The sequence below is a fragment of the Bacillus sp. ILBB4 genome, assembly GCF_035064545.1.
GTDB lineage: Bacteria > Bacillota > Bacilli > Bacillales > Bacillaceae_H > Priestia.
In genome coordinates this window covers 563,995-679,337 of sequence record NZ_JAIQVD010000003.1, presented here as the reverse complement: position 1 = coordinate 679,337, position 115,343 = coordinate 563,995, and the positions used below count along the sequence as shown (strand labels likewise).

General features: G+C 37.8%; 114 protein-coding genes, 1 pseudogene and 1 riboswitch (1 of these 116 running past the window's edge). Of the genes and pseudogenes, 28 read left to right on the top strand and 87 right to left on the bottom strand.

All coding sequences use genetic code 11. The annotated features are described in order from the left end of the window. A protein-coding gene (locus LAV82_RS15675; protein ID WP_013083643.1) for a hypothetical protein crosses the window boundary here: on the top strand, positions 1-338 show its 3' portion. It extends 121 nt beyond the left edge of the window; the window shows 338 of its 459 coding nt (coding positions 122-459); its start codon lies beyond the left edge, outside the window; it ends in the stop codon at positions 336-338. A 30-nt stretch (positions 339-368) separates the two neighbouring features. On the opposite strand, the gene LAV82_RS15670 is transcribed toward LAV82_RS15675, so the two are convergent. Next, positions 369-1,250 (bottom strand): M23 family metallopeptidase, encoded by an 882-nt coding sequence (locus LAV82_RS15670; RefSeq protein WP_098322366.1) that lies wholly within the window; start codon positions 1,248-1,250, stop codon positions 369-371. Between the two features lie 259 nt (positions 1,251-1,509). On the opposite strand from LAV82_RS15670, the gene LAV82_RS15665 reads away from it, so the two are divergent. Continuing rightward, a complete protein-coding gene (locus LAV82_RS15665) occupies positions 1,510-2,046 on the top strand; it encodes a histidine phosphatase family protein (protein ID WP_013057520.1) in 537 nt (178 codons plus the stop codon). 61 nt (positions 2,047-2,107) lie between these two features. Here LAV82_RS15665 and LAV82_RS15660 read toward each other — a convergent pair whose 3' ends face one another. Beyond that, a complete protein-coding gene (locus LAV82_RS15660; RefSeq protein ID WP_211079069.1) occupies positions 2,108-4,141 on the bottom strand; it encodes a Na+/H+ antiporter in 2,034 nt (677 codons plus the stop codon). A gap of 269 nt (positions 4,142-4,410) precedes the next feature. Here LAV82_RS15660 and LAV82_RS15655 point away from each other — a divergent pair, with 269 nt between their 5' ends. After that, complete coding sequence (locus LAV82_RS15655) at positions 4,411-5,724, top strand: hemolysin family protein (RefSeq protein ID WP_116071564.1); 1,314 nt, start codon at positions 4,411-4,413, stop codon at positions 5,722-5,724. Here LAV82_RS15655 and LAV82_RS15650 read toward each other — a convergent pair whose 3' ends face one another. Continuing rightward, positions 5,725-6,171 carry a DUF4385 domain-containing protein gene (locus LAV82_RS15650; RefSeq protein ID WP_013057523.1) on the bottom strand — a complete coding sequence of 149 codons (447 nt, stop codon included), beginning with the start codon at positions 6,169-6,171 and terminating at the stop codon, positions 5,725-5,727. Positions 6,172-6,275: 104 nt separating this feature from the next. On the opposite strand from LAV82_RS15650, the gene LAV82_RS15645 reads away from it, so the two are divergent. Beyond that, positions 6,276-7,664 (top strand): DUF2254 domain-containing protein, encoded by a 1,389-nt coding sequence (locus tag LAV82_RS15645; RefSeq protein ID WP_499716417.1) that lies wholly within the window; start codon positions 6,276-6,278, stop codon positions 7,662-7,664. Between the two features lie 39 nt (positions 7,665-7,703). Here the strand turns inward: LAV82_RS15645 and LAV82_RS15640 are convergent, their stop codons facing one another. Next, on the bottom strand, positions 7,704-8,099 hold the full coding sequence (locus LAV82_RS15640; RefSeq protein WP_013057525.1) for a P-loop NTPase family protein: 396 nt from the start codon (positions 8,097-8,099) through the stop codon (positions 7,704-7,706). A gap of 254 nt (positions 8,100-8,353) precedes the next feature. On the opposite strand from LAV82_RS15640, the gene LAV82_RS15635 reads away from it, so the two are divergent. Beyond that, positions 8,354-8,650, top strand: coding sequence for a hypothetical protein (locus tag LAV82_RS15635; RefSeq protein WP_013057526.1), 297 nt, complete (start codon positions 8,354-8,356; stop codon positions 8,648-8,650). Positions 8,651-8,715: 65 nt separating this feature from the next. Here LAV82_RS15635 and LAV82_RS15630 read toward each other — a convergent pair whose 3' ends face one another. From LAV82_RS15630 to LAV82_RS15565, 14 genes are all read right to left on the bottom strand, one after another. Beyond that, complete coding sequence (locus tag LAV82_RS15630; protein WP_098278029.1) at positions 8,716-9,486, bottom strand: ABC transporter ATP-binding protein; 771 nt, start codon at positions 9,484-9,486, stop codon at positions 8,716-8,718. Positions 9,487-9,495: 9 nt separating this feature from the next. Then, a complete protein-coding gene (locus tag LAV82_RS15625; RefSeq protein ID WP_274155675.1) occupies positions 9,496-10,293 on the bottom strand; it encodes an ABC transporter ATP-binding protein in 798 nt (265 codons plus the stop codon). 5 nt (positions 10,294-10,298) lie between these two features. Continuing rightward, positions 10,299-11,105: a nickel transporter permease gene (nikC, locus tag LAV82_RS15620; RefSeq protein ID WP_211079074.1), complete on the bottom strand. Its 807-nt coding sequence runs from the start codon at positions 11,103-11,105 to the stop codon at positions 10,299-10,301. Next, positions 11,102-12,043 (bottom strand): nickel ABC transporter permease, encoded by a 942-nt coding sequence (gene nikB, locus LAV82_RS15615; RefSeq protein WP_274155674.1) that lies wholly within the window; start codon positions 12,041-12,043, stop codon positions 11,102-11,104. Before nikB ends, nikC begins: the two co-directional genes overlap by 4 nt. Positions 12,044-12,045: 2 nt before the next feature. Next, complete coding sequence (nikA, locus tag LAV82_RS15610; protein ID WP_499716416.1) at positions 12,046-13,569, bottom strand: nickel ABC transporter substrate-binding protein; 1,524 nt, start codon at positions 13,567-13,569, stop codon at positions 12,046-12,048. A gap of 248 nt (positions 13,570-13,817) precedes the next feature. Further along, positions 13,818-14,231 carry a DUF4395 domain-containing protein gene (locus LAV82_RS15605; RefSeq protein WP_499716415.1) on the bottom strand — a complete coding sequence of 138 codons (414 nt, stop codon included), beginning with the start codon at positions 14,229-14,231 and terminating at the stop codon, positions 13,818-13,820. 312 nt (positions 14,232-14,543) lie between these two features. Continuing rightward, a complete protein-coding gene (locus LAV82_RS15600; protein ID WP_499716413.1) occupies positions 14,544-15,374 on the bottom strand; it encodes a YitT family protein in 831 nt (276 codons plus the stop codon). 199 nt (positions 15,375-15,573) lie between these two features. After that, entirely contained in the window at positions 15,574-16,134 is a 561-nt protein-coding gene (locus LAV82_RS15595) for a hypothetical protein (RefSeq protein ID WP_013057534.1), read from the bottom strand. Positions 16,135-16,331: 197 nt separating this feature from the next. Then, a complete protein-coding gene (locus LAV82_RS15590; protein WP_013057535.1) occupies positions 16,332-16,886 on the bottom strand; it encodes a GNAT family N-acetyltransferase in 555 nt (184 codons plus the stop codon). A 372-nt stretch (positions 16,887-17,258) separates the two neighbouring features. Then, positions 17,259-18,083: a thermonuclease family protein gene (locus tag LAV82_RS15585; protein ID WP_013057537.1), complete on the bottom strand. Its 825-nt coding sequence runs from the start codon at positions 18,081-18,083 to the stop codon at positions 17,259-17,261. Between the two features lie 416 nt (positions 18,084-18,499). Further along, complete coding sequence (locus LAV82_RS15580; protein ID WP_013057538.1) at positions 18,500-19,159, bottom strand: 2OG-Fe(II) oxygenase; 660 nt, start codon at positions 19,157-19,159, stop codon at positions 18,500-18,502. A gap of 250 nt (positions 19,160-19,409) precedes the next feature. Then, positions 19,410-20,912: a malate:quinone oxidoreductase gene (locus LAV82_RS15575; protein ID WP_013057539.1), complete on the bottom strand. Its 1,503-nt coding sequence runs from the start codon at positions 20,910-20,912 to the stop codon at positions 19,410-19,412. A 120-nt stretch (positions 20,913-21,032) separates the two neighbouring features. Further along, positions 21,033-21,857 (bottom strand): pyruvate, water dikinase regulatory protein, encoded by an 825-nt coding sequence (locus LAV82_RS15570; RefSeq protein ID WP_211079078.1) that lies wholly within the window; start codon positions 21,855-21,857, stop codon positions 21,033-21,035. A 567-nt stretch (positions 21,858-22,424) separates the two neighbouring features. Continuing rightward, positions 22,425-23,306, bottom strand: coding sequence for an HAD family hydrolase (locus tag LAV82_RS15565; protein WP_328127249.1), 882 nt, complete (start codon positions 23,304-23,306; stop codon positions 22,425-22,427). A 329-nt stretch (positions 23,307-23,635) separates the two neighbouring features. On the opposite strand from LAV82_RS15565, the gene LAV82_RS15560 reads away from it, so the two are divergent. The 3 genes from LAV82_RS15560 (at position 23,636) to LAV82_RS15550 (ending at position 28,563) form a co-directional block, all read left to right on the top strand. Next, positions 23,636-25,099: a hypothetical protein gene (locus LAV82_RS15560; protein ID WP_013057542.1), complete on the top strand. Its 1,464-nt coding sequence runs from the start codon at positions 23,636-23,638 to the stop codon at positions 25,097-25,099. A 1,000-nt stretch (positions 25,100-26,099) separates the two neighbouring features. Next, a complete protein-coding gene (locus LAV82_RS15555) occupies positions 26,100-27,122 on the top strand; it encodes a hypothetical protein (RefSeq protein ID WP_499716409.1) in 1,023 nt (340 codons plus the stop codon). A gap of 844 nt (positions 27,123-27,966) precedes the next feature. Further along, the gene (locus LAV82_RS15550) at positions 27,967-28,563 is read left to right on the top strand and encodes a mechanosensitive ion channel family protein (protein ID WP_029322439.1); all 597 of its coding nucleotides are present in this window, start codon (positions 27,967-27,969) and stop codon (positions 28,561-28,563) included. A 2-nt stretch (positions 28,564-28,565) separates the two neighbouring features. Here the strand turns inward: LAV82_RS15550 and LAV82_RS15545 are convergent, their stop codons facing one another. From LAV82_RS15545 to LAV82_RS15535, 3 genes are all read right to left on the bottom strand, one after another. Then, positions 28,566-29,144, bottom strand: a complete 579-nt coding sequence (locus LAV82_RS15545; protein WP_013057546.1) for an HAD-IA family hydrolase — start codon at positions 29,142-29,144, stop codon at positions 28,566-28,568. Between the two features lie 128 nt (positions 29,145-29,272). Next, entirely contained in the window at positions 29,273-30,274 is a 1,002-nt protein-coding gene (locus LAV82_RS15540) for a UCP032817 domain-containing protein (RefSeq protein ID WP_211078000.1), read from the bottom strand. A gap of 72 nt (positions 30,275-30,346) precedes the next feature. Continuing rightward, positions 30,347-30,766 (bottom strand): hypothetical protein, encoded by a 420-nt coding sequence (locus tag LAV82_RS15535; RefSeq protein WP_013057548.1) that lies wholly within the window; start codon positions 30,764-30,766, stop codon positions 30,347-30,349. 405 nt (positions 30,767-31,171) lie between these two features. Here LAV82_RS15535 and LAV82_RS15530 point away from each other — a divergent pair, with 405 nt between their 5' ends. Beyond that, on the top strand, positions 31,172-31,663 hold the full coding sequence (locus LAV82_RS15530) for a hypothetical protein (protein WP_013057549.1): 492 nt from the start codon (positions 31,172-31,174) through the stop codon (positions 31,661-31,663). 80 nt (positions 31,664-31,743) lie between these two features. Beyond that, positions 31,744-31,878, top strand: coding sequence for a hypothetical protein (locus LAV82_RS15525; RefSeq protein WP_013057550.1), 135 nt, complete (start codon positions 31,744-31,746; stop codon positions 31,876-31,878). A 57-nt stretch (positions 31,879-31,935) separates the two neighbouring features. On the opposite strand, the gene LAV82_RS15520 is transcribed toward LAV82_RS15525, so the two are convergent. The 8 genes from LAV82_RS15520 to LAV82_RS15485 all read right to left on the bottom strand — a co-directional run bounded on the left by LAV82_RS15520 (position 31,936) and on the right by LAV82_RS15485 (position 42,031). Next, complete coding sequence (locus LAV82_RS15520) at positions 31,936-32,202, bottom strand: DUF4183 domain-containing protein (RefSeq protein WP_499716537.1); 267 nt, start codon at positions 32,200-32,202, stop codon at positions 31,936-31,938. A gap of 252 nt (positions 32,203-32,454) precedes the next feature. Continuing rightward, entirely contained in the window at positions 32,455-33,687 is a 1,233-nt protein-coding gene (locus tag LAV82_RS15515; protein WP_053487397.1) for an aminopeptidase, read from the bottom strand. Between the two features lie 143 nt (positions 33,688-33,830). Further along, the gene (locus LAV82_RS15510) at positions 33,831-34,625 is read right to left on the bottom strand and encodes an IclR family transcriptional regulator (protein ID WP_013057552.1); all 795 of its coding nucleotides are present in this window, start codon (positions 34,623-34,625) and stop codon (positions 33,831-33,833) included. A gap of 51 nt (positions 34,626-34,676) precedes the next feature. After that, the gene (locus LAV82_RS15505; protein ID WP_272812316.1) at positions 34,677-35,453 is read right to left on the bottom strand and encodes a fumarylacetoacetate hydrolase family protein; all 777 of its coding nucleotides are present in this window, start codon (positions 35,451-35,453) and stop codon (positions 34,677-34,679) included. A 106-nt stretch (positions 35,454-35,559) separates the two neighbouring features. Next, positions 35,560-37,737, bottom strand: coding sequence for a malate synthase G (locus LAV82_RS15500; RefSeq protein ID WP_499716405.1), 2,178 nt, complete (start codon positions 37,735-37,737; stop codon positions 35,560-35,562). 171 nt (positions 37,738-37,908) lie between these two features. After that, positions 37,909-39,360 (bottom strand): FAD-linked oxidase C-terminal domain-containing protein, encoded by a 1,452-nt coding sequence (locus LAV82_RS15495; protein WP_499716403.1) that lies wholly within the window; start codon positions 39,358-39,360, stop codon positions 37,909-37,911. After that, the gene (locus LAV82_RS15490; protein WP_499716401.1) at positions 39,344-40,705 is read right to left on the bottom strand and encodes a (Fe-S)-binding protein; all 1,362 of its coding nucleotides are present in this window, start codon (positions 40,703-40,705) and stop codon (positions 39,344-39,346) included. Before LAV82_RS15490 ends, LAV82_RS15495 begins: the two co-directional genes overlap by 17 nt. Next, a complete protein-coding gene (locus LAV82_RS15485) occupies positions 40,706-42,031 on the bottom strand; it encodes an FAD-binding oxidoreductase (protein WP_499716399.1) in 1,326 nt (441 codons plus the stop codon). A 382-nt stretch (positions 42,032-42,413) separates the two neighbouring features. Between LAV82_RS15485 and LAV82_RS15480 the strand changes: the two genes are divergently transcribed. Beyond that, positions 42,414-44,114: an L-lactate permease gene (locus LAV82_RS15480; protein ID WP_499716397.1), complete on the top strand. Its 1,701-nt coding sequence runs from the start codon at positions 42,414-42,416 to the stop codon at positions 44,112-44,114. 59 nt (positions 44,115-44,173) lie between these two features. Here LAV82_RS15480 and LAV82_RS15475 read toward each other — a convergent pair whose 3' ends face one another. The 6 genes from LAV82_RS15475 to LAV82_RS15450 form a co-directional block, all read right to left on the bottom strand. Then, on the bottom strand, positions 44,174-44,446 hold the full coding sequence (locus LAV82_RS15475; protein ID WP_499716395.1) for a hypothetical protein: 273 nt from the start codon (positions 44,444-44,446) through the stop codon (positions 44,174-44,176). A gap of 190 nt (positions 44,447-44,636) precedes the next feature. Beyond that, positions 44,637-45,932, bottom strand: a complete 1,296-nt coding sequence (locus LAV82_RS15470) for an MFS transporter (protein ID WP_057235599.1) — start codon at positions 45,930-45,932, stop codon at positions 44,637-44,639. Positions 45,933-45,971: 39 nt separating this feature from the next. After that, positions 45,972-46,754: a carbon-nitrogen family hydrolase gene (locus LAV82_RS15465; RefSeq protein WP_057235596.1), complete on the bottom strand. Its 783-nt coding sequence runs from the start codon at positions 46,752-46,754 to the stop codon at positions 45,972-45,974. Beyond that, positions 46,751-47,443, bottom strand: coding sequence for a DUF2848 family protein (locus tag LAV82_RS15460; protein WP_499716393.1), 693 nt, complete (start codon positions 47,441-47,443; stop codon positions 46,751-46,753). Before LAV82_RS15460 ends, LAV82_RS15465 begins: the two co-directional genes overlap by 4 nt. Beyond that, positions 47,440-48,114: a GntR family transcriptional regulator gene (locus LAV82_RS15455; protein ID WP_057235589.1), complete on the bottom strand. Its 675-nt coding sequence runs from the start codon at positions 48,112-48,114 to the stop codon at positions 47,440-47,442. Before LAV82_RS15455 ends, LAV82_RS15460 begins: the two co-directional genes overlap by 4 nt. Positions 48,115-48,275: 161 nt before the next feature. Beyond that, entirely contained in the window at positions 48,276-48,923 is a 648-nt protein-coding gene (locus LAV82_RS15450; protein ID WP_499716391.1) for a VC0807 family protein, read from the bottom strand. 252 nt (positions 48,924-49,175) lie between these two features. Between LAV82_RS15450 and LAV82_RS15445 the strand changes: the two genes are divergently transcribed. Then, positions 49,176-49,322 (top strand): YuzK family famiily protein, encoded by a 147-nt coding sequence (locus tag LAV82_RS15445; RefSeq protein ID WP_014459567.1) that lies wholly within the window; start codon positions 49,176-49,178, stop codon positions 49,320-49,322. Between the two features lie 108 nt (positions 49,323-49,430). Further along, complete coding sequence (locus LAV82_RS15440; protein WP_211077993.1) at positions 49,431-50,234, top strand: lipid II flippase Amj family protein; 804 nt, start codon at positions 49,431-49,433, stop codon at positions 50,232-50,234. A gap of 27 nt (positions 50,235-50,261) precedes the next feature. On the opposite strand, the gene LAV82_RS15435 is transcribed toward LAV82_RS15440, so the two are convergent. The 14 genes from LAV82_RS15435 to LAV82_RS15370 form a co-directional block, all read right to left on the bottom strand. Then, positions 50,262-51,038: an ABC transporter permease gene (locus tag LAV82_RS15435; protein WP_211077992.1), complete on the bottom strand. Its 777-nt coding sequence runs from the start codon at positions 51,036-51,038 to the stop codon at positions 50,262-50,264. Further along, entirely contained in the window at positions 51,035-51,925 is an 891-nt protein-coding gene (locus LAV82_RS15430; RefSeq protein WP_211077991.1) for an ABC transporter ATP-binding protein, read from the bottom strand. Before LAV82_RS15430 ends, LAV82_RS15435 begins: the two co-directional genes overlap by 4 nt. 12 nt (positions 51,926-51,937) lie before the next feature. Continuing rightward, positions 51,938-52,129 (bottom strand): PLD nuclease N-terminal domain-containing protein, encoded by a 192-nt coding sequence (locus LAV82_RS15425; protein ID WP_013057569.1) that lies wholly within the window; start codon positions 52,127-52,129, stop codon positions 51,938-51,940. After that, the gene (locus LAV82_RS15420) at positions 52,130-52,330 is read right to left on the bottom strand and encodes a hypothetical protein (protein ID WP_013057570.1); all 201 of its coding nucleotides are present in this window, start codon (positions 52,328-52,330) and stop codon (positions 52,130-52,132) included. It lies immediately after the preceding gene. Continuing rightward, on the bottom strand, positions 52,330-52,650 hold the full coding sequence (locus tag LAV82_RS15415; RefSeq protein WP_013057571.1) for a YxlC family protein: 321 nt from the start codon (positions 52,648-52,650) through the stop codon (positions 52,330-52,332). The genes LAV82_RS15420 and LAV82_RS15415 overlap by 1 nt, the downstream gene beginning before the upstream one ends. Next, entirely contained in the window at positions 52,647-53,204 is a 558-nt protein-coding gene (sigY, locus tag LAV82_RS15410) for an RNA polymerase sigma factor SigY (protein WP_223260193.1), read from the bottom strand. Before sigY ends, LAV82_RS15415 begins: the two co-directional genes overlap by 4 nt. A 70-nt stretch (positions 53,205-53,274) precedes the next feature. Then, positions 53,275-53,616, bottom strand: a complete 342-nt coding sequence (locus tag LAV82_RS15405) for a DUF1033 family protein (protein ID WP_211077989.1) — start codon at positions 53,614-53,616, stop codon at positions 53,275-53,277. Between the two features lie 397 nt (positions 53,617-54,013). Continuing rightward, positions 54,014-54,232, bottom strand: a complete 219-nt coding sequence (locus LAV82_RS15400) for a spore germination protein (protein WP_013057575.1) — start codon at positions 54,230-54,232, stop codon at positions 54,014-54,016. Positions 54,233-54,341: 109 nt separating this feature from the next. After that, positions 54,342-54,863: a hypothetical protein gene (locus LAV82_RS15395; RefSeq protein WP_499716389.1), complete on the bottom strand. Its 522-nt coding sequence runs from the start codon at positions 54,861-54,863 to the stop codon at positions 54,342-54,344. A 124-nt stretch (positions 54,864-54,987) separates the two neighbouring features. After that, positions 54,988-55,227, bottom strand: a complete 240-nt coding sequence (locus tag LAV82_RS15390) for a YiaA/YiaB family inner membrane protein (RefSeq protein WP_499716388.1) — start codon at positions 55,225-55,227, stop codon at positions 54,988-54,990. 278 nt (positions 55,228-55,505) lie between these two features. Further along, positions 55,506-55,706 carry a DUF6501 family protein gene (locus LAV82_RS15385; RefSeq protein WP_013057578.1) on the bottom strand — a complete coding sequence of 67 codons (201 nt, stop codon included), beginning with the start codon at positions 55,704-55,706 and terminating at the stop codon, positions 55,506-55,508. 79 nt (positions 55,707-55,785) lie between these two features. Then, entirely contained in the window at positions 55,786-56,559 is a 774-nt protein-coding gene (locus LAV82_RS15380) for an alpha/beta hydrolase (RefSeq protein ID WP_499716386.1), read from the bottom strand. 121 nt (positions 56,560-56,680) lie between these two features. After that, positions 56,681-57,751, bottom strand: coding sequence for an FMNH2-dependent alkanesulfonate monooxygenase (gene ssuD / locus LAV82_RS15375; protein WP_211077985.1), 1,071 nt, complete (start codon positions 57,749-57,751; stop codon positions 56,681-56,683). Positions 57,752-57,970: 219 nt separating this feature from the next. Beyond that, positions 57,971-58,846, bottom strand: coding sequence for an STAS domain-containing protein (locus LAV82_RS15370; RefSeq protein WP_372585233.1), 876 nt, complete (start codon positions 58,844-58,846; stop codon positions 57,971-57,973). A gap of 130 nt (positions 58,847-58,976) precedes the next feature. On the opposite strand from LAV82_RS15370, the gene corA reads away from it, so the two are divergent. The 3 genes from corA to LAV82_RS15355 all read left to right on the top strand — a co-directional run bounded on the left by corA (position 58,977) and on the right by LAV82_RS15355 (position 62,480). Then, positions 58,977-59,939 carry a magnesium/cobalt transporter CorA gene (gene corA / locus LAV82_RS15365; protein ID WP_013057582.1) on the top strand — a complete coding sequence of 321 codons (963 nt, stop codon included), beginning with the start codon at positions 58,977-58,979 and terminating at the stop codon, positions 59,937-59,939. A 445-nt stretch (positions 59,940-60,384) separates the two neighbouring features. Then, positions 60,385-61,662 (top strand): polyamine aminopropyltransferase, encoded by a 1,278-nt coding sequence (locus tag LAV82_RS15360; RefSeq protein ID WP_211077982.1) that lies wholly within the window; start codon positions 60,385-60,387, stop codon positions 61,660-61,662. An 83-nt stretch (positions 61,663-61,745) separates the two neighbouring features. Then, positions 61,746-62,480: a polysaccharide deacetylase family protein gene (locus LAV82_RS15355; protein ID WP_499716383.1), complete on the top strand. Its 735-nt coding sequence runs from the start codon at positions 61,746-61,748 to the stop codon at positions 62,478-62,480. Positions 62,481-62,508: 28 nt separating this feature from the next. Here the strand turns inward: LAV82_RS15355 and LAV82_RS15350 are convergent, their stop codons facing one another. From LAV82_RS15350 to LAV82_RS15315, 8 genes are all read right to left on the bottom strand, one after another. After that, complete coding sequence (locus tag LAV82_RS15350; protein WP_013057585.1) at positions 62,509-63,180, bottom strand: DUF421 domain-containing protein; 672 nt, start codon at positions 63,178-63,180, stop codon at positions 62,509-62,511. Positions 63,181-63,295: 115 nt separating this feature from the next. Next, the gene (locus LAV82_RS15345; protein ID WP_499716382.1) at positions 63,296-64,057 is read right to left on the bottom strand and encodes a M15 family metallopeptidase; all 762 of its coding nucleotides are present in this window, start codon (positions 64,055-64,057) and stop codon (positions 63,296-63,298) included. Between the two features lie 112 nt (positions 64,058-64,169). Beyond that, on the bottom strand, positions 64,170-64,406 hold the full coding sequence (locus LAV82_RS15340; protein WP_499716380.1) for a hypothetical protein: 237 nt from the start codon (positions 64,404-64,406) through the stop codon (positions 64,170-64,172). Between the two features lie 110 nt (positions 64,407-64,516). Next, the gene (locus LAV82_RS15335; RefSeq protein WP_499716378.1) at positions 64,517-65,584 is read right to left on the bottom strand and encodes a TolB family protein; all 1,068 of its coding nucleotides are present in this window, start codon (positions 65,582-65,584) and stop codon (positions 64,517-64,519) included. Positions 65,585-65,609: 25 nt separating this feature from the next. After that, on the bottom strand, positions 65,610-67,079 hold the full coding sequence (locus LAV82_RS15330; RefSeq protein WP_013057588.1) for a sensor histidine kinase: 1,470 nt from the start codon (positions 67,077-67,079) through the stop codon (positions 65,610-65,612). Continuing rightward, entirely contained in the window at positions 67,076-67,768 is a 693-nt protein-coding gene (locus tag LAV82_RS15325) for a response regulator transcription factor (protein WP_211078011.1), read from the bottom strand. The genes LAV82_RS15330 and LAV82_RS15325 overlap by 4 nt, the downstream gene beginning before the upstream one ends. A gap of 131 nt (positions 67,769-67,899) precedes the next feature. After that, on the bottom strand, positions 67,900-69,414 hold the full coding sequence (locus LAV82_RS15320) for an FAD-dependent monooxygenase (RefSeq protein ID WP_499716376.1): 1,515 nt from the start codon (positions 69,412-69,414) through the stop codon (positions 67,900-67,902). A gap of 35 nt (positions 69,415-69,449) precedes the next feature. Next, on the bottom strand, positions 69,450-70,625 hold the full coding sequence (locus LAV82_RS15315; RefSeq protein ID WP_499716375.1) for a YhgE/Pip domain-containing protein: 1,176 nt from the start codon (positions 70,623-70,625) through the stop codon (positions 69,450-69,452). Between the two features lie 202 nt (positions 70,626-70,827). On the opposite strand from LAV82_RS15315, the gene LAV82_RS15310 reads away from it, so the two are divergent. Continuing rightward, positions 70,828-71,436, top strand: a complete 609-nt coding sequence (locus LAV82_RS15310; protein WP_013057592.1) for a TetR/AcrR family transcriptional regulator — start codon at positions 70,828-70,830, stop codon at positions 71,434-71,436. A 42-nt stretch (positions 71,437-71,478) separates the two neighbouring features. Here LAV82_RS15310 and odhB read toward each other — a convergent pair whose 3' ends face one another. The 6 genes from odhB to LAV82_RS15280 all read right to left on the bottom strand — a co-directional run bounded on the left by odhB (position 71,479) and on the right by LAV82_RS15280 (position 79,819). Then, positions 71,479-72,774 carry a 2-oxoglutarate dehydrogenase complex dihydrolipoyllysine-residue succinyltransferase gene (gene odhB / locus LAV82_RS15305; RefSeq protein ID WP_014459542.1) on the bottom strand — a complete coding sequence of 432 codons (1,296 nt, stop codon included), beginning with the start codon at positions 72,772-72,774 and terminating at the stop codon, positions 71,479-71,481. A 16-nt stretch (positions 72,775-72,790) separates the two neighbouring features. Next, on the bottom strand, positions 72,791-75,652 hold the full coding sequence (gene sucA, locus LAV82_RS15300; RefSeq protein WP_029322500.1) for a 2-oxoglutarate dehydrogenase E1 component: 2,862 nt from the start codon (positions 75,650-75,652) through the stop codon (positions 72,791-72,793). Positions 75,653-76,016: 364 nt separating this feature from the next. Then, complete coding sequence (locus LAV82_RS15295; RefSeq protein ID WP_499716373.1) at positions 76,017-76,604, bottom strand: PadR family transcriptional regulator; 588 nt, start codon at positions 76,602-76,604, stop codon at positions 76,017-76,019. A 66-nt stretch (positions 76,605-76,670) separates the two neighbouring features. Continuing rightward, the gene (locus LAV82_RS15290; RefSeq protein WP_499716371.1) at positions 76,671-78,215 is read right to left on the bottom strand and encodes an MDR family MFS transporter; all 1,545 of its coding nucleotides are present in this window, start codon (positions 78,213-78,215) and stop codon (positions 76,671-76,673) included. 138 nt (positions 78,216-78,353) lie between these two features. Next, positions 78,354-78,800, bottom strand: a complete 447-nt coding sequence (locus tag LAV82_RS15285; protein WP_499716369.1) for an OsmC family protein — start codon at positions 78,798-78,800, stop codon at positions 78,354-78,356. A gap of 122 nt (positions 78,801-78,922) precedes the next feature. Beyond that, on the bottom strand, positions 78,923-79,819 hold the full coding sequence (locus LAV82_RS15280; protein WP_013057598.1) for an NAD-dependent epimerase/dehydratase family protein: 897 nt from the start codon (positions 79,817-79,819) through the stop codon (positions 78,923-78,925). Between the two features lie 165 nt (positions 79,820-79,984). Between LAV82_RS15280 and LAV82_RS15275 the strand changes: the two genes are divergently transcribed. Next, positions 79,985-81,205 (top strand): DUF418 domain-containing protein, encoded by a 1,221-nt coding sequence (locus LAV82_RS15275; protein ID WP_499716368.1) that lies wholly within the window; start codon positions 79,985-79,987, stop codon positions 81,203-81,205. Positions 81,206-81,246: 41 nt separating this feature from the next. Here LAV82_RS15275 and LAV82_RS15270 read toward each other — a convergent pair whose 3' ends face one another. The 3 genes from LAV82_RS15270 to LAV82_RS15260 form a co-directional block, all read right to left on the bottom strand. Further along, positions 81,247-81,705 (bottom strand): hypothetical protein, encoded by a 459-nt coding sequence (locus tag LAV82_RS15270; RefSeq protein WP_098278760.1) that lies wholly within the window; start codon positions 81,703-81,705, stop codon positions 81,247-81,249. Between the two features lie 324 nt (positions 81,706-82,029). After that, complete coding sequence (locus LAV82_RS15265; protein ID WP_013057601.1) at positions 82,030-82,320, bottom strand: hypothetical protein; 291 nt, start codon at positions 82,318-82,320, stop codon at positions 82,030-82,032. Between the two features lie 92 nt (positions 82,321-82,412). After that, on the bottom strand, positions 82,413-82,901 hold the full coding sequence (locus LAV82_RS15260) for a GyrI-like domain-containing protein (RefSeq protein ID WP_013057602.1): 489 nt from the start codon (positions 82,899-82,901) through the stop codon (positions 82,413-82,415). 221 nt (positions 82,902-83,122) lie between these two features. Here LAV82_RS15260 and LAV82_RS15255 point away from each other — a divergent pair, with 221 nt between their 5' ends. After that, on the top strand, positions 83,123-83,410 hold the full coding sequence (locus tag LAV82_RS15255; protein ID WP_328231118.1) for a hypothetical protein: 288 nt from the start codon (positions 83,123-83,125) through the stop codon (positions 83,408-83,410). A gap of 29 nt (positions 83,411-83,439) precedes the next feature. On the opposite strand, the gene LAV82_RS15250 is transcribed toward LAV82_RS15255, so the two are convergent. From LAV82_RS15250 to LAV82_RS15190, 13 genes are all read right to left on the bottom strand, one after another. Next, positions 83,440-84,537: an acyltransferase gene (locus tag LAV82_RS15250; protein ID WP_029322512.1), complete on the bottom strand. Its 1,098-nt coding sequence runs from the start codon at positions 84,535-84,537 to the stop codon at positions 83,440-83,442. 216 nt (positions 84,538-84,753) lie between these two features. Next, entirely contained in the window at positions 84,754-85,662 is a 909-nt protein-coding gene (locus LAV82_RS15245; RefSeq protein ID WP_499716366.1) for a hypothetical protein, read from the bottom strand. A gap of 298 nt (positions 85,663-85,960) precedes the next feature. After that, positions 85,961-86,668, bottom strand: a complete 708-nt coding sequence (locus tag LAV82_RS15240; protein ID WP_098288052.1) for an ABC transporter ATP-binding protein — start codon at positions 86,666-86,668, stop codon at positions 85,961-85,963. Next, complete coding sequence (locus tag LAV82_RS15235; protein WP_499716364.1) at positions 86,665-87,462, bottom strand: ABC transporter ATP-binding protein; 798 nt, start codon at positions 87,460-87,462, stop codon at positions 86,665-86,667. Before LAV82_RS15235 ends, LAV82_RS15240 begins: the two co-directional genes overlap by 4 nt. A 12-nt stretch (positions 87,463-87,474) precedes the next feature. Continuing rightward, positions 87,475-88,764, bottom strand: coding sequence for a branched-chain amino acid ABC transporter permease (locus LAV82_RS15230; protein WP_499716362.1), 1,290 nt, complete (start codon positions 88,762-88,764; stop codon positions 87,475-87,477). Between the two features lie 9 nt (positions 88,765-88,773). Further along, the gene (locus LAV82_RS15225) at positions 88,774-89,760 is read right to left on the bottom strand and encodes a branched-chain amino acid ABC transporter permease (RefSeq protein ID WP_499716361.1); all 987 of its coding nucleotides are present in this window, start codon (positions 89,758-89,760) and stop codon (positions 88,774-88,776) included. An 81-nt stretch (positions 89,761-89,841) separates the two neighbouring features. Further along, entirely contained in the window at positions 89,842-91,017 is a 1,176-nt protein-coding gene (locus LAV82_RS15220) for a branched-chain amino acid ABC transporter substrate-binding protein (protein ID WP_013057610.1), read from the bottom strand. A gap of 477 nt (positions 91,018-91,494) precedes the next feature. Continuing rightward, positions 91,495-91,857, bottom strand: coding sequence for a P-II family nitrogen regulator (locus tag LAV82_RS15215; protein WP_013057611.1), 363 nt, complete (start codon positions 91,855-91,857; stop codon positions 91,495-91,497). A gap of 14 nt (positions 91,858-91,871) precedes the next feature. Beyond that, a complete protein-coding gene (locus LAV82_RS15210; protein WP_013057612.1) occupies positions 91,872-93,098 on the bottom strand; it encodes an ammonium transporter in 1,227 nt (408 codons plus the stop codon). Between the two features lie 266 nt (positions 93,099-93,364). Continuing rightward, on the bottom strand, positions 93,365-94,903 hold the full coding sequence (locus tag LAV82_RS15205; RefSeq protein ID WP_499716360.1) for an AbgT family transporter: 1,539 nt from the start codon (positions 94,901-94,903) through the stop codon (positions 93,365-93,367). Positions 94,904-95,133: 230 nt separating this feature from the next. Further along, positions 95,134-96,096, bottom strand: a complete 963-nt coding sequence (locus tag LAV82_RS15200) for a class F sortase (protein ID WP_499716359.1) — start codon at positions 96,094-96,096, stop codon at positions 95,134-95,136. Between the two features lie 107 nt (positions 96,097-96,203). Beyond that, positions 96,204-97,547 carry a copper amine oxidase gene (locus LAV82_RS15195; RefSeq protein ID WP_499716358.1) on the bottom strand — a complete coding sequence of 448 codons (1,344 nt, stop codon included), beginning with the start codon at positions 97,545-97,547 and terminating at the stop codon, positions 96,204-96,206. A gap of 642 nt (positions 97,548-98,189) precedes the next feature. Continuing rightward, positions 98,190-99,053, bottom strand: coding sequence for an alpha/beta fold hydrolase (locus tag LAV82_RS15190; protein ID WP_499716357.1), 864 nt, complete (start codon positions 99,051-99,053; stop codon positions 98,190-98,192). A 150-nt stretch (positions 99,054-99,203) separates the two neighbouring features. On the opposite strand from LAV82_RS15190, the gene LAV82_RS15185 reads away from it, so the two are divergent. After that, positions 99,204-99,356, top strand: coding sequence for a YflJ family protein (locus LAV82_RS15185; RefSeq protein WP_013057618.1), 153 nt, complete (start codon positions 99,204-99,206; stop codon positions 99,354-99,356). 320 nt (positions 99,357-99,676) lie between these two features. Here the strand turns inward: LAV82_RS15185 and LAV82_RS15180 are convergent, their stop codons facing one another. From LAV82_RS15180 to LAV82_RS15170, 3 genes and pseudogenes are all read right to left on the bottom strand, one after another. Continuing rightward, positions 99,677-100,609 carry an alpha/beta hydrolase gene (locus LAV82_RS15180; RefSeq protein ID WP_211077958.1) on the bottom strand — a complete coding sequence of 311 codons (933 nt, stop codon included), beginning with the start codon at positions 100,607-100,609 and terminating at the stop codon, positions 99,677-99,679. A gap of 15 nt (positions 100,610-100,624) precedes the next feature. Beyond that, a pseudogene (locus LAV82_RS15175) lies at positions 100,625-101,179 on the bottom strand (GrpB family protein). 90 nt (positions 101,180-101,269) lie between these two features. Next, complete coding sequence (locus LAV82_RS15170; RefSeq protein WP_499716356.1) at positions 101,270-102,415, bottom strand: acyl-CoA dehydrogenase family protein; 1,146 nt, start codon at positions 102,413-102,415, stop codon at positions 101,270-101,272. A gap of 198 nt (positions 102,416-102,613) precedes the next feature. On the opposite strand from LAV82_RS15170, the gene LAV82_RS15165 reads away from it, so the two are divergent. The 7 genes from LAV82_RS15165 to LAV82_RS15135 all read left to right on the top strand — a co-directional run bounded on the left by LAV82_RS15165 (position 102,614) and on the right by LAV82_RS15135 (position 107,454). After that, a complete protein-coding gene (locus LAV82_RS15165; protein WP_499716355.1) occupies positions 102,614-103,819 on the top strand; it encodes a TcaA 3rd/4th domain-containing protein in 1,206 nt (401 codons plus the stop codon). A gap of 183 nt (positions 103,820-104,002) precedes the next feature. Then, on the top strand, positions 104,003-104,782 hold the full coding sequence (locus tag LAV82_RS15160; protein ID WP_013057624.1) for an STAS domain-containing protein: 780 nt from the start codon (positions 104,003-104,005) through the stop codon (positions 104,780-104,782). A 143-nt stretch (positions 104,783-104,925) separates the two neighbouring features. Beyond that, a complete protein-coding gene (locus LAV82_RS15155) occupies positions 104,926-105,168 on the top strand; it encodes a spore germination protein (RefSeq protein ID WP_013057625.1) in 243 nt (80 codons plus the stop codon). A gap of 107 nt (positions 105,169-105,275) precedes the next feature. Continuing rightward, positions 105,276-105,518 (top strand): spore germination protein, encoded by a 243-nt coding sequence (locus LAV82_RS15150; protein WP_013083728.1) that lies wholly within the window; start codon positions 105,276-105,278, stop codon positions 105,516-105,518. A gap of 51 nt (positions 105,519-105,569) precedes the next feature. Continuing rightward, complete coding sequence (locus tag LAV82_RS15145) at positions 105,570-106,073, top strand: Hsp20/alpha crystallin family protein (protein WP_013083729.1); 504 nt, start codon at positions 105,570-105,572, stop codon at positions 106,071-106,073. Between the two features lie 89 nt (positions 106,074-106,162). Then, on the top strand, positions 106,163-106,588 hold the full coding sequence (locus LAV82_RS15140) for an Hsp20/alpha crystallin family protein (protein ID WP_025751247.1): 426 nt from the start codon (positions 106,163-106,165) through the stop codon (positions 106,586-106,588). A 44-nt stretch (positions 106,589-106,632) separates the two neighbouring features. Beyond that, entirely contained in the window at positions 106,633-107,454 is an 822-nt protein-coding gene (locus tag LAV82_RS15135; protein ID WP_499716354.1) for a hypothetical protein, read from the top strand. A gap of 17 nt (positions 107,455-107,471) precedes the next feature. On the opposite strand, the gene LAV82_RS15130 is transcribed toward LAV82_RS15135, so the two are convergent. The 3 genes from LAV82_RS15130 to LAV82_RS15120 all read right to left on the bottom strand — a co-directional run bounded on the left by LAV82_RS15130 (position 107,472) and on the right by LAV82_RS15120 (position 111,542). Next, positions 107,472-108,755 carry an ABC transporter ATP-binding protein gene (locus tag LAV82_RS15130; protein ID WP_499716353.1) on the bottom strand — a complete coding sequence of 428 codons (1,284 nt, stop codon included), beginning with the start codon at positions 108,753-108,755 and terminating at the stop codon, positions 107,472-107,474. Beyond that, positions 108,752-109,810 (bottom strand): FecCD family ABC transporter permease, encoded by a 1,059-nt coding sequence (locus LAV82_RS15125; protein WP_013057631.1) that lies wholly within the window; start codon positions 109,808-109,810, stop codon positions 108,752-108,754. Before LAV82_RS15125 ends, LAV82_RS15130 begins: the two co-directional genes overlap by 4 nt. A 205-nt stretch (positions 109,811-110,015) precedes the next feature. Continuing rightward, entirely contained in the window at positions 110,016-111,542 is a 1,527-nt protein-coding gene (locus tag LAV82_RS15120) for a cobyric acid synthase (RefSeq protein WP_013057632.1), read from the bottom strand. Positions 111,543-111,634: 92 nt separating this feature from the next. Further along, positions 111,635-111,814, bottom strand: a riboswitch (cobalamin riboswitch). Positions 111,815-111,961: 147 nt separating this feature from the next. On the opposite strand from LAV82_RS15120, the gene LAV82_RS15115 reads away from it, so the two are divergent. After that, positions 111,962-112,525 carry a YdcF family protein gene (locus LAV82_RS15115; protein WP_078081942.1) on the top strand — a complete coding sequence of 188 codons (564 nt, stop codon included), beginning with the start codon at positions 111,962-111,964 and terminating at the stop codon, positions 112,523-112,525. Between the two features lie 58 nt (positions 112,526-112,583). Here LAV82_RS15115 and LAV82_RS15110 read toward each other — a convergent pair whose 3' ends face one another. Together LAV82_RS15110 and LAV82_RS15105 are read right to left on the bottom strand one after the other, a co-directional pair. After that, entirely contained in the window at positions 112,584-114,155 is a 1,572-nt protein-coding gene (locus tag LAV82_RS15110; RefSeq protein WP_013057634.1) for an APC family permease, read from the bottom strand. A gap of 422 nt (positions 114,156-114,577) precedes the next feature. After that, positions 114,578-115,225 carry a nitroreductase family protein gene (locus LAV82_RS15105; RefSeq protein ID WP_499716352.1) on the bottom strand — a complete coding sequence of 216 codons (648 nt, stop codon included), beginning with the start codon at positions 115,223-115,225 and terminating at the stop codon, positions 114,578-114,580. Between the last annotated feature and the right edge of the window lie 118 nt (positions 115,226-115,343).

Below are 115,343 nucleotides of genomic sequence, written 5' to 3'. Positions count from 1 at the left end.
TCGCCTATCAAGTAGCGGAAAAAATGCACTGGTGGACGGTTCAAGAAAACGTATTTTTTCTTACTAGCATGGGAGCAACGATTTATTGCCTTCATATTGTGATTACTATCTTTGTCTTTTACCTTACATATCCCGGGTTTATCTTGTACATAATTGTTAACATTATTTTGGATTTGATTCATGGTTATGTTATTGTTCCTTTTCTCGCTAAAATTGGGCTTTATAATCTGTATGATATCAGTCATTTTGGGCTTTTCCTTGTCATGACTACCGTAGCCATTATCCTTTACTTGTTTCAACGGCTGCTTGACTTTATATTTGAGGAAAGCCTTGCATAAAAAGCCACAGCAAACGCTATGGCTTTTTAATCAATAGAAAAATGGAATAACCGTATCTCCGCGAATCGGTTCAACAGCCGTATGAAACTGAATTCGCAAACTTTTTGAAGTTTCGATATCAGAAGCATCCATGACGTGAAAATGAATGTGTGGCTCTGACGAATTCCCGGAATTTCCACACCTTCCGAGCAGCGTTCCTTTACGAACCACGTCTCCATTTTTCACAGAAACCGACCCTTTTTTCAAATGTGCAATCACACTGTATTCTTTTCCTTCATGCTCAATGATAACGTGATTTCCAAAAGGACTTTTTTTATTCGTGTGCCCAATTTCATTATCTTCTTGTCCATCAACTGCTGAAACGACGACTCCTTTTAGCGGAGCTACAACTTTTTTTCCATAGGCATAGTAATCTTCGTTTTTCATTCCATCATTTTTATAGCTTTGCTTTCCTTTTCGCACGACTAAATCATACGCATACCTTTCGTTTTCGACTGGATGGTGATAGTTCAACACCTCATGCTTTCCTCCCCAATAGACAAACCATTCACTTTGAATCGGCATCGTATATTTGTTTGTACTCCATCGATCTCTCTCTGAAAATGATTCTATAGGAGCAATCACAAGTGCTTGTATAATGTTATGTTCATCAAACATAACGCTGATGGCTTTTGTCTGCGTGGAATTTAACCAAATAAACTGCTCAATGTGAGGAGTTAAATAGAGATTTGTTTCTAGTCTGTAGAACTGTTCTCCTTGATTAAACAATTTGCTCTGCTCCAAAAATTGCTGAAGCGAAACTTGACGTTTAAATTCTTCGCTTACACAATCATAAAGCTCCTTAAAATCCCCTTGTGCAAATAAAGTTCCAAACTCTTCTCTGATGTTCACTTTTCTCTCTGTATCCATCATTGTAATCCACCCTTTTATATGTATTTCAATTTGTTTGAATTATCTATAAGTAATACGTTTTAAGTTGTAAAAAGGTTTCATTTTCCAATTATTTTATGTAAACTCTTTTTTACTATATTTACAATTTTCTCAATCCATTTTATACTGTTTTTACAAATATTTGAAAGGAGGTGCAGCATGATGAAAATAACGTTCAGTAAGAAAATCAAGCTGCGCCGAGTATATGTTTTTGGCGCTTAGCTTTTAAGGAGATCATACAATGAAAGTAGCATTAGTACGTCATTACAAAGTAAACAAAGGGCTTCCAGAAAACCACCGCTTATCCACCAATGAACTAGTGGCTTGGTTTCAGGAATATGATGAATCAGATATTACGTATGGAGAGACTGATTTGAATAATATCGAATGGAAACGCTGTTTTTCAAGCGATATGCCGCGAGCACACAAAACGGCAAAGCATATTTATAAACAAGAGATCACTCTTCTTCCGGAACTTAGAGAAATACCTATGCCTATTATTCCATTAAAATTTAAACTTCCTTTTATCCTCTGGGCCTTACTGTTTCGCATATCCGGACTTATCAACAAACAAGCTCGTAAAGATATGGCCGAGACTAAGAGAAAAGTAGCAGCAGTGCTAGATCGCGCTATTTCCGAGTCAGAAGACGATTTGCTGATTGTCAGCCACGGAGGCATTATGAAGTTTATGCGTAAAGAACTTATAAAACGCGGCTTTAAAGGACCTCGGTTTGATATTGCTGTTAATGGAAAGCTTTATCTTTTTGAAAAGCAATAGAATGAAGCTTACTAGAAAAACATTCCTAAAAAAAGTCGCAGAGATCAGTCCCTGCGACTTTTTAATAACCATTTTCTTCAATTGTTAATGCTTCACGCAAAGCGATATCTTTTCGGATATTATGAGCGATTTCACGCGTAATTTCTCCTTTTTCATAAAGCTCTTGCACCGTTTCCCGCTCAGTATGAAACGCTTTATAACATAAATCTCTCGTTGCTTTTTTACGTTTGCGTGAATTGTACTCCGTACTCTCTTTTCTAAGTCTTGCCATGGATCTATGGTATTCACTAATAATAGCAAGTGAAATCATTCGATTTTCTTCGTTCATATTTTCTTTAATGACCTTTATCGCTTCTTCAATCATTTGAATACGTACTTTGTTTACTTTGCTTCTTCTTCGCAAGCTTTGTTTTCTTAACGCCTGCTTATTCGGTGAAAAAATTCGGACTAGTAATAATAAAACTTTTTTAAACCTCATCCAGCTCACCAATAATTTGTACCTTACACGATTGGTTACAGCCATTTCAAGCTTGTGTGTATGTTCCAAACAAATATACGCTGTCTCACGGTCTATTTTTTCCTCTTTTAATAGCTTTTCCACCAATTTCCCCTTGGCCTGAAGAGCCAGCAATCGAATTTCTTCTTCATACTGTTTGTTTTCAGAGGCTTCTAAAGGATGAGTTTTAACGATGATGTTATTAATCGTTGTATTATACGTTGAAATTAACGAAAGGGCTGCTCCACGATTTTCCTCGTTCATTTCTCTTTTTAACCGTTGAATAGCAGCTTTGTGCACTTTAATGCGTGCTTTAACCTCTTTTGTATTGCGCTCAGGCTTCTTCGGCGCCTTTTCTGTTTTCGCAATAACAGGTAAAAGAATACTTGCCGCAACTAAGGTTAACAATATAACACCTGCTGCTAGAAAAATAATCAGAGAGCGTTCCGGAAAATCACTGCCGTTATCAAGCGTATATGGAATCGAAAACGCTCCGGCTAACGTAACAGCTCCTCGTACACCTGAAACCGTAATAATGCCAATAGACCGAGGCTCAGGTTTTAGATGCTTGTTATTTTTGTAATACCAGCCTACTGACCATGACACCATCACCCAAATAAATCGTAGTACAAGCAAAAAGACAGTAATAATCAAAATATAAAAAAGCACTTGTCCATTATTAAAGTTTGGATCTTGAATAATTGCTTTCGCCACTTTAGGTATTTGCAGACCAAGCAGTACAAACACCAAGCCATTTAACAAATATAAAATAACCGTCCAAGTACTTTTTGATACTACTTTAAGCTGCTGGTTAGGTGATTCCTCTCGGTCGCGCTCAATCGCATGCACAATGCCGCCTGCTACAACTGCCAAGATTCCTGATAAATGAAAATGTTCAGCAATGTAGAAGATAACAAATGGAGTTAGAATTTGTATTAACATATGAATCGTAATATCTTCCATTCCTAAACGTCGAACAAGTACACGCAGTCTGATAATCAAAAAAGCGATAAATGTTCCTACAAACAAACCGCCCAGCGCTACCCAAAGGAACTGAAATGTAGCATCTACTATCGAAAAGACGCCCGTTACGGTAGCAGCTACTGCTACTTGAAACGCTACAAGACCAGAGGCATCATTCATCAGCCCTTCGCCTTCAAGCAAATGCATAATTCGCTTAGGCAGCTTCACTCGGCTCGCCATAGCTCCAACAGCCACTACATCTGTTGGGGACAAAATAGCGGCTAGTGCAAATGCCGCCGGTAACGGAATGGAAGGGATGAGCCAATTGATTAGATATCCCCCTACTGCCACGGTTACAAAAACCAGTCCCAGCGCTAGTAATAAAATAGGTGTACGAAGCTTCCAAAGAGCAGCTCTTGACACGTTTTTCCCATCATTAAATAATAGCGGGGCAATAAATAAAATAAAAAATAACTCAGGCTCTAAATGTACATCTCCGCCAAATGGCAAGATAGCAAGCCCTGCTCCCAAAGCTATTTGAACTAATGGAACAGGAATAAATGGTACAAAATGATTAATGATATTAGATAGACCAATCAAAGCCAATAAGACTAATATCGTCAGAAAAAATTCCATAAAAACAATCGACTCCTACTTCTATTTACATCCTTTTAAAGGTATCACGTTATCTCTTTTCATTCATTTTACAGTGTTTAGTTTACGCTTTTTCTGCCAAAAAATGTTGCGGGTTATTAAAAAGTGCTCTTTCTTTTCGGTAAGTTTATTTCTACGGACATTAAGGGAACAGTATACATGATATTCTTTATTTACCATATAAATCAGCTCAGCAAACTTTTATAAGGGAGGTGTTCCCTTATCCGTTTCAACGGGGTAAGGAGATAAATTTGGAAACAGTAAATGTCATTTTATTCATCGTATTAATCATATTAACAGCCTTTTTTGTTGCAACGGAATTTGCCGTCATTAGGGTACGGTCGACTAGAATCGACCAGTTAATTGAAGAAGGAAACCGGAACGCTTTAGCAGCAAAAAAAGTAGTATCAAATTTGGATGGTTATCTTTCAGCAACGCAGCTGGGCATTACGGTTACCGCACTGGGTCTAGGCTGGATAGGTGAACCTACGGTAGGTCATTTATTAGAGCCGCTTATTGACATGCTTCCTTTTGCTACATCACTTTCGCATGTCATATCTTTTGTTCTTGCTTTTTCGATTGTCACATTTTTAAATGTGGTAGCTGGGGAACTTGCGCCCAAAACAGTGGCGATTCAAAAAGCCGAACAAGTGACGCTGTTATTTTCCCGTCCTCTTATTCTTTTTTCTAAGTTACTTTATCCGTTTATTTGGCTTTTAAACCACTCAGCAAGAGGCGTTGTCGGATTATTCGGCCTGAAGCCAGCTTCTGAAAATGAAGTAGCTCATAGTGAAGAAGAGCTTAGAATTATTTTATCTGAAAGCTATGAGAGCGGTGAAATTAATCAATCGGAATTTAAGTTCATGAATAATATTTTTGAATTTGATAATCGTACGGCTAAAGAAATCATGGTGCCTCGTACGGAAATTGTTAGCGTATCAGCAGATGAAACGATAGAAGAATTCTTAAAAATGGCTAGAGTAGAGCAATATACTCGCTATCCAGTAGTTGTAGATGGAAACAAAGATCAAGTGGTGGGATTAGTTAATATTAAAGAAATATTAGCGGATTACATAAAAGAAGATGATATTAAACCACGTACCGTGCAAACGTATATGAAACCCATCATTCAAGTCATTGATTCCATCGCCATTTACGACTTATTGCTTAAAATTCAAAAAGACAGAATTCACATGGCCATCTTAATAGACGAGTACGGAGGAACAACAGGGCTTGTAACGGTAGAAGACATTTTAGAAGAAATTGTTGGTGAAATTCGTGATGAATTTGATGATGATGAAATACCGGACGTACACAAAATTAATGAAAATCACTACGTACTTGATGCGAAGGTGTTGATTGAAGAAGTAAATGACTTACTCGGAACAAATATTGAACAAGAAGACGTTGATACCATTGGCGGCTGGATGCTGACCGAAAAGTTTGATCTTGCTAAAGGTGACAGCATCACAAACGAAAGTTTTTCATTTAAAGTCATTGATATTGAACATCACCATATTAAACGAATCGAAATAACAAAGGAAAAAAGTACGGATAACAGCTGATTATCCGTACTTTTTTTGATGCTCTTTTTTAAATGTCAAGTACTCTTTATTCTCTCGTACCTCCTTCCATTTTTTCATAAAAATAGCCGCCGATTCTGCTTTTTGTTCATCAATTTGCCGTTCATTACGCTCTCCGTCTTTGCTGTATTTCTTTCCGCCTTTGTAGTTCGCGTAGCGCCTAGATCGCGTGTATCCCATTTGGAGAAATTTCCGGGCCATGTCCATTCCAACAAAATCGCTTTTTTCTTTGTAGGTTAAAAAAAGCTGATAAATGGCGTCCGCGGATTCCTCAGCAATTTCAGGTGTTCGAAAACGCCAATGAGGAAGAATTTCACTTTTGTATGGCTCAACAAGGAGAACTCCTTGTTCTCCTTTTCCTACTCTATACTTTTCAGGATGTTTTCTAAAATCGATATGCTCAAAGTCAAGTGAATAATCAAATGCCACGGCTCTCCCCTCCTTTTTGCTCTCTACCCCTTACAAATGAATGATAAAACTTTTCTTAAAAAAGTTTTTCACATGCAGATGCGGGTAATAATAGGTGGATAAGTATGACTAACTTTTTTCTCCATGCTAAAAGAAGACCGAACTTATTAAATCATGATACGGGAGATTTCGTTATGTCAATAAAGCTACAGCAAAACCGAATAAAAGCTAATTTTTGGATCACTCCTTCTTTATATGGAATTGTTGCTTTTGTTTTAGCCACTATTAGTACATTTTTAGATCGATATTTAACAGCTCATAAACAATGGTTAAAATTAGTTCCTTCCGTGTTTCTAACGGATAAAGAGCTTGCTCATACTATTTTGAGTTCAGTATCAAATTCCTTATTAACGATGACGACGATTACCTTTTCTTCTGTTTTAGTGGTACTGACTACGTTTGTAGGTCAGTTTTCTCCTAGAACGATTCAAAATTTTAATACAGATGCCAAAACTCAGCGCGTGCTTGGCACTTTTATCGGTGGATACGTATACGTGCTTGTAATGCTCATTCAAGTTCGCAGCAACCAAGTCCGTAATACCTTTATTGTTCCTTCATTAGCCATCGTGGTAGCATTCATTTGCTTAGGGATGTTTGTGTTTTTGATTCACCACGTCATCAACTGGATTAAAGTCGGAAATTTAATTTCAAACATTGCAAAAAAAACGATGATCACTATTGAAGAGAGACGGCTAGAACAACAAAAGACCCCTGAATCAAAGAATGAAATACATCTTGATTTTGGGAGTAAAAAAACGATTCAAATTAAAAGTATCAAACAAGGATATATTCAATATATCGAACTAAAGCATTTAACAACACTAGCATCCAAACTAAATGTCATTGTTAAACTCGAAAAAGCACCCGGTGAGTATGTAGAAGCAGACATGCCGCTGTTAACTGTGATCAATCATAACCAAACGTTAGAACATGAAAAATTTCTTCATTGCTTGTTTATTACAAATGATCAAGAATCGATTCAAGAAGTAAAATTAGGTATTCAAAAGCTAAGTGAAATTGCATTAAGAGCTATTTCACCAGCTATTAATGATCCTGAAACAGCTATTAACTGCATTGAACAGCTCACGCAAGTGTTTATCAAACTCGGAAAAAGCTATTCTTCTTCTCCTTATTATTGCGATGAAGCAGGACGCATTCGAGTGATGCTAGAAAAACCTTCTTTTATGGATTATTTGTACAAAGCGTTCTATCAAATTCGCCATTATGGAAAAGAAGATGTTTCCGTGATGTCTGCTGTCATTAAGGCATTAACCGTAATCGCTGAAACAAATCGCTCTGCCAGCAAAAACGACGTCTGGGTTTTTTCTTCCTATATCGTAGAAGGGCTGCAAAAAGAAGAATGGCTTAAAATGGACAAAGAGTTTCTTAATCAGCTGCTCAAAAACCTTGCAAAAGCTTGTGAAAAAAAAGGCGCTTCTATGTTGATAGAATAAAAACCAAAAAACGCCCCTCATCAACTGAGCGGCGTTTTCTTACGATATAAAGTGCTCTATCTCTTCTCTCTTTTTCACTATTATAAGTTTATCGTTATATGACGTACGAAGGGTATGCAAAATTTCAGGTTTACTTTGCTTTTCGAAATCCGCATTCCACTGAAACATTTTAATGAAAATAGAAAACGTCGGTGCATAATTTGCTTTTTCTATTTTAGCTTTTTGCAGAACATACCTTTTTATAATAAACCCTATTCTTTTTAGATAATGGATGTCGAGAAAAATAATAAGGTCAGCTTCATTAAAACTTTCATTCACCCACGTATAGTGTACGCCTTCTATAATCCATTCTTTTGAAGCTGCAATATGATGTAAACACTTTTTTCTATCCGCTTCACTTCTTCTTTTATCTCCTTCATATGTTCGTTCCCACATAATATTATCAAGTTCGTAGTGAGGAACTTTTAATTCATGGGATAATAAACGGGCAAGAGTTGCTTTTCCACTTCCAACAGACCCAACGATATGTATTTTTTTACATGAAGCGCTTTGAATACTTCATCTCCTCCTACTTCAAACCTGTTTTTTTACACATATTGTATAATTCACGTTCTTTTTCTCTAATGCAAACTAGAGCGTTTTATGCTAGTATTTTATGGTACTTGACTGACAAAAGGAGTGAAATCGCAGTGCCTAAAACCCTTTTTGGAAAACTTACGCTGTTTTGGATTGGACTATTTTTATTGATTACAGGTCTATTTTTTTATTATAAATATACAAACCAAGCGTTTACCGCTGCAGATTTATTCTTTCGCGTCTCTCCTCCTTTAGCTGCTATTGGCTTCCTTTTAAGCGCAGCCGGACTATATGAAGAACGAGGAAAAAACAAGCTAATTCCTCTCGTTGTACTCAGCATTAGTTTTGTCATGCTTTGCCAAGCAGGCTATCATTTTATACATATGCATACTCCACCGCCGCGTCCCTGATTTTGTCTCATTCTCATTTATAAAAAAGCTCTTCGTTTAGTATATTAAACGAAAAGCTTTACTCTCTATTCAAATAAACGCACAAGCTTTTTTGTGTAGGGATGCCTGTTTTTATCAAATAGCTTTGCACGGTCAAATTGATCGATAACCTCGCCTTGCTGCATAACCATCATGCGACTGCTCATAAATTTTACTGCCGCTAAATCATGCGAAATAAACAAATAAGATAGCTGAAACGTCTCCTGCAAATCTTTTAATAAATTTAAAATTTTTGCCTGTACCGTAACATCGAGACTCGCTGTTGGTTCGTCTAATAGCACCAGAGACGGACCTACGCTAATGGCACGCGCAATCGCTACACGCTGAAGCTGTCCGCCGCTGAGTTCATGAGGATAATTCAACGCATATTCTGCGCTAATCCCGACTGTTTCTAACAAATAAAAAGCGATTTCTTTTTCGTTTCTGCTCACATGAGATAAAAATGAAGGAACGGTTCGCTGCTGCCGCAAAGGCTCGAGCAAAGAATCGATGATTTTTACTTTTGGATTAAAAGAAGCCGCAGGGTTTTGAAATACAACTTGCATGCCTAGACGAGCTTGCTGAAGTTTTTTTCCTTTTAACCTATGAAGAGGCTGCTCGGCAAACCATACTTCTCCCTGCTGAATTTCTGTTAACCTTAGTACACTTTTTACAAGCGTACTTTTGCCGCTTCCACTTTCTCCGACAATTCCTACACATTCTCCTTTATCGATATGCAGGGAAACATTATTTAGCGCTTTAATGTCTTTATACTGTTTCACCAGCTGCGTGACGCGTAATATACTTTTTTCTTTCATATCTCACTCCTATATCAACACTTTTTTCTGCGTATCTAACAATCGATCAGGCGTTTTCTGTAAAGAAGGAATGGCGTTAAACAGTTTTGTTGTATAAAAGTGATGCGGAGCGTGAAACAGAGATTCGATACTGTTTTCTTCCACGATCTCTCCTGCTAACATAATGGCTGCCCGGTCTGCATATTTCCGCACATGACGCAAATCATGGGTAATAAACAAAATGGCACAGCCTGTTGCTTCTTTCAGCTTATGCAGCAGCTGAAGAACTTCAGCTGCTGACACGCTATCTAAAGCCGTGGTTGGTTCATCTGCAATAATCAAGGCAGGCTTCATCACCAGTGCTAAAGCAATCGCTGCTCGCTGAAGCTGTCCTCCGCTCAGCTGAGAAGCATAGCTTTTATACACGCGTTCATTAGGTAAATTCACAGCTTTTAGAGCCTGAAAAATGGCAGCAGTCCTGTCTTTTTTAGCAAGCTTACTATGTGTACGAATCGTTTCATCAAACTGCTTTCCAATTGTTAAAAAAGGAGTAAAGGCGCTTCGATAATCTTGAAAGATATACGAAATATCTTTTCCAAGGATAGGCGCCTCTCCTTTCTGCTTAAAGATAATAGATCCTTCTTTAAGCGTTACACCTGAAGGCAGCAGTCCTCCTATCGAAGCAGCAGTGATACTTTTACCGCTTCCGCTTTCTCCAACGAGCGCCATCCACTGTCCTTGCTCGATTGTAAAAGAAACGTCTTTTACGATTTGTTTTGTTTTATTATGAATGGCTAGATGCTTTACTTCTAAAACGATGACGATCACCTCTTTTATCGATTTACTTGATATTTCCCTCGAATATATTCACCTAAAGCTGTAAACGCCAGCACAAATAAAATAATGGCCACGCCTGGTATCAACATTAACTGCGGAGCATTGTAAAAGTAGGCCCTGCCTTCATTTAGCATCGTTCCCCATTCCGGAGTAGGCGGCTGAGTCCCTAGTCCAATATAGGATAATGAAGCCATCATTAAAATAATTTTCCCTATATCCAGCGTAGCAAGAACAAGAATATGTCCTCCAACATGAGGAAGAAAGTGGCGCAGGATTAAAGGTAGTGTTCCCACTCCGTTTAATTTAGCGACCAGCACATATTCTTTTGACTTTTCTTGAAGCACAATACTGCGCACTACCCTTGCATAACCAACCCACTTTACAATAACCATCGCAGCAATTAAGTTAAATAATCCAGGCCCTAACAGTCCGCTTAAGACGATGGCTGCAATATAGTCAGGAAAAGCTAAAAAAGCGTCTACAATTCTCATGAAAAAGCGGTCTATTTTCCCTCCAATATACGCTGAAACTAAGCCAACAGGTACTCCAATCAAAAGAGAAAGAGCTAAGACAAGAAAACTAGTCCCAATTGTGGTCTGAGCTCCAGCTACGATTCGTGAAAAGAGATCTCTGCCTAAGTGATCAGTTCCTAACCAGTGATCACCGGTGGATTTTTGAAGCCGATCTTGCATATTGACTTGTGTGGGATCCATTGGTGTTAGCTGACTTCCAAACAGACAAAATAAAATAAGCGCAATACCACACACGCTTATCACTACAAAAGGAAGGTGAGTTTTTTTCACCTTTTATCCCCTCCCTTTACATAGAGCTGGGGATTTACATATTTGTAGCTCAAATCCACAAGTGAATTAATTAAAACAACAAACAGGCCCATCCACAAAATATACCCTTGAATGACAGGATAATCACGATTCATAATCGCATCAATAACTAATTTTCCAATTCCAGGATAAGCAAAAAGCACTTCAATGATGACCGTTCCTCCAAGCAAACTGCCTAAGCTCGTCCCTAAAATGGTAAGGATGGGCGTTAAGCTATACCGGAACGCGTGAAAAATAAAAATTCGACTTTCACTTATTCCTCTTGCTCGAGCGGATCGTACAAAATCTTGTTTCAATCCTTCTAGCAGACTAGCTCTAACCATTCGCATGTACACAGCGGACATGGCAAAACCAAGTGTTAAAGAAGGCAGCACAAGATGGGCTGCTGTGCCTGTACCCATTGAAGGAAGCCATTGAAGACGTACAGAGAACAGCTGTATAAACAAAAGGCCGAGCCAAAAGCTTGGAATAGACGCTCCAATTAAGGAAATACTTCTGCTGAGATAATCAATCCACTTGTTCGGATACAGTGCTGACAGCGTGCCGAGTGGCACAGCTATTAACAGCATCACAACCAAAGATGCAGCCGTCAAGCGCAGCGTAGCCGGAAACTTCTCGGCTAATTCATCGATGACAGGCTCTTTTGTCATATACGAAGACCCTAAATCAAACTGAAAAAAGCGCTTCAGCCACTTTACATATTGAATATATACGGGTTCATCAAATCCTAGCTCTGTTCTCAAATTATTCATTTGTTCCTCAGAAACTGCCACGTCATCTACGCGAAGCATTTGCTTAACTGGATCTCCTGGAGCCAGCTTCATTAAAACAAAGCTGAGAAACGATAGTATAACTAAAAAAATGAGTAATTCTATTATTCTTTTACTAATTAATTTCATACCTACTTCACATCTAAATCCTTTGTTATCACATAGTATTCACTTTTGGTTGTGACCCAATTTTTCACATTGTCTCTATAGGCCACAAAATTATTCGGATGAACAATCGAAGAGTGGAGCGTTTCTTTTTCTACTATTTCTCCGGCTTGTCTTGCTAACTTATTGCGCTGTTGTTGATCAACTGTTTTATTGAGTTTATTAATAATGGAAGTTAATGCTGGTTCATGAAAATGACCTACATTAAATCCTCCTCCCTCCATGTAAAGAGCATTAAAGAAATATCCTGCATCTCCTCGCGGCGCGGTTACTAGACTATATGTAACGATTCCCCAATCATTTTTTGTTGTCATATACTCGTCCATATTTTCCACTTGTTGAATGTCTATTTTCACACCAATCTTTTTTGCTTCTGACTGAAGCATTTGTGACATTAAAGGCAGTTCTGGACGATAAGGATATGTAACAAGCTTAAAGGAAAGCTGTTTTCCATTTTTTATTGCTTTTCCATCCTTGAGTATATAACCGGCTTTTTCCAAATATTTTTGAGCCTCACTTGGTCCATAGGTTTTCGTTTTTTGATCGTTCGAAAAATCTAAACTCTTTAAAAATGGACCATTTGCCGGGGATCCTTGACCTGCAAGCGCTGTATCGACAACATCTTTTGGATTTAATAATACATCAAACGCTTTTCTCACATTTTTATCTTTAAACGCTTCTTGCCTTGAATTATAGAAAAGCATTTGATTTCTCAGGCTCGGCTGTATATCTACTACAATAGAAGAATCTTTTTTTAATGTGTTTAAGCTTTCAATAGCCGGACGGTACACAATATCGGCTTCACCTGATTGCAAAGCGGACGTTCGTGCATTTTCATCATCATTAAATGTTAACACAACTTCATCCAATTTTGGTTCCCCGCCCCAGTATTCTTTATATTTTTTTACTTTCATTTCATTATCCGGTTTAAACGAAGCTACTTTAAATGGCCCTGTTCCCACGGGTTTACTTTTTGTATCTGGAGCATCTACATCAATAATTGCCGTGTTTGGATGAACAAGTTCAGAAGGCAGCGTGGCAAGCGGCTCTGTTGTTGTAATGGTTAAGATTTGGCCACTGGCTTTCATTTTTTTAATTTTAAGTGCACTTTTCATTGCTTCGCTTTCTTTTATCGTTCTTTCTAACGAATGTTTCACGGCTTCAGCATTCAGATCCTTGCCATTTTGAAACGTAATCCCGTCTCTAATCTCAAATACCCAGGTCGTTCCATCATCTTCTGTTTTCCACTTTTTTGAAAGCCATGGTTCAATCTGTAATTGCTCATCAACTTTTACTAACGTTTCGGCAATACCGGCTCGTACAGTTGTATAATTCAACTGTGGATCGAGCGTGTCACTTGGAAAATTCGATACAAAAGTAAGTGATTTTTTTTCACTCTTTTCTTCGGTACTCGCAGAGTTAGCCGAACATGCCGCTAGCATACCTATCGCAGCAAGCGTTAAGCATAGCAGACTTATCCTTTTTCTCATATAAACCCCTCCTTTATTCAAAACTATCTTTCTTTTATGTACTGTCTCTAACTATAACTTACCCCTCCTTTTAAATCGTAACGATTATTATTATCATAAAAAGTTTAATTTGTTTACCTTACTTTGTCAACAAAGGTTTTTAAAGGATATTAGCGCTCTAACACTTGTTTTCACCCGTTATGATGATTGAATTTAATGATAACGCATACAAATGAACATAAAAAAACAAAGCCTTCTCGAGGCTTTGTTTATGCAGCGTGTTTTTTTCTTTTATATTTCCACATCATATATCGATAACGAATCGTGCAGCCTATACAATATCCCATCAGCGCTACACCAGCAGCAAGAATCACCATTATACTAAATACATAGCTGACAAGCGTATAACCCATTAAAAATGAAATGAAAGCAACCCCCATACATATCGTTGCAATCCATTGGTTAAAAAGCTGCTGATCCCGGTCTTCCATTTGATAAGAAGAAGCAGGCTTTTTGAGAAGCTTTTTCCCTGCCATAATTACGGGATTACGCTTTGTTGCAAGTGTGACTACTCCAACGAGAAAAGGCAAAAGTAAAAGCCACTTTGCCGCAAGTAAAGCGATCAAAACCGTTATAACGATAAAGAGTTGATTAAGCTGAACTAATGGTTTGGGAATGCTCATGGAACGCCTCCTTCTTAAAACCTATTATACAAATAGGTTTACTAATTTAAAAGAAAAAGCACTCCAAATGAGCGATAAGACTCATACAAAAAAGTTACATAATTTCACTAACGTACTTTAAGATCAGTATCGTAAATAAAATCAAGACAACGTATCGTAAAGAACGAATTCGACGTTGAAGAAGACGTTTTACATGCCTTTTATTACGCATATGGGTTCTTCCTTTCGTATATTGAATTGTCTTTAGACACACTTATATCATACTTTTTCGGAAAACACCAACGTCAGAAAAAATTGCCAGGAACCACAGCTCTATGCGCTTAGAAAGCCTTTTCCAATTACATCTCGTACATCGTGTACAATCACAAATGCTTCATCATCAATTTTTTTAATCAGCTTTTTAAGCTTAATGAGCTCTTGTTTGTTAATGACCACATACAAGATTTCTTTTGATTCTTTCGTATAGTTCCCTCGGCCGTTTAAAATCGTTACTCCGCGATCAAGCTGTTCATTGATTTGATCCGCTACTTCATTTTTGTTGCTTGAAATAACGGTAACGGCCTTTTTAGCATCAAACCCTTCAATAACGAAGTCAATTACTTTTGTTGTAATGTACAGCATGACGATCGTAAATAGTAGCTTTTCGATTCCAATAATAAAATAAGAAGCTAATACAACTAGTAAATCAACAATTAAAAGTGCATGACTGACTTTCCAGTTTAAAAACTTATTTAGAATTCGAGCAATAATGGCTGAACCTGCTGTTGTTCCACCAACTCGCAAAATCATCCCAATTCCAACGCCTAGCAGTACACCGGCAAAAACCATGCCAATGAGCTCTTCATGAAGATGAAGACCCCAGCCTTCAGTTACGTGAAGAAAAATAGATGTAGCGATAATCGTAATCATCGTATAGACGATGGTTTTTTTCTCTAAAAATTTATACCCTACGATAAGCAAGATACCGTTTAAAATAAAGTTAGTGATGCCCGTTGAAAGATGCGCTGTATAATATAAAATAATTGATATACCCGTAACTCCACCTTCACCTAGTCCTATTGAAATGACAAACATGTTAACTGCAAGTGAAAATACAAACGAACCTATTAATAAAAAGATGACATTTTTTACTGTTTTACTCATCGATTAAACCCTCCTCGGCATAAAAATTCACATAAAAAAGCCCCTTCTCCAAAAGAGAAGAGACGCTTATGTTTAATTTTTATATTACGTATTCTTAAATTGCCATGTATGACTATAATATGTTCACATACGTTTGTCAAACGGAAAGTTTATGCATTATGTGTAACCAAGGCTATGAGTCATTTATCTTTTATGTATACTAAGAATGTTTTAATTTATTTAAACAAAGACGGATGCAGGAATTAGTTGACTCAATTAATTCTTTATCGCCTTTTTTCAATCGAATTTCTAACGCGCGTTGAAAATAGTGATGTGCTCTGGAAACAACCCGCTGATCAAGTAAACATTTTCCATAATACTGATAGACAAAGTCTTCATATATGTGAAGGTCTTCATCTGCTTTTAATTGTTCAATGAGTAACTGAAACGTTTCATTCGCTTTATCCCACTGTTCTTGCCAGTGATATGTATGTCCAAGTCGGATCGTATTCAAAAATTCACCTATTGTATCAGCATGTCGGTCATATAGATAAATGGCCAGTAGCAGATGTCTTTCACTGCTCGTTAATTCTCCAAGTATGCGCTCATATACGCCAATATGTCCATATGTTTTAGCAGCGGCACACTCATCCTCTTCTTCAAGAGCTCGTTTCTTTAAATAGATAATTCCCTGCTTCATTTGGTGTGGGTTAATCGGAACTTCTCGAAGCTGTTCATTAAATCGATAACTCATATTAAACGGAAGATCTCTGATGTTCATGCACGCTCCTTTCATGTGGCACATCAGCAAACATACTTTCATGACCGCTTGCTTATGGTCCATTGGATGTAGGATTCTTTCCATTTTGATACGTTTACGCGATTTACAGGAAAGCTCAGCAAAAGTGCTGAGCTGTTGGTTCTTATTATTTTACTTATATATCCATTTTATCACAAAAAATACTACCGTAAAGATGCTCAGGCAGTCTTCATATAAAAAAATGGTTTTTTATCAATAAAAATGGTTTTATGCTCTTGAAAGCCTATACGCTGATACAATTTTTTGGCTTCTACGTTATTATATTCAACGTTTAACGATAAAAACATCTTACGCTTTTTGGCTTCTTGCTTGGCTACATTTAAAAGAGCCGTTCCTATCCCTTTTCCACGGTAAGCTTCATCTACACATAGAGAGTCAATATAATAATCTCCATGTTCAGTTTCTATATCAATTTCCCACGCTGGATTATTAAGTTTAGCACGTACAAAACGCTTAACTGGTTCATAAAGCGTTTGTAACATACTTCCTTCGTAGCAAAGCATAAGTCCAACTACCTTCTCGTCGACTTCTGCGACTGTAATATGATGATAGCTATAGCGATTCTTCTCAGACAGAATAAACGCTTTAAGTCTTAAAAGCGCTTCTTCATTCGTTGTAGCCGCCGTGTGAGAGCGTGCAATACTGCCAAGCATGTCATAAAGTAATTCCGTTACAGCAGAAGCATCTTCTTTTCTTGCTTTCCTTATTTTCACGATTTTCAAACTCCCTTTATTCTCTTCGCTTGCGTTATTTGTAGCAAACCTTCTTACCTATCTACTTTAACACGAAAAAGAAAAGAAAGAAAAAATTAACTCCTAATCTTCCTTTCATTGTATAATTAATGTATATTTTCAAATGAATGGATGATGACTATGAAAAAACGCCGTCAGCAGAAAGATACTACGGTAAGTGGATGGGAAGTTTTAGCAGAAATTCTTTTACAAGTGCCTCAGCTGCTCATATGGCCACTCCGTCTTCTTATACGGATTGGTCGCTCTTTGTTGGATGGTGGTATTTAGCCACTCCTATACAAATACTTACTGAACTCAAAAAAAAAGAAACTCAGCAGTTACTGAATTTCTTTGTTAGTTTTTTGCTTTTTTGTATCCTGCTTCTTGCGCATCTTTTTCGGTACAAAACCAAATGACGTTGTTCATGGTTTGGTTGTAGTGTGCCCCTGTTGGCACGTGATAAATTTTAGAGTTTTGATTTCCTTTTATTTTACCTTCACAGCTTTTGGCAGACTGAATATCTTTTTGATTAGAAGAGGACTGATTTTTTACAGCATCCGTGTTATACCCTTTTTCTTGTGCATAGTTTTCAATACTCCAGATGCCTTTTTCGCTTTTTCGAGCCTGCTCCTGTATTTTCTTAAATTCATCTACGTACTTTGTATTAGGAGGAAATACTGCTACGCGGGCTAGCCCTTTTGCTAGCAGCTCTTCATTATACAGCTCATTGTCTATCCATACATAAGCAAGCAAGCGTCCATATTGATCACGCTCTTGCACATCAAATTCAAGGGTAATTTCCTGTCCTTCTAGTCTTTTTTTTGTGTAAGCAGATGCTTCAGGACCAAAGGGCTGTACGCCTAGTTTGGGATGCTTTGTTTCTGGGGTATCAACAAGAAGTAATCGCACGCGATCTCTCTTTCCGTTCAGCATTTTCACTTTAAGCGTATCGCCGTCCACTACTCTTTCTACCGTAGCCGCCTCACCTACTACATCTTCACGATTTGCTTTAGAAGGACTATGATCGTTTTCTTGATCTGATGAACCTTCTACTTGAACTGCTTGTTTTGTATCGGTAGAAGATGTGGTTGAATGACTTGCCTGCTCATCGCTGCATCCAGTAAGAAGCAGCATAAACATCGCAAGCATCGTGCAAATAATTGCTTTTATTTCTTTCAAAACCCGGGTCCTCCTTTAACACGTTCCCTATCTACTATATAAAAGTAAAATGATTTTATAAATAGTGTAAATCACCTAAAAACAAAAACTCGTGAAAATACCTTTCACGAGTTTTTTCGTGCAACTGTTATAAAAATTGCTTACCTGTTTTAAAGTCATTCTTTTAAATAGCATCTATTTTATTTTTATCTCACGAACACATTTTTCGTTTTAGTGTATCCAAATTTTTAATCATGAGGATATTTTACACTACAAATACATTTATCGTCTACCGGCTTATAAGAATAGGGAATAGCCGCACAAATAGAACAAGTATGAATATTTCAATATAATAACTGGCTAACATGATTGCTATTTTTTTGTAACATAAATAAGAGCCCTCACTAACAATAATAGGGCTCTTCAAACCTTTGTTTTTACGATCGAATTTTTTGTTTGCGCATCCACTGGGTAGCGACCCACTTTTCTCCTTTTATAACAGGAGCTCCCCCGTGGAGAGTACGGTCATTAAGTTCAGCATCACTATAAAAATATTCAAAGTACACGGCCATTCCTTTTGTCGGAGATACGGAAAGACCCAGCTTAGGAAAATAAGTTTCTCCTCCTTCTTCGACATCGTTTAAGTACATAACCAATGTACTTATACGGTTGTTTTTAGATGCTTTACTTGCAGAAGTGAAATAATCGTGATGTGCTTTGTATTCTTGATCAGGCAAGTATTTTAAAACTTGAAGACCTTCAGCATATTCAATAGATGGTCCCATTATTTTAGAAAGTCTTCTTTCGATTTGATGTACAAGCTCGTTTTCGCTTTCTTCAAAAAACATGCCGCTGCTCGTTCGAATACTGTTTACTTCACGTGCAGCACCAATTTTTGATCGCTGCATTTTATCTTTGGATAGCTGTATAAGTTCGTCACATTCTTCGTTACTTAGTACATTTCCTAAAACTAGAACAAGAGGCTCTTCAAATCGAGCAACAATATCAATCTCTCTGTCTTCTAATTTAATTTTATTCCCTGTATGATTAAAAATCGTTTGTTCTTTCGTCAGTAAAGATGTATTAGTTAGAATCATCTTTTATCGGCTCCTCGAAATAGCTATTTTCCAATTCTTCACTCCATTATATGTAAACGCTTACTAATAAGAATTATATCATGAATACGAAGTAAATTCTGCTAGCAAAGGAAATAAATAAAAAGAAGCCCGTTATATAACGAAGCTCCCTCATTTTTTCTTATATGTTTCACCTATATTTTGAATACTTTACAACAGCTTCTAAAAAAATCTTTTAATTTAAAGCATACGTGTCAAAGGCTGCCTAAAATCATCGGTACACAAGTTCTTTTTTACTTAAATCAAGCATTTGTGCTGTAGAAGCATGAATTTCGTTAAAAAGCGCTGGGTTTTCTACCAAAGATAAGCCGTAAGAAGGAATCATTTCTTTTATTTTTGATTCCCATTCTTCTATATGCTGCGGGAAACACTTTTCCAGCACTTCAAGCATGACATGAACGGCAGTCGAAGCACCTGGCGAAGCCCCGAGCAATGCAGCAACGGAACCATCAGCTGAACTCACAACTTCTGTACCAAATTGAAGAGTTCCTTTACCTCCGGCTTCCGTATCTTTGATTACTTGTACACGCTGACCCGCTACGACGATATCCCAGTCTTCGCTTTTTGCGTTTGGAATAAACTCGCGAAGTTCTTCCATACGCTTTTCATTGGACAACAGCACCTGCTGAATCAAGTATTTCGTTAAGCCCATCTCTTTGACGCCTGCTGCTAACATCGTTAAGATATTATTCGGTTTTACAGAATTGATTAAATCCAAATTTGAACCCGTTTTTAAGAACTTAGGTGAAAATCCGGCAAAAGGTCCAAACAGCAGTGTTTTTTTGCGGTCGATATAGCGTGTATCAAGGTGCGGAACCGACATCGGCGGAGCGCCAACCTTTGCTTTTCCGTACACTTTCCCGTGATGCTGCGCTACAACTTCGGGGTTATTGCATACCATAAATAATCCGCTTACTGGGAACCCTCCAATATGTTTGGACTCAGGAATACCCGTTTTTTGGAGTAAAGACAGACTTCCGCCTCCTCCTCCGATAAAAACAAAGTTCGCCGTGTGATATTCCTGTTTGCCGCTATGAATATCATGTACTTTTACTTCCCACGAGCCGTCTGCGGTACGTGTCAGATTTTCAACGCTGTGGTTATAGTTTATTTCTACGCTTTTACTTTTTAAATGTGTAAACAACATACGAGTTAAAGCTCCAAAGTTCACGTCCGTCCCTGAGTCAATTTTGGTTGCCGCAATTGCTTCAGTCGATGTACGGCCTTTCATAACAAGCGGCATCCATTCTTTTAACTTTTCAGGACGATCCGAATACTCCATCCCTTGAAACAACGGATTATTGGATAGCGCTTCAAAACGTTTTTTCAGAAAGGATACGTTCTTTTCTCCTTGTACGAAACTTATATGAGGGATTGGCATAATAAACTCTTGCGGATGATGAATTAAATTACTGCTTACAAGATACGACCAAAACTGTCTTGAAAGCTGAAACTGTTCATTAATTCGCACTGCTTTCGTAATATCTATAGATCCGTCAGCTTGTTCAGATGTATAGTTCAACTCGCACAGTGCAGCATGGCCCGTCCCTGCATTATTCCATTCATTCGAGCTTTCTTCTCCTGCATCTGCGAGTTTCTCAAATACTTTGATTTCCCATTCCGGCGCTAACTCTTTTAGTAAAGATCCCAACGTTGCGCTCATAACTCCGGCCCCAATTAAGATAACGTCTGTTTTTTTATATACATTGCTCATCACAATCTTCCTTATCTTTTATATTTTAAAAAAGCACCTTTTAGCAACACGCCTGTTCTACCTGACTCTCTATAGATTAAGTATGTCTGACAAGTTATCTGTCTTACATAATGGGAGTTTTTATACATACCCTTTCATCTTGTCCTTTTTTAACATGCTCAATATCACTTCAGCGGTTTCTTCAACTGCTTTACCTGAGACATTAACAATAGGACAGCCAATGCGCTTCATAATTTTCTCAGCATAGTCCAGCTCTTCAAGGATTCGATCTACATTGGCATACTTGGCTTGAGACGCTAAACCTAAATTTTTTAATCGTTCTTTTCGGATTTCATTGAGCTTATCCGGTGTAATAACTAAACCAATACATTTATTTTTCGGAATAGTAAAAAGTTCATCAGGAGGCGTCACTTCTGGAACTAACGGTATATTCGCTACTTTAAGACTTTTATGAGCTAAATACATAGAAAGTGGCGTCTTAGATGTTCTCGAAACACCAATCAACACTAGATCAGCTCGCTTGATACCTCTGAAGTCTTGTCCATCATCATATTTAACAGCGAATTCAACTGCTTCTACTCTTCGAAAATAGTTATCGTCTAACTTTCTCGTTAATCTCGGTTGAAGATTAGGTTCCTTATTAAAGGTTTGGCTAAAGGCACTCATAAGAGGGGTCATTAAATCAATAGCTACAATTCCTTCTTCTTGTGCCTTTTGGTCAAGATACTGTTTTAAAGGTGGGATGACGATAGTATACGCAATGATGGCCTGGTTACACCTTGCTTCAGCAATGATATTATCAATATTTCCCTCATCTTCTACGTAAGAAGTATTTTGAATTTCAATATCTTCTCCACTAAATTGAGTTAAAACTGCTTTTACCATCAGCTCAGCCGTTTCACCTACTGAGTCGGAAACTATATAGACAATTTTTCTTTTATTCACATTAAATCTTCCTATTCTTTGATTTTAATAGTTTAATAACGCTAGTATTTTTTATTTAGCAGCTTACAAGATACACAATTTAATAGTAATGAATAGACAAATATGCTGGTCACTGTGATTATAAACACTTTAACAAAACGATTAAATTCAGAATTTGTGTCATACTAATTATGAAATAAAATTAAATATGTTATACTATTTTCATTAAATGTTATATTAGCATTAAATATACGGAGATACAATCCCTTTTCTCCGCATTTTATAAAAAGTTTGAAGAAAGAAAAAGTTTAGATTTTAAAATGTTTTATGCTTTGGCATGGTGGCACTCATCAGGGCTGAGAGGCGTTTTGCAGGGATAGGTACGAGGATAGTTGTATAATTATGTTGTTTATAACATGATTTTTAAATTATAGAAGATTTATTCTTATCTATTCTTTTTAGCTAAGAGTGCTATAACTAAAAATAATGAATGGTTTACTTTTCACTTTCTGTATACTAAAAACACCGCCTAAAAGACGATGTTTTGAATAGTTGGTTATAATGCATTGTCGTGAAATCGATTAATTTTTATAAAACGGGATTACTTCTAGCAGATTTTTGCAATAAAAATTTAGAAAGATAATGAGATACGCCGTTTTCGTCACAGTTAAATTCCGTTACGTCATCGACAATTTCTTTAATATGATCCGGCGCATTTTTCATCGCTACGGCATAGCTGGCAAACTGAAACATTGGTAAATCATTGTTACTGTCGCCAATCGCTAGAATGTCTTGCTCGGGCAAATTAAAATGTTTTAGCATTTGCTGAATTCCCGTTGCTTTATTTACGTTTGCCACCATCACTTCAACATTGTGTTTAGATGAAGTAGAAGTTGTAAAGTCGATTTCTTTTTTAAGTTCTTCAAGCTCCTCTTTCCATTTATCGATATGCTCGTGCGTTCTTGCAAAGAAATAGAACTTTGAAAATTCGCTTCCTTCTACGGAATCTTTCCAGTCAATTTCTTCTTTAATCGCTTGTTTACGGGAAAGCCATTCGTTAATTTCCACACTGTCTGGCTTTGGCTCTCTAATTTCATTTTCCACATAGGACTGATCTTGTTTTAACGTCACGCGAGGTGTGCCATACGGGAAAAGCTCGTAGTATACCTTGTTCGCTCTTGCTTTTTCAATAATAGTTTCCACCAACTGGAGCGAAAGCGAGTGCTGAAAGACTGATTCTTTTCCTACGTATCCTGCCATGCCATTTGACGTGATAAATCCATCCACTTGAAAGCCTTCAGGAACTAACTCTTCTATTTCATCAAACGCTCTTCCCGTAGCAATAAAAACAAAAATTCCCTGTTTTCGTAATTCGTCAATGATTTCTTTTGTTTGAATACTTACTTTGTTGGAGCGATTTAATATCGTACCGTCCATATCTAAAAAAATTGCTTTAGGTTTTAACAACATATTTATTCCCCCTATTTGTAAAAAGAGTGTACTTGGCAAGTATAAACTTTTCCATTTTCAAACTCAATGAATGAATGTACTTTGCTTTTCTCTTTTATAAAACTACTATAATACTCTCCTTACATCTAAAGTACGTACTTATATTGTACAAGCGCTATAAAGAAAGAATTTTATATTTGCAATAAGCCTTTATATACTAATAGCCAGCTAGGCTAATTTGATATAAAACAGCATTCATAAAAACGAATTTTCCTTTTAGCCTTTAGAGTATCGTTCAAAAAAGATATAATAAGACTGTTACAGATTAAATACATACAGAGGAGGTCAACATGAACGAACCATCCAATTTTTCTCCTTACCTTATTAAACAAATCAGCGATGCGATCGATGACAATATCAAATCAAAGTGCATAGACTTTTTATATGATTCTCATTCGTTTTTTTCGAATGAAAAAGATTTTATAGAAGACTACATTTTAAATATATTGCAAGATACGTTTGTTTTAGAGAATAAATTAATAAATCCTAAGGAAATAAGAAACCCAGCCTACAAAAGAAGACAATCGAATAAGAAAAACTGGCTCCAAACGTTAAAAAAAGATATTAAAGCCCAAAAGCCTAATCCTATTTTTGAAGACATTGAATTGGCCAAAAAAGTGATGGATAAAAAAGTGGATACCGAACACTTAAAAAAGCTGTTTGGCGTGGAAAAACCTGAAGATATTTTAAAGATAAAGTTAAAAGAAGTAGAGGCATGGGCTAAAAGTAAAAAAACAAACATTACCGATTTTCCTTATTTAGATTCAAAGATGAATTATCAAATAGAGAAAGCATTTCACACAGACTTTACTTTTTTAATTGCTGAAATCATATTAGAAAAATACAATGGAAATTTGAGTAACTGGATTGATAAACGATTGAATTCGTGGGTAGAGGCCCCTATCTTCTCAAATGAAAGTCACTCTCTTAAAACCAATATGGAAGTTAAAACAAACTCCCAAGAAGTCGTTTTATATAATGACTATAAAGTTGATGAAGAATATTTCATTCGCACCATTATCCCTGTCAATGATAATCAAACGGTTCTTTCCAAACGAAATATGGTTTTAGATCCAAAAGATTCTCAAATTATCCAGTTTGCTCTTTCACAGCGCGACGAGATGTTTTATAAAGAAAAGACGGTGACTCTTGATTTAGCGGATATCGTTAAAGAAATTTATAATTCAAAAGGTGTAAAAAACTATGAAGCGGTTGAAGCCCGCATTATGAAAATTGCCAGATACCACGTAGAAGGTGTAGCGAAGAAGAAAAATTCCAGGGATACAAAATTTGCGATAAACTTCTTCCAAAAAGCTGTTATTGAAACCGATGAAGTAACTGGCAGACGATATGCAACCATCGTATTTAGCGACGATACGCATCAAGGCTTTTTAAATCAGCAGTTTGTACAAATTTACAGTGACGTTATTAAAAAGTTTAAAGATAATTCGCTGTCTTCTTTGCTGCTGTATGCATTTCAAAAAGAGCGATTAGATTGTTATTTACAAGAGAAGTCTTACACCCATTTTTACCCGTATCAATATTTTGCTTCAAAAGTTCGTTTTCGTTCAAAGAAAATTGATGTCAATCTAAAATTAATTAATGAATCTCTAGCAGAGTTTGTCAGCAATCAAGTGCTGATTCAAAGTTATCAGCAAAAACTTCAAGGATTTGAAATCTCTTTTATTCCTCTTCAAAATTATGAAATTCAAGACTATTTTGGAGGAGAACATAGAGAAACATTGGAAGGGTAAATTGTTCCCTTCCTTTTTTTATTTGATATTTTGCCACTTTCAGCTTATAGATACAAAATATCCCACTATTTTTATTTCATAGTTTGGAAGTTTTGTCATTTTTAACGTACTAACCAGAAGCTTTTGCCGTTTTTTACGTACCTTTTCGCTTCTTTTGCCGTTTTTAGCGTACTAATTACTACCTTTTGCTGTTTTTGACGTACCACTCTGATTCTTTTGCCATTTTTGACGTATTAAATTCATTTTATTTACTAGTAATCACTTATTAATTGTTAATTATTCTCTTTTTCCGTAAAACAATCCTACCTTTTGCCGTTTTTGTCGTACTCTTTCATTACTTTTGCCGTTTTTGACGTACTCCTTCATTACTTTTGCCGTTTTCTGCGTACTAAACATTGCTTTTCCCTTTGTTATTGCCTTTTCAAACCCCATTTTTTATTTTTTTCGCAGCATATATAAAGCTTTTGCCATTTTTGACGTACCAAACGAAAACTTTTGCTATTTTTGTCGTACTACTACGTCGTTTTTGACGTTTTTCACGTACTAAAAATAGCTTTTGCCATTTTTGACGTACTAATAAAATTCATTGTGTTATTTACAACGATCAGAGAAGTGATTTTTTTACCTTTTTTTAGGTGAATCAAGATGACTTTTGCTGTTTTTAGCGTACCACTTTTCACTTTTGCTATTTCTGGCGTACTATACTAAGCCTTTTGCCGTTTTTGTCGTACTAAAACGCATAAAGTTTTTTTTGATTTTTACTGATCGTAACAAACACTGTTCTACCGGCGCTTGCTTGCTTTTGCCGTTTTTGTCGTACTAAAAAACCTATACGCTGAACCCCTTGATATGACAGCATTCTTTGAACCTTTTGCCGTTTTTAGCGTACTACTCGTTCGTTTGCGATTCTATTTCTTATTGATATAATTTTCACAAGGTATTCTTTGTTATTTTACCCTAATAAATTATTGTTGATGTGAAATAGATTGGAGGGATTCTCATGATAAAAAAAGAATTTGCGAAAATTGGAAAACAAATTATTCGCCAATTGTCTAGCACCGTAGAAAAATATAAAGATATTGAAGATCACATGGACCTAGACGCTCATGGGAACCCTACAATCAAAACAGTGGCAGAACATCACCGTTTATCTAAATCTCAAATTGCACAATTAATTTTTTATCACTTCCTTCACGTTGATGAAAGAGGTATTATTTGTGATGTTTCTGAAAAAGACATTGCAGCCGCGTTGAATTGTACAGTTCGAACAGTTCGCAACAACAATGTAGTATTAGCAGAAACAGAATTAATTTCCTATTCTCGCAGCGGCAAAGGAATCAATATTTGTATTGTTCCCTATCCTCAATATTTTGAAGAACACGGCTTTGGGTTTATGGAATTAGAATATACTCGCTTTGAAGAACTTATTCTAATTGAAAATGTAAATGCCCTTCGCTTAGAGCTTCGCAAAGAATTGGTTTATGACAACGATACGATTAAGCGTCAGTTTAATCCTGGAGAAAACACTTCAAAAATTAGCTTTAATGACTATAAAATTTTTACACCGAAATATACTCACTACAAAGGTATGATGCAAAAAATAGCTGAAACGCAGACGAGCGCATTTAAAACCGTTGTCCAAGGATCTACTATTTTCTTTGTTTTAAAAGACGGAGCTAAAAATGGCAAGATGTCAAAACAAGAAAAGAAAGATCAATACGATGCGGCGATTCGACGTACTATTGAAGAGACTTTTGTAAAATTATCTGGACACAGCACAGATTCTACAGGAATTGTTATGTCTTCATTCCAAAACGAAGACATCGCTGATTTGGTTCAGCTTTCTTTTGAATATGGTATTGAACGAGTGAAGTCTGCCCTTTATTCTCTGATTGAACAGGCCTTCTTCAGCCATGATGCTCAAGTCGTTGAAAATTACGGTGGGAAAATCCGTACGCTCATTCGAAAAGAGCTTTCAAAAAATCTTCAAGATCAAGTCCCTGCTGAACTTACAGCTTCATAAGGGGCTTATTTGGCATGCCTTTTTTTTGTTTTATCTCCCTTCTCTTCTCTTTTTGATACAAATAGCGCAAACAAGCACCCATTTTTGCAGCTATCCAATTCCATTATCCTATCTATATAAACGTAATGAGTTAAAATAAATGATATTTCTTGTGTACAACTACGGAATATTACTAAAAAAACACCTTGATACTTATCCACAAAAGAAAGAAAACATATTCAATGACTGTTATATCATCCTCCTTGTTAATAAAAACATCCCTTTTACTTTTTTATTAACGATGATTTCCAGGTTATTTACTCTTTAACACGACTACTTTTATCCACAGTGGAAATAATTCATACTTTTAACAGCAATCTTCATACCATTGGTTTTAAAATCCATCTATTGCAGAAGAAAAAACATAGTAAATAAAATGGTTTCCATATCTGTTGTTATAAAAAAACATCCTTTAGCTAAAGGATGCTGTTCACAAAAAAGGTCTATTTTCCACACAGTTATTTATTGAAAAGCTATTTCCTCTCTAACCCTTGATACCATTGGGTTTTTAGAGGTTTTTCCTCTCTTTAATATCTGTATATAATGTTTGTTAATAATATCTATACTAATCTCTGCTATAAGGTTTTATTTAATATTTGTATAAAGAAATGTTTTAAAAATATCTATACCTGAGGATTTTCACTTTTTCTAAAATAAGGAGTTTTCATTACGTATACCAAATACAAATAAATTAAAATAAAACAATAGTTCAAACACTTCTTAATAAATTCTAGTAGTATATTTTCCAAAATAAATTATACTATTCAGTAGAGAAAATTTTATAAAGCAAGAAAGGGACTTATTCATGAAAGACATACATTGGGTGCAGCAAACTTTATTTAATACCGGTAAGTGGATTGACATTAGTGAAGTAATCATAAAGATTATCTTGATTTTTATTATTGCTCAAATTGTCATCCGGTTTGCTCGTAGTGTAATTAATAAAATCTTTGATTTCAGATTTAAAACTAAGCTGCTGAGGTACAACGAACGTAAAGAAATAACGCTGAAAAAGCTTTGTCTGAGCATTGTCATGTACGTCGTGTATTTTATTGTACTTATTACGTCTTTAGAAGCAATCGGAATTAATATGAAAGCACTTTTAGCTGGTATTAGCGTAGCAGGATTTATTACAGGCTTAGGTGCACAGAATTTGATTAAAGATATTTTAAACGGCTTTTTTATTCTGTTTGAAGATCAATTCTCAGTAGGAGATCACGTATCCATAAATGATACGAAAGGAACTGTTGAAGAAATTGGATTGCGCACGACAAAAATTCGCGGAGTTGACGGAGAGTTTTACTTTTTTGCTAATAGTAACATTACAAAAGTAGCGAACTATACGCTCGGTGAAATTCCCGAAGTACATAAGCCTGAACAAATAAAAACTCGTGAAGAATAGCTTCACGAGTTTTTATTTACGACAGTTGTAAAAAATTGATCGTATGATGTAAGGTGATAATCTGCTTCAATGTCGTCATTTTGAAATGCACATGTTTTGATTCCCAGTTCACGGGCAGGTTTTAGATCAAGCTCGCGATCTCCAATCACTAAATCGAGCTGATACTTATCGTGAAGATATGCATAAGCGCCGCTATCAGGCTTTCGTTTGTAGCCATCATCTTTTGTAATGATCTCCGTAAAATAGTGCTCCATATTAAAAAATGCAAGAATATCAAGAGTAGACTGTCTAGATTTATGCGTAACAATTACATTTGTATCCGCAAAGCTCAGTACGTCTTCTACGTGAGGAAAAGCAGGCTTATCTTTAGGATTGATTTTCTGTTCGAGCACATGGAAGTGTTTATCAAACAAAGACTTTTCAATATCGAAGTGCTTAATTGCTACGTCAGAAGATATCTTCATTTGTTTTAAAATATCGCCTTCTGAAATCGTTTGATCTGTTAGTAATTCTTTGAATGCTTTTACAATCGTTGGATAGGTATCAAAGATGGTTCCATCAAAGTCCCATAAAATATTCATTTTCGCTGTCTCTCCTTTTTTAAAAACGTAACGATTATACCAAATTTTTCATTGCTTGTCAGTGAACCATTTTGCCGTCGTTGCATTTAAAGTAAAAAAACTCGTTTTATACGAGTTTTTTTACTTTATTAACTGCTGCTGCATCCACTCCCACAGCTTGAGCTGCTGCAGTTTGAACTCGAACAGCTGCTGCCGCTGTCATGATGGTGATGCCCTCCATCGTGGTGATGATGGTGGCGATTGTCTTCCCATGGGCTTGAACAGCTATAGCCGCTGTACGAGGCTGTATCTCCCGCATAGATTGTCTTTTTGTATAGCAGCAGTTCATTCATATGTCTTGAAAAGTCGGTAGCTTCGTAAAGTGAATAAAAAACAAAGCCTTGAAAAAGAAGTTCGTTTGATACATTCCCTTTTTTTAATGCTTTTTTAAAGTACGACGATCCTCCCGATTTCATTCGTTTTTTTGCATCCTTAATTTCTTCTTTTAACGCTTGAATCAAATGTCTCTGCTGTTCTTCCCATTTGCCGTTTCTTAAAAAATAGCGATCTAGCAATTCATCTTCTGACAATCTTTGAAAATCTTGAAGCGTACTTTTATCAAGCGGATGCTGAAAAAAATTCCCCCAAAGCAGTCGGCTGTTGCCCGTTATGTCAAACAAATGAGCATACATCCAATCAAAGAAGGCACGCTTATCCGGCTGTGGTGATGGCGTAGTGTCTACATTTGGCTGGTGATGCAAAAAACGGTCAAAAAAACGGTCTGTAAAACGTTCATAATCCACTGTAAACATGATCATTTCGTGCCACACTTCATCTACTTTTGCACTAAACATAGGTACGTCTTTGATGACTGCATTTAATAAAAAGTAGCGCTTCATCTCAAAAAACGTCCATTCTACTTCATCGGCTTTTGTATTTCGCCCTTTCATACGCTGTTTCACCTGTTGAACATAGGCTTTCGGTAACGAATCTTCTAGTGAATGAACAATATCTTCAAAACCATTACCTTTATGTATTCCGAGCTCATCTGGAAGCTCCTCTTTATACAAGCGAAATCCCCTTGGCTTTCCAATCCCTTTAATAATCAAAGCTAAAAGAATTACCACTCCTACTATAATTGCTGCTATCATCTTCTTCCCCCTATACCGCGTCTATATATTCAATATTTTACCACATTCATAAAATACAAAAAAAGAGCTCAATTAACTTGAGCTCTCGTCATCATCGGGCATCTCGTCTACCTTTTCTACTTTGACTAGACCTTTTGTGCTATATTCAAGATCAAAGTATGCTTTAACGATATCCCCTTTTTTCAAATTGCTTGGAATCGGTTCATTTAAATTTTTATCGGAAAATTTAATGCCCGTTCCTTCTTTTGTTGTTCCGCTGTATGTACCATTTTCGATTTTTTCAATAGTAATATAATACACTCGATATTTGTGCGCTTCCTCGTCGCCCTTTGCTTTTTCTTTAACGGTTTCTTGTTCAGGAAGCTTACTCAGTGTTTCTTGGGCCTGTTCGGAAGTCGGCTCTGCTGATCGATTTATGAATTGCATCACAACTAACACTAAACATATAACTACTAAAACTAATAATAATATCTTTTTTGCTGATAAAGACAATGAACTGTGCCTCCTTACACCTTTATGTATATCATGCTGCACACAAGAGATTATACACGATAAAGGATTAGAAATTGGGATAAATTCTATAAAAATAGTAAAAATATGAGAAAGTACCTAGAATTTTTTACGCTTTTCTGCACTTTTTTGAGATAGAAAAGAAATTTGGTACCTTATCCTTAAATTGTAACTGATTCGCTTCATTTTCGAAAAGAGTTTTGCCCATTTTGTCGTAAAAAAGTCATAATAAGAAGGAATATCACACCATATTGTCGAACGTATGTATATACTTGTAATGAACTGCCGAACTGCTTTTCTCTACCCTCATTGTTGAGGCAATATGGCAACTGAAACAGCTTGCTGTTAAATTCAGATTACACATCTATTCAGGAGGTGGAATGCAAAATGATGTTTGCACTTATTGTTGTAGTTGGTGTCGTAGCACTTGGCGTAGCTAGCTTCTACGTCATTAAGCGACCTCAAGGCGCTGTTGATCCTGAGGATCGCAAACCGCTTGTTTCTGTAAACGGACATGTTAAATTTGCAGAAGGAATTAATCAAATTTCCATATCTAAAATTGACATGTACGATCAGCGTCTTGTTATCAATCAAGTAGCTATTATTCCATTTAACCGTATTCAACGAGCAGAATTTTCAAAGGTTGTCAAAAATGAAAAAGGCCTTCACGGAGCTCCTGTTCAACGCTATTTCGGTGAATTAACCATTCATTTCACAGACAAGAACGGGCAAGAAACATACATTCGCTGTGAAACACCGAAAAAAAATCAATTTCACCTCATCTACCAGTACGATTTAATGAAAAGACAATTAAATAAGCGTCTTGGTCTCGAAGATCTGCAGCCTTACCTTACTCTTCAAGAACCATACGAACTATAAGAGAAAACCTCCCTTTTTCACATATTATTTCACTTCCCTGTACATACTAGAAGCGAAACTGAAAATGGGAGGTCATTCCAATGGATTTCGTCCGTTTTTTGCAATATTTTTGTTCAATCGCCGGCGCTCTATGCTTAGGGTTTACCTACTATCACATGTTCAAGCGTGACTCTCCGGTTAAAAAAGAAGAATCACAGCAAGGTGGAACTGACTAACGTTCACCTTGTTTTTTTATGTGCAGGCATGTGTACTTCGCATTTTGTGGTTGAAAGTTAGATTACTTTAATCATTTGTAAAATCACGGGTGATTTTTCTAAAGGAATATCCTCTGTGTTAATGATAAGAAGTCCTTTTTGGACGCTGTAATTGGAGGAAGGCTGTAACACACCGTTTATGAATAGATTACTGTATGAGTAGCTCTCAGGATCCAATATATGCTGAATGCCGTATTTTTTTAATGCATTTTGATCTGTAAAGATGCGCTTGCTGCCTCCGGCTACCGTATAGTATTCAAAGACGCGAACTTTTTTCGGAAATATATACCTGAATTCCTGCTGGATCTACCATTTTGGTTGGTTCTCCTATAGTATTAGAAGTTACAAACTTTGCGCCTGATTCTGATACAGATGTACAAACTTAAAAGTAATAAAGTGAAGATTATGCTATCGTTTTGTTTTAAAGCGTAATGGCGTGTAAGATATATAAATCTTAGTTTTACAGAAATTTAGTGGTCACAATAAAAGCTTCTGGGGACGTAGCGCAGAAGCTTTTATTATTGTTATTTATTTAATTCAAAACGCCCAGTTCCCTTTTCTAAACACAGGCTCGCTTGTACCGTCAGCTTTGATGCCGTCGATGTCCATTTCAGCTGAGCCGATCATGAAGTCAACGTGGGTGATGCTGTCGTTTGCTCCGTTTTGTGATAGCTCTTCTTTAGACATCGTTTTTCCGCCTTCTAAACAGAAGGAATACGAGCTGCCGATAGCTAAGTGATTGGATGCATTTTCGTCAAACAGCGTGTTGTAGAAGATGATGTTTGACTGAGAAATTGGCGATTGATGCGGTACTAAGGCTACTTCTCCTAAGTATTTGGCACCTTCATCTGTTTCAATTAGGTGCTTTAACGTTTCTTCGCCTTCTTCTGCATTTACATCAACAATTTTTCCGTTTTCAAATGTTAGCGTGAAGTTTTCAATTAAGTTTCCTGCGTAGCTAAGCGGTTTTGTGCTTGTTACTTGACCGTTTACGCCGTCTTTTTTTGGAAGTGTAAATACTTCTTCTGTTGGCATGTTGGCCATGAACGAGTTACCGTCTTCATTAACACTGCCTGCGCCAACCCAAATATGTTTGTCAGGAAGCTCAATTGTTAAATCTGTTCCTGGCGCTTTATAGTGAAGCTTAGCAAATCTCTTTTCATTTAAAATGTCTACTTTTGTATGTAATGAAGCGTTGTGCTCTTCCCATGCGGCCACTGGATCTTCTTGGTCTACGCGCACAGATTTAAAAATAGCTTCCCACAGTTTTTCTTGCTGCTGTTCTTCTGGAACGTCAGGAAATACTTTAGCTGCCCAGTCTTTTGAAGGAACAGCTACGATGGACCAGCTGATTTTATCGGATTGGATCGCTTCACGGAATTTTTTCATTGCTTTTCCGCTTACTTTTTGGAACGCAGCAATACGTTTGCCGTCTACTCCTTTTAGTAAGTCAGGACCGCTTGAAATTACAGATAAAACAGCGCCTCCGTTTTTCACAAGCTCTTCTCTTGCTTGAGCTTTCCAAGCAGGAAATTCATTAAATACAGATTCATCCGCTTTTTCATATTTCAAACGAACTAAATGATCGTCATGCCAGTCTACATCAACAGACTTTGCTCCGGCTTCGTACGCTTTTTTCGCAATTTCACGAACAAAATCAGCGGAAGAAATATCGGCATTAATGTTTAATACTTGCCCTTTTTGAATGTTTACACCGACTTTTACAGCTAGCTCGGCGTACTTTTCAATATTGCGCTCAAACTGTTCCATAATTTATCTCCTTTACGTATATATTCTAACGACTTTATTGTATCATGAATAAAACATCAATTAAAAATCCTAGCCTATAGTTTACATAATATAATTACGTTATTTTACAGATTATTATATAGCAAAAGTTTGTTCTCTAAGAATCAGAACAAACTTTTGTCTTTCACAGATTCAGTTTTGTAGCCGAGCCGCTCCGAAATGTTCTTGCCTATATCAACCATGCGTTCTTGAAGATACGTTAATCGCTCATTTGTCATACGCATAGTAGCACCGGAAATGCTGACTGCGGCAACGACTTGACCAAGGTGATCAAAAATAGGCGCTGCTATGCAGGTAATTCCATATTCATTTTCTTCTAAATCCAGCGCATATCCTTTTTGTTTTACTTCTGAAAGTTCTCGAAGAAAGCTTTCTTCATCTGTAATGGTGTGATCTGTATGAGCTGGTAAGCCTTTTCTTTCAAGAATGCTTGTTACCGTGTTAAGCGGTAAAAAAGCTAGAATAGCTTTACCGACAGACGTACAGTGCATAGGGGCTCTTTTCCCCACTTTTGAATGCATGCGCAGGGTCTGATTGCCTTCTAATTTTTCAATATACACTACTTCACCTTGATCGTAGACAACAAGATGAATAACTTCATTTGTTTCACTTTCAAGTTCTTGCAAAAACGGCTTTGCTTCCGTTCGTAGATCAATAGAATCTAAAAGTTTTGAACTTACTTCTAAAAACTTATACCCAAGCTTGTACCGCCCGGTTTCTTGATCTTGTTCAATATAGCCGTACTGAGCAAGAGTAGTTAGAATACGGTATACGGAGCTTTTATTGATGTCCATTTGCTTTGCAATTTCTGTGACGCCTACCCCTTCTCTTTCCATGCTGACAATTGTGACAATATCCAACGCCCGGCTTACAGACTTCACCATGTTTTCTCTCTCCATTTTTCTCTCTCCTTTATGTGTCGTGTTACTGCCGGGCATTTTTTATCACTCTTATACGTTTACGCGTTCTTTCTCTGCAACAAACGGATTTTGGAGGGTTCCAATTTCTGGGATGGTGCATTCAATGACATCGTTTGCGCTCACCAGCTCCGCGCCGACCGGACTTCCTGTTAAAACCACATCTCCCGGCTTAAGGGTCATAACAGTAGAAAGGTAAGCAATCATTTGCTCAACGGAAATAATCATTAAATCTGTCGAGCTGTTTTGTTTTTCAACGCCATTTAAAAACGCTTTTACATGAATGGATTTAAAATCAAGCTCCGTTTCGATTACAGGGCCAAGAGGCGTAAATGAATCAAAGGATTTTCCAATGGTCCAGTGCCCGTCTTCATGAAAATAATCCGGAGCCGTTACATCGTTTCCAATTGTATACCCAAATATATAGTCCAGCACGTCTTCTTTTGCGATGTTCTTTGCTTCTTTTCCAATAATAACTGCAAGCTCAGACTCAAACTTGACGTGCTTAATCGCAGTTGGAATGACAATGTCTTCGTTTGGACCAATCACAGAGGATACGGGCTTAAAAAAGAAGACAGGAATAGAAGGCAGTTCTCTTGGCAGCTCCGACTTCGCGGCTGCATAATTTGCACCTATTCCAATAATTTGAATCGGCTCTAAAGGAGCCAAAAGCCTTACTTCACTCAGTGAAAAAGTCTGTCCTGTATAGTCCCATTTCTCAAATATATTTCCTTTAATGACGCCGATCGTATCCTCTTTTAGTACACCTGTATGACGGCTATCTTGTACAGCGAACCTTACAAATTTCATGACATAACTCCTTTTCCTATTTGCTTGATTTTAATAAGGATAGTAGATAGTCAGATTCTTGAGATGCAAGTACAGCCTGCCATCTCTATGCTGACAGGCCGTTTTTTTACTGTTTTATAGCTGCTTTTGCCTTTGCTTCGATACGGCGACGGTGTAAAATTGGCTCCGTATAACCGTTTGGCTGATCATAGCCTTGAAATACTAAATCGCAGGCTGCCTGAAAAGCAATGGATGTGCTGTAGTTCGATGCCATTGGCTGATACAGAGGATCATTTTCATTTTGTTGATCCACTACTTTTGCCATTCGCTTTAGCGTTTCCGTTACTTGTTCTTTTGTACAAATTCCATGATGAAGCCAGTTAGCTACGTGCTGACTGGAAATACGAAGCGTTGCCCGGTCTTCCATTAGCCCTACATTATTAATATCCGGTACTTTTGAGCACCCTACTCCTTGGTCGACCCATCTCACTACATACCCAAGTATTCCTTGAGCATTGTTGTCGAGCTCCTGCTGAATTTCATCTTTGCTCCAATTTGGTTTTTCTGCCACAGGAATTTGCAAAATGTCATCTTGTAAATCAGTAGACTGAGTAAGCAATTCGTTTTGAACATCTCTTACATCAATTTGATGATAGTGAAGAGCATGAAGCGTTGCTGCTGTTGGTGAAGGTACCCATGCCGTATTCGCTCCTGCTTTTAAATGCCCCACTTTTTGTTTAAGCATTTCCGCCATCATATCCGGCATTGCCCACATTCCTTTTCCGATTTGAGCGCGGCCTTGGAATCCGCTTGCTAATCCTACATTTACATTAGACTGCTCGTAGCCTTGAAGCCATCTAGACGCTTTCATATCATTTTTACGGATAACAGCGCCCGCTTCCATTGAGGTATGAATTTCGTCACCTGTTCGATCCAAGAATCCAGTATTAATAAAAGCCACTCGGTCTTTTACTTCTTTGATACACGCTTTTAAATTAAGCGTCGTGCGGCGCTCTTCGTCCATTACGCCAATTTTAATCGTATGACGCTCAAGCCCTAGCATATCTTCAATTGAATTAAATAACGTGTTGGCAAAAGCCACTTCTTTGGAGCCGTGCATTTTCGGTTTAACGATATAGATAGAGCTCTTTTTAGAATTTTGATACGTGCCGTTTTTAAGCAAGGTGTGTTTGGCAATTAAACTAGTAATCACGCTGTCTAAAATACCTTCATAGATTTCGTTGCCATTTCGATCTAAAACAGCGCTGTTTGTCATTAAATGCCCAACGTTTCGAACAAACATAAGCGAACGGCCAGACAGTGAAATCTTTTTCTTGCCGGGAGAAATATAGGTACGGTCTGGATTTAAACGCCTTGTCATGTTTTGGCTTCCTTTTTTAAAAGTAGACGTCAAATCACCTTTCATTAATCCCAGCCAGTTGCGGTAAACATCTACTTTATCTTCTGCGTCTACTGCCGCTACTGAATCTTCACAGTCCATAATCGTCGTAAGAGCTGCTTCCATTAAAATATCTTTTACACCCGCATCGTCTGTTTTACCAATCGAATCCGTACGATCAATTTGAACTTCAAAATGCAGGCCGTTGTTTTTGAATAAAAGAGCATCAGGGCTTTCTTCTTCCCCTTGATACCCTACAAATTTCTCTTCTTCCTGTAATTCGGTTAAACTGCCATCGTTTAATTGAGCGACAAGCTTTCCATTTTCAAGGTTGTACTGAACCACTTCCGCATGAGAAGACTGAACGAGCGGAACAACTTCATCAAGAAAATTCTTCGCAAACGCAATAACTTTTTCTCCTCGAATTGGATTATAAGAACTCGTGCGCGAAGCTCCATTTTCTTCACTGATTGCATCAGTGCCGTAAAGAGCATCATAGAGACTTCCCCAACGTGCATTAGCAGCGTTAATAGCATACCGGGCATTATTTACAGGTACAACAAGCTGCGGTCCTGCCTGATAGGCAATTTCGCTGTCTACTCCTTCTGTACCAATAAGGAAATCTTCTGTCTTGTCTTCTAAATAGCCAATTCTCGTTAAAAACGATTTGTATTCGTTAAAGTCACCGTCAGGATTTTCTTGATGCCACGCATTAATTTGAGCTTGCAGCTGATCACGCTTTTCTAACAAACGTTTATTTACGGGTGTTAACTCGGTTACTAACGCTTCAAAATCAGACCAAAAATTTTCTGTACTTAGGCCGCTGCCCGGAAGAGCTTCCTCATTGATAAATTGATAGAGAACTGGAGCTACTTTTAGATTTCCAACTTGTTTGTAGTTTGTCACCGTCTGTTTCCTCCTCTTACTCTTTTACATTTTTAAGTTTGGACGCGCTTTCATTTCTTTTTGCCAAAATGATTAAGACGAACATATGCGGTACTGTTTCTTATTACGAAACAGCGTTTTATTTTTGTTAAAAAAATCATATCATCGAGCGAATATATTTTCAAGAATTTTCTAAAAATATTCTATTTTTTTCATTTCTTTTTTGACTTCAGCGCAGCGGCTCGGACTTGGAAACAGCTTTCCTGCATTTAATAGATTTTTAGGATTAAATACTTCTCGTATATTCGTTTGTGCTTGAATTTCATCTTCATTGAAAACAAATCGCATTTCTTCTTTTTTTTCAATGCCCACGCCGTGTTCGCCGGTAATCGTTCCTCCTGCTTCTGCACATACTTGCAAACATGCGCTTCCGGCGTCGAGTGCTTTTTCAGTTTCCCCGGGCTTTCTAGCATCAAATAATACAAGCGGATGCAAGTTCCCATCTCCGGCGTGAAAAATATTGGCAATGCGAAGGCCAGATTCTTCGCTAATTTTGTTAATTCGCTTCAGCACTTGAGGCAGTTTACTTCTTGGAATAACGCCGTCTTGTACGAGATAGTCAGGGGATATAGCTCCCATCGCTCCAAATCCTGTCTTACGATTTGCCCACCACCTCGCGCGCTCTTCTTCACTTTCAGCTACTTTCACTTCCCGTACGTTTTGTTTTTTACATACGTCTAAAATACGAAGGATTTGCTCTTCGATACCGTCTGAAATGCCGTCTACTTCAATTAATAAAAGAGCTTCAATATCTCTAGGGTGTCCGACTGGAAACGCAGCAGCTTCCACTCCTTCAATGGCGGTTTTATCCATCATTTCAAGCGCAGCAGGCACAATGCCGGCTGATATAATGTCTGATACCGCTTGGCTGCCGTCTTCTACGCGGTCGAAATAGGCAAGAATCGTTTGTTTTGCTTCGGGGGTTTTCAAAATGCGTACCGTAATTTTTGTAACGATTCCTAACGTCCCTTCTGATCCTGTTAAAAGTCCTAATAGATCATATCCCGGTTCGTCTGGAATACCTTGCTTGCCAAGCTCAATTACATCTCCATCTGGAAGCACCACCTCTAACCCTAAAATATGGTTGGTAGTTACCCCATATTTAAGACAGTGTGCCCCTCCTGCATTTTCCGCTACATTTCCACCAATTGTGCAGCAATACTGACTCGAAGGATCCGGTGCATAATAATATCCTTTTTCAGCGATTGAATTGGTTAATCTAAGATTAATAAATCCCGGCTCTACAACGGCACGTCTGTTTTCATAGTCGACGCTAAGAAGGCGCTTCATTTTCACTAAACTAATAACCACCTCATTATTAAGAGGAATCGCTCCCCCGCTCAGCCCTGTGCCTGCTCCTCTTGCAAGAAAAGGCAAATCGTTTTCATTGCAGTATTTAACAATACTAGAAACTTCTTTTGTATTTTGAGGAAATACCACCGCTTTAGGCAAGTGTCTGTGAATAGTAAACCCATCGCAGTCGTACGCAAGCAAATCTTCTTTATGATGCAAAATAGAATGAGGGTCTACTAGCTGAGAAAGATTTTTTACGTGAAGATCTTTTATTCTATTTTTCTTCAACACGATGCGCTTCCTCCTCTTCTTTTTGATAGGCCCACTCCAAAAGCTGTACCGTGTGAACAATTTGTTGACTTCGTCCATATTTTTTTACTCCTACTGCCATCTGCAGCATGCATCCCGGGTTTCCCATTGAAATCATTTCTACGTCATGAGGCACATGTTCCATTTTACTTTGAAGCACAGCTCCCGCCATATCAGGGTTTGTTAAATTATAAATTCCTGCGCTTCCACAGCACCGGTCGGCATTAGCCATATGAACCATTTCAACTCCGGGAATAGAGAGTAAAATATCTCTTGGTTCTTCTCTAACTCCTTGGCCATGAGCTAAATGGCAAGCGTCGTGATACGTAATGCGCGTATTCAGCTTTGTCTGCGGAGGGCGATATCCCGTATCGTGAAGGTATTTTGAAATATCCTGGACTTTTTCAGCAAAGACTTCGGCTTTTTCAAGCCACTCTTGCTCTTCTTCTCTAAACAGTTCAGGATACTCTTTTAACATGCAGCCGCATCCCGCAGCGTTTACAATAATCGTGTCCGCATGTTGAAACGCCTCTATATTTTTTTTTGCAAGCTTTCTTCCCATGTCTCTGTCTCCTGCATGAACGTGCAAAGCACCACAGCAAGTCTGAGACTGAGGAATAACAACGTCGTTTCCGTTTCTTCTTAATACATTAAGAGTCGCTTCATTAATATCACTGAACATGACGTCCATGATGCAGCCAGTTAAAAAAGCAACTTCTGCTTTTTTTTCTGCTTTTGCTTTTAGAACGCGTTTCTTTTTATATTTTTTCCGAACAGAACGGGTAATCTTAGGCATTACATATTCCATTTCTGATAGATGTGTTGGCATCATATTTAACATGCCTGTTGTGCGCACAATTTTTTGCATTCCGCTTTTTTGATACAGCTTTAATAAGCTTCCTGCAGCTTCCAAGCGGTGGGAATGAGGAAAAAGTTCCTTAAGAAAAAATTTGCTGATCATCCCTTTCCAGCCGGTCAAAGGCATCGCCTGACGAATTTGGCCGCGAGCTTCTTCAATGAGTCCGCCAACGTCTACATTTGCAGGGCAAGCAGTTGTACAGGCACGGCAGTCCAAACAGGCAAACACAGGGTCTGTAAACTGCTCATTCACGCTTATTTTCCCTTCTGCTACCGATTTGATAAGGTGCACGCGTCCTCTTGGTGAATGCTGTTCTTGCCCCGTTATTTCATAAGTAGGACAAGACTCCAAGCACATTCCGCAGTGTACACAATCCGCCCATTTTTTTTCGTCTGGCGCGTCTTTCCACAAATAATTGCTAACGCTTTGACATGGAGCATCTTTGATATCCGCTTTCGCTGAATTCACTTAGATTCCTCCTATAAATCGTTTATAGTTAAGCACGTTTTTAGCGTCCATCTTTGCTTTAATTCCTGCTAGTAACGGAAAATGAGAAGGTTCTTCTCCCCATACATTTACTTTTTGGCGCAGTATAAAAGGCAAATGTTTAACGACCACATATCCTCCGTACGTTTTAGCAGTTTCAGTAAATGAAGTAATAACGGAAAGAATGGCATCTTCTGAGCCTTTTATGTAGATCGAACAAAGACCATGTCCAACTCCTCCATGTGCTTTTATCAGCATTGGACGGGACGTTTTTAACACCGTACTTTTAGTTATCACATCCAGTACATTCATATTTGGTACGCCGACTTTTAAAGTGGCTTCCGTTTCTTCTTCTGAAGAACAACGTGCACCATGTGGACTAATGTTACTAAAAAACCCCCAAAATACCTCGGCTTCTTTTTCCTGCAGTATTTTTAAAATTGTATCAGCAGGCTGAATGCTTTTGATATAATTCTCTTGATAATGTACGGAACTTTCCACGTCTTCAAAGCTGATCACAAGCGTAAACAGATGCTGCCCTATTACATCTTCAGCTAGAGAGGGATTTAATAATTCCAAAGCAACGGGCTCTATAATTGAATCTAAGACTTTGCTAACAAACGCATGAATTTCTTCGATATTGCCTGTTGAAAAAGAAATAAAGACAATGCTTTGATACTTAGGCAGCGGACGCAGCTTTAACGTTATTTCGGATATAACGCCGAGCGTTCCCATTGAACCAATAAACAGCTTATTCATATCATAACCAGCCACGTTCTTGACGACTTTTCCCCCTGAACGAACAATGGTTCCATCTGAATATACGACTCTCATACCGATTACTGCATCTCGAGCTGATCCATAAGACAAGCGCTTTGGACCACTTTCATTCGCTGCTATAACTCCGCCGATTGTAGCGTAGTCTCCTAGAGCTGGATCAAGTGAAACTTGCTGATTGTGCGTTTTTAAATACGTTTGCAGCTCTCCAAACGGCGTACCAGCTTTTACAGTAACCGTCATATCACCTACTGTATGTTCAACAATTCCGCTGTATTCAGTCAGCGAAAGCAAAAGGTCTGCTGTATCTATAAGTCCGCCAAATCCCTTTTTTGTACCACTCCCTTCAATGACGACTTTTTTTTCGTGTTCCGTCGCATACTTTAAAACGGCTGCTATTTCTTGTTCTGAAGTTGGCTTAACACGAAGCGCTCCGTTATTTCCAAGGAATTGATTCATATGCTGTTCTTCAAGTGTGGAAGGATGAGATAAAATGGATTCTAAATGACCTGGAAGCTCTAACATACTCAATAAATTGACTCCTCTCGTTTTGTAATAGCAAACAACGTTTCACTAATAACATAAAGAAGTGCCATGTGTAATACGACTGAAAGTAGTAGATTAATAAGAAGGATAATTAGTAGAATAGATGAAAAGATATATTTTAAGCGCTTACAATCATTAAATCACCTATTCTTGGGACTTTCAACCAGTATTTTCTTCTTATCAACAAAAAAATGTCCGTTCTTTTGAAAAAAAGTTTCTTTTAGTACTTGCCTATCATAAAAGGATTAGAATATAATGTAAGCGAATTCATTTTTACATAAGTCATCAGATGACCTTATCATCGTAGTTTTAATGGTTTCGTTTTACTAAATTCATAGTTCACTAATTTGAAAATGAGGTGTTAGTTATGACATGGACACAGCAGTTCACTCCTGTAGGAAACAGCGTCATTTGGTCTTCATTAATCGCTTTGATTCCTATTCTTTACTTCTTTTGGGCTCTGGCTATTAAACGAATGAAAGGTTATATGGCTGGAGTTACAACTTTACTGGTCGCGCTTGCTGTTGCAATACTTGGTTATAAAATGCCGGCTAGCATGGCTTTTATGTCAGCCAGTCAAGGAGCCGTATACGGTATACTGCCGATTGGATGGATTATCATTACGTCCGTTTTTCTTTACAAACTAACCGTAAAAACCGGTCAGTTTGATATTATTCGTACCTCTGTCGTATCTATTACAGAAGATCGCAGACTTCAAGCTTTGTTGGTTGCTTTTTCGTTTGGGGCTTTTCTTGAAGGGGCCGCTGGTTTCGGCGCACCTGTTGCTATTTCAGCAGCTCTGCTGGTAGGTTTAGGATTTAATCCACTATATGCCGCTGGCTTATGTTTATTAGCAAACACAGCACCCGTTGCTTTTGGTGCAATCGGTATTCCTATCACGGCTATGGAAGGTCCTACTGGAGTAGCGGCAATGGAAATCTCTAAAATGGTAGGCCGCCAGCTTCCTTTTATTTCTGTATTTATTCCGCTGTATTTGGTTTTTGTAATGGCAGGATTTAAGAAAACATTAGAAGTACTCCCTGCTATTCTAGTATCCGGCGTCTCTTTTGCCCTTACCCAGTTTGTCAGCTCTAACTTTTTAGGACCTGAACTTCCCGATATTTTATCGGCACTCGTTTCACTTTTTGCACTCGCTATTTTCTTAAAATTCTGGAAACCGAAAACAACGTTTCGCTTTCAATCTGAAAAAGCAGCACATGAAGTAGCTTCCGCTTCAGCTGAGCCAAGAGAAACTCAAGATCAACCCGCATTCACGGGGGCTCAAATTGCAAAGGCGTGGTCACCTTTTTTAATTTTAACGATCTTTATTTCTATATGGGGAATTCCTCAAATTAAAACCGCTTTGACAGGACATTATGAAGGAGCTAACGCTTTTTTGAGCGCTATCAATTCCATCGGACATTATTTAACGTTTATGCCAGAAGTACCTTGGTTAAATAATTTAATTTTAAATGGAAATGGAGAACCGATTGCGGCAGTGTATAAGTTAGAATTACTAGGCGCTGCGGGCACAGCTATCCTGTTGTCTGCTGTTGTCACAAAATTTATCGTCAACATCTCTTGGAAAGACTGGTTCATTACGTTTAACGAGACGTGCAAAGAATTAGCGCTGCCACTGCTTACCATTATGTCCGTTGTGGCATTTGCTTACGTGACAAATGCGTCTGGAATGAGTACAACCTTAGGACTGCTGTTAGCTAAAACAGGCGCGTTATTTCCCTTTTTCTCTCCTGTACTCGGCTGGCTCGGTGTTTTTATTACAGGATCAGATACTTCAGCCAACTTATTATTCGGCAACTTGCAAAAAATCACGGCTACGTCTATTGGAATGGACCCGCTTCTTGCGCTTGCAGCAAACTCTTCTGGTGGAGTAACCGGTAAAATGATTTCACCGCAGTCCATCGCCGTTGCCTGTGCTGCGGTCGGGTTGGCGGGAAAAGAGTCCGATTTGTTTCGTTTCACGGTGAAGCACAGCTTATTTTTACTGCTGATTGTCTGCGTATTAACATTTTTACAATCTAATGTATTATCGTGGATGATTCCTTAAACAAAAAAAGCTTCCGTATGTAGAGGTACCCCTCTGAACGGAAGCTTTTTTTGTTTTATTTAAGATCGATTAATGGCATATACAACAAATAAAACTATATCTAGCAAAATCATCACAACACCAACAAGCAGCCAGATGTTTCCTTGAGTCTTTTTCTCTCCTTCTTGCATTTCAAACGCTCGAATAGCAAATACAATTCCACGGGTAAACACAAGAAAAAACAGCTGACGGTAATCGAAAAACGACAGTACAACAAAAATTAAAGTGAAAAACACCATAATCATTTCTAAAATCCGATAAGGCTGCTTTTGACATGCTAATAATAGTTTCATTTCTTGACCTACTTTCATCCCGTTTTTAATAGCGTTATTTTACTATTAATTTTAAATGAGATGTTAGTGTTTCGAGCACTGTTCACTGTTTTGTAACAAACACTTCTATGTAAAAAAAGATAGCTATAGAGATATTCTATAGCTATCTTACCTTCCTTTGGCATGTGGTATGCCAAATAATATGAAAAGCTTATGTTAACGAACGATCCGGGCGTACCCCAAACCATAGTATAATAGCTACAATAATTGGGAGGATACTAACTAGTAAAGCTCCTTCCCATCCAATAGTTTCAGCAAGCCATCCGCACAGAATAGGTGATAAAAACGCTCCAATATTTCCCCATAAGTTCATCCATGCGGAAACAGATCCTGAATACTCATTTCCTAAATCAACTGCTGCTGCCCATGATGTCACAACCGGAAAGCCGAGCGCACCTAAAGCAAGAGTTAACCATAACACATTCATCCAAGGTGTAGTTGCATAGGCTGCTAGATACATAGAGATAGAAAAAACAACCAATCCGCCAATAGCTAAGGCGCCACGTGCAAACATTTTAGATTTCCCTCTCTTTAGCAATGAATCCGAAAGTGCTCCGCCAGTCATAACCGTGATAAAGATGCATAGCCACGGTAAACTCGCGGCGAAACCCATACTGCTGAGAGAGAATTGCCGTGCTTCTAGTAAATAAGTGGGGAGCCACACAAGGAAAAATGTCACAATATATAATACAACGAAGTACTGTAACCCTAATGCCCAGAAGCGTCCATTTCTTAAAAACCTTCCCCACGGGGCCGTTTGCTTAGATTTTTTTTGCACAGTTCGATTCTCTATAATATATGAGAGCTCTTCTTTGCTAATCCATGAATGCTCTTCTGGGCGATTTCTGCCTATTGCATACCAAATGAATGCAACAAGTAAACCTATTAAAGCGAAAATATAAAACACAGCTTTCCAGCCGAGAGACTGATAAATTGCAACGGTTACAATGGGAGCGATAACGGGTCCGAAATAAGAACCAGCAAGCAGTGCACTTGCAGCTCTCCCCTTTTCTTGCTTTGGAAACCAGTACGTATTAAATACTGCGTTTCCTGGATACATAGGACCTTCTCCAACTCCAAACAAAAATCGAACTAAACCAATTAAGCCGTGTGACTTTACTAAAGCGGTTAATCCTGTGAATATAGACCACCAAACTAAAGCATAGAAAACAACTTTACGAGCGCCAAACTTCTCGGCCAGCAACCCAGCTGGTATTTGAGACAAGGCGTACCCTAGTGAAAATAAAGAGGCTAGCATGCCAAACTGAACTTTATTCATATTTAAATCTTCCATCATTGGCTTAGCAATAATGGCGATGTTAGAGCGATCCATGTAAGCAATTAAACCAATTAAAAAGAATAAAAGCGCTAACCACCAACGCAGCCCTACGACCTTTCTTGACTTCGTTTTGTCAGATGACTTTGCTTCATAAACTGGTTGCCCCATTTACTTTCCTCCTCAATATTTTTTGAAAATTCTGTATTTTTAATACAAATCTAACCGCTGATCAGTGATAACTGGAATATGCTCTCGAACATTTTTCACCTTCTCCAACTCAATATCAATAACATATATCTCTTCTTCTTGAGACCCCTCCAAAAGAATTTCACCTAATGGATCAATTACCATTGAATTTCCTGGAAAATGAGTCCCTTCACTTTCTCCGCAGCGATTCACAGCTATAACAAAGCATTGATTTTCAATTGCTCTTGCAATTAATAAGCTTCTCCAATGATCTACTCGCGCTGTTGGCCACTGTGCAACATTAATTAACATTTGGGCGCCGTCATTTACTAATTTTCGAGATAGCTGCGGAAAGCGTAAGTCGTAACATATCATAGTGCCTATTTTTATATCTTGATAAGAAAACAGCCCCAGCCGATTTCCTGCTTTTAAAAATTTATCTTCATCCATCAAACGAAACAAGTGGATTTTATCGTACTCTAATACTTGTTCTCCTTGTTCATTGAAAACTAGCATGGTGTTGGTTACTTTCTTCCTGTCGGAGCGACAATTTAAAATACTTCCACCAATAACTGTTACATTATGCTCTTTAGCAAATGACGATAACACCTCTTTTGTGAGTACACCATTTCTATCTCCTAACTCCTGTGCGCGCTCTAAAGCATAGCCTGTATTCCACATTTCGGGCAGCACAATTACATTTGGTTTTTCTTTCATTGCCTCGGACATAAGCATTTTAGTATGCTGATAGTTCCAATCTGGTTCACCAATCTTAACATCCAATTGAATCAGCGCAATCTTCATACTCTCACCTCTTGTATAACAATCGAGTAACAACTCTCAATCTTTCGGTTTAACACCGGATCACCAAGCTCATATTCAAATTTACTACCATATACAAAACCTTCTAACGTTGGAACTGTTCCTGAAAAAATGACTGTATTTGCGATATCTTTATAACCAAATTCCTCTAATTTATTGAGAAGATCATTAACGCTGAGCAGAGAAGTCAGGGCATGGTCTTGATATTTTCGTTTCCCTTGTTCATCTGTAATCCAAGAGCGTAAATATAGCTGATCCCAATGATTTTGAACGTCTTCTAAACGCCAAAACTTAGTCGCAAGAGGCTTAGGACAAGCTTCTTTTGAAAGTTGAATATCTTCAGTTTCGAGAAATCGGTCCGTATGGTCACTTCCAAGGGTAATTAGCCATTCTGTTCCGTTATGAAATAAAACATATTCTGCCTCCCCCGACGTTTCTTTTCTTGCAACGTTAATTGCTTGTTCAAAAGACAGATTAGATAGTTGCATTGGATAAACAGCTGGTATAGTTGACGGCGGAGCGACTCCAATTTCCGCCAACTCGTCAATGTGCTCCTGGACTTTTTTTAAATCTCTACCACCATAGCCAACAACAAGAACATCTTTTATATGAATGTCTTCCTCTTTTATTCCCTTTTCTACACTTTCCACATAAACGGTTACTTTTTTCATTTACTGACATCTCCTTCTTTATTTTTTAAACTGGCGAGTACAGCTTCTCGAGTAAGATCAATATGATTAAGTACAGCTTTCTTTGCTTTGTCCACGTCTTTTTCTTTTAAACAATCAATAATAGCTGAATGTTCTTTTAACGTCTCTTCTATTCGATTAGGTAAGTAAGAAGCGCTAATTCCAAACCATCGCATTTGATCACTGACAGTTTGCACTAGATTAACTAATCTTCTATTTCCACTTAATTCTGCTAAAAAGATATGAAAGTCTTTATCTGTAGAAATAAATAGTTTATTTTCTTTTTGCAGTTTTACCTGCTGCTGATAAAGCTGTTCAATCATTGAAATTTGTTCCTCTGAGATTATCGGAATAAGTAGCTCTACTACCAACACCTCTAAACCACGTCTAATTTGAATGACTTCTTCTACATCTTTTACGGTAATACTGCTCACTAACGTTCCTTTTCTCGGAATTGATGTAACCCACCCTTCTAATTCTAAAATTGGAATAGCTTCACGAATCGGTGTGCGGCTGATTCCTAATTCTTCGCTTAATTTTCTTTCATACAAGACTTCTCCAGGAGCAATGGTATGATCGATAATAGCGTTTTTAATTCCTTCATACGCCTGCTGCTTTAGTGATAACGGCTGTGTTAATTTTGATAAACTCATAATTTTATCTCCTTTGATTCTTTTGGCATGTGGCATGCCAATTACTTCTTATTTCTAGTATATACATGAGAGAACTTCTTTACAATATATTTGTCAGAAAATTTAACAAACTTATTCCTGCCACAAAAAAAGCGTACGTTAGTTAAACGCACGCTTCTTTTTTATTCATTTACATTTGGATTCACCGGATTATCAATCCCTGTTTTGTCTTGAATTTTTTTATAGATAAAATACGTGTAGACAGCAATTAAAATGGAGAATGCCCACGTAACGGCCTGACGGAATACAATCATGTTCCCGTACCCTTCTACTCCGTACTTTTGAATCAATACGTATTTTACAATTGCTAAAAATACGTAGCGGCCTGCGAACAGTACTGTAAGCCAGTTCATCATTTTGAATAAATCAGGCTGGTGGAAAAGCTTAAGAGAATCTTCTCGCTTATAGCCCATTAAGTAAGCCGTATCTACAAAAAAGTACAAACCAATTGGCTTTTTTATCACAATGGTAAAAAGGACAACTACAGCTAGTCCAATCATAAAGTATACTTGATTGTTTAACATTGTTGCTGCGTTTCCTGAAATTAAATCAATAATGGTACGTGCCAGCAGCGTAATGACAATAAACAATCCTGTTACGTTAAACTGGCGATCTTTAATAAATGTATAAATGGTATACACAAACGCTGGTGCTGTTGAAAGCAAAATGGCATAGTAATCACCAATAATGTCTTTTCCTTGGTTCCATATTAGGTAAGGAATAGCGATATAAAAAAGTAAATCAAACCATACTCGTTTTGTATTGTTCATATATAACTCCTTTAAAAACGTTGTTCCTGCTATTATATGGGATACTACGCAAGAAAAAAAGGCTTTTACCTGGAATGTTATGAAATTTTAATCATTTGATGTTTAGATCCAGAGCGACAGGGAAAACGACTTCTAGAAAGACTTCAAGAATCATAAACATCCAAACACTTGAGCAGCAATACATGTGCCACAAGTGAAAAATGCTGAAAGGATTGATTCATTATCGCACTTCACCTAACGTACACGTCAGAAATGGAAAAGGCCATGCAGCTTTCTCACGGCGTGGGGTATGCTGAATATAGCCGTAAACTAGACAAACGTCTACAGGTGGAAAAAGAACGAGAAAAAGATTATCAGGCTAGCAAAGATATACTGCGTGATATTAACCAGCATCGATAATAAAAAGCCGCTTGCTACTCTTGGTAGCAAGCGGCTTTTTATTTACAAATGAACCAAATTTATACATAATAAGGAAGTGCGTGTATCAAAGAAAGGAACTTGCTTATTATGATAGAAAAATTACTTATTATTTGTGTATTTGTAGGAATTATTCACATGATTGAAACACTAGCCTACTCTGTGAGACTTGCGGGTTTGAAAACTCGGAAGCTAGTCGTAGCTCTATCTCTTTTTAATATTATTGTCATTGTTTCAAGAACAGCTAATATGGTGCAAGCTCCGCTGACCGGCAAATTAGGAGATGCGGTCCAGTCTAAAGAAGATTTGCCCGTTCTGCTTCATCAGCTTCAAACTATCTTGCTCGCGGCCTCTATTGGGACAATCGCAGGTGCTCTTTTAATTCCTAGCTTTGTATCAATCTTCTCCCGAATGATTTCACATTTAGAAGTAGCGGGATCTGTACCCAAAATGATGAAAAACATTGCTTCCATACATACGCTTGAGAAAGCAAAAAAACACGTGAAGCGTCCTAGGGGGATTATGCTGTCTCAGCTGCGAATAGGCGGAGTGCCCAAGCGGTTGCTTCTTTTGAATTTAATGGCTACGACCATTTATACAGTAGGTGTTCTTTCCACTCTTTATGCTTCTACGCTCGAGCCTACTCTTTCTAAATCAATTCTGATGTCTTCTGGTCTTATTAACGGACTAGCGATGATTACCCTTGCTGTGTTTGTAGATCCGCAAGTAGCCATTTTAACTGAAAAGGTAATGAAAGGTGAATCCACTAAGCAATCTATGAACAAAATGGTTGGTACACTCGTCATCTCTCGTTTGTGCGGGACAGTATGTGCCCAGATTCTCTTAGTCCCCGCTGCTTTTTATATTGCATGGATTTGCAAATTAATCCCTTAGAAAAAAGACTTCGTTAAAGAAGTCTTTTTATACATATTCCACTTTTTTGTATCTACGAACAGCAGCCATTAAAAGAAAAAAGCTGCTCATTAACGTAACAACTACGGTATAGGTGACACTTTGTGACCAGTGCAATTGTTCAAGCAGGCGAGCGGCGTATTGTGACAGCGCTGCAGGACTCCACTTTAATTGATTCGTAAACAAAGTACTCAAAAATGAAAGTAACGCAATGATCAAAATGCTTACTCCAGCAATCCCTCCGCTTTGTAAAAGAAATGTTCCAGCTGCCACTAAAACGGACAAGATAAAAATCAGCCACAGGCTGTATAAAAGAAAGCTAACTAGCATATGAGTCCAATCCACATATGAAAATAAAAGATTTGTATAATACCATGCTGCTATATAGCTTATAAACGTTGAGCCAATGACCAGTACGATTTGCGCAGCCCATTTACTCATAATGTATTGAATGACGCTCACCGGTCTCATCATAACAAGTACAGCAGCATGACTTTGTCGTTCATTTGAAATCATATTCATGCTTGCTAGTACAATCAGTAAGGTTCCTATTGTGCTATATTGTGAAAGGACACCTTGCATTACTTCTTGACCGGTGGGCGTAGGAAGTTGAATAATTGCTCCTTTTGGTAAATTCCCTGCCATGTTAATGATTTGTGGCATATAATAATTCGTTAAAGGCTGTGTGATGCCTAGTAAAATTAGAGAAATTGGCAGCCAAATTCCTTTGCCGTTCGCAAATAATTCATGCAGTTCCTTTTTAAATAAGACTCCAAATGTGTTCATTTGTTCATCACCTCTAGGTACACATCTTCGAGAGAATGCTGTTTTCGTTCAAATAAAACAAGGTTTGCTTGTTGATCAACAAGCAGTTGAAGCAGTTGCTGCTGCTGAGATGTATCTTTTACACCTACAGTGGCTTTATAAGGAGAATGAAACAGCACCTGTTCACTTGGCAGACTGCTAAGTGATGCAGGGAGCCTTTCTTCTGTTTCAATCGTAAAAGCAGGAGCCGTAAACTCTTGGCGCAGCGAACTCTTTGTTCCATTCCATTTCATACGTCCGTTTTTAATCATGATAATGTTATCGCATATTTGTTCTGCATCATGCAAAATGTGAGTTGAAAAAAGGATGGTCGTATCTTTTTTTAATGTTTCGATAATCATTAGGACATCTTTTCTGCCTTCAGGATCCAAAGCCGAAACCGGTTCATCTAGAATTAGCAGTTCAGGTTTATGTAACAAGGCTTGCGCCAAGCCCAAACGTTGTTTCATTCCTCCAGAAAAGCCAGCAATTTTCTGCTTTTCCTTTCCTTTTAAACCTACAGTTTCAAGTACTTCATCTATTCGTTGGGAAAGCACATTTTTTGAAATGTTAGATAAAAGACCTAAAAAAGTTAAATACTGCTGAGGCGTCATCCAATTAAAAAACGTAGGATGCTGTGGCAGAAAGCCAATAAATGATCGTACGTCTTGATGTTGTTTATCTTCAAAAGAAGTTTTCCCTTTATTAGGTGCAGTAAGACCTGCAATCATATGCAAAGTAGTCGTCTTACCTGCACCATTAGGGCCTAACAACGCTGCACATTTTCCTTTGTCGAGATTAAATGAAAGGTTATTCACAACAGTTATATTACGATACGCTTTTGTCAGTCTTTCTACTTGCATAAACATCTTAGCTCCACCTCACTGTTTTTTACGTCCTAAAACAAAATATAAAACGGGGCCAACTGTACTTACACATAAAATGATGAGTCCCCATAACCATTTTGGCCCGTTTGTCTCTTCTTGCTTTATGCAGCTTATCAATGCTGGAATCATTAAAAGCAATTGTAAGAATAGAATTGGAGCAATTAACAACCAATTAATGTCCTTCATTTACATCCCCCTTTTTCTTCGTGCTGGAAGCCAAATAATAAAAAACCAATAAAACAGCGTTGGCATTGGAATTTGAATCAGTCCCCATATTCCCCAAAACCATGGATGAGCGCCGCGTTTTTTTGCATTGATAAAAAGTAGAAAGCTTTGAAGAAGGAGAAATGGTGAAATAAACAGCACAAGAATCCATTTTTCATTCATTATAAAAACATCTCCTTTTTTCGTTTATAGTGAAAAACGATAAAAGAAATAGGAGCAACAATGATCCCAATTACTTCAATGGCGATAAATAAGGCAGGTATTTGTAAAATAGCAGTTGCCATTACCGTTAAAATAACAAGTGCTGTTAATGTAAATAAGCATAATTCTTTCCGGAAAGCTTTTTTCTGCTTTTGTTTTTGAATGAGAAGCTGTTCTTGAATTGCATGAAGAGAAATACGTTCATGACTTGCTAAACTCTCTAGCTGCTCCCAATCTTTTTTTAAAGAATGTAAGGACTGATTGTCATTTTCTTCTCTCATTCTTTCCACTCCTTTCTCAGTATGTTTACTCCTTTATTTACTCTTGATTTGACCGTTCCTGCTCGCATATTCAGCATATGGGCAATCTCATCGTATGTATATCCGTAATAATGTCGAAGCAAGACAGGAATTCGAAAGCGCGAATCGAGTTCATTAAAATCGGAAAACATCTCGCTCCATTCCACTCCTTTGTATTTAGCTTTCCACTGAAGCTGGTGCGATAAAGACTGCTTTATTCGCTGGAGACTGCTTTTTTCACGTTTTTGCTTACGCAAATAATCCATGTACAGTCTTGAAGCAATGGATATCATCCAAGTCGAAAACTTTGCTTCATTTTTGTATGAAGAAAGATTCACGTAACACTTCATCATTGCTTCCTGACACAATTCACTGCATAAGTCCTCATCTAATGTCAGCTTTAAAAGGTATTTATATAAAAATGAATGATAGCGCTGAAATAATAATGAAAAGGCATCATCATCACCTTGTAATGCTTTTTGGACAAGGATGAAATCATCTTGTTCCAAAGCGGTCACCCCTCCTTTTTGTTTCATCACTTATATGACGCTTTAGCGATTGAAATCGTTCATTTTTTATATAAAAAAAACGCCCCGCAGGACGTTTTTATTTAGTACGAAGCATTTTTAATCCTTCTTCATCTTCTTCTAATGAATAGACTTCATCGTTTTTAGCGAATAAAACACCGTGGAAGATTTGAAGATCATCATCACAGGCCTCGCAAAATTCCTTTTCGCCTTCGTTCCAAAAGCTAAAAAGCGCTAGTTCATCACTTCGCACGCTCTCGTATTTTTGATGAAATTCATAAATCATCATCGCGTAGTAGCGAAGCGCTTCTTCTTTTTTTTCAAATTCAATGGTTTCAATAATATCTTTTTCCCAGCCTTCTAAAAACAGCCAAGGTTCACAATCACTTTTTATCTTATGAACTCTCCATTTATCTGTCATGATTGAACATCTCCTTACGTACAGCTTACTTCTAAAAATTCTCTTTTCCTTATTATTCAGCAAAAATAACTTTGAATCAAGTAAAACGGAAAAAAACGCCTATTTTCAGGAAATAGACGCCAACAAGGTAGCTTAATCTGAACTTCTTTTTTATATTAATAATAGCTCCTTAAACTATAAGGAACTAAATTACCCGTATAGTACTGGGTAACGGGAGGAAAAACGCCCGCTGAAGGCGTAATTTTTCCCCACCAATATGGGTTTTTCCCCCACCAGTTGTCCATTGCTCCATCAGGTGACACGACAAATCCAATTGGACGTGCAAATGAAGGCATAAAATGCGGATAAAACGAATACTGAAAAGGCGTGTAGAAAGAAGAGTAAAATATCTCTTTCCTTAGCCGTTTCCAAAGCCGGTTTGGTCAGAACCATCCGGATCGAGCGTATTTGTATTAGAAAGTCCCGAATTTGTATTTACACAAATTCCTGTATTTGAAGAGCCCGAACCTTGTGCAGTTTTACTGTTACTTTTTGGAGAAACATAGTACGTGTCGCCAAACGTAACGACTCCTCCTGTAACGTTTGGAATCACTACATGATTAATAACAATCGGCATTATCCTCACCCTTTTTATTTTCATCGTGATGTAATATATGAACGATTTATCAAAAGGGTTATAAATTAATGGATATAAATAAAAAATCCCCCTGCAGAATGGGGTATTTTTACGCTTTTACCTCTTTTTTAGAATGACTTAATTCATCTCTTAGAATATCAAAATCTCGTTCTGCTACTTCTTCAATTTTAGTATACAATTCCTTCTCTGTTAGAAGTCCTTTTTCTTCAAGTAATTCGACAAGAGCCTTAAACTTTATTCTAGATGAAAGCATTTCGTTTACCGTGCTCTCTGTTGGCTGTTCATTTTTCACTTGTTCTTTTGCTTTAACAGGTTCTTGCTGCAGCTTCACCCTGAAAACAATATTTGTATGATCTGTAATTTCAGGTGACTGATAAAATGTGCTGTGCGAAATGTTTTTTAGTGTTAGCGTTTCTTTTGTCTCCATATTTGTTACTTCAAAATACGGATCCTCAAAAAATGCATCATATTTATCATAAGCTGCTTTGCCTACAACCGAAAAAGAAAAGTTTAGCCTTTTCAACTCTTCACCTGTATTCGCATCAGTAATCATTTTTTCTTCAAACATATCAACGTGAAAATTTACGTTATTAATCATTAGTTGTGTCAATTCAATCGCCTCCTTCTTTATTAATACGACATGGAGTGACAAGTTCCCTGTTTTTTTATATAAAAAACATCTCCCAAAAATGGGGATGTTTTTCAAGGAGCTAGAAAAATGCTCTTTTTTAGCTCTACAATTCTTCTTCTGCTTTGTCATATTTGCGTTCGTGCGCCGTATCTTCTTCGTTATCACGAATGGTTTTTTGGAGCGCAAAAGCAGACATCGTTAAGTATAATGTTCCAACGGCATAATAACCTTTTACCGGTAATGATGCATCTAAGGTATAAATTCCTATAAACATAGCTAATAGTGCTGTAATAAAAGCTGTCCATGCTAAAAATGTAAAAGCTGCTGTATTACGCTTTTTCATCGTATGACCCGCTCTTTTCCTTTTTCTGTTAAGCGTCGCTTTCATTTTACATTGTCAAATAATTGTTGTCATGGGTATTTATAGTCAGTTACCCTTTTAATCAGAACAAGAAACGGAGGAATTTAGGTCTTACATCTTATTTTTATCGTAAAGCTTTTTTTCGAAATGATTAGATATATGGAATTTCTCTTTAAAAGTATGTTCATTCGTTTTCATTAAGAGAAGCTCCAGGTAATTATTGCAATAAAAAAATCATCGCCAAGACGATGATTTTTTGTTTAGCCTTCAAAGTATTCTTTATAAAAGCCGCCGACTTGGCCAGTGTTATCAACAACAAAATAAAACTCTTCTGTTTCGTTTTTCACATCATATGTTTTTCCTGCTGTTAAGACATTTTCAACCACGAATTTTTTTGCATCTGTATGTATGCATTTTACTTGTTTAATTGTTGGACGATCGTTCCATTCTAAATGAATCATGTATGTACACTCCTTTGTTTTCATTCAAGATTCATTTTATCTTACTTGAAGTAAAAAAGAAACGGAGCGAATTTAAAAATTAAAAAATTCGCTCATGCACTTTTTTTTTGGCAACTGTTGCTTGTACAAACTGTGCTGTTTGTGCAACAATTGTGTCTTTATCAAAATCCATCGACGCAACATGGTAAGAGTTTGGAAGCATGTGCTGTCTTTTTTCTGCTGATTGAATATGGTTTAAGATATAAGCTGAATTCTCAGGCGGTACTACGTTATCAACTGTTGATGTTAGTACTAAAGCCGGGCACGTTACATAAGATAAGCGTTCTTTCGTTTCATCCATTAAAGAAAGCAGCTCACGCATAGAACGCACTGGTACTTTATCATACGTAATTTCATGTACGTTTGGATCTTTAATATCAGGATGCTCTTCTTTTAAATAACGAGGCGTATGACGAGAACGATAAGGCTCCATTGAAGGAATGGACGTCATAGCCGGATTGATTGCAATAACTCCGTCAAGATCTAGTCCTTGACTCGCTGTATGAAAGGTAAGAGTGCCTCCCATGGACTGACCTAAGATAAATACATGACGGCATTCTTGCTTCAAACGCTGATACCCATTTAAAAAGTCTTGCTTCCATTCCTGGTACGTTGTTTGTTCAATATCATAGTAGTGAGTACCATGTCCCGTTAGTCGCAAACCGTACACAGTAAAACCTTTTTCAGCTAATTCTTTTCCGATATATTCCATACTTTGAGGAGTCCCCATAAATCCATGAGAAACAAGTATACCAATGTCGTTGCCTTTATAATAAAAAGATTCTGCGCCTTGAATTACGTCATAACGTTCCATTTTCTTCACCCTTTATCACAAATTTTCTGACTAAATGAACTATCTTTATAATACACCTATAATTCCTATAAGTCAACTGGGGTATTTATTTTTTTACGATTCAAAAAGAACGAAGCAAGAATTATCTCTTGCTTCGTTCTTTTTGAATATGTGGAAATACTAGCTCAGCAAACGTATATGCTTCTTCTAGATGCGGGTAGCCTGATAAAATAAATGTATCTATTCCTAGCTCTTTGTACTCTTTTAAACGATCCGCTACAATTTCAGGACTTCCAACAAGAGCAGTTCCAGCACCTTCTCGTGCTAAGCCAATTCCCGCCCATAGATTCGGAGCAATCTCCAGTGCCCCTCGATCTTTTGTGCCGCTGTGCAAACTTGACTGTGTTTTTTGGGCAATGGAGTCAAATGACGCAAACTTATCTTGAAACGCTTTGATCGTATCATCATCAACATGTTTAATTAATTTATCTGCAGATTCCCACGCTTCGTCTTCCGATTCTCTTACAATAACGTGCAGGCGAATACCAAAGCGAATGTCCCTACCTTCGTTTGCAGCTTTTTCTTTCATCTCATCAATTTTTGTTTTAATCACTGCGGGCGGTTCCCCCCATAACAAATATACATCTGCATGCTTTGCTCCTACTTCTTTTCCTGCTGGAGAAGACCCGCCAAAGTACAGCGGAGGATACGGTTTTTGGACAGGAGGCGATGGAATGTACGCGCCTGTTACATCAGCATGTTCTCCTTTGTAGTCGACTTTTTTTCCTTCCATTACATCTCGCCAAATCGTTAAAAATTCATCTGTTAACTCATAGCGTTTATCGTGGCTTAAATAGTTACCGTACGTTGCTTGCTCCACGGGATCTCCTCCCGTCACAATATTTAACATAAGTCGGCCGTTTGACATTTGATCGAATGTCGAAGCCATCCGTGCTGAAAGTGTTGGAGACATTACACCCGGGCGAAGTGCAATTAAAAACTTCAGTCGATTCGTAACGGAAGCAAGTGCCGACGCAATCACCCATGAATCTTCACAATTTGAACCAGTAGGCAACAAAGCGCCGTCATATCCTAGATAATCCAGTCCATGTGCGATTTGCTTTAAGTAGTGAATGTCGCTTGTTCTGCTTCCTTCGGTTGTGCCTAGATAATGTCCGTCGCCTGCTGTAGGGAAAAACCATAAGATGTTCATTTCTATTTCCTCCTAAATATTCTCGTATTCTATATAAAGCGTTTTCATGTTGTTTGTTCAATTCTTGTCCGCTAATTACAGAGATGCATTTTTATATTAGCGTATGTAATACTACTCTTTTTATTTATTAAATTAGTAAAATCATAATACCTCTTTAACCTATATGTCAAGTATGAATTAGGATAAAAAAACAAGAATTAAAAGTAATTCTCGTTTGCTCTATTTCCTCATACGTGAAGCCATCGCGTTAGCAAGGGTTGATTTTGTTGATATATTTTCAAACGATAAACCTAAATGAGAAGCGGTAATTGCGATTTCAGGACGTACCCCAGAGATAGTTGATTCTACACCTATTAATTTTAATGCATCAATCAGCTGGAAAATCTGATGAGCAACCATCGTATCAACAATAACTACTCCTGAAATATCAATATAAAGGTGATTCACTTGCTGTTCAGCGCAGCGAGTTAACGTATTTTCTAAAATTCGGCGCGCTCTTGCTGTGTCGATGTCCCCAACAAGCGGAAGAATCGCAATATGATCGCTTAGTGGAATAACTGGCGAACTCAGCTCATTAATCAGTTCTTTGTGTGCTTCAAGCAACCGCTTTGAATGCTGATGGTGCTCTTCTACAAATTTATAAACGGTGATATCAAACACGCGTACAATCAATTCGTTCCATTCATCTAGTTCTTCTTGCGTAATATCTTGCTCGCACTCTTCTACAAATTGATTTAAATACGTTAAATACTGTTTTCTAACTCGGAAAAATTCTCGAATAATATAATGAATAGGCGTTCTTACATGCTCTCCGTCTTCCGCAATCTTTAAAATCCACGTTTCAAATGAATCAAAAAATTCTTTTTCATTTTTTATAAATACATCGGCTATGTATAAATGAAATTCATTATTTTGATCTTTTAATACTGAAATGACTTCCGGATGAGTAGATGCATAAACCGATTCTGGGTCATTGTCTTCAAGGCTTTCATACCATTCTTCCGTCAGTTGATCTGCATGTTTTAAAAAAAACATTCGAAGTGCTTCATTTTTATTCAAAACGATTCCCCTTTCCATACGAGCTACTACTATCATTATAATTTAACTTTTTCACCCTTACTAGTTTTATAAAAAGAGAAGAAAGAAAATTATTTTTTAAAATACGTATAGTTTATGATTTTATGCTACATTGAAAATAGCTATAAAAACACAAAGGAGTTTTTAAATGATACGAACGTTAGCTCTTAAGAACGATGACAAACTTGTGAAACATATACAATTAGATCAGATTCACGACCCCTCTATTCAGTACTATTGGATTGACTTTAACTGCCCTTCTGAAGAAGAAGCGCTGCTGCTTCAATCATCCTTTCACTTTCATCCGTTAGCGATTGAAGATTGCTTTCATTTTCTGCAGCGTCCAAAACTCGATTATTATGAAGGATACAGTTTTTTTGTCCTTCATTCGTTAAATCGTCAAACGTTAGAAGCTGAGGAAGTTGACCTTTTTATCGGCGAAAATTATATGGTTACTTTTCATTTTCACCCGTCAGCTGCAATTGATAAAGTATGGGAAAAGCTGCTTCATACACCTTCGATTCAAGAAAAAGGGATAAGCTATCTTGCGTATTCTGTGATGGATAAAGTGGTAGATGAATATTTCCCCACTGTATATCAGATTGAAGATGAGCTGAATGATATAGAAAACATAGATGCAAAAAAATCCATCTCTGTTTTAATGGAAGATGTATTCAAACTTCGAAGTGATTTGCTGAAAATCAGAAGAACCATTTTGCCTATGCGCGATTTATTGTACCGTGTTATAAATTCTGAACGCTTAGATGTTCATCCTGAACAAAAAAGGTATTTTAAAGATGTCTATGACCACTTATTAAAATTAGCCGATATGATTGAATCAAATCGGGAAATGACGTCTGATATGCGCGATAATTATCTTTCTCTTAATTCAAACCGGATGAATTCAATCATGATGACACTGACTGTTATTTCATCTATCTTTATTCCCCTTACCTTTATCGTTGGCGTATACGGAATGAATTTTGAAAATATGCCTGAGCTAAAGTGGCACTATGGCTATTTCTTTGTGCTTGGCTTCATGGGACTGATAACGCTTGGATTAATTCTATGGTTCAAGCGAAAAGGCTGGTTTAATACTGATAAAGAGTAGAAAGGTTGAGACATAACGAAATTAATCCAATGTAAAGACGAACAAATTGGGTAAGTGAGCTAGTGCTGTCAATTTCCGCGCAAGACTTCGTTTTCCGCGGGCGGCCGATGAGCCTCCTTGTTGCTTACGCTCCTGAGGGGTCTCACCTGTTCCGCTTTGCCCGCAGGAGTCTTCGCCTTGCCCTCCAATTAACAGCTATTACATACGGTAAATCTACGTTCACCATCATAATGAAAAAATCCGAACGAGTTGAATTCTCCGTTAAGAATCTCGATTGATTGTTTGGATCTTCCTTCAACGAAAATACGTCTGTCCCAGCTTCTTTTCTACGAGAAGATAACTAGTTATTTCCCGAAAATATCCATAAAATAACGTGCTTACGTTTCCTTTTTCTAAAAAGTTTCATAAGATAGTGAAAATAATGCTCAAAAAGGAGGCTGAAGTAGTGGATATTAAAGGCAAACACTTGCTAATGGATGCGTTCGAATGCGATGAAGTGATATTAAACGACCCCTCACTTTTAAGAAGAATTCTTGTTGAAGCTGCACTAGATGCAGAGATGGAAGTTTTGCACTGTTATTTTCACCAGTTTACGCCCCAAGGCATTACAGGCATTCTCGTATTAGCTACCTCTCACTTGTCTATTCATACGTGGCCGGAGGAAAACTACGCTTCATTAGATTTTTATACGTGCGGAGACAAAGAAATAATTGAAATTGGTTATGCGTTACTCAAGCAATTAGCTTCAAAAAAAGCTGTTGTGTATTCGATTTCTCGCGGAATTCAACACGCCGAAACTCCAACAAAAAATCGTCGGCATGCTGAAAGCACTCGTCTTCTCAATCGTGGAGATGACTCAGATCACGTTAGTCTAAAGCAACTCTTATCAGGCCAGCATGACATTTTGTTTCATCAAAAAAACCGTATTCAAGATATTCAGCTGATTAAAGCATCTGATATTCGAATGTATTTGGATGAACAGCTGCAATTTAGTTCATTGGATGAACATGCGTACCATGAAGCTCTTGTACACCCTATCTTTGCAGCTTCCTTACGTCCTCACCGCATTCTTATTCTAGGCGGTGGAGATGGTTTAGCTTTACGAGAAGTCCTTAAATATAAAGAAGTTAAAGAAATAGACCTTGTGGAAATAGATGCTGACGTTGTAAATGCTGCGATGAATGTAGAAGAATTAAAGAAGTTAAATCAACGCTCATTTGAAGATTCTCGTGTCACCGTTCATATTCAAGATGCTGTTGACTACCTCTCTTTGAATACAGCGTGTTATGACATCATCATTATTGACTTTCCTGATCCTACCAACAAAAAAATAAGTGCTCTTTATACAAAAGAATTTTACGCACTTCTCCAACGTTCACTATCGCGCAGCGGCTTGGTCGTATGTCAGTCAAATTCTCCTAGAGACACACCTATCGTTTTTTGGAGCATTAATAAGACGATGAAAGCTTCTCAGTTTTATACGTTGAGCTACCACACCATTATTCCTTCTTTTGGAGATTGGGGTTTTCACATCGGCTCGAAAACACCTTTGTCTGCCCCTATACTCTCTACTGATATTTTATATACTACGCTGCCATCAGACTTTACTAAGTTAATGCGTTTTTCTCCCCATTCTCTTTCTAAAAAACAGTTTGCAGTTGTGAACTCTGCTGAGCACTTGGTTCTGCATAAAATATTTAAAAAAGAAGGCTTATATTTGTAAAAAAGAAAGCTTGGCTTATACATTCCTTTTCTTTTGACATACTAAAACAGTCTCGTCACCACTGTGCAACAGAAAGGATTGTTATGAGAAAAATTTCGGTTTTTGTTATCTTAGTGCTAACTGTTATTTTCCCTTCCCCCGCTTTTAGCCAAGTGAAAGTGCCTGTCCTGATTTACCATTCTATTGATGCCTACACAGGCCATGGGGAAAAAGAACTGTATGTGACGCCTGAAAATTTTGAGAAACAACTTCTTTATCTTAAAAAGCAAGGATATACGCCGCTAACATTTGAAAAATGGCAGGAACTAAAGCGTGTGAAAAAACCTATAGTTATTACATTTGACGATGGATATAAAAATAATCTTACTATCTTGCCTATTTTTCAAAGAGCAGCCAGCCCTCAATTTCATCCAGCGGCTACAATTTTTGTGATTTCAGATTTTATCGGCCGTCCCAGCCGTTTGTCGCCAGCCGATTTAAAAAAATTTGTTGATTCAGGATTTTTTTCTATTCAGTCTCATACCGCTACTCATCCGGATTTAACTAAGACGAAAAATTTATCCTATGAGCTAGCTGATTCAAAACGAAAAATTGAAGCCATTACGAGCCAGCCCGTTATTGCTGTTGCTTACCCCTATGGAAAGGTCAATAGCCGCGTAGTGGAAGAAACAAAAAAAAATTATACATTTGGTCTTTCAACCATTCCAAAATTTTTTACTGAAAGCGGACAAAAGAATGAAAACTATCTTATTCCTCGTCTGTACGTCACGTATTCTACAACGATTGAAGATTTTGCTAAGCTATTAAAAGAAAGCTAAAAACCCTTTCCTTTTAAGGAAAGGGTTTTTAGAATTTTGTTATTTCCAGTCCTCGCTCTTGCTGCCATTCAGCATAAAAAACTTCGCTGTATTTTTTAATTTTCTTGATTGCAAGCTGTTTTTTTAACCATTTTTCATCTACGTTTGCTTCTTTCAAATTACCAGGCACTACTTTTCCATCCATGATTAAAGCAATAGGTAAATTGGTTTGAGAATAAGGGATGTTTAAATCATTTTTCGTTGGAGGGCCGAATTCGTGTTTAGGAGCGACGCTCACCTCTCCATTTGTTTCTAAAATGACGTATTCTGCTTCATACAGTGAAAAATACCCTTGCTGTCTCATTAGATGCTGAAGCTGATTCAAGTCCAAGTTGTTTTTCTTAAGCTCTTTATAAAGGATTTTCCCTTTATAAATAATCATTGAAGGCTTTCCTTCAAGAATTCCTCTAAACCCTGTAAAGGTTTGAGATAGCTTTGTCACTGCGTAGATCAGAAGCCCCCAAATCAAAACGCTATAAAGAATTTCAGTTAACTCTACTCCTTTTTCAAGAGCTGCATCCCCCACAATATTTCCCAGGACAAGCGTTGTAATAAAGTCAAACGGAGTGATTTGAGCAAACTGTGTCTTACCTAAAAGCTTCAGCATAATAAATAGCGCTAAAAATCCACATATCAGTTCAATCGCAATATCTTTATACATTGATACCCTTCCTCTATAGCAAGCATGTTATAGTATCAGTTTGTATCATATGTGAGAGTGATAAACCTGACTTTTGATTTTTCTTTTCTTCGTTCTCCAGTTATAGAACTTTTGATTAAACTTTTTTCTTATTTGCATAGGTTTCTAACGTTGCATATTGATTAAAAATGGATGCGGCTGCTTTTTTCCCTACATATCTAAGGTGCCATGGTTCGTATTTATAGCCGGTAACCTGCTCTTCACCTTCAGGGTATCGAATAATGAATCCGTATTGATAGGCATTTTTTGAAAGCCAATGATCTTCTGGTGTATCAGCGAAGCAGTCTGCTGCAGCACACATTCCACTTCCTCCCGTGACCTCGATTGCTAGTCCCGTTTCATGTTCACTTGTTCCAGGGTAGGCGCTATAGGTGCGTGCTTGTTCTTCACCGTCTCGCTTTGCATAAAATGCAAAAAGCTCTTTTTGACGCTCGTGAGATCGATAACCAGATACACCAAGTAAGCTGATTCCCTCTTTTTCAGCATCTCGGAAAAGTTCTTCAAGCGCTTGTGCCGCAGGCTTTCTAAGCATTCGTTTTTCTATTTTTTCGTTGAAGATAAACGGAACGTCGGCATAGACTAAATCAGAAGGCTGATAGGATTCAGGAAGCTGATGCTTTTTATTAACTAAAGCCGCAACCGATTCTGGATTGGCTATTACCACTGTTTCGTCTACATTAGATTTCGTTAAAGATGAAGAAGCTGATGAGCTTTCTAGTTTTTGAGCCTGTCCATTTTTTGTGAATTCTCTGGCAGGCTTTGATGAAGAATTGCTTGTTCCGCACCCTGCTATCATCAGCGTAAAAGCTAAAGAACAAATAAATAAAAAGTATTTCATGATGTCTTACTCCTTTCAAACGGCTTTTGATGCGCTACAAAAGCCTATAAAGAAAGGATAAAATATAAATGTTTCTCTCTGTTATTCAGTTGTTTCAAACTTGTAAACACTCTTAAAAAAATTTAAGGTATAAAAAATAGAAATGAGGCTGAGACATAACGAAATGAACCCAACCCACAGACGAACAATCTGGATACACGATCTGGACTGCTTGCTCGAACGCTGTTGCTTTCCGTGCAAGGCTTCGCTTTCCGCGGGCGGCCGATGAGCCTCCTCGTCGCTTTCGCTCCTGCGGGGTCTCATCTGTTCCGCTGTTCCCGCAGGAGTCTTCGCCTTGCCCTCTAACCAACAGCTAGAAGCACCTGCGTTCACCATGATTATAAAAAAAACACGAACTATTTATCCATTTTTGATAGATAGTTCGTGTTTCACTTTAATGAAACTACTTTTGTCTCAGCCTCATTTTAAAAAGATAATATACGTATGAACTTGATTTTGCGTAAAGCTCGATGCAACTAGTTTATTTCCTGATTGACTCCAATCAAGCTGATCAGCGGCATAGTCTAAATTTACGTTTAGGTGTGTAACATCTCCTGTTAATCCATCTGCTATGAATATCCCTTTATCTCCCTCTTTTTCAGAAATAAAGTTATAAGCTAATTTCGAACCGTCGGGAGACCAGCTTACACCAAAAATTTGAGTGGACAGAGCAAGCTGAAAGGCCTCTGATCCTTTTAAATCTGTAATAGACAGCGTTCTCGTTTGGGCATCTTTTTGCTGAACGAGCGCTAATTGTTTTCCGTTTGGAGACGGGATAATAGAAACCACATTATCTCGGATTTTTTCAGGGTCCGTCTGTTCGTTATGAAGAAAAAAAAGCTGGTTGTTTACACCAATATAATAAATGCCACCTATTCCTTTAACTGCATCTAAGATTCGATCGTCTCTGTGCAACAGAGGTTCTACTTCTCCTTTTACATTTGCTTTAGAAAGCTTTCCTTCCATTGTAATAAACATTACTTCTGAATTATTAAGCCACTCTCCGCTTGATGGATAGAGAAGAACATTCTTTATTTTAACCGTTTTTTTTGTTTGAAGGTTCATTATATAACCAAATGTATCTTCACCTTTTGCTACTTTATAAAAAAGATATTCACCATTCGGAGAAAGCTTTGCCGCATGTTGAATTTCATTGCTTGGATGCAACACAAAAGTAGACTTGTTTTTTAGATTATAAGTGGCTAGATTCTGTGCATATACCTCTTTGGGACCGAAATCGTGCGAACGAAATTGTTTATTTTCTTTACTAACAATCATTGTGTTTTCGTTTGAAAATTGAAACGCCCTTACGCCGTTAATATCCTGAACGTCTTTCACTTCTATTTTTCCATCTTTATCTACTTGGTCCAATACAGTAATTTTCTTGTCGGGTTTTTCAACGGTTTCTCTATGGCTTTCTTCTTGTCCGCATGATGTTAAAATAAGAAAAGTGCTTGCTATACATATCATTAATCTATACCGTTTCAATAACGGTTCACTCCTTTTAGCTAACTCATTTCTCTGTTTTCAAAGGAAACGACACTTTGAAAATCGTCCATTTAGAATCAGAATGATGCAGCTTGATAACGCCTTTTTGCTTTTCAGTTAAATCTTTGGCTAATGCTAAGCCAAGGCCTGTACCTCCGGATAAACGCGACCGATCTTTATTTACCGTGAAAAATGGTTGAAATAATTTTTCTTCTGCTTCGGGTGGAATCCCTATCCCGGTGTTAGCTACATCTACAATAATAGAATTCTCTAAAGTATAAGACGTTACTTCCACTTTTCCGCCTGGTTCATTATATTTAATAGCATTGTCAATTAAATTGATAAAAATGTGTATTAAGCTTTCACGATCAGCCCAAACAACTGCTTCTTTTATATTTGTATGAAGAGTCAAATCAAATTTAGCTGCTTTTCCTTTCATACGATCGCATATGTCTTCTAGAAGCCGCTTCAATTCAACTTGCTCTGGCCGCTGCTCGAAATCATATTTCTCAAGCGCTGAAAGTTTTAAGATTTTATCTACCATTTCATGAAGGCGATTCGTTTCTTTACGAATATTTTGCACGCCGTCTTCCATAAGCTGAGGATCATCTCGATACATATCAAGTAAGTCAACATAAGCTTTGATCGATGTTAAAGGCGTCTTAAATTCGTGGCTGATGTTACCGATAAACTGCTTTTGCTGCTGTTCAAGAGACTGCAGTTTCGAAATAGCGAACTCAAGCTTTCTTTTTTCTTCATTCATTTGATCGATATTTTTTTCAATCGACGTACTCATAAAAAACAAGCCTTGACTGAGCTCCCCGAGTTCATCGCGCCGTTTGAACGGCAGGTCGGTTAAATAACGACCTTTTCGAATCTGCTGTGAAGTTTTTTGAAGGCTAGCAATAAGCGAAGCAATACGGTAAAAATAAGCGTAGCCAATTAAAAAAGCTGCTGCTGCTGCAATCGTTCCCCAAGTACGAAATAGGTGTCTAATGTCAGCTATAAACTGCTGATTATTTTTTAGGGAATGGTCAAAACGAATGGCTCCAATAAATTGATTATCGATTGACACAGGTGCAAAGTAAATAAGGGAAGAACCCGAGATTTGATAAGCTATTTTTCCTTTCAAAGCATAGCTAAGCGTGTCAGAAACATCCACATCTTTTTGGCCGATGGGAATAGAGCTTCCTGCTTCCTGTCCTTTTTGATTATATAGGACTGTTTGCATTCCGCTTTGTGATGCAATCGAAGAGGCAAGACGCTGTCCTTTTTGCTGAAGAAAAGAATCTGTATTCAGAGACGTGTCACCGGTTACATAACTTTGACGAATCGTTTGCTCGGCTGCTTTGCTTTTTTGAATAAGTTCACTTTCTAGCTGATCACGCTGATTTGTCTCAATTCCTTTTAACACAAGTACGCTCAGTACGGTTACTGTTAAAATAATTAAAAAAGCAAGAACGAGTCCCATTTTAGCTTTTAGGCTGATTTTCATTCATTGATCCCTGCTGTCGCTTTATATCCAACGCCATATACCGTTTGAAGCAAATAAAGTTCTGCTTCTCCTACTTTTTTTCGAAGGCGCTGCATGTGAATGTCTACCGTACGTGTACCGCCTGCATAATCCATTCCCCAGACAAGATCTAGTAAATCTTCTCGTGTGTACACTCTCTCTAAATTGGCAAGTAATAAAGCAATAAGATCAAACTCCTTTGGTGTAAGCTTTACTAAATCATTGGCAACATGTAACGTGCGCTGAATTAAGTTCACCTTCACTTTTCCTACCGTGATTTCTCCCACAGCTTCAGGAGCTTCATTTTTTTCCATTCGCCGAACAAGTGCTTTAGCTCTAGCTACAAGTTCTCTTACATCAAACGGCTTGGTCATGTAATCATCTGCGCCTAACTCTAAACCTAGAACTTTATCGACGATGTCATTTTTAACCGTTAACAAGATAATCCCCATTCCTCTTCGATTCTCAAGTTTTCGGCATACTTCATAGCCGGTTAATTTGGGCATCATCACATCTAATATCATCACATCAGGTCGAAAGCTTTTTACTTTTTCAAGCGCTTCTTCACCGTCAGATGCTGTGTCTACAATATATCCTTCGCGCTTGAAAGCATAGGATACCGCTGTAGCAATACTTTTTTCATCATCAACTACTAAAATCCTTTTATTCAATGTATCACGTACTTTCATTTGATATTTCTATTCGTCTATCTTATCAAACAGCTTTCCCAAAAACATCTCCAAGTTGTTTCGAAATTGTAAACAAAAATAAAAACACCATATAAGATGGCGTTTTTTTAGATCTAATATTCATTTGTAAAAGGAAGGATTTTATGCGTATTCAAATATTGATGAAGCAGATCTATACGCTGCTCGCTGCTAATAAAACCAATGTATCCGTCCGGTCTAATAACGTATAGAGCATCTTTTTGAAGCCCTGCTTTCTTCAAGTAAGGGTTCCAAGAAAACTCGTGCAAGGAGAAGCCTTTTTCTTGCATGCTCTTTTTTAGCTTCTCTGCTGCTGTTCCATAGACATGTATTTGCCAGTTTAATGACTGTAAATATTCAAAATTCCCTTCTACATAAGGTAACCGATCACCACTTTGCACCTTTGTCCCTTGCCCGCTGCTTAGGTTACTATTTCGATACTTAATGCGGATTTGAGATAAAATCGTAAATGCTTTGTGACGGGGATAAGGGAAACGAAATAAAAAGGATAGTACAGGCGGAAAGATATGCTTTCTAAAAAATTGACTCGTTTTATCTCGTGCCACCATTCGCTTAAAAGCGCGATCAGTTGTATTTACAAGCAGCTCTGCAAAAGGCAGCCTTTCTTCTTCGTATGTATCTAATATGGAAAGTGCCGCTTTGTGTTGAAGGACAGCTGCTAATTTCCATGAAAGGTTGATTGCATCTCCAATTCCTGTGTTCATTCCTTGTCCGCCTGCAGGACTATGAATATGGGCTGCATCTCCACTTAGAAAAGTACGCCCCTGTCGGAAACGGCTTGCTACTCTGTGATGGATATGATATGTCGAGAACCAATTTATACCCTCAACCTGAGCACCAAATGTTTGTTGAAGAAAAGCGTGAATGTTTTCAGCTTTTACATCGTTTTGATCCCCAAAAGCTGAAGGAATAATGCCGATCATTCGATACGTTCCTTTACTTCTAACAGGCATACAGATCAAAAATTCTTCATTGCTAAATGAAATACTGATTTTTTGATTCTTCATCATTTCACCAGAGCCTTCAACATCCATCACATAAAAATGCTGTTTATATTTTTCTCCTTTAAATTCTATCTTCATTTGTTTCCGAACTGTACTGTGTGCTCCGTCACATCCACAAATATACTTAAAATAAGCGGTTTCCTCTTGCTGGGCTTTTAATAAAGTTTTTACCCTTTCTCCGTGTTCAGCTAGAGATAGTAGCTCCGTCTTCCATTCTACTTCAATCCCAAGGTTTTTTAATTTTTCAAGTAGAAACCGCTCGTGGTCGTCCTGTGGAAATGTAAGAACAAAAGGAAAAGGACTTAATCCTTCTCCTAAAGATCCTAGATGAACTTTTGCTTTTATTTTATTCTTTACTCGGACGTATACATCTTCCATCTTAATCCCGTGGTCTATGACTTCATCTACAAAACCGAACTGCTGATAAAATTCAAGGGTTCGCGGTAAAATAGCCATTGCCCGGGAGGCTTGCCCAGGCCCGTCGCTTCTATCAATAATTCGAAAAGGAATGTTATGTCTGGCTAAATTGTAGGCCATAACGAGGCCAGTAGGGCCGGCACCAACGATTAGGATTTGTGGATTCATCATCATCTCTCCTTTTCATTCAGTTACAGTATCTTTTATATTGAGTGAGACTTCTCTTTTTTTACAGAAGATGCAGGTAAAGCAGAAGCAAACACAGCACATAAACTTATTAAAGAGATAAGAGCTAGAGCAGATACAGAATGATTCCATGTCAGATGTTCTCCAAAGAAAAATAGTTCTCGTACGCCATCTACCATAAACCTCATTGGTAGCCATGGATCAATCCACTCTCTATAAAAATCAGGCATAATCTCTGGGGCCATTGAAAGCAAAGGTGCGCCAAAAAATAGAATAATAACGAAAATCGGAAGTCCCTTTAGTCCTAGCCATGAAAGTACGGCTGATATCAGAGTGAAAAAACTGAAATAAGCAATAGCTAAGAATAGTGCTGTATCTAAAAATGAAGGAACAGTAATTCCAACCACTTCAGCCAGCCACGCTAGCCCGAAACCTGCAGCTAAAGCAAGTATACCCCCGATGATTACGAACCCTACTTGGTTAACGATTTTCTCTTTACGAGAAGAAAACGTGATTTTTTTGATAGCGAGAAATACAACTGCTGCCCCTGCTATACTCGCCATCCACAGCGGCTGAAATAATGAAACGGGGGCATTTCCGTTGACACTATGAGTCCCTGTTTCGTTTACGTTTATAACTGTTTTTTGAATCGGTGCAGCGAGTGCTAATGCTTGGTTTGCACTTAGTTGCGTTCCGTTTTGTTCAAATCTTTTTACTATCTGCAAGCGCATATTTTCATTCATCTTATCAACTGCTCCGTTTAGCACCTGACTTGCTATTGTTGAAGCAGCTGTATTCATTCCTTGATTCACTAATAATCTAATAGCGGGTGCATTCGGCTGAGCCGTCTGAAGAGTCACCTGTTTTTTGGTGAACTCTTTTGGAATGATAAGCGCCCCATAGTATTTTTGATTATTTAATCCTTTTTCAACTTCTTTAGTAGTTGATACAAAAATCCATTTAACCGAAGACTGTTCAGTGCTTGAACTCTTCATATTTTGTTTTATTTGATCTCCTATATTTACCTTACCCTTTGCTGGAACTGTCATTCCTTCGTCGGCATTTACGAATGCGATTGGCAAATTCTTAGGTGCTTGGTTTACTGAAGGAATTAACGTTAGGATAAAAATGAAAATAACTGCTACCACTATAATTGGTGAAAAGTATATACATTTTTGGTGAACTAATTTCATATAAACGTCCCCTTTTCATTTTAAAGATATGGACTTTGACGAAAGAAAAAAATAATGTACATACTGTTGATTAGTGATCACTATGTAAATTATAATAAATTCATCTGCATTCTCAATATGCAATAATCGTAAGAATGTTGCTTACTTAACACAAAGCATATAACTGTTCATTATTAAAGAAAAAAGTAGGTGTTTAAAAACTGTGGGTAATTCAAAAACAGATCGCCGAATTATTCGAACGAAAAGATTCATTCGAGATGCTTTAACAGAATTGATGGAAGAGAAAGGGTTTGAAGGAGTAACGGTCAGAGATCTGACAAAAAAAGCGGATATTAATCGTGGAACCTTTTATTTACACTACCAAGACAAATACGATTTACTTGAAAAAAGCGAAAATGAAGTTATTCAAGAGATACAAGAATTTATCAAGAAAGCAAATCCCAATGAGATTGTGTCTGCTAATTTGCAAGAACAGCCTTTACCGTTTATCATCGCACTTTTTGAGTATATTCAAGAAAATGCGCGTTTTATGCAGGTTATGCTTGGTCCAAAAGGGAATCCTGGATTTTATCTTAAAATTAAAGAAGTCATGAAAACCAATATGCTAGAAAAATTAAAGCTCATTGATAATAAAATATCTCCGCTTGTTCCACTTGAATATTTAATGTCTTACGTAACGTCAGCGCATCTTGGAGTCATTCAGCACTGGTTAGAACAAGATATGAAGCAGTCACCGCGAGAAATGGCCCTGACACTCGCTAGCATGACTTTTCTAGGTCCTGCTTATATTGCAGGCATTAAACGAACATAAAAAGAACCTGCTATTCTCTAAGAAAATAGCAGGTTCTTTTTATTAACCTTCTAGTAATAAAGATTCTGGATCTTCTAATAGTTCTTTAACAGTAGCTAGGAAGCTTACGGCTTCTTTGCCGTCAACGATACGGTGATCGTAAGAAAGTGCAATGTACATCATCGGACGATTTTCGATACGCTCTTCATCAATTGCTACCGGACGAAGCTGAACTTTGTGCATTCCTAAAATACCAACTTGAGGCCCGTTTAAAATTGGTGTAGACATTAATGAACCGAATACGCCGCCGTTTGTAATTGTGAACGTTCCACCTTGTAAATCTTTTAATGCTAATTTGTTGTCACGCGCTTTTTTCGCTAAATCAACGATAGAGCCTTCGATACCAGCGAATGTTTTGCGGTCAGCATCACGTACAACTGGAACAACAAGACCGTCTGGAGCTGACACAGCAATACCGATATCATAGAATTTCTTAATTAATAACTCGTTTCCTTGAATTTCAGCATTTAATAATGGATACTTTTTAAGTGCTGCTACTACTGCTTTTGTAAAGAATGACATAAAGCCAAGTCTTACGTCGTGCTGTTCAAAGAATTTGTCTTTGCGTCGTTTGCGAAGAGCCATAACAGCAGTCATGTCTACTTCGTTAAACGTTGTTAGCATAGCTGCTGTTTGCTGAACTTCAACAAGACGTTTGGCAATTGTTTGACGACGACGTGACATACGTTCGCGTTCAACAGGTTTGTCGCTATTTTCACTTGCCGCTGGAGACGGAGATACCGGGTTAGCTGGCTTACTTGCTTGTGCCTGCTGCTTTTGCTCATTTGATTTTTGGTCTGCATACGAATCAATATCATGTTTGCGCACACGGCCAAGAGGATCAGTAGTTGGCACTTGATCTAGCTTAATCCCACGTTCTCTTGCTGCTTTGCGAGCTGCAGGAGAAGCAATTAGCCATTGTTTTTGATTTCCTTGCTGAGGCGCTTCAGCTGCTGGCGCTACTTCTTCAACAGTTTTTTGCTGAGCTGGAGCCGCTTCTTGCTTTGGTGCTTCCTCTGCTGGTTTTTCTTCAGCTTTTGGTGCTGCTGGTGCTGAAGCTCCTTCTTTCGCTTCAAGACGTGCAATTGTTTCACCAACTTGCACTGTGTCGCCTTCGCCAGCAAGAAGTTCCGTTAACACACCAGAGTCTTCAGCTGTAATTTCAACGTTAACTTTATCTGTTTCAAGTTCAACGATATAATCGCCTTTTTCAACGAAATCTCCTACTTGTTTTAGCCACTGTGCAACTGTTCCTTCAGAAATTGATTCTGCTAATTCCGGTACTTTAATCTCTCCCATGGTTCATTCCCCTTCCTTATCGTGTAACAACGTCGTTAGCAATTTCATTTTTAGTTAATGCATCTTGTAAAATACGTTCTTGTTCTTGTCTGTGAACTGTTGGATCTCCTTCAGCTGGACTTGAGCGTCTTGTGCGGCCGATGTAGTCAACCGTAGCTCCTTCTGGTGCTACTTCACGCAGTCGATCTTCTACATAGTTCCATGCGCCCATGTTTTCCGGCTCTTCTTGTAACCAGACAATCTCTTTTAAATTTTTATAGCGAGCAAAGATTTCAGCAATTACGCGTCTTGGGAACGGATAAATTTGTTCTAGACGAAGGACGTGTAGCCAATCTTTATCATCTTCTGCTTTGTTTAAGCGTTCCGTTAATTCACTGCTGATTTTTCCGCTGCACAGAACGATTCGTTCAACTGCATCTTCTTTTTTGCCTAATCCAGGCTGTTCTACTACTAAGCGGAAAGAGCCTTTTGTAAACTCTTCAAGGTTTGACACACTAAAAGCATTACGAAGCAAACTTTTTGGTGTCATAACTACTAGCGGTCTTACTTCTTCGCGCTGTAAAATGGCAGCTTGTCGTCGAAGTAAGTGGAAATATTGTGCAGCGCTTGTTACGTTTGCGATTGTCCAGTTGTTTTCTCCAGCTAGCTGTAAATAACGTTCTAGACGAGCGCTTGAGTGTTCTGGCCCTTGACCTTCATGGCCGTGTGGCAGCAATAAAACCATTCCAGATTTTTGTCCCCACTTAGCACGGCCTGCTGCAATAAACTGGTCAATAATAACTTGGCCTGCATTGGCAAAATCACCGAACTGTGCTTCCCAAAGAACGAGCGTTTCAGGAGCAAATACATTATAGCCGTATTCAAATCCAAGCACGGATCCTTCAGATAATGGACTGTTACGAATATCAAAGGAAGCGCTTACGTTCTTCATTGCGTGTAGTGGTGAGTAAACATCCCCTGTCTTATGATCATGAAGAACAAGATGTCTATGTGCAAACGTACCACGTTCAGAGTCCTGGCCTGTAATACGAATTGGCGTGCCGTCTCTTAAAATCGTAGCAAATGCAAATGCTTCACCCAATGACCAATCTACGCTTTCATTTTCTTCAAACGCTTTGGCACGTTTAGATAAGATGCGATCAAGTTTTGGAAATACGTTAAATCCTTCAGGGTATTTCACTAGCTCTTGATTTACTTCAAACAGTTCTTCTTTTGTAACAGATGTATCAATATCTGAAATTCCTTTGAAGACTGCTTGTGGCATTTCCATGATTCTATGTTGCTTTTCAGCTTTTGGCGGTACTTTCTCATAAGCTGCTTTTAACTTCGCTTGTAACTCTTCATTAATTTGATCTGCTTGGCCGCTTTGAATCACGTTTTGTTCTTCAAGCTGCTTTGCATACATAGCACGAACGGTTGGACGTTTTGTCACAATTTCATACATCTTCGGCTGCGTTACAGACGGTTCATCCATTTCATTGTGGCCAAATCGACGGTATCCAATTAAATCAATCAAGAAATCTTTGTTAAAGCGTCTGCGATACTCATAAGCAAAGTAAGCAGCAGCTAAACAGGCTTCCGGATCATCCGCATTTACGTGAACAATTGGAATTTCAAACCCTTTTGCTAAGTCACTTGCATATTTCGTTGAACGAGAATCGACGCTTTCTGTTGTAAATCCAATCATGTTGTTAGCAATAATGTGGATTGTTCCACCTGTTTGATAACCAGTCAATTGATTTAAGTTCAGCGTTTCTTGTACAATACCTTCACCAGGGAACGCAGCATCTCCGTGAATTAAAATCGCGAACGATTTTTTTACATCTTGTTTTGGGTATCCATTCACATCACGCTCATCTTGAGCCGCTCTTGTAAACCCTTCCACAACCGGATTAACAAACTCCAAGTGACTCGGGTTGCTAGCCAATGTCAAACGAGCTCGAACTGTGTTCTCTGCTTTAATTTGTTTGTCGGCACCCAGGTGATATTTTACGTCTCCCGTCCAGCCGTAGTTGATACCGATTGAACCTTCTGAAGGAACTAATTCCTTGTTAGGTGCATGCTGGAATTCTGCAAAAATCATTTCATACGGCTTGCCTAATACGTGTGCCAATACATTTAAGCGTCCACGATGAGCCATACCGATATTAACCGTTTTTGGGCTTGTTTCCACTGAGCGTGCAATCAGTTCATCTACAAGTGGAATTAACATATCTACGCCTTCAATAGAAAAGCGTTTTTGTCCGACAAATGTACGGTGTAAAAATTGTTCAAAGCCTTCTACTTCTGTTAAACGCTTTAATATAGAAGTTCTTTTCTCATTTGAAAGAGGTTGAAAAATAGCACCTGACTCGACCATATCAGTCAGCCACTTATTCTCTTCCATATTATGTACGTGATGGAATTCAAACGCAATGGTTTTTGTGTAGACATCTGTTAAATAGTTAATTGCGTCTAAACCATTTTTGACGTGTGATGGCGCATTTGTACATAAAATGTCAACCGGAATTGATTTCAAATCTTCTTGCGTTAAATTGTAATCTTCCAAGTGAAGCAAGACAGGATCTTTCTTCTCGCTTTCAAGCGGCTTAATTGATGCGTATAGATGACCATAAGCACGGATGTTTTCCGCTAGCTTAATAGCCGATGCAATTTTAGATGTGTTAGCTGAAGGTGCAGCCTGTGCGTATTCAGCTTGCTGAACTTGCTCACTTTCGTTTAAGGGAGGAGCACCCCAATAATCAAATAATTCTTTTAACTCTGGATCTACTAGATCTGACTGCTCTTCATATAACTCATACTGTTCTAATACATAGCCATAGTTCGGACCCAAAAATCCTTGCCAAGGCTCCCCTCTATTCGACGTTTCGTTACCCATGATAAAACCCCCAACGAGTTATAATAATTGTCGTACTCAACAATCTTTCCATTTTGAATGTCGATTACCTTATCGTCTGACATCTTTACAACGAGTGATAAATCTCACTGCGTGTGTATCTGATATCTGCTTATATTTTACCACTCTTTTACTCGTCAATCAAAATGAAATCGCTATATTTCTTTAATTTTTTTTACTTTTTTAATAGTCTTACTACTTTTTGAAAGCGTTTTATAAGTAAAGCTGATTAAAGGGCGAATCAGGTGTTAATTAATTGTTATTGAACTAGCTTTTGGCAAAATTAAATTGCTTGAAATATATTTTATGACCATTAAAAAAAAGAAGCAGCGTTTTGCTTCTTTTTTTAAAACTCATCTACGATTTTTTCAACGTCTTCAAAATAACCATCATCTACTTCTGTAAGCTTGTTGCTTTTCGCCGCTTCGAGTAAATGAGTGAACCAAGTTAGTTCTACTTTCAAATGCATAATCGTGCGCATAATGATCGACAGATTTGCAATGGAATGATCTACCTTTTTAACTTGGTACAAATTTTGCATTTTTTCTAAATAAGCTGCCGTTTCCTCAATCTTTTTTTCTAAAGCAGAAGCCACTTTTTCTTGATCGACGTAAGAAGTAAATGAAAGCGCAGCATAAACTGGTCTATGCATATGCTCTTTTTTTAATAGCTGTTCAAAATAAAGGCGCTCAAATTCTTCTCTTCCTGCATCCGTGATAGAATAAACGGTCTTTTCAGGTCTGTTTGTCTCTCGAATCACATCGACTACTTTCACCAGCTGCTTTTTTTCAAGCGTATCAAAAGCATAATATAAAGAGCCGCTTGCAAGTTTAATATAGTGCTTCATTTGTCTTTCATTAATGGTTTGCTGAATCTCATAAGGGTGCTTATTTCCTTCCATTAATAAACCCAATATGACTAATTTAACACTCATAACACCTTTCACCTCTTGACATGCATCTTATTTAGTAATAAAAGCACGAACATCTTCGTGCTTTTTCTATTTTTGAGCTGCAGGTTCCTTAGCTTCTACCCGCTTTTTAGGGGGAACTTCCACTCGTTCATTTCCCATTAAAAAGACAGTAATGATAGCTACTGCAATTGGAATAAGAGCAAGCATAAATGCATACGTGATCGATGTAGACATAGCATCAACAATCTTATCTAATATTTGAGACGGAATGCTGTTTCGGGCACTTGATTGAAAAACTGCACTCGGATCTCCTATTTGAGAAAATGCTCCTTGTGATCCATTTCCCATACCTTGAAAATTGCGCTGCAGCTCATTTGTAAATGTATTGCTTTGAATCGTTCCAAAAATCGTAACTCCAAGCGTCATGCCTAAAGAACGCGCAAATGAGTTCGTTGAGTTGGCAGAACCTCTAAACTGTGGATCCAGCTTATGCGTTGACGAAGTTGGTAAAAGAGAAAAGCTAAATCCTACGCCAAACCCAGTCAAAATCATGAATACCGTTAGCATCCAACGAGGTGTATCAGGTTCCATTGTTCCTAATAAAAACATTCCTACTGCAAATGAAAAAACGGACATAATCATTAAGTTTCGAAAGCTTGTTTTTGTGAGGAAAATCCCGCCGATAGCACTTCCTGCTACCGAGCCTAACATCATAGGAGTTAAAATTAAACCTGCATTTGTAGCAGAACCTCCATACACAGCTTGAACGAAAATAGGAATAAATACCGTTAAAATAATAAACGTTGCTCCGTATAAGAAAGCGAGAATTTGTGATGTTGCAAATAAACGGCGTTTGAACATCCAAAATGAAATAATCGGCTCTTGCGCGCGTTTTTCCACAAAAAAGAAGAGTGATAGCGCCACAGCAAAGATAGCAAAAAGAGATAAAATTTGCGGAGAAGACCAATCGTACTCTTTCCCCCCAAGTTCAAGAGCAAACATTAAACTAACTACTGAAATTACAAGAGTGGCTGCACCAGCCCAGTCAATTTTTTGTTTTTTATGACTTGTTGATTCTTTATAAAAGCGCACAATAAAAAATAACGATAAAAGTCCAATCGGCACGTTCACGTAAAACACCCAGTGCCAGCTGATGTATTCCGTAATGTATGCACCAAGAAGCGGACCAAATACACTTGCTGAGCCAAAAACGGCACCTAATAATCCCGTCATTTTCCCGCGTTTTTCGGGAGGGAAAATATCAAATACAATGGTAAAAGCAATCGGAAGAAGCGCTCCTCCTCCAATTCCTTGAATCGCCCGGTAAATACTTAGCTGCACAATGCTTTGCGCTAGGCCACACAATGCAGATCCAAGTAAAAATACCGTCAATCCAAAAATAAAAAACCGTTTACGGCCGTACATATCAGACAGTTTACCAAATATCGGCATACCTGCCATCACGGCAACCATATAGGCGGACGTAACCCAAACAAACTTATCTAACCCACCTAGATCAGAAATGATTTTCCCCATAGCCGTCGCTACGATGGTATTATCCATGGCTGACATAAAAATACCGAGCAGCAATCCTGCTACGATAAAACGAATATTTTTTTCTGATGAAACCATTTCAGTTCCTCCTTTCGCGTCATCTTTTTGATGAACAGAAATGATAGCTACTTAAATTATTATATTCAAATTTGAGTATTTTACAATCTTAAATGTGCTTTTTTTAGAAATAAACATAAGAAAAGCGTAATGGGTCCATTACGCTTTTACTGTGAGCTGAGGCTCTAATTTAATCTCAACATTTCCTTGAATTGCTCTTGAAATCATACAGGATGTTTCTGCTTTTTTTATAAGTCGATTGATTTTTTCTTCTTGAGCCGCAAATTCAGATGTGATGATAACATGAGGTTTATGAATAATTTTTTCGTATGTGAATACACCATTCGTCACGTCCACAATAGCTTCTGATTCCATCGTTAAAGCCTCTTGACGGATTCCGCTTCTTTCGAACATCGCTGCAAGCGTGATGATGTAGCACGTGGCTGCTGCCCCTAAGAGCATTTCATCTGGATTTGTTCCCACTCCTGGCCCGTCCATTTCTGGCGGAATGGAAATTTTTGTTTTTAATTGTCCTGATTCAATTATACCTACTTCATTTCGGCCTCCTGGCCAATTTGCTTGCAAATGAAAGTGATGTTTTGCCATAGTTTATCCTTCTTTCTTCTATATAATGATGTGTACCTAGCGTACCCTTTTTATGTATAAAATAAAAATGTTCTGCTTGTCACAGCAAAAAGACTGCTAAACGGTGCAGTCTTTGTTTTTTCTTAACTTAAAGGTACTTTCTTTTCGCTTTCAACGAAAGCTTTGATTAATGATGGCAGCCATTCCTGCAGGTTTGTAAATGAATATCCCCAAAAGCTAGCCTTTTCATTGCTCATCGTCCAAGAATGATCTACTCCGTAAGGAGAACTATTTTCATCTGTTAAACGAGAAGTTGTTTTTGCTGTTTTATTCGCTGCTTGTTCAATATATGAAAATAAATTTTTGAGTGAAATAGTACCATTTGAACAAGCGTTAATCGGTCCTTTTAGCTTCTGTTCTGCACACCAGACTAAAAATTCACCGGCTTCTTCCTGTGAAATGAAGTTCATTTCTGCTTCAATAGCCGGTACACCAATTTCTTCTTCATGCATAATTTTTTCTACGTGAAAACGTAAGCGATCCGTATAATCATCTTTTCCCATTACAATTGGAAAACGGACAGCCGTTACCGAAAACGGTGCTTTTTGAAAAAATACCGCTTCAGCTTGGCGTTTTCCCTCTTGGTAGGAAATATTTTCACGACGTGTATATGAAATAGGATACTTGTATGGATCAAAATCTTCTTCATAACACGTTTTTTCTAAAGAACCGTATACTGAAAGAGTCGAGGTGAGTACATAGTGACTGGTACTATGACGAAAAGCTTCAACAGCTACAGCTGCGCCGTGTGAAGAATAGCATATTTGATCGAAGATAACATCCCATTTTCTTCCTCGTGTTGTTTCGATTACAGAATCTTTTTCTACACGATCAAGAAAAATCCGTTCAACTCGGTCGCCAAAATCATCTGGTGTTTTACCTCGCGTTGCTAACGTAACCTTAACTCCTTTAGAGAGCAATGTCTTGACTAAATTTTTTCCAAAAAAACGAGTTCCACCTAACACAAGTGCTGTTTTCATCCTTTTCTCCACCTTTCGTATTTGATATGGATAACCATACCATTATTATCCAACTTTTTTGTTCATAAAGCTATGAATCTTTCCGCTTATTTTTTTATATTCCCACCTATTTTTTCGCCGCTGTCGTGTTAAGATGTACATATCTTACAAAAAGGAGCGACAGTGATGAAGCCTTCTCCACTTCCCCTTAACGAACGCCTTGTTGTTCTTGATATTATTCGGGGCATTGCTTTGCTAGGCATTTTCTTAGTAAATATCCCTGCTTTTGCTTCGCCGATATTTATTTTTCAGCTGTACGATATTCCTTATGAATATAAAGGAATGGATGCTTATATTGATTTATTCCTGCTACTGTTTGTTCAAGGAAAGTTTTTTACGATTTTTTCTTTTTTATTTGGACTTGGGTGCGGAATCTTTTTGCATAGAGCTGAAGAAAAGCATTACTTTGCCGCTGCTTTATGGTCAAGAAGAATGGCTTCTTTGCTATTAATCGGGCTTTTTCATCTTGTCTTTTTCTGGTATGGAGACATTTTGCATGTGTATGCTGTCGGCGGTTTTTTAGTGTTGTTTTTTTATAATCGAAAAACCAAGACGATTTTGCTGTGGGCAATAGGCTTGCTATGCTTTTTTTATCTTTTGGCTTGCATGCAGTTTTTTATTTCGGCCCACGTCTTGCAGGAGGCTCAGTTGGAGTATAAGGTTTTACATGAACATGCCTTAACTCAATATTTATCCACCTACAGGCAAGCAGACTATTTATCTTGGCTGTTTTATCGTTTGAATGTTGAAGTGGTGCCTATGCTATTAAATCTGCCGTTTTCTATCTTTCCCGTATTTTCTATGTTTTTATTTGGCTTATATACTGCTAAAAAAGGATTAGTACATAATATCGAACAAAATCGTTCTTTTTTTAAGAAAATTCAGTTAATAGCAAGCGCAACAGGTTTTACTTTAACTATCATTCTCGCTATCTTAAAACTAGAAATTTTAAAATATGGACTCTATCAGCAGGCGGCCATTCACCTTTTTACAAGTTTGAGCGGCATTTTTCTATGTTTTTTTTATCTTACCACCTTACTGTTATTCCTGCAATTTTCTCCTTACGCTTCGATGCTGGGTCTTTTTAAGTATAGTGGAACAATGGCATTAACAACTTACCTTAGCCAAACTTTAATTTGCCTGTGGATGGTTCGAGCCTTTGGTTTATACGGAACTCTTACCTTAACAGAAAGCACGATTATTTGTCTCATTATATATACACTCCAGCTTTTTTTTAATAAGTGGTGGCTTTATTATTTCTATTACGGTCCGTGTGAATGGTTATGGAGGAGCTTTACATACCGATCTTTCCCGCCTCTCAGACGGAATAGGAAAGCTTCAGCTTAACAGCAAATCGGCCTTCAAGTTTGAAAGCCGATTTGTCTCCTTTACTGCAGAGGCGGTATGGTTATTCGTTTAATTCCATTTGCCTCAAACTCTCGTATATAATCCATTTCTCGGTGGAAAATTTGCATAAAAACTTCATTTTTTATTTCTTTAATGGGTCCTATTTGTTCTATCACATCTCGTTTAGCCATGCGATAGGCTAGCGCTTCCCAAAACACTTCGTTATCGTATTCTCCAATAATATCTTGAAGAGAATCTTCATGTTCTTCTGTAAACATAATCTCACTGTTTAGCGCGTGAAAAGGTCCTTTTTCAAGGAAAGGCTCTGCGTGAGAAAACATTTGTTTTTCTACATCCGTATATTCTTGTGCATGTTCATCTTCCACTCCAGAGCATGCTGTGACCATCCAGTTACCTAAATAAATTAAATCAAGCAGTTGAAAAAAGTGCGTTTCAGATAGTTGAAGTTCAATTTCGTTTTTTGCAGGAGCTTTTGACATAAGCGCGGATCTCTCCTTTAATTTTGAGGGTAGTTGCTACTAAATAAAATAGCTAAAAGGGTTAGTATGCAGGCTAGCAGGAAAACTGAAGAAATGGCTTCACCTCTTTTCTGTAGTGTAAAAATAGAGGTACTGACATCTAAAGAAGTGAATACGAAGGGTGTAAACTTATCATAATCGAAATAAAGACAAGATACAAGACCTTTTTACTAAATTTTCCGACTATTTTCGTCATAAATACCTATTTTTGTTTTGTTTATACTAGAAAGGTCCGAAAATTGTGTGCGGAGCTGCCCAAAATAAAAAAGCGCTGAACTAGGCGCTTTAACGGTGTAAAAAAATAGATAAACCAATAAAAAAAGCAGCTAAAATAAAATCAAAAATCCATTGCCACTTCTCACGTTTTAACAATACGTGCTCTACCCCTGATAACAGCGAACTTATACTAACCAAAACAAAAATAAAGCTTAATTGGTTAAACGAAAATTTAGTGACAAAATTTGATACAAGTATGACTGCTACGGTGATGAACAGTGCCATTTGACTTATAAGTACCCATTTAATTCTCTGTTTATATCCGTCTTTTAAAGCTTGTAATAAATCGTTGCTGATCACTCTCGCTAAACCCCTTTTGTATTCCTATCGTTAAAAGTAAGAACGCAGCATAAACGTTTCTCTGCATCTTAACTACTTAGCAAAACTAGCTATTAAATCGAAACATAAATATCAACTTGACTGTACTCAGGATCAATACAGCGTTCATCATATAATTCAAAATCTATTTTATAGGCACGATGATTTTTTTTAGCCCACTCGCGAATATAAGCCCAAGCCTCTACGACTACCTGTCTAGCTGGACCAACAGCTGTTGTAAACACCATGTATTCACCTTCTGGGATGATGAACTCTCTCATATCATCTTTCAGTTCGCCGCCGGGTAAAACTTCATATCCGAGAGCAAATGTAAAATCCATTTTTTGATTGTATTCAAATTCTGTATAAAGAGCAAATGTATTACCATTTACTTTATTGGCGATTTTATTAGCTAACTGTTGTTTATAAAAAGTCTGCCAGTGCTCGGGAATAAGACCTGTGCCCGTTTCTTCCACAGGTTCATCTGTTCGAATAGGCACTCCTACAACAGTAAATTCATTTACCTTGACTACTTTTTGACTTACAACTAAGTCAGTCAACATATTGAGCCCCCTTAATTCTTCTTTTTCTGTAGTTACAATGAGGGAAATACTTCTTAATATGCATTTTATTTGTATTCAAAGAAAACGTCAACCTTTTATGCAAATCCCTTAACGAAGGGGCTGAAGATCATTCTTCTAAGCTATAAAAAAACAATTCTATTTTCTTTGTACACATCATACGTATAAGATACCCCTAATTTACAATAGAGTGAGGTAAAAAAATGAAGATCATTGAACTTGCCGAATTCATTAAAACAAGTAAAAAAACAACTAAACTTGCTCTTTCCTCTTCTACAGTACAGTATACATTAGAAACAGATGATTTGAAAATTGAATTAAAAATAGGCGGCACGAATAAGCGAATCGTGTTTTTTCGCATCTTCTTAAAAGGAACATACAAGGATTGGATTTGTTATCACCGGAACGAACATCATATTTACGAATTGTATCAAAATATTTCCTTATCCCCTCAACTGCAAAGGCAGCTTTTGTACGCTATTGCATCATAAAAAGAGCTGGCTTAGTTAGCCAGCTCTTTTTATTTATGCTGTAGTTTTGTGATTGGATGTTTGTGCGGCTTCACATGTAATTTTTCCTTTGTCCATTGAATTCCTCTATATAAATAGTACGAGCACCAAAAAACTGCTGGAACGATAAGTACGTAGGCAACGACACTATTCGTAAAGAAAGAAGAATCTATAGAACGAAGCAATCGATAGGTCTCATTTAATATACATATATGCACTACATAAATGCCAACTGAATTTTTCCCAACTTTTGAAAAAAACGAGTTTTTGCCAAGAGCTGGACTGCTCAATACGAATAAAAACAATGATGCCGATAAAAAAATCGTAGAAATAAAATAGTCTCCGGGCTTGCTGTGCTGGATATTGACCAACCAGTAACGCTCGGCGATCTCTAACGCTGAAAACACAAAAAAGCTGGCTAAATAAACCATTGGCCTTGCGTTTAATACTGATAGAATTTGCTTACCGTAAAGGGCAAACATAGCTCCTAATACTGTATAGAACAAACCAAAGAAAAGGGCATCTCTCGTTTGAAAAGAAAGTGGAAAAAATAAAGAATAAGACTGCCCAAATAACCCAGTTACATATAATACGGTGCTGATAAGCATTAATAAGCCAATCTTTTTCCATCTTTGAAATAAGAAAACGATGACAACAGCCCAAATTAATGCAATCAAGTACCAAAGCTGAAATCCACTTGTGTCACTTCCATAATAAAAGATATCTTTGAATGTGATGGATGATGTTAGATAATCAGCTACTGCACCTTTTCGTTCTGCTAATGTTCCGTGGTTCTGAAATAAGCGCAGAACTACACCAAACAATAAATAAAAGACGAACCAACATGCATAAAGCTTTGAAATATTCCACGTGTATTTTTTTAAGTATGCAGAAGGCTTTGGATGTTTTTGAATTTTATTCATAAACAAATACCCTGATACAATAAAGAAAAAAGGAACCGCGAATCGTGCAAATGTGTCAACAATGACATCTAGCACATTTTCCTGGTTCCCTAAAAAGAAATCGTCATGTGATGGATTAACATGAATACAAACCACAAACACTGTAGCAAAAAACTTAATAAAATCAATTGAATAATTACGTTCCATCTTGTTGTCAGCTCCTTAAAATAAACTCGAGCTCTATTTTAGCATAATTATCCAAACGAAAAAGATGTTTTGGTAAAATTAACCTTATAGTCATGGAAAAATTTTCTTAACTTCCAATATTGTAGTCTTGTTTACTTGTATGATGTCTTTCAATATTCCAAATAAATGATTCTAAAGAACTATAAAACAAAAAACAGATTACGCGTAACCTGTTTTTTAGATTAACATTTTCCATGCAAACTTATTATCTTGTTTAATATCGACTTCTTTTTCATGCAAAGCCTGCACATGCTGTTTAATTTGTTTGAGAAACAGCATTACTTCCCCGCTTGATACGGCAGCTGAGTTGAGAGATAACGAATGTTTTTTAGCAATTTTTAATTCCTCGGTTTCCACTGAAATACTCACGTGGCGAAATAAGTGCCAAGGGTAGTAAACTGTTTTAAAAGATTTTGAGAAATAGATTCCTTTAGAACAAACGGTAATCCCCTCGGTTTTTTGAAGAGGATATGTATTTAAATGAGCTACAATTTTTTCTTTAGCAGGTAAATAGAGCCTGTTTCGCATCTCTTTTTCAACTTCTTCACATAGTTGTCCTTCTACCGACAACGCATCTTTTGGATCAGGGGTTTGATGAATTTCAAAAGATGAACAAATAGAAGTTAATTCTTTTGAGGATACACACGGATATATATAGTCTTGACACATATATTCATGGGAATGAGTGCGAATAAATTTCTTGATTTTTTTTAATAGAGATACTAGCTTTCTAGCTGAGTAATCGTTTTGATTGACTTGAAATTTCTCCACGTCATTAAAACAAATCATTTCTTCTTTTCGAATGGTAATGGATTGAATGTTAGCGAACTCTTCCCATAACATTTTTCCTTTTTTCATCCCTCTGCTTTTCCAGTAAATCCCCTTATTTGTAAAGCAAATTCCCCTTTTATCTAGGCCTGCTATAAAAGAGCTGTGTAAATACGCAATTATTTTTTCTTGGGGCTGAAACTGAAAGTATTTGCTAGCCATTTTTTTGTAGAAACTAGGTATTTGCATTACATAAAATTGACTTTCTCTATAGATTAAGCATAAGTCAGTCAAATAATTAGTTTTCAGCGTCGCCACGCTCTCACTTCCTTTTTGAGTGTAAATAACCGTACCCATTTTTTTCTATTACTTTATAAACGTTTTTTAATGAAAAAAGTTTCAACTTTTTTTGTTTTTTATAAAAAGCTTTAAATTGAATCATTTCTTTCAGCTAGGAGGTTATCTAATTACTCACTTATTCAATAATCTTATTTTAAACGTTCCCTACTTAATTAAGAAACTAAACCAGATAATAGCAATGCTTAGCTGCTTTATCCAAATCATCCCTTGTGAACAAAAACAAACCGCAGCGTTAAAACGCGATGCGGTTTGTTTTTTAAGCTAAATAAGCTTCTTTTATTTTTTCATTATGAATTAATTCCGAGCCTTTCCCTTGCAGAATAATTTCTCCCGTTTGAATCACATAGCCTCGGTGCGCGATTTGCAGTGCTTGATAAGCGTTTTGTTCCACGAGTAAAATTGTCATTCCGCTTTTATTTAATTCCATAATGATTTCAAATATTTGTTCTACAATGATAGGAGCAAGCCCCATAGAAGGTTCATCTAGCATAAGCATAGTGGGGTTCATCATAAGCGCTCGCCCGATGGCTAGCATTTGCTGTTCACCGCCGCTCATCGTTCCTCCTTTTTGAGTCAATCTTTCTTTTAGCCTTGGAAAATATGTGAGTACTCTAGTCATATTTTCTTCTATTACTTTTTTATTAGATAGCGAGAAGGCTCCGATGGTTAAATTTTCTTTTACCGTCATCTTAGGAAAAATCTTTCTTCCTTCTGGCACGTGAGCTATTCCTAGCCGGGCCGTTTGGTGAGGAGGGAATTTCGTGATGTGGGTGCCTTTATACACGATACTACCTGCTTTGACAGGAGCTTGACCGCTAATGGATTTTAGTGTGGTAGATTTACCGGCTCCATTGCTTCCAATAAGAGTCACAATTTCTCCTTCTTCTACATCAATCGTTATTCCTTTAAGCGCTTGAATTCCTCCATAAAAGGTGTCAACTTCAGTTAACTTTAATAGAGTCATGTACTTTTCTCCTTTCTCTCTATCTCTTCTGCCGCTCCCTTTCCTAAATAGGCTTCAATCACTTTCGGGTGCGTACGGATATGTTCAGCATTTCCTTCTGCAATTTTTATTCCATGGTCTAATACAATAATACGATCAGAAATTTCCATGACGAGCTTCATGTCATGCTCAATTAATAAAATAGTTATTTCCCGGTCTTTTCGTATCGTGTGAATAAGGTCTGTCAGCTCTTTTGTTTCACGCGGATTCATACCAGCAGCCGGTTCGTCTAATAATAACAGTGAGGGTCTAGTAGCTAACGCTCTGGCAATTTCGAGTCGGCGCTGCGCTCCATACGATAAGTTATTGGCTACTTCGTTATATAAAGCTTCTAGCCCAACGTATTCTAACAGCTTATACGCTTCTTTTTTAGCTGCTTTTTCCGCTCTTCTTGCTCGAGGTAAATTCAACAGCGTTTCAAAAGTGGTTGCTTTCAAATGGTTGTGCATCCCAACTAATACATTTTCTAACACCGTTATATTACTAAATAACCTGATGTTTTGAAATGTCCGAGAAATCCCTTGTTTTGATACGCTGTGAGGTTTTAGCCCTGTTATAGATTGACCATTTAACATAATATCACCTGAGGTTGGCTGATAAACACCTGTCACCATATTAAAAAATGTAGTCTTTCCAGCGCCGTTTGGTCCTATTACAGCTGTTATTGAATTTTTTTGAATATCCATTGTTACGTCTTGATTGGCAACTAAACCGCCAAAGGCCTTGGTTACATTTTTCACTTCTAAAATAGACAATTTCTTTCACCTCTATAGATTGACGTTTTTCTCAGCCGTTGAAATCACAGGCTGTATTTCTTCTTCTTCCGCTTCTTCTTTCAGCTCTTTCAAATCGAACGTAGGCTGTTTAGCAGGAAGCAATCCCTGAGACCTGTATAGAGCAAATAGAATAAGAAGTCCGCCAAAAATAAATCGCTGCATTTTAGCTGGCGAAAGTGCATCCGGTATAGAGATAACTCCGTTTAAACTCAGTTGATTAAACCAATCGGTGAGCTCCGTTAATACTTGAAGATTAAGAATGGTTACAACCGCCGCTCCAAGTATGACGCCTGGAACGCTCCCCATTCCTCCTAAAATAACCATAACTAAAATCGTGATAGATTCTAACAGCGTAAAGCTGGTTGGATCAACAAAGGTTTGCTTAGCGGCAAAGACCACTCCCATCATGCCTGAAAAAGAGGCACCGATAGCAAACGCAAGCAGCTTTGTTCTGACAAGGTGAATTCCCATCGCTTGAGCTGCAATTTCATTTTCTCGAACTGCTTTCCACGATCGTCCTACTTTAGAATATTCAAATCGCCGTACAATAAAAATAACCGCCCCTAAGATGACTAATACTACATAATAAAACTGACTTGGATATACTAAGTTAATCCCAAAAATAGAAGGCGGCGTCACGGAGGACAGCCCCATTGCTCCGTTTGTAATATTGATTGGTTTATCCAAATTGTTAAATACAATTCGAATAATTTCCCCGAATCCAAGCGTAACGATAGCTAGATAGTCTCCTTTTACGCGCAGCACAGGTATACCAAGCAAAACTCCAAATAAAGCGGCTATTAGGCACCCTGCAATAATAAAAAACCAAAAGCTTTCTCCTGATAATGGGTACGTACCAAAAGGCATAAAATTAGCAGCTTGATTGGTCGCAAAAATTCCATACGTGTAAGCCCCAACTGCAAAGAAAGCAACAAATCCCAAATCCAATAATCCGGCTAACCCCACTACAATGTTCAACCCAAGTGCCATAGCAATATAGATGCCTACTAGTGTAGATACTTCCATATAGGATTCATAAGCAGGGCCTTGGCTAGCTGAAAAAGGAAGCAGCACAATTAAAATGACCCCTGCTATTAGCCATTTTAATTTAGTAGAAAGAGACATAAAATACAGAAGTAATAATGAAAATAAAAGAAGTAAAAATGCGACAACGGACTTTTGGGCAAGCATTAAACTACCGCTTGTTGCAATTACATATATAAAAAATAGAATGATTTGCGCCTTTTTGTTTCCTTCAAGCCTAATCATTATTTTTTTCATCTTCATCACCTACACTTTTTCTGTACCGGCTTTTCCAAATAAGCCTTCTGGTTTAAAAATTAACACCAAAATCAAAATGGCAAATGCAAATACATCTTTATACTCTGCTCCTAAAACATTGCCGGTGATTGTTGATAAATTCGCAGCTGCAAACATTTCAAGAATGCCAAGCATTAGCCCTCCAAACATTGCGCCTCGTATATTGCCTATACCTCCTAAAACAGCTGCTGTAAAAGCTTTTAATCCTAATATGAACCCAATGTAAGGATCAATTGTTCCGTAATGAAGCGCAAATAACACACCGGTCGCGCCTCCTAGAGCCGAACCAATAAAGAAAGTAAGAGAAATAACTTTGTTTACATTAATGGACATTAATGAAGCTGTATCCGGATCTTGAGCTACAGCTCTCATTGCCATTCCCCATTTGGTCCGATTGACGAAAATTTCAAGTCCGATCATTAAAAAAAAAGCAACAAGTAACACTACGATAAACGTTACTTTAAATGTAGCATCATCAAATGATGATGAAAGAGAAGAAGCACTAACCGATACTTTTCCTGAAAATAAAGCAGGGGTATTAACAATATAGTTACCATTCTTAAGTTCCGTAATGAAGCGCACAAAATCCTGTAATAGAAACGACATTCCGATAGCTGTAATAAGTGTAATTAGTTTAGAAGACTTGCGCAGGGGGCGGTAAGCTACTCTTTCAATTCCCATACCAAGAAACCCAGTCGCAACGCTCGTAATAAGAAGAACTAAAATTAACGTCACAACAGCTGGAAAAGCTGCAATCCAACCTACGCCTGTTAACCCTATTAAAATAGCGGTTCCGATAAAGGCGCCTGACATAAAAATTTCGCCGTGTGCAAAATTGATGAGTTCTAAAATGCCATATACCATCGTATAACCTAGGGCAATAATTGCATATACAGCTCCTAATGTTAGTCCGTCAATTAACACTTGCGGCAGTGTTTGTATAATATGAGCAAACATATAACCTCGTCCCTTTCGTCCTATAAAATCGATTTTAAGAAAAGAAAGGTACGGAACATCCATACCTTTCTTTTCTAAGGTTTACTGTGAGATTTCTCCTTCTAATTTAGCTGGGTACGAAGGAGCGTCAAACTTATAGATAAAGATTTTAGCGTATTTATTGTCTCCTTTCTCATCAAATCCTACCTGCGTAAGTTCTCCTTTATATTCTGTAATACCGCGTACGGCGTCACGTACTGCTTCATGAGAAGGAAGCTTTTTATCATTGTCTTCAATTGCTTTTTGAATACCTTGAAGCATAACTTTCATGGAATCATACCCGTATACAGAATATGACTCTACTTTTTTATTGAATTTCTTCTCATAATTTTTAGCGAATTGCGTCTTGGAAGCATCGCCTGCTACTGACGTAAGATATGTATCTTTTACAGCATCTCCGGCAATATCAACTAAAGTTGATGAGTCTAAGCCATCCCCTCCCATAAACTTAGCGGTAATTCCTTTGTCACGAGCTTGTTTAATTAAAAGTCCGCCTTCTGCATAAAGACCACCAAAATAAACGAGATCCGGCTTTTCTTTAGAGACTTGATTTAACACACCGTTAAAATCTTTTTCTCCAACCGTAATTCCTTCAAATCCAACAATTTTTGCTCCTTCTTTTTCAGCTGCTGTTTTAAAAGCATCTGCAAGCCCTTGTCCGTAAGCTGTTTTATCTTGAATGACAAAAATATTTTTTGCTTTCAACTCTTTAACAGCATATTCAGCTCCTGCAGGCCCTTGGAAGTCATCGCGCGCTACAATGCGGTTAACCGTTTTTAACTTTCGGTCTGTTACGTCCGTTGCTGTACTTGCAGGAGAAATCATTGGAATTGAATATTTCTCATACGTTTCAGATGAAGGAATGGTAACCCCTGAATTTAAATGTCCTATCACTCCATAGACGGCTTTATCGGATCCGATTAACTGAGCGTTCGCTACGCCTTTTTTCGGGTCGCCTTGGTCGTCATACGGTACAAGCTGAAGTTTATATCCTAATTTTTTAAACGTGTCTTTTTCTTCATCAAGAGCTAGCTGAGCTCCCAGTTTGATTGCTTCACCTAACGTCGCACTACCTCCTGACAAAGGGCTTTGCGTAGCAATTTTTATAACATTGCTGCCTTTATCTTCTCCCGATGTACTGTTGCTCCCACAGCCAGCTACAAACCCTACCGATAAGACCGTTGTTGCTAAAATAGATAACATTTTTTTACTTAGCATGTAGTAATCGTTATAAAACGCTTAATAGCGGCTAGTCTTTTATAACGATTTTCCCTCCCTTTGTTCGCGTCTAGAACGCTTTTTATCTTTGCAACAAATGTCATTTCTGAAAACGGTGAAACAGCTTGCTGTTTATGTACATCTTTTTTCACATCCTTTCATAATCGATTTGCTCTCATATATAAAGAGAAACTAATAAAAGTGAAAATATAGTTATTTTTTACTATTATAAAAGGATAAACAGCAGTATTTCACCAATTTTGTCAGTAACAATGACACATATTTTTATAATTTTCTTAATTTTATAAAAATAATTTTAATTATATTCACTTATTTTTTGCGATATACTTTTTGGCTATATATATAACAAAAAAGCATGTCACCGTAAGGAAACATGCCGTGTAACTATTCAACCTAAAAAAAGGTGCATAGTATGCACCTTTTATATGACCCTTTGTTTTCTCTTTCTCCCTAAGTTTAACTATTATTTCGTAATGCCTGTGATCCTTCTTCCCCTGTTCGGATCTTAATGGCATTTTTTAATTCATAGATAAATATTTTCCCATCTCCAGGCTGACCTGTATTTAGTACTTTTCTTGCTTTATCAACAACGTCAGATACCGGAACTTCGCACACCACAATTTCTACTTTAATTCGTGCGTGCATATTGTCTTGTTTTTTAACGCCTCTATAAAGCTCCGTAATGCCTTTTTGCAACCCGCACCCCAGTGCATCCGTAACTGTAATACCGCTAACGCCAATTTTCGCCAGTTCTTGCTTAAGCTCTTCAAACTTTGAAGGGCGTGTAATAATTTCAATTTTTGTTAAAACATCACTCACTGTGTCCACCCCTTTTACATATTTGATTCGTGATACGCTCTTTCACCGTGCAGCGTAATATCAAGCCCAAGCGTTTCTTCTTCTTGTGTCGCACGCAGAGATACGATTAACCCAACCACTTTAACAATAATGAAGGTAGCAATACCGACAAATAGGTACGTTGCTACGATAGCCACCAGCTGTTTCCAAAGTAGACTTGGATCTCCGTAGAATAAACCATTCGCACCGGCGTCATTTACAGAAGTTGTGGCAAATAAACCTGTTGCAATACCTCCCCATGTTCCCCCAATACCGTGAAGACCAAATGCATCTAACGCATCGTCGTAACCGATTTTCTTTTTAAGTGAGAAGATACCCCAGAAACAAACTGCTCCGCCGATAAAACCAATTACAATAGAGGCAAACGGTGTAACGAATCCACAAGCTGGTGTAATAGCTACAAGTCCAGCAATCGCTCCCGAAACGGCTCCAAGCAGCGTAGGTTTTTTATTGATAATCCACTCTACTACAAGCCAGCCGATAATTCCTGTTGCTGCCGCTGTATTCGTGTTAATAAAAGCCGTCATTGCAACGCTGTTAATAGTTAAAGAACTTCCAACGTTAAAACCAAACCACCCGAACCAAATCAGCATTCCGCCTAAAAGAGTTAACGGTAAATTGTGAGGTGCTGCGGCATCGGCATTTTTTCGTTTTCCAACAACAAGAGCTAGAATTAATCCTGCTACACCTGATGAAATGTGAACGACGTTTCCTCCGGCAAAGTCAATAGCTCCTAGTTCACGGAGCCATCCGCCAACTCCCCAAACCCAGTGTGCTACTGGTGCATATACAAATAATGACCATAGGATAGCAAATAAGATAAATGCTGAAAACTTCATGCGCTCTGCAAAAGCTCCAGAGATAATAGCTACTGTTAGTACAGCAAATGTCAGCTGAAACATCATAAACATATTATGCGGGATCGTAGCACTGTAGTCCCCGTTTGGAGTGAACCCGACTCCTTTTAATCCCACCCAGTCCAAGTTACCAATAAAAGCATTGCCACCGGTAGAAAAAGCTAACGAATAGCCTGCCACTATCCAAAGAACAGATATAACAGCTAAAGAACCTACGCTATACATCGCGGTACTTAACATGTTTTTACTTCGAACCATGCCCCCGTAAAACAATGCAATAGCTGGTGTCATAATCCAAACCAATAATGCTGAAAAAAACATAAATACTGAATCGCCCATTTGCATGATGATTTCCCCCTTAAGTACGAATAAATAACCCCTAAATTTAATGTTAGATTATATAACATCTCTTGTTATGTTTACTATCATATTTGATTTATATGTATTTAGCAACTACTTTTTGCAAATTTATTCAGAAAACTTTTATTTTTTTATACTGTTTTCTTTTTCTTATGTATTCTCCTATGTACACATCAGCTGAACTATTTTTTGTTTGTGTTAGAGTTTCTGACATAAAAAATCCTCTTCTTGGAGTAGAAGAGGATTTTTCTTTACAAATACATATATACACCAGGCCCTAGAGGAATACCGAATACTGCAAAAATAAGCAACATAACAATCCAAATTCCTAAAAAAGCTAGAGTATAAGGAAGCATAAGTGAAATAATTGTGCCAAGTCCTGCCTTAGGCTCGTATTCTTTCATAAAGGCTAAAATAACAATCATGTATGGATTTAAAGGAGTGATTACATTCGTGGAAGAATCCGCTATTCGGTATGCTGCTTGAATAAATCCAGGGTTGTATCCTAACAGCATGAACAATGGAATAAAAATAGGTGCTTCTAGCGCCCATTGAGCGGAGCCGCTAAAAATAAGAAGGCTTAGAACAACAGTTAAAAATACAAAACCAACCACAACTGGAAGTCCAGTTAGATTTAGTGCTCTTAATGCATCCGCTCCTTCTACTGCAATCCACGTTCCAATATTAGTCCAATTAAAGTAAGCGATAAATTGAGCAGCCGCAAAAATAAGAACAATATAGCTAGCCATATCTTTCATCGAATCAGTCATATAAGCAGGTACATCTCTAGAACTTTTGATTTTCCCTACTGTTATTCCGTAAACAGAGCCAACTACCACAAAAAACAGCAGCGTGATCGGAATGATACCATCTAAAAAAGGAGATGGAACAATTCCACCGTCTTCATTTCGTAGAGGAGAGTTGGGCCAAAATAAGAAAACAGCTAGTACAGCGACATAAATACATGTAGCAACGATACTGTTTTTTAATCCTTTTGCTTCTGCCTCACTAATTTCACCAAAATCATTGCGTTTTTTCCCTTTATAATTGCCCAGCCTAGGTTCTACAATCTTTTCGGTGACGATCGCCCCTATAACGGTCAAAACAAATACAGAAGCCGCCATGAAATACCAGTTCGCTGCAGGACTGACAGCAGCGCTTGGGTCAATTGTTTTAGCAGCTTCAGTAGAAATGCCTGATAACAATCCGTCGGTTCCGGATATAATAAGATTCGCTGTAAAGCCTGATCCCACCCCAGCAAATCCTGCTGCTAATCCAGCAAGCGGGTGCCTTCCTACTGTATAAAAAATCATTGCGGCAAGCGGAGGCACGATGACAAAAGCGGCATCTGCCGCTAAGTTGGCCATAATTCCTGTAAAAATGATGGCGTATGTAATAAGAGCTTTTGGAGCATTCAAAATCGTTTTCTTTATGGCCACTTCAAGCAGACCTACTTTTTCTGCAAGGCCGACTCCAAGCATCATAGCAAGTACAAGTCCTAGGGGCTTAAATTCAGTGAAATTGGTCAGCATCGATGTTAAGATATACTGAATACCTTCATGCGACAACAAACTTTTAATTGGAAGAGTCTTATTAGTACCGGGATGGACCACCGTTACTCCCATACTATTAATAGCAACAGATGCTACTACGATAATAAGCGCTAGACATACAAATAAAATAAAAGGATCAGGTAGTTTGTTTCCGATTGCTTCTACCCTTCCTAATAGTTTGTCTAGAAAGGTTGTTGGATGCGATTTTTGCTCTGTTTGCAAATTAGGTTGTGCCATACTTTCTCTCCTTTTTCGTTTAGAATTTTTTAGATTTTTCCTTTTAATTACCAAAAAAGATTATCAGTACATAATAATCTGAATATTTATATTATTCAAGTATTATTTTTAAGGAATTTTTATTTATCTATTAAAACTAATAGCATTTAGATAAATAGAAAGGCAGAAGATATCTTTTTAATCGACAATCAAAAATAACAAAAAGCCCTCCGTTTGAAGAGAGCTTTTTGTTATTTCGCTATACTAGACGGAGCGGACTCTTTTCCTGACTCATTAACAGCTGTTACATAGTAACGAGCTTGAGATGCGTCGGAGTCAGCAAAGCTTTTTCGCTCAAATTCCGAAACGCTGCCAATATGGACAAATGTTCCGCCTGGATTCTTTTTATAAATTCGGTAGCCGATAATATTACCTTCTCGTACCGCGTACCACGTAAGCAAATTACTGCTCATCTTTACATGTGTAGGAGGTTGTGGTGCATTTGCTTCACGCTCCAATTCTTTTGCTTGGTCAGCTTTTAGTTCTGTATAGACAACTAACCTCTCTTGATGGGTTCCTTCCGCACGGTCAAACGTGCCTGTGCACGTAATTAAATTTAAATTACGTTTGTTGCTGTACCCAAAAATTTCGTTTAGAGGTGCCTTATCTCGCGGATAGATTTTTATACGTTTAACAACAAAAGTAAGCGTGGTCCCCTGTGCATCTCTGACGGTAATTTCATCGTCTTTTTTTAAGTTTTTTAGGTTGTAAAAGACTGCAGGGCCGGTTTTACTGTCTACGTGTCCTGCTAATACAGCATTTCCTTTTACGCCAGGTTTAGCTCCTGGTTCAAACCAAGCAATTCCATTTTCTGTAGATGGAGCTGCCATTTCACCGCTGTCTAATACTCCTACTTGTTCAATTGAAGCCTCCACATGAACAGCAGGAATGGACACTTTTTCAGGGATGATTCCTTTAAATTCTTTGTTTAACTGTTTGGCTTCTGTTTTATGCTTTTTTAGTACAGCAAATTCTTCTTCAAGCGTTACCCGGCTTTTTAGATCCTTTGATTGTGCTTCTTTTTCTTTTTGCTTAGCTGCAGCCTGTTGCTTTGTTTCTTTTGCTTCTACCATTTGTTCTTTAAAATATAGTCCCCCGCTAACAAGCAGGACTAAACTTAATATACAGTAGGCGAGAACAATCGCTTTTTTCACATCGTCACCTCATTTCACAGCTGTTTATAAAAAAGAAGAGAGAACAGCCTCTCTTCTTTTTTTCAGGACTCTTGACTTGTAAATCATAAGGAAAAGGAGAAAAAATATTATTTGCTTACTGGTTTCTTGCGTAAAATCACTCCAGCTGTTAACACAGCTAACGAACATAGTGCAATATAGATCGCTGTTAGTGGGTTCATCGTTGATTCAGATGCCCCGCCCATACCTGTTTTCGGCATATCTGTTGGCATAGCTGTTTCAGCAAACTTATCGGGGTTTTGTTTTACGATTGCTTCACCTAAAGCTTGGCCAACACCAAACATTAATTTATACCCTTCACGATACGTATCATAACTTCCAGCGTAGTCACCGGATGCATATTGTTCAAATGTTTTAATAACCGTATCTTCGTGTGCTTTTATAGCTGCCTGTGCGTCTGCAGTTGGAAGGTTTCCATCTGTTGCTGTTCCTAAGAATGCACCAAATTCTTGCGCGAATTTATGGAGCTTATCTTTTGCAGCTTTTTCTCCTGCTTCATCGCCTTTTACTTGTGCACTTACTAATTCAGCTTGGGCATTGATGTGATCTCCTTGCCAAATTTTTTCGAATTGTGCAGCTCCTTCATCGCCATATACTGAGCCGATTGCAGCCTTAAAATCTGCTGTGTTAGCATTTTCTAACCAGCTAACATAGTCGTAATCTTTTGAACCGTTAAACCCTTTTTCCATTCCCATTGTTGCTAGAGCAAAATGTTCTGCTGCTAAGCTGTTTAATGAAGAACGTAAATCTGCTGCTGGTGTATCTACTTTTGTATTGTCGAATTTATCAGGCATTTGCGTTACGATTGCATTTGATAACGCTTTACTAATTGCGAACATTTGCTGATATCCTTCGCGGTATGTCTTCGCGGCTGCCTCATAGTCACCTTCTACATAATCTTCAAACGTTTCTTTTACTTGATCTTCGTGCACGCGAAGCGCTTCTTTTGCTGCATCTTCAGGTAGTTTACCTTCCGTAGCAGTGCTTAAAAATTTAGCAAATTCATTCACGAATTGATCTACTTCTTTATCTACTTCCGCCATGGCTTCTTTGTCATTTTCTTTTGTTGCTTTTACAAAATCATCTGTGTAATTGTTGTGTTCTCTGAAAATTCGTTCAAATTCAGCCGCTCCTTGATCACCATAGATAGAAGCAATAGCTGGCTCCATGTCGACGGCATTTTGATCCAATGCTTTGAACGCAGCGTCAGCATCTTTAGAACCGTCATAGGCTGTTGTCATAGCGGCAACGGCAAGCGTAAAGTGTTCAGATAATAGGTAGTCTAAGTTCGCTCGTAGATCTGAAGCTTTTGTTACTGCCGTTGGTTTTACTTCCTCCGCATTTGCAATAGTCGGCATCAATAGTGAAGCTCCTAGTACAGGGATCATTAATTTTTTACTTAATTTCATCATTTTCCACTCTCCTCATTTTTAGTTGATGTACGCCACTTTTTTCATTCTTACTACATCTTAAACCATTAAATAGATTGAACATTTTGAATATTCTATATATTAAACTTTCATGTTCCCTCACATTTAATGATCCTTTTTAGGAAGTATTCTCTTTCTATTTACTAAACGATCGCTGAGTGACGTTGGATCACTTTTTTTAAAAAAAGTTTTTAACCGCCTTTTCTTAAGAAGTACTTCCTTTTCTACTTACCTAACGAACACCTTATTCATTTGGATCACTTTTTGAATAAATATTTTAAATTTAACAGAAAAAGAAATTGAGACAGAACAAGATAAATTCAATTTAAAGACGAACAAATGGGATAAATGAGTTAGTATGAATTACTTTTAATACCATTGTTGATTTCCGTTCAAGACTTCGCTTTCTGCAGGCAGCCGCTGAGCCTTCTCGTCGTTTGCGCCCCGCGGGGTCTTTCCTGCAGGACTTCGCCTTTCCCTCCAATCAACAGCTAGAAACCACTATATATATGAAACCTGCGCAATAAAAAAATCCGAACGAGTTGGATTCTCTATCAAGAATCTCAATTCATCGTTCGGATTTTCTTTCACCTAAACTACTTTTGTCTGAGCCTCTTTTTATCTTTACTTATTTAAAAAATTCCACATCACGTCGTTTACTTCGTGAGGCTTTTCATGCTGAGGGGCATGAGATGCTTCAGCTAATCGGTGAACAGATATGTTTGGTACATATTCTTCAATACCATCTAAGTTTTCAGGCATAAAAGTAGGATCTTGATTTCCCCAAATAATTTGTACCGGGATGTTTAACACTTCTTCTTCTAACGGAAACAAAGATTTTCTTTGAAGGTCTTCTTCTGTGAAAATCTTTAAGTTGCGGTAATAACTTAGCATGGACAGCACAGAGCCATTTTCCCAAGAGTTCACGTATGCTTGAACATCATCAGCTGTTAGATATCCTTTTTTTACACCTGGGTCGATCACAAGCTTACGCAAACCTGAGAAATTATCTCGTTCCATATAGTCCTGTGCTTCTTGTTTTTGAAACCATTTCATATATTCACTTGCTTTTTGCTGATTTTTATTTGTTCTAAGCTCACGCATAAATGTATAAGGGTGCGGACCGTTAAAAGCAATTAATTTTTGTACATATTCAGGATAGCGATAAGCAAATGTCCAGCCAATTCCTGCTCCCCAGTCGTGTACAACTAGCGTGCAGGAGCTATATCCTAAACCTTCAATCACTTGGCGAATATCTTCTACTAATACATCAATTTCGTATGATTCTAGTCCGCTTGGCTTTTCAGATAGATTATATCCTCTTAAATCCAAAGCAACTGTGTGAAAACCATTAGAAAATTCATCTATCTGGTGTCGCCAAATATGCGAGAAGTCAGGAAACCCATGAAGAAATAGCATAAGATCTCCTTGTCCCTTGCTTATGTAGTGCAAATTAACGCCATTTACGTTTATATACTGTTTACTCATTGTTCATTTCCTCCTTTATAAGTAGCTGTAGAGCAGTATAACGCTGCAAAAAATGAACGTCAATTCATTTGCCTCGTTCACTTCTTTTTAGTTCCTTTTATGAATATAGTTAATTATTTAGAGTGGATCTTTTTGAAGGAGTGATTAACAATGGCTCATATCTATTCAAAGGGCTGGTTTGTTCAGCAGTTAAAAGCGGCCAATATCTCTAAAATCGATGGAAGAAAGCTAGAAAGTTATAAAACCTACATTCTTCGTAATTTATATGCTGAGCTTATAGAACAAGGTAAAATCAACGGCTAAAAGAGGTTGAGACATAACGAAATGAATCCCATCTAAAGATGAACAAATGAGATATATGAGCTGAACTGTTTGAGACACCGCAGCTGATTTCCGTGCAAGGCTTCGCTTTCCGCGGGCGGTCGCTGAGCCTCGTCGCTTTCGCCCCTGCGGGGTCTCACCTGTTCCGCTTTTCCCGCAGGAGTCTTCGTCAACAGCTAGAAAGATTTACACACATGAAATCTACGTTTGTCCTAACAAAAAAACGAACCACTAATCAAAAGTCTTGATCAATGGTTCGTTTTACATTTCGTCTAAAATATTTTTGTCCCAGCCTCTTTTTTTTACAGCGATTGCTCAATAAAAGATAATACGCGCTTTACATATTCTTTTTTGTATACATGATAATTTTGAACGTGTTCTGCTTTATCAGTTTTCCAGAAGTGAAAAGCATCCGGGTGCGTTTTAGCCATTTTTTCACTTTCAGTGTAAGGAATTTTTGTATCTCCTGTGCTGTGTATAAATAAAATTGGTCGAGGGTAAATATGCTCGACTGCTTTAATAGGACTAGCTTCAGCAGGATTTGCATCTGCAATAACAGGAAGAATAGCAATTGTTAGCGGTGTAAACGGAAAGTTTGGTAAATGAGACCATACAGATAGATTTTCTTTTAAATAAGAGGTTAAATCACTAAAAGGACTATCGGCTACCACCGCTTTTACGTCGTCCCCTTGAGAAGCTGCTAATAAAGAAGTAGCTGCTCCCATTGAAATGCCGTAGAGCACAATTGGCTCTTTTGTTGTTTCTTTCATTTTCTGAATAACGCCTAATAAATCGAGCTGTTCTTTTACACCAATCGTTGTTTGATTTCCTTCTGAGTCTCCTGAATCTCTAAAGTCAAACATGACTACTCGATATCCCGCTTTTACAAATTCCTTACTCAGCGGCAGAAAGCCAGCTCCTTGTGCTTCACGGTTATTTCCGTATCCATGTGACATAATAATGGTCGCTTTTGGCTGTTCCGTTGGTTCAATCATCCATCCTTTTAAATGGGTTATTCCGTCTTTGCTCAAAAATACTTGATTGCTATAGTGCATGCCGTAATCACCAGGATTTTTCACAGCAGGATTTTTATCTAGTTTTGTCAGGCTTATGCCTACATAAAGAGAAATTGCCGTACAAAGTACAAAACAAAGAATAACAAAGGATATCAGGCTGATCCATATTGTTTTTTTCTTTTTTCCTGTATTTGTCTGTCGATTTAGAACTGGAGTCAAGCTCATTCCTCCTTTTTATCTAAGATCATCTTTCCTATTCTTATTGCTGCTTCCCTTTCTCCATTTTAAAGCTAGCCCATCTATTTTATGAATAAAATTCGTTTTATTTTCCACATATTTTTCTGGTTCAAAGCGATAGCGATGCGCTAGTTCTATTTTCAACGTTTCGTACTCTTTTGCTGTATCAGGGTGAGTACGCAGATAATCTCGAAACTATATATGCCGATTAATTTCTGGGTGGCCTTTTTCATAAATATGAACATGATGCGTTCTTTCATTTCCGCCTTTTTGGAAGTATCGTCTTCCTTTTATGCTGTTTTCACCTTTCGCTTCGTAACCAAGCTGTTCCATCCACTGATTATATGTATCTACTTTCTTTATATCTTTCACTTCAATAAGTATATCAATAATCGGTTTTGCGCTTAAGCCGGGAACAGCAGTGCTTCCGATATGATGAACCTCTAAAACTTGAGCTGACATTATAGTTGTTAAGGTGGCAGCTTCTTTTGAAAATTCCTTTTCCCACGCGATATTATAGGGTGTCAGCTGAATTTCTCTTACGGACTTCATCTTCAATTCCTCCTCTTGCAACGAAAAAACTGCTTATTATAGAATAGCCTATAATAAGCAGTTTTTCATCATTTAACATGTTATTAAGTTTTATCTAGTAAACGCCTGCTTCGCTAAATTAACAATCGTCATATCATCCATTGGAGGGTTGTGAAGCCCGGCACGCACGTCTCTATAATAACGCTGCAGCGGATTACTGCGCTGCAAGCTTCGCGCTCCTACTATGCGCATGGCTTTGTCGACAACCGTACAGGCACTATTGGTCACTACGTGTTTGACAGCTGCTAACTCTCCCGCTAATGCTGCTCGGTCGCTGGTCTCATCCCATTTACTTGCCACGCTGTACATAAAGTGACGCGCCTGCATGAGTTCAAGTTCCATCTCTCCTACTAGACGCTGCACATTTGGCAACTCGCTAATCGTCCCTTCAATACTATTAGGCGAATATTCTGTAGCAAATGCGACAGCATAATCTCTTGCTGCGATGGCTGTACCCATGTAGCAAGCTGGTATATGAAGAAGCCAGCCGCTTGGCTCATTCTTTTTAAAACCACCGAGGCGTTCAACAAGAAAGTCGTATTTAATATCGACGTTTTCTAGCACAAGATCGTGACTTCCTGTCCCGCGCATTGCAATCATATCCCATGTTTCTTCTATTGAAAGCCCGCTTGTTTCACGAGGAATTAAAAATAAGCCGATCTCTTCTTCACCTTCAATACTTGCTTTTACCAAAAAGTAATTTAACACTGGAGACATCGTGGTGAATGTTTTTCGGCCGTTGATTCGCCAGCCTTCTTTTGTTTTTATGGCTGTCGTTTCCGGTTTTCCTCCTCGAGTAGGACTTCCTGTCTTCGGTTCAGTAGCAGCGGTGTTAATAAGTGCACCTTTTTCTATTTCTTTAAAAATAAAATCGAGGATTTGCTGATTCCAAGGCTGTTTTTCACGCAAGTCCATTGTAATCCCCATATGCCATCCAATACTAAGAGCCGTAGAAGCATCTCCTTGAGCAATTAATTCTTGAAATAATAAAAAATCATAAAGGCGTAATTCATTTCCGCCATATTTGCTTTCGAGAGAAAGACGTGTATAGCCCGCTTCTTTTAACTCTTGAATATTTTCAAAGGGAAACGTACCTTCTTCATCTATTTTAAAAGCTCGTTTCTTAAATTTTTCGACTAGAGGCAGCAATTTTTCATACGTAGACTCTTGATTTTTATTTACAAATGAAACACTCATTTGCTTCATCTCCTTTTTATATGACAGAGTGTCCCTATCGGATTAATGTATAGTTCTTATCATAGCATACCTCACCTTTTCTGTGCATGTTTGGTGTGTTTATCTTTCTTGTTGAATCTATTCTTTTTCCCATTTAATGGTCTGTTTTACCTACACGTTCCATACATTTAATGGAATGAAAAGAAAGGAATGGTGTGAATGAATCAATGTCCAAAATGCGGGGCCAGTGCAAGCACAGACCAATTATTTTGCAATAACTGCGGCTTTTCTTTCACCGTGTCGCCAGCTGCAGCTAAGCATAAAAAGAGCTGGTATATTGGCGGAGGTATTGCGCTTATACTTCTTTTAACTTTTGTATTTTATTTCTTTTTCTCTGGCTCAGAAGAAAAGACGGCTGACCGCTTTATTGAGGCATTAGAATCGAAAGATACAGCTGTGTTAAGAGAGTTATTAGACTCTTCGCAGTCTACTATAGTTATTAATGACACATCTATTCAAGCACTGTTGGATGCAACTTCCGATGGTTCTATTTTACGAGACGTTGAAAATGATTTAAAAAATAAATCGAGTATCTACTTCACAATAAAAGAACAGAAACATTCACTACTCTTCAAAAAACAGTACGTGGTTGTGCCGTCATCATATTATATCTCCCTCACCACGCCAGAGGATGCAACGGTTACAGTCAATGATACAAAACAATCGATATCCAAGAATCAAACGCAAAAAATAGGGCCTTTTATGATTGGAAATTACCCGCTTACGGCTTATTATGAAAGCTCTTACGGAAAACTTACAGATCAAACCACTGTAAATTTTCACCGGCAAAAAGAAGAAAATATATCTGTGGTATTTAAAGGGGCTTACGTTACAATCTCATCGAATAGAGATGACGCTATCTTATTCGTAAATGGAAAAAGCACGGGACTGCAGGTGAATAGCTCATCACAAATAGGGCCTGTTGCCACGGATGGAAGCGTCACTGTTCATGCTGAAGTGCAAAAAGACGGCACAACGTTCAAAAGCAGTCCCTACACTATTCAAAGTGAAGAAAGTATTATGTTAAATATGCAAACGCCGCCCGTCGAAAAGGAAAAAACCGTCATAAAAGAACGAGAAGTGATCGTGCCTGGGCCGCGCTCTTATGCTACTTCAAGCTCTTATATTCTTCCTGGTTCGGATTCTTACAAATTAAGCTATAGAGATATTAGCAGTTTGAGCTCGAGTGAACTAAGGCTAGCTCGAAATGAAATCTATGCGCGGCATGGGTATGTATTTAAATCGAAAGATCTTCAAGCCTATTTTGATGAAAAGTCATGGTATACGCCTGATTCATCATTTAGAGATTTCCACTTATCAAGCGTTGAAAAATACAACGTTGATTTTATTAAATCATATGAGTAAGGTGAACTCCCCTTTTGCACAGGGGAGTTTTTTGATTGAAGCGAGTGCTTACTCCTACGTTTTTTTACATACCATGATCCCTATACACGTTAAGAAATTTCTTATAGCCTTCTTCATTCTTTTCACTGTAAAATATAAAGTAGATGTACATAAACTTAATACACACATAAGGAGAGATGGAGAATGAATGGAATTGGACGGCTTCCACAAAAGCTTAATGGACATTTGATTTTAGAAAATATTCAAGAAACCATGATCATTGCAGATAAAGACTATCGTGTGCAGTGGATGAATGCAAGAGCAATTGAAACACTCCAGCCAGTACTCCCAATCTACCAGTTATCTCATATCGAAGAGTTAATTGGAAAGCATATGGACTTCTTTCATTCCAATTCTGAAGAAGCGGAAAAATTACTCACCTCTCTTCATACAACCTACCGAACGCGTATAACGATTGGCAGTCAATACGTAGCAGAAGCTGTGATTCACCCTATTGATACAAAAGACGGCGAGCGTTATGGCTACTTGCTTATGCTATTAGACTTTACAGATCAAGCCGAGGCAGAGCTTGAAAAAGAACGGTTAATTGAGGATTTGTCCACGCCTTTATTAAAGATATGGGACGAGGTTTTAGCTGTGCCCATTACCGGTAAGATGGATATAGAACGTGGAAAGAAGCTAACTGAAACGGTATTGGAGGCAGTTGTAAAAGAACAGGCGCGCTATTTGCTTATTGATTTATCTTCCCTTCATTCGTTAGATGAAGAACATGGTTATTATATTAACACGCTTCACGATGCTTTGCGTTTGATTGGTACCACTTGCCTTATTGTTGGTCTTTCTTCAAAAATGGCTCTTTCGCTTGTAGATTCTCAGTTTAATTGGCGAACATTTTCCACTGTCCAACAAAGCATCTCTTACATTTTAGAAAAAAAGAATTATCGTATTGCACCCATTTCATAAGCCCATCATATCATTAAGTAATCCTCTCTCAATCGCTTTTTCCTTCAATCGGAAAAGGCGATTTTAGTTATGAGGAATTGTGAACGTTTAGGCACTTATCATCATAGGATACATTAATCAACCATAGAAAAGGGTGAGAACGTATGCCAAGTGTTATTAACATTTATAATTTAAAGATCAACAGTATCTCAAGCAACGGTTCTGTCAACATTGGCGAAGCACTCCATAACAGTCACACGGCTCATTCAAAATCCACTGGTACGAACTCTTCTTATGGCGATGTCTCACCTGCTTCCTCGAAAATGCGAAACATTTATATCGATCCTGATACAAATGACCAAACAGATATTGCAAACGTTGATCATGTCAATGGTTATCAGCAGTGATATAGGGCAATGCTTGTCAACAGCATGACGACAAACGGTGAATACATTCTCTCTGAACGCAATAGACTGTTGGAGTAGAATGAATAAAAACAGTAAGGAGTCTCTTTATGCTTCTTCAAATTAACGTTTTTAATATCGTACCAAACGGTGTCACGCAAAACGCAAATATTGATTTTGGTTCCACCATTCAAAACAGTCACACGGCGAACTCAAAGTTTAACGGCGCGAATTTCTCTTTAGGTAACTTCTCTCCTACTTGCTCTCAAATGAATACGGGCGTGTTAGATCCTGATGTAAGTGATCAAGATCAAATTGCAAACCCTTCAGCTCCAATTGGAAATCAAATTTAGCTTTAACAATTTTGTTATTTTACTTGGCACATTACAAGGAGGTGTGTAAATATGTTTCCATTTGGAAAGTCTCCTTTTAAAGGAATGATGGAAAATATCCCAAAAGGAATGGCATCTAAAGACATGGATAAGTATATTCAGCAAATGATTTCTTCTACCATGTCCCATTCTTTTCCAGATTTTATGCAAGGAAATGAATTCTTTAAGCAAGCCCAAGACATGATGAAAGAACAGCAGGATATGGGAACTGAAGGTCATGGACAAAAGCCAAGAAGATTTGATTCAAACGTCATCAATACATTAGATGAATGCATTGTGCAGCTAAAAATCCCTAACCGCGATATTGTATCAAGCATTAAAGTCTATCATACGCCATATGTGTGTACGATTGAAGGAATAGATGGAGAAGAATCCTTCAAAGAAGAAATTCAGCTTCCTTGTTCGGTTCGCAAAAAAGGCACACGCGCCATCTATCGTTCCGGAGTGTTGGAAATCCGGATGCCTAAACATATTAATATTCCTATGTCTCAAATAGACGTCCACGATTTAGATTAAAGTGGACGTTTTTTTCTGTTTTCATGCATACATATAAAATAGAAAGCTGCAAAAGGCCTTGTTTTATTTTTTTAAAGAAGGTGACAAATATGAATCACGGAAAATTTAAAAAGTGGGCAGAAACGTTACAAGAAGAAAACCATACGAAATTTTGGGAAAAGATTTTTGATGATGATCATGAAGAAAAGAATGATACGGAAGCAGATGCTTCTCCCCAAATTGTAAATGAGTATCGAGATTATCCTTTAATTGATGTATATGAATGGGCAAATCAGCTGTTAGTTGTAATTGAAATACCCGGTGCTAAACGAACAGATGTCGAATTGACCATGCACGAAAATACTTTACACATATCCGGTTCATCTCTTTTAACCGTGAAGGATGCAAATGTTCTTCACAAAGAAAGACGTGAAGGAACGTTTCAACGATCAATCATCCTTCCGCCTGCTGTAGGGGAAGCGCCGTGTCACGCATCATTTAAAGATGGTCTTTTGCATGTGAAATTTGATTTGTAATTTATTGTGCAGAACTATACGTAGCATGAAAGGCAGGGAATTTCATGTTTTCTAAGTGGTTTAAACAATCGCCTAAAATTGAAACAGTCCGTAAAATAAATCCGTCTTCCCTTCCAACTCAAAAAAAAGCAGGTCCCATAGACCAACGTTCTAATCAAAAGCGGAAAGAATTACCCGAAAAGATGAAAGCTAAAAAACAGTCTAATCTAAAAAAACCCCCTCAACAGCCAAAGAAGTTGCCTAGCCAAATGGAGCCTAAGACCTCTGCTGAAGCTGAATTCACAAAACCTGCTCTTTCGTCAGATTCAGCGCTGAACCTGCAGGGAATTATTGATCAAGTGACGCGTTTAATCGACGCGATCCCTAAAATAGAAGAGCTTCATCAGCAATTAAATGAATCAGCTCACCTTATTCAATCACTGTCTCAACTGCACGAGCAAACAGCTCATTTACTCTCGGCTATGCAGTCAGCTCCTAATTTCGAAGCTATTCAAAATCAGCTCTCTGCGTTAAAGGAAGAATCGTCCAATACAGCCTTATATGAGATGGTGAAAACTCTTGACAAAAAGATTGATGAAGTAACTCAGCCAAAGCAGTCCATTGTTGTTGAAAAAATCATGGTCGAAAAAGTATTGTTAGACAAAATTGATCTTAGTAATAATTTCGGCCAGCTAGGCATTAAAGATTTGACCGGTCACTTAAACATCGGCACCACTTACAGCGCTGACTCTGATCAAGTAGATGAAGAAGTCAAAGACTTGTTTTCTGTTAAGCTAAAAGAAAAAAAGATTGATGAACATACAACTGAGACAACGATGAGTTCAGGAGGTGAAACAGAAAAGTCTGATGATCACTCCGAAGAATAAAAAATGACCGCTACTGCTTATTTAAAGCAACTGTCGGTCATTTTTGTTTCCATAAATAGTTGTAATTCTTTTTGGAGGCGTTCCATCAAGAACTCTGAAATTTCTTCTTGATTTTCTTCTTTATGATGAGATGATGCTACAACAATACGTCCTGTTTTTCCTAAGAAAGCTCGGTACTCAATTACCTTCATCGCAGCATGAAGTAAGTTCCCGTCCGAAAGCGGCGCATTTGTTAGTAGAACAATATTTACTTCGTTTTCTTTTTGTCCATGTGTCAGCACAGCCAGCCACGAGTAACCTTTATCGTCTTTTAAGCGAACTTCATGACTATATAAAGACGCAGATTTCCACGCCGCGTTAGCACTGCTTTGCTGTTGAACAATTTCTTGACACCAGTCTAGACCTGTTTCATTTGAACCCAGTGAAAGAGTTCTCAAAGGACGAGCAAAGGATAAACATAGGTTGTCCGGTTCCTTTTGTAACTGATACAACTCATGGAAGTCCGTCTCTGGATATTGATACGGCGGCACAAAAGCAATTTGTCGCTTGTTCACAGCGGGATGGTGAAATACATGCAAATCAACCCCATATACTCTTTTTAACGTAGCTGCATCCTGAAAAATGGCATCCATCCCAGTTTCTTCTACTCTTCCATCTTTCAGCAACACGGCATTATCTGCAAACAGCGAGGCGATGTTGAGATCATGCAAAATGGCCAGGACCGTTAAGCTCATTTCCTGCTGTAAAGTTTTTAACAGCTGAAGCAGTTCCATTGTATGTTTTACATCTAAGTGATTCGTTGGTTCATCAAGAAGTAAGTAGTCAGGTTCTTGCGCTAGTGCTTTAGCCAGTAAAACCCGCTGTTTTTCTCCACCGCTTAGCGATTGAAAAGTATGATTTCTATAGTGCCAGACGTTTGTTAATTTCATCACGCTTTCCACCACTTCTTCATCCTGTGCTGATACAGTGCTAAACAATCCTTTTGCCTGATAAGGGTAACGTCCAAGTGAAACAATTTCTTGAACCGTAAATTCTAGCCCAATTTGATTTTCTTGCGTCATGACTGCAACTTTTTGCGCCAGTTGTTTTGGTGAATAAGCCTTCACTGACTTTCCTTCCACCTTCACTTCTCCTGATTGAATGGTTAATACATTCATAATTAAGCGAATAAGCGTTGTTTTCCCGCTTCCATTTGGTCCTAGTAAAGCGACAAAAGAACCTTTGTCTACGGTGAACGTGATGTCACGAACGGTTGGCTGCTGCTTATCGTATCCTCCTGTCACATTATATAGTTCAATCATGATATTCCTCTCTTCCGCATACGTTCTTTTACAAGGAGCAGGGTAAAAATTGGCGAACCAATTAAGGCGGTTACGACTCCAATCGGCAGTTCACGAGGTTCTAATATCGTTCGTGCCAATAAATCTGCTAAAACCAAATAACTTCCTCCAATTAAAATAGAAAGCGGCAGTACATGCTTATGATTAGCTCCCGCTACGAGACGCACTACGTGGGGGATAACTAAGCCAACAAATCCAATTGCCCCAGATACTGATACCGCAGCCCCTGTTAATACGGATGCACCTATTAAAATCATTCTTTTTTTCTTCTTTACGTCTATTCCCATAAACTGAGCGGATTGATCGCCAAATGCTAAGCCGTTCAGCTCTTTTACATGTAACAACAGCATAATTGTACCGATCAAAAAGAACGGCCCTAAAATTTGAATATGAGACCATCCTCTCATTGATACGCTTCCCATTAGCCAGTATAAAACCTGCCTTACATCTTCTTCGGGAGAAAGAGCCACAATTAATGAAATAAGCGCGCTCATAAAGGATGATAAAATAATCCCCGCTAAGATGATGGTTTCATTGGCCAAATTGCCGCTTGCGAGTTTCGTAATACCAAAAACTAAAAGAAGAGTAATAAAACCAGATACAATGCCGACTACAGGCAGCGTGAAGATAGACAAACCAAAAATACTCCAATGAAAATAAATTGCCATGACAGAGCCAAGGGTTGCACCTGAGGAAACCCCGATCGTATAAGGATCGGCAAGAGAGTTTCTTAATAGCCCTTGAAAGGCAGCCCCTGCTATTGAAAGCGAAGCTCCTACTAAAAATGCCACCAGTACTCTTGGAAAACGAATTTGCCAAATGATTAAATCCATGTTTTCCGGACCGTGATATAAGGATAGCCCGGTAAGGTGGCCAATAATAATTTTGATTGTATCTCCTACGGTTAACGAAACTGTACCAATAAATACGCCCATAATTACCGAAGTACATACAATAAATAAACTGACTATGTATAAAATAGATGCTTTGTTAAAAAAAATACGTTTAAAAATCAATACGTTCAGCTCCTCTAGGAAACGAGGCGTGATGTTTTACATTACATTAACCATTCATTTTCCTGTCCATAAACCATGCTTCCACCATGCATTAAGTTGGAAACAATCATCTTTTATTTGTTACGAGTGCTAGACTGTTGAACTAGGCAACGTAGAATAGCGTACTAAAGTTCTCAGTAAAAAAACAAGCGAAAGCCCCTACAAGCTATACTTTTTGTGTTTGCTCCGGGCTTTTATAGTTGTCTATTAAATGATACAGCTTTTCCATATCTACGGCTTCTCTCACATATGCTGCTGCTTTTGAAAAAGACTCCTCTTTTTGCAGGCGACTGTTGAATGTGTCCGTAATAGGCGGCAATTTTTTATGTTTACGAATTTGATTAAGCAAAGCTCTGCGCAAAGCATCGTTATGAAACACATCATGAACATACGTGCCAATGACGTTGTCTTTAACCGTTCCTTCTTTTTCATGCTCTACCACTGCAAAAGCTTCCGTGGTGCTCTTAGAAATCGTCTTTCCCATATGAATTTCGTAGCCTTCAATCGAAACTCTTTCACTTTCTAGCTGGACATACCCAGAAACTCTTTCTGTTTTTTTGCTGGTTGTCATAACGGTTTCCACCGGAAGCAAGCCCAGCCCTTTAATGGATTCAATCCGAGATTCTACTGCATCAGGGTCTGTAATTGTCTCCCCTAGCATTTGATATCCTCCGCAGATGCCAATGACGTGAACGTTCGTTGTGTTCAAAACTTGATTAATGGCTAGAGCCAGGCCGCTTTCTTGTAAAAACTGAGCATCTTCAATCGTATTTTTGCTTCCTGGTAAAACAATTAAATCAGGCGTACCTAATTGCGACGGCTTGGTTACAAGCCTCACGTGACAGTCTTCTTCTAAACTTAAAGGATCGATGTCTGTAAAATTTGAGATGCGCGGGTACGAGATAACCGCAATATCAATTTCTTTTAACGGATTCACAAGCGTTGAGTAATTTCTAAGTGATAACGAATCTTCCGCGTCAATTTCCACGTTGTTCATATAAGGAATAACTCCTAGAACCGGAACACCCGTGTATTCTTCAAACCACTTCAAACCTGGTTTTAAAAGTTCTAAATCTCCTCGGAATTTATTAATTAACACCCCGATAACTCTAGACTTGTGTTCATCTGGAAGCAATTGAAGAGTACCCACTAGGCTCGCAAAAACTCCTCCTTTATCAATATCTCCTACTAACACAACAGGCGCTTGGGCTATTTTTGCAACGCGCATATTTACGAGTTCCCGATCGTTCAAATTGACTTCAGCAGGACTTCCAGCGCCTTCAATCACAATTCGATCATAATGACTGGCAAGCTCTTTATAAGCTTCCGTGATAACGTTTAAACCTTCATTAAAAAATTCTTGCCGATACTGAAAAGCAAACATATTACGTAGCGGTTTTCCGTGAACGACAATTTGAGATTCATGATCACGAGTTGGTTTAATTAAAATAGGGTTCATATTGGTTGTTGCTTCTACTCCAGCCGCTTCTGCTTGAATTCCTTGCGCTCTGCCAATTTCTTTTCCATCCATTGTAATGTATGAATTAAGCGCCATATTTTGCGATTTAAACGGTGCAGTTTGATAGCCGTCTTCTTTAAAAATACGGCAAAATGCTGTAGCAATCATGCTTTTTCCAGCGTCTGAGTGCGTTCCTTGAATCATAAGCGGTTTTCCTTTTTTCACTTTTTCCACTCCCTACCACATAAAAAAACCTTAACTGTAAAAGTCAAGGTTTGGTCATGCGCTCATTAACACATTGTCTTGACTTATTTCTCCCACCGAAAAATAAGGGGTTTTTAAAAGCAGGTCTCCTGGCTTATGCTTCATTTTACTTCTGCACCCTTCCTAGTTTGACTAGTGGGTCTTTGCAGGTTCATCCACATTTACAGTAGCGGGGGCTGCACCGGATTTACACCGATTTCCCTATTATCCTCCTTAGAGGCACTTTTAAAATCATTTATTCTTTATTGTAACGAATTTTATAACCATTCACAATAACGATTTTCTTCTATTATTATATATTACTGTGCTTATACTTATTTGGGTCTCGCATGCTATAATAACAATTATTTTCCAAACATCTTATGAAATAGCTAGGAAGGTGCTCACAGTTGAAGAAAAAAATGATTTATACCTTTATTGGTTCGCTTGTTCTTTATATAGTAATTATATCTTTTTGTATGTATCAAACTGCTCACAAGTCTGTTCCACATAACGCAGATTATGTCCTCGTTTTAGGTTCTAAAGTAGATGGTGATCAAATGTCTCCTAGTTTAAAAGAACGAGTAAAGACGGCCTTATCTTATTTACAAGCACATCAACAAACAAAAGTTATCGTAACGGGCGGAAAAGGATCCGATGAAGAAATTTCTGAAGCAGAGGCAGCCTATCGTTTTCTGCGGAAAGAAGGAATTAAAAAGAATCGAATTATAAAAGAAGATCAGTCAACTTCTACTTTTGAGAATTTTACTTTTACTAAACAGAAAGTTGATATTCAACACAAAAAAGTCGTGCTTGTTAGCAGTGATTTTCATTTGTTTCGCGCTTCTATTATTGCCAAGCGCCAAGGTTTTGATGTTTATCCTTTAGGCGCAAAGACACCAAATTCAATTAAACTTCAAGCCTACTTTCGTGAGTATGCTGCTATATTAAAAACATGGCTGTTTGATAAATAAATAGAGTACACGCCTATACAAACGAAAAACACGGCATGAATTCATGCCGTGTTTTTTATTAATCATCTGTATCGATAACTGCTTTTGGTAAACCTGTGTATTTCGCCCAGTAGAAAATACCAAGTGAAACAAGAGCAATTAAAATTAAGTCAAGCGGGTTGCTTAGCACACCTTGTCCTCCACCAAATGAACCTAGATAAGAGATAACAAGCATAATAATATAATAAGCAACTAGCCACCAAGCAGATTTAAGCTGCTGTGCAAATTTTACGACGTCAGTTGGTACATATTTCTTAAACGCTACGTAGATAACAACCATTAGAAGCTGTGATCCTAGCAGCCAAGAAATTGTCGTCCATCCTGACCAATATACGATGTAGGAACAGAAAATAAATGAAACAGGAGCAATAACGCTCATGCCTTTTAATTTAAAAGGCTTCTTAAGGTCTTTTGCATTTACTCTGAATGCAGCAGCTGAAATTGGCGCAATCGCATAAGACAGAATAAGTGCCACTGAACATACGTTTACTAGCGCTTCCCAAGAAGGAAATGGCAGTGTCCAGAATACGGACATTCCAAATGATAGCCATAGTGACGCACGTGGAATTCCGGTTTTCTTATCTACTTTTGAGAAACGTTTAAATAATGTTCCATTACGAGACCAAGCATAAACTAAACGAGAAGTTGTATTCATGAAGATGTTCCCGTTACCGCCTGGTGATAAAATAGCATCAAAAATAACAAGCGTTACTAACCAGCCAAGGCCTAAAATAAGTGCAATATCTTTAAATGGTAAAGAGAATTGCTCTTGAATTGTTCCCCATCCTCCTGATAGCATATCAGCCGGGATGTTACCAATGAACAATACTTGCAGTGCTGTGTAAATAATCGCTGAAAGTACAATACAGATAATGAGCGCGATTGGAATATTACGCTGCGGGTTTTTAACTTCACTGGCTACAGAAACAATAGGGTGAAGTCCTAGGTAAGCAAACATAACGCCACCTGTTGAAATGGCTGCTTGAATACCATTAAAACCAAACGGAGCAAAATCGCCAGTTGTAAAGTTAGCTGATTTAAAGTGATAAGCTAACACGACGATAATTGTAAGAGGAACCGCATATTTGAACACAGATATAATGACATTTGACTTAGCAAATGCTTTTACACTTACGTAGTTAATGATAAAAAATAGCGTTAATAACGCGAACTGAAATAACCAGCCGATTGTAGTAGGCGATTCAGAACCATGTTTAGTTAGACCAGGAAGCCAAAACGCAACATACTGACGTACAGCCGTTACCTCGATGGCAATCAAACTTGTGTAAGCAATAATGGTAATGAATGAAATTAAGTAACCCACTAAATGACCATGTGAGTAAACCGGATAACGGATAATTCCACCGGTACGCGGCAGCGCTGCTCCAAGTTCAGCATACACTAAACCGATAAGTAAAATAATGACTCCGCCAATCAGCCACGAAAAACTTCCGGCTGGACCAGCCTTTGACGCTACGTTACTAACCGCAAATAACCAGGCGGAACCAAAAATAGCTCCCATCCCAATTAACGTTAGGTCAAGTAACGATATTGATTTTTTAAATTTTCCTTGATTTCCTTGATCAGACATAAAATCCTCCTTTAAAATTCCCACTCCACATATCTACGCCCTTGCGTCCGATATGGGATTCTTTACATCATCCTCCTCTTACTAAGACCTCACAAGTGGATATGTTAACAAATATTCTCTAAAAAACCAAGTTAAAAACTTTATTTTTTTGTAAAACATCGTTGAATTGCTTATGTATAGCGCATAAATTCCACAGAAGATTTGAGGACTACTCCTCCTATTTAACCGCATTTTTCTTAGGTTAAACATAAAAGAATATTCAAACTATTTACTAAAAAAAGGGTCTGAGACATAAGGAAATCAACCGCTAGAAGCAGCTACATACGCAACACCTACGCTTGCCATACCAATGAAAAAATCCGAACGATTCATCGTTCGGATTTTGCTTCAACTAAAATAATTTTGTCCGTACCTCTTTTTTCTTATTTAAATACTTTTACACGTTCACTTAGCGGTTGAAATTCTTTTTCGCCCGCTGGCGCCACAGGATTACCAAATGGCATTTGAGCAATTAATTTCCATGAGCTTGGAATATTCCAAGCTGCTTTTACTTCACCGTCAATCAATGGATTGTAATGCTGTAAAGTTGCTCCTAGGCCTTCCAGCTCAAGCGCTGTCCAAATCACATGCTGCAGCATACCTGATGATTGGTTAGACCAAACCGGGAAATTTTCGCTATAAGATGCGAACTGTTTTTGCAATCCTTCAATTACTTCTTGATCTTCAAAGAAAAGAACTGTTCCATAGCCGCTTCCGAATAAGTTCATTTTTTGATCCGTATCTGAAAAATTTTCAGCTGGAACAATTTTACGAAGCGTTTCTCTCGTAATATTCCATACTTTATCATGCTGTTCGCCAAATAAAACAACTACGCGTGCGCTTTGAGAATTAAATGATGAAGGGGTATGTTTCACCGCAAAGTTAATAATTTCTTCAATTTTTTCTTCTGATATCTTTACATTTTTATCAATTGCATAAATAGAACGTCGGTTTTTAATTGCTTCATAAAAATCTTTTCCAACCTGTTGTTGATCACTTGATTTATCAAATAATTTATCTAAAAAACCCATTTTCCACACTCCTAATTGTTTGTTTTTTTAACTTAAATTGCATGTTTATACCCTTCCCCCTGATAAAAGGAGATAAACAAGGTATAATGAATTCTTATATCTCTAATTCGAGATATTA

Excerpts from the sequence above, each read along its gene's own strand:
- LAV82_RS15670 (WP_098322366.1), bottom strand. The coding sequence starts at position 1,250 with ATGATGGATACAGAGAGAAAAGTGAACATCAGAGAAGAGTTTGGAACT.
- LAV82_RS15665 (WP_013057520.1), top strand. The coding sequence starts at position 1,510 with ATGAAAGTAGCATTAGTACGTCATTACAAAGTAAACAAAGGGCTTCCA.
- LAV82_RS15660 (WP_211079069.1), bottom strand. The coding sequence starts at position 4,141 with ATGGAATTTTTTCTGACGATATTAGTCTTATTGGCTTTGATTGGTCTA.
- LAV82_RS15645 (WP_499716417.1), top strand. The coding sequence starts at position 6,276 with ATGACTAACTTTTTTCTCCATGCTAAAAGAAGACCGAACTTATTAAAT.
- LAV82_RS15640 (WP_013057525.1), bottom strand. The coding sequence starts at position 8,099 with ATGTGGGAACGAACATATGAAGGAGATAAAAGAAGAAGTGAAGCGGAT.
- LAV82_RS15630 (WP_098278029.1), bottom strand. The coding sequence starts at position 9,486 with ATGAAAGAAAAAAGTATATTACGCGTCACGCAGCTGGTGAAACAGTAT.
- nikB (WP_274155674.1), bottom strand. The coding sequence starts at position 12,043 with ATGAAATTAATTAGTAAAAGAATAATAGAATTACTCATTTTTTTAGTT.
- nikA (WP_499716416.1), bottom strand. The coding sequence starts at position 13,569 with ATGAGAAAAAGGATAAGTCTGCTATGCTTAACGCTTGCTGCGATAGGT.
- LAV82_RS15605 (WP_499716415.1), bottom strand. The coding sequence starts at position 14,231 with ATGAGCATTCCCAAACCATTAGTTCAGCTTAATCAACTCTTTATCGTT.
- LAV82_RS15600 (WP_499716413.1), bottom strand. The coding sequence starts at position 15,374 with ATGAGTAAAACAGTAAAAAATGTCATCTTTTTATTAATAGGTTCGTTT.
- LAV82_RS15595 (WP_013057534.1), bottom strand. The coding sequence starts at position 16,134 with ATGAACATCAGAGATCTTCCGTTTAATATGAGTTATCGATTTAATGAA.
- LAV82_RS15580 (WP_013057538.1), bottom strand. The coding sequence starts at position 19,159 with ATGATTCTAACTAATACATCTTTACTGACGAAAGAACAAACGATTTTT.
- LAV82_RS15575 (WP_013057539.1), bottom strand. The coding sequence starts at position 20,912 with ATGAGCAATGTATATAAAAAAACAGACGTTATCTTAATTGGGGCCGGA.
- LAV82_RS15565 (WP_328127249.1), bottom strand. The coding sequence starts at position 23,306 with ATGTTGTTAAAACCTAAAGCAATTTTTTTAGATATGGACGGTACGATA.
- LAV82_RS15560 (WP_013057542.1), top strand. The coding sequence starts at position 23,636 with ATGAACGAACCATCCAATTTTTCTCCTTACCTTATTAAACAAATCAGC.
- LAV82_RS15555 (WP_499716409.1), top strand. The coding sequence starts at position 26,100 with ATGATAAAAAAAGAATTTGCGAAAATTGGAAAACAAATTATTCGCCAA.
- LAV82_RS15550 (WP_029322439.1), top strand. The coding sequence starts at position 27,967 with ATGAAAGACATACATTGGGTGCAGCAAACTTTATTTAATACCGGTAAG.
- LAV82_RS15545 (WP_013057546.1), bottom strand. The coding sequence starts at position 29,144 with ATGAATATTTTATGGGACTTTGATGGAACCATCTTTGATACCTATCCA.
- LAV82_RS15540 (WP_211078000.1), bottom strand. The coding sequence starts at position 30,274 with ATGATAGCAGCAATTATAGTAGGAGTGGTAATTCTTTTAGCTTTGATT.
- LAV82_RS15530 (WP_013057549.1), top strand. The coding sequence starts at position 31,172 with ATGATGTTTGCACTTATTGTTGTAGTTGGTGTCGTAGCACTTGGCGTA.
- LAV82_RS15525 (WP_013057550.1), top strand. The coding sequence starts at position 31,744 with ATGGATTTCGTCCGTTTTTTGCAATATTTTTGTTCAATCGCCGGCGCT.
- LAV82_RS15515 (WP_053487397.1), bottom strand. The coding sequence starts at position 33,687 with ATGGAACAGTTTGAGCGCAATATTGAAAAGTACGCCGAGCTAGCTGTA.
- LAV82_RS15510 (WP_013057552.1), bottom strand. The coding sequence starts at position 34,625 with ATGGAGAGAGAAAACATGGTGAAGTCTGTAAGCCGGGCGTTGGATATT.
- LAV82_RS15505 (WP_272812316.1), bottom strand. The coding sequence starts at position 35,453 with ATGAAATTTGTAAGGTTCGCTGTACAAGATAGCCGTCATACAGGTGTA.
- LAV82_RS15480 (WP_499716397.1), top strand. The coding sequence starts at position 42,414 with ATGACATGGACACAGCAGTTCACTCCTGTAGGAAACAGCGTCATTTGG.
- LAV82_RS15475 (WP_499716395.1), bottom strand. The coding sequence starts at position 44,446 with ATGAAACTATTATTAGCATGTCAAAAGCAGCCTTATCGGATTTTAGAA.
- LAV82_RS15470 (WP_057235599.1), bottom strand. The coding sequence starts at position 45,932 with ATGGGGCAACCAGTTTATGAAGCAAAGTCATCTGACAAAACGAAGTCA.
- LAV82_RS15465 (WP_057235596.1), bottom strand. The coding sequence starts at position 46,754 with ATGAAGATTGCGCTGATTCAATTGGATGTTAAGATTGGTGAACCAGAT.
- LAV82_RS15460 (WP_499716393.1), bottom strand. The coding sequence starts at position 47,443 with ATGAAAAAAGTAACCGTTTATGTGGAAAGTGTAGAAAAGGGAATAAAA.
- LAV82_RS15455 (WP_057235589.1), bottom strand. The coding sequence starts at position 48,114 with ATGAGTTTATCAAAATTAACACAGCCGTTATCACTAAAGCAGCAGGCG.
- LAV82_RS15450 (WP_499716391.1), bottom strand. The coding sequence starts at position 48,923 with ATGAACAATACAAAACGAGTATGGTTTGATTTACTTTTTTATATCGCT.
- LAV82_RS15445 (WP_014459567.1), top strand. The coding sequence starts at position 49,176 with ATGGAAAAGGCCATGCAGCTTTCTCACGGCGTGGGGTATGCTGAATAT.
- LAV82_RS15440 (WP_211077993.1), top strand. The coding sequence starts at position 49,431 with ATGATAGAAAAATTACTTATTATTTGTGTATTTGTAGGAATTATTCAC.
- LAV82_RS15435 (WP_211077992.1), bottom strand. The coding sequence starts at position 51,038 with ATGAACACATTTGGAGTCTTATTTAAAAAGGAACTGCATGAATTATTT.
- LAV82_RS15430 (WP_211077991.1), bottom strand. The coding sequence starts at position 51,925 with ATGTTTATGCAAGTAGAAAGACTGACAAAAGCGTATCGTAATATAACT.
- LAV82_RS15425 (WP_013057569.1), bottom strand. The coding sequence starts at position 52,129 with ATGAAGGACATTAATTGGTTGTTAATTGCTCCAATTCTATTCTTACAA.
- LAV82_RS15420 (WP_013057570.1), bottom strand. The coding sequence starts at position 52,330 with ATGAATGAAAAATGGATTCTTGTGCTGTTTATTTCACCATTTCTCCTT.
- LAV82_RS15415 (WP_013057571.1), bottom strand. The coding sequence starts at position 52,650 with ATGAGAGAAGAAAATGACAATCAGTCCTTACATTCTTTAAAAAAAGAT.
- sigY (WP_223260193.1), bottom strand. The coding sequence starts at position 53,204 with ATGAAACAAAAAGGAGGGGTGACCGCTTTGGAACAAGATGATTTCATC.
- LAV82_RS15405 (WP_211077989.1), bottom strand. The coding sequence starts at position 53,616 with ATGACAGATAAATGGAGAGTTCATAAGATAAAAAGTGATTGTGAACCT.
- LAV82_RS15400 (WP_013057575.1), bottom strand. The coding sequence starts at position 54,232 with ATGCCGATTGTTATTAATCATGTAGTGATTCCAAACGTTACAGGAGGA.
- LAV82_RS15390 (WP_499716388.1), bottom strand. The coding sequence starts at position 55,227 with ATGAAAAAGCGTAATACAGCAGCTTTTACATTTTTAGCATGGACAGCT.
- LAV82_RS15385 (WP_013057578.1), bottom strand. The coding sequence starts at position 55,706 with ATGATTCATTTAGAATGGAACGATCGTCCAACAATTAAACAAGTAAAA.
- LAV82_RS15380 (WP_499716386.1), bottom strand. The coding sequence starts at position 56,559 with ATGGAACGTTATGACGTAATTCAAGGCGCAGAATCTTTTTATTATAAA.
- ssuD (WP_211077985.1), bottom strand. The coding sequence starts at position 57,751 with ATGAACATCTTATGGTTTTTCCCTACAGCAGGCGACGGACATTATCTA.
- LAV82_RS15370 (WP_372585233.1), bottom strand. The coding sequence starts at position 58,846 with ATGATAGTAGTAGCTCGTATGGAAAGGGGAATCGTTTTGAATAAAAAT.
- corA (WP_013057582.1), top strand. The coding sequence starts at position 58,977 with ATGATACGAACGTTAGCTCTTAAGAACGATGACAAACTTGTGAAACAT.
- LAV82_RS15355 (WP_499716383.1), top strand. The coding sequence starts at position 61,746 with ATGAGAAAAATTTCGGTTTTTGTTATCTTAGTGCTAACTGTTATTTTC.
- LAV82_RS15350 (WP_013057585.1), bottom strand. The coding sequence starts at position 63,180 with ATGTATAAAGATATTGCGATTGAACTGATATGTGGATTTTTAGCGCTA.
- LAV82_RS15345 (WP_499716382.1), bottom strand. The coding sequence starts at position 64,057 with ATGAAATACTTTTTATTTATTTGTTCTTTAGCTTTTACGCTGATGATA.
- LAV82_RS15330 (WP_013057588.1), bottom strand. The coding sequence starts at position 67,079 with ATGAAAATCAGCCTAAAAGCTAAAATGGGACTCGTTCTTGCTTTTTTA.
- LAV82_RS15320 (WP_499716376.1), bottom strand. The coding sequence starts at position 69,414 with ATGAATCCACAAATCCTAATCGTTGGTGCCGGCCCTACTGGCCTCGTT.
- LAV82_RS15315 (WP_499716375.1), bottom strand. The coding sequence starts at position 70,625 with ATGAAATTAGTTCACCAAAAATGTATATACTTTTCACCAATTATAGTG.
- odhB (WP_014459542.1), bottom strand. The coding sequence starts at position 72,774 with ATGGGAGAGATTAAAGTACCGGAATTAGCAGAATCAATTTCTGAAGGA.
- sucA (WP_029322500.1), bottom strand. The coding sequence starts at position 75,652 with ATGGGTAACGAAACGTCGAATAGAGGGGAGCCTTGGCAAGGATTTTTG.
- LAV82_RS15295 (WP_499716373.1), bottom strand. The coding sequence starts at position 76,604 with ATGAGTGTTAAATTAGTCATATTGGGTTTATTAATGGAAGGAAATAAG.
- LAV82_RS15290 (WP_499716371.1), bottom strand. The coding sequence starts at position 78,215 with ATGGTTTCATCAGAAAAAAATATTCGTTTTATCGTAGCAGGATTGCTG.
- LAV82_RS15285 (WP_499716369.1), bottom strand. The coding sequence starts at position 78,800 with ATGGCAAAACATCACTTTCATTTGCAAGCAAATTGGCCAGGAGGCCGA.
- LAV82_RS15280 (WP_013057598.1), bottom strand. The coding sequence starts at position 79,819 with ATGAAAACAGCACTTGTGTTAGGTGGAACTCGTTTTTTTGGAAAAAAT.
- LAV82_RS15275 (WP_499716368.1), top strand. The coding sequence starts at position 79,985 with ATGAAGCCTTCTCCACTTCCCCTTAACGAACGCCTTGTTGTTCTTGAT.
- LAV82_RS15270 (WP_098278760.1), bottom strand. The coding sequence starts at position 81,705 with ATGTCAAAAGCTCCTGCAAAAAACGAAATTGAACTTCAACTATCTGAA.
- LAV82_RS15260 (WP_013057602.1), bottom strand. The coding sequence starts at position 82,901 with ATGTTGACTGACTTAGTTGTAAGTCAAAAAGTAGTCAAGGTAAATGAA.
- LAV82_RS15255 (WP_328231118.1), top strand. The coding sequence starts at position 83,123 with ATGAAGATCATTGAACTTGCCGAATTCATTAAAACAAGTAAAAAAACA.
- LAV82_RS15250 (WP_029322512.1), bottom strand. The coding sequence starts at position 84,537 with ATGGAACGTAATTATTCAATTGATTTTATTAAGTTTTTTGCTACAGTG.
- LAV82_RS15240 (WP_098288052.1), bottom strand. The coding sequence starts at position 86,668 with ATGACTCTATTAAAGTTAACTGAAGTTGACACCTTTTATGGAGGAATT.
- LAV82_RS15230 (WP_499716362.1), bottom strand. The coding sequence starts at position 88,764 with ATGAAAAAAATAATGATTAGGCTTGAAGGAAACAAAAAGGCGCAAATC.
- LAV82_RS15225 (WP_499716361.1), bottom strand. The coding sequence starts at position 89,760 with ATGTTTGCTCATATTATACAAACACTGCCGCAAGTGTTAATTGACGGA.
- LAV82_RS15220 (WP_013057610.1), bottom strand. The coding sequence starts at position 91,017 with ATGCTAAGTAAAAAAATGTTATCTATTTTAGCAACAACGGTCTTATCG.
- LAV82_RS15210 (WP_013057612.1), bottom strand. The coding sequence starts at position 93,098 with ATGCAAATGGGCGATTCAGTATTTATGTTTTTTTCAGCATTATTGGTT.
- LAV82_RS15205 (WP_499716360.1), bottom strand. The coding sequence starts at position 94,903 with ATGGCACAACCTAATTTGCAAACAGAGCAAAAATCGCATCCAACAACC.
- LAV82_RS15195 (WP_499716358.1), bottom strand. The coding sequence starts at position 97,547 with ATGATGAAATTAAGTAAAAAATTAATGATCCCTGTACTAGGAGCTTCA.
- LAV82_RS15190 (WP_499716357.1), bottom strand. The coding sequence starts at position 99,053 with ATGAGTAAACAGTATATAAACGTAAATGGCGTTAATTTGCACTACATA.
- LAV82_RS15185 (WP_013057618.1), top strand. The coding sequence starts at position 99,204 with ATGGCTCATATCTATTCAAAGGGCTGGTTTGTTCAGCAGTTAAAAGCG.
- LAV82_RS15170 (WP_499716356.1), bottom strand. The coding sequence starts at position 102,415 with ATGAGTGTTTCATTTGTAAATAAAAATCAAGAGTCTACGTATGAAAAA.
- LAV82_RS15165 (WP_499716355.1), top strand. The coding sequence starts at position 102,614 with ATGAATCAATGTCCAAAATGCGGGGCCAGTGCAAGCACAGACCAATTA.
- LAV82_RS15160 (WP_013057624.1), top strand. The coding sequence starts at position 104,003 with ATGAATGGAATTGGACGGCTTCCACAAAAGCTTAATGGACATTTGATT.
- LAV82_RS15155 (WP_013057625.1), top strand. The coding sequence starts at position 104,926 with ATGCCAAGTGTTATTAACATTTATAATTTAAAGATCAACAGTATCTCA.
- LAV82_RS15150 (WP_013083728.1), top strand. The coding sequence starts at position 105,276 with ATGCTTCTTCAAATTAACGTTTTTAATATCGTACCAAACGGTGTCACG.
- LAV82_RS15145 (WP_013083729.1), top strand. The coding sequence starts at position 105,570 with ATGTTTCCATTTGGAAAGTCTCCTTTTAAAGGAATGATGGAAAATATC.
- LAV82_RS15140 (WP_025751247.1), top strand. The coding sequence starts at position 106,163 with ATGAATCACGGAAAATTTAAAAAGTGGGCAGAAACGTTACAAGAAGAA.
- LAV82_RS15135 (WP_499716354.1), top strand. The coding sequence starts at position 106,633 with ATGTTTTCTAAGTGGTTTAAACAATCGCCTAAAATTGAAACAGTCCGT.
- LAV82_RS15130 (WP_499716353.1), bottom strand. The coding sequence starts at position 108,755 with ATGATTGAACTATATAATGTGACAGGAGGATACGATAAGCAGCAGCCA.
- LAV82_RS15110 (WP_013057634.1), bottom strand. The coding sequence starts at position 114,155 with ATGTCTGATCAAGGAAATCAAGGAAAATTTAAAAAATCAATATCGTTA.
- LAV82_RS15105 (WP_499716352.1), bottom strand. The coding sequence starts at position 115,225 with ATGGGTTTTTTAGATAAATTATTTGATAAATCAAGTGATCAACAACAG.